This is a genomic window from Mesorhizobium sp. M4B.F.Ca.ET.058.02.1.1, from assembly GCF_003952505.1.
In the GTDB taxonomy this organism is placed as follows: Bacteria; Pseudomonadota; Alphaproteobacteria; order Rhizobiales; family Rhizobiaceae; genus Mesorhizobium.
In genome coordinates, this window is sequence record NZ_CP034450.1 from 4049592 (window position 1) to 4161062 (window position 111471).

110 protein-coding genes, 1 tRNA gene and 2 pseudogenes (2 of these 113 running past the window's edge) are annotated in these 111471 nt (G+C 64.9%); 67 read left to right on the top strand and 46 right to left on the bottom strand.

Annotation, left to right across the window (positions count from 1 at the left end):
* A protein-coding gene (locus tag EJ073_RS19835) for a PhoX family phosphatase (RefSeq protein WP_126057255.1) crosses the window boundary here: on the bottom strand, positions 1-1210 show its 5' portion. Its footprint begins 794 nt before the window's first position; only the first 1210 of its 2004 coding nucleotides appear in the window; its start codon is at positions 1208-1210; the stop codon falls past the left edge of the window.
* Between the two features lie 346 nt (positions 1211-1556).
* Here EJ073_RS19835 and EJ073_RS19840 point away from each other — a divergent pair, with 346 nt between their 5' ends.
* The 4 genes from EJ073_RS19840 to EJ073_RS19855 all read left to right on the top strand — a co-directional run bounded on the left by EJ073_RS19840 (position 1557) and on the right by EJ073_RS19855 (position 4807).
* Positions 1557-1895 (top strand): hypothetical protein, encoded by a 339-nt coding sequence (locus EJ073_RS19840; RefSeq protein ID WP_126057256.1) that lies wholly within the window; start codon positions 1557-1559, stop codon positions 1893-1895.
* Positions 1896-1911: 16 nt separating this feature from the next.
* Positions 1912-2613: a phosphatase PAP2 family protein gene (locus EJ073_RS19845; RefSeq protein WP_126057257.1), complete on the top strand. Its 702-nt coding sequence runs from the start codon at positions 1912-1914 to the stop codon at positions 2611-2613.
* A gap of 91 nt (positions 2614-2704) precedes the next feature.
* Positions 2705-2974 (top strand): helix-turn-helix transcriptional regulator, encoded by a 270-nt coding sequence (locus EJ073_RS19850; RefSeq protein WP_126057258.1) that lies wholly within the window; start codon positions 2705-2707, stop codon positions 2972-2974.
* Between the two features lie 129 nt (positions 2975-3103).
* Positions 3104-4807, top strand: a complete 1704-nt coding sequence (locus EJ073_RS19855; protein WP_126057259.1) for a SulP family inorganic anion transporter — start codon at positions 3104-3106, stop codon at positions 4805-4807.
* A gap of 44 nt (positions 4808-4851) precedes the next feature.
* Here the strand turns inward: EJ073_RS19855 and EJ073_RS19860 are convergent, their stop codons facing one another.
* Complete coding sequence (locus EJ073_RS19860) at positions 4852-5511, bottom strand: ATP/GTP-binding protein (protein WP_245455295.1); 660 nt, start codon at positions 5509-5511, stop codon at positions 4852-4854.
* A gap of 312 nt (positions 5512-5823) precedes the next feature.
* Here EJ073_RS19860 and EJ073_RS19865 point away from each other — a divergent pair, with 312 nt between their 5' ends.
* On the top strand, positions 5824-6621 hold the full coding sequence (locus tag EJ073_RS19865; RefSeq protein ID WP_126057260.1) for a helix-turn-helix transcriptional regulator: 798 nt from the start codon (positions 5824-5826) through the stop codon (positions 6619-6621).
* Position 6622: 1 nt separating this feature from the next.
* On the opposite strand, the gene EJ073_RS19870 is transcribed toward EJ073_RS19865, so the two are convergent.
* Genes EJ073_RS19870 through EJ073_RS19880 form a run of 3 tightly spaced genes read right to left on the bottom strand, consistent with a single transcriptional unit; the run spans position 6623 to position 8884 of the window.
* Positions 6623-7423, bottom strand: a complete 801-nt coding sequence (locus EJ073_RS19870) for a lipo-like protein (RefSeq protein ID WP_126057261.1) — start codon at positions 7421-7423, stop codon at positions 6623-6625.
* A gap of 49 nt (positions 7424-7472) precedes the next feature.
* Positions 7473-8414, bottom strand: a complete 942-nt coding sequence (locus tag EJ073_RS19875; protein WP_126057262.1) for a CHAD domain-containing protein — start codon at positions 8412-8414, stop codon at positions 7473-7475.
* Positions 8411-8884: a CYTH domain-containing protein gene (locus tag EJ073_RS19880; RefSeq protein WP_126057263.1), complete on the bottom strand. Its 474-nt coding sequence runs from the start codon at positions 8882-8884 to the stop codon at positions 8411-8413. The genes EJ073_RS19875 and EJ073_RS19880 overlap by 4 nt, the downstream gene beginning before the upstream one ends.
* A gap of 91 nt (positions 8885-8975) precedes the next feature.
* On the opposite strand from EJ073_RS19880, the gene EJ073_RS19885 reads away from it, so the two are divergent.
* The 5 genes from EJ073_RS19885 to EJ073_RS19905 all read left to right on the top strand — a co-directional run bounded on the left by EJ073_RS19885 (position 8976) and on the right by EJ073_RS19905 (position 13792).
* On the top strand, positions 8976-9719 hold the full coding sequence (locus EJ073_RS19885; RefSeq protein WP_126057264.1) for a DUF1956 domain-containing protein: 744 nt from the start codon (positions 8976-8978) through the stop codon (positions 9717-9719).
* Entirely contained in the window at positions 9716-10669 is a 954-nt protein-coding gene (locus EJ073_RS19890; protein ID WP_126057265.1) for an HlyD family efflux transporter periplasmic adaptor subunit, read from the top strand. The genes EJ073_RS19885 and EJ073_RS19890 overlap by 4 nt, the downstream gene beginning before the upstream one ends.
* Positions 10666-11586, top strand: coding sequence for an ABC transporter ATP-binding protein (locus EJ073_RS19895; RefSeq protein WP_126057266.1), 921 nt, complete (start codon positions 10666-10668; stop codon positions 11584-11586). Before EJ073_RS19890 ends, EJ073_RS19895 begins: the two co-directional genes overlap by 4 nt.
* A gap of 8 nt (positions 11587-11594) precedes the next feature.
* Complete coding sequence (locus EJ073_RS19900; RefSeq protein WP_126059285.1) at positions 11595-12731, top strand: ABC transporter permease; 1137 nt, start codon at positions 11595-11597, stop codon at positions 12729-12731.
* Positions 12732-12826: 95 nt separating this feature from the next.
* A complete protein-coding gene (locus tag EJ073_RS19905; protein WP_126057267.1) occupies positions 12827-13792 on the top strand; it encodes an MBL fold metallo-hydrolase in 966 nt (321 codons plus the stop codon).
* A gap of 40 nt (positions 13793-13832) precedes the next feature.
* On the opposite strand, the gene EJ073_RS19910 is transcribed toward EJ073_RS19905, so the two are convergent.
* Together EJ073_RS19910 and EJ073_RS19915 are read right to left on the bottom strand one after the other, a co-directional pair.
* The gene (locus tag EJ073_RS19910) at positions 13833-14810 is read right to left on the bottom strand and encodes a threonine/serine dehydratase (RefSeq protein ID WP_126057268.1); all 978 of its coding nucleotides are present in this window, start codon (positions 14808-14810) and stop codon (positions 13833-13835) included.
* A 117-nt stretch (positions 14811-14927) separates the two neighbouring features.
* Positions 14928-15196 (bottom strand): annotated as a pseudogene (locus tag EJ073_RS19915) (hypothetical protein).
* Between EJ073_RS19915 and EJ073_RS32230 the strand changes: the two are divergent.
* Together EJ073_RS32230 and mbfA are read left to right on the top strand one after the other, a co-directional pair.
* Positions 15113-15400 carry a hypothetical protein gene (locus tag EJ073_RS32230; protein ID WP_245455798.1) on the top strand — a complete coding sequence of 96 codons (288 nt, stop codon included), beginning with the start codon at positions 15113-15115 and terminating at the stop codon, positions 15398-15400. The pseudogene EJ073_RS19915 and the gene EJ073_RS32230 overlap by 84 nt on opposite strands.
* Before the next feature lie 23 nt (positions 15401-15423).
* The gene (mbfA, locus tag EJ073_RS19920; protein WP_126057269.1) at positions 15424-16407 is read left to right on the top strand and encodes an iron exporter MbfA; all 984 of its coding nucleotides are present in this window, start codon (positions 15424-15426) and stop codon (positions 16405-16407) included.
* A gap of 9 nt (positions 16408-16416) precedes the next feature.
* Here mbfA and EJ073_RS19925 read toward each other — a convergent pair whose 3' ends face one another.
* Both EJ073_RS19925 and EJ073_RS19930 read right to left on the bottom strand, forming a co-directional pair.
* On the bottom strand, positions 16417-16761 hold the full coding sequence (locus EJ073_RS19925; protein WP_126057270.1) for an antibiotic biosynthesis monooxygenase: 345 nt from the start codon (positions 16759-16761) through the stop codon (positions 16417-16419).
* Entirely contained in the window at positions 16758-17126 is a 369-nt protein-coding gene (locus tag EJ073_RS19930) for an NIPSNAP family protein (RefSeq protein WP_126057271.1), read from the bottom strand. The genes EJ073_RS19925 and EJ073_RS19930 overlap by 4 nt, the downstream gene beginning before the upstream one ends.
* Before the next feature lie 172 nt (positions 17127-17298).
* Here EJ073_RS19930 and EJ073_RS19935 point away from each other — a divergent pair, with 172 nt between their 5' ends.
* Complete coding sequence (locus EJ073_RS19935) at positions 17299-17973, top strand: winged helix-turn-helix domain-containing protein (RefSeq protein ID WP_126057272.1); 675 nt, start codon at positions 17299-17301, stop codon at positions 17971-17973.
* Between the two features lie 14 nt (positions 17974-17987).
* Here EJ073_RS19935 and ligD read toward each other — a convergent pair whose 3' ends face one another.
* Both ligD and EJ073_RS19945 read right to left on the bottom strand, forming a co-directional pair.
* Positions 17988-20507: a DNA ligase D gene (ligD, locus tag EJ073_RS19940; protein ID WP_126057273.1), complete on the bottom strand. Its 2520-nt coding sequence runs from the start codon at positions 20505-20507 to the stop codon at positions 17988-17990.
* A 12-nt stretch (positions 20508-20519) separates the two neighbouring features.
* Complete coding sequence (locus EJ073_RS19945; protein WP_126057274.1) at positions 20520-21383, bottom strand: Ku protein; 864 nt, start codon at positions 21381-21383, stop codon at positions 20520-20522.
* Positions 21384-21746: 363 nt separating this feature from the next.
* Here EJ073_RS19945 and EJ073_RS19950 point away from each other — a divergent pair, with 363 nt between their 5' ends.
* The 4 genes from EJ073_RS19950 to EJ073_RS19965 all read left to right on the top strand — a co-directional run bounded on the left by EJ073_RS19950 (position 21747) and on the right by EJ073_RS19965 (position 24361).
* Positions 21747-21893 (top strand): hypothetical protein, encoded by a 147-nt coding sequence (locus tag EJ073_RS19950; RefSeq protein WP_126057275.1) that lies wholly within the window; start codon positions 21747-21749, stop codon positions 21891-21893.
* A gap of 179 nt (positions 21894-22072) precedes the next feature.
* Positions 22073-22525, top strand: coding sequence for a thiol-disulfide oxidoreductase DCC family protein (locus EJ073_RS19955; protein ID WP_126057276.1), 453 nt, complete (start codon positions 22073-22075; stop codon positions 22523-22525).
* A gap of 206 nt (positions 22526-22731) precedes the next feature.
* Positions 22732-23100 (top strand): YciI family protein, encoded by a 369-nt coding sequence (locus EJ073_RS19960; RefSeq protein ID WP_126057277.1) that lies wholly within the window; start codon positions 22732-22734, stop codon positions 23098-23100.
* Between the two features lie 7 nt (positions 23101-23107).
* Complete coding sequence (locus EJ073_RS19965) at positions 23108-24361, top strand: RNA polymerase sigma factor (protein WP_126057278.1); 1254 nt, start codon at positions 23108-23110, stop codon at positions 24359-24361.
* Positions 24362-24520: 159 nt separating this feature from the next.
* Here EJ073_RS19965 and EJ073_RS19970 read toward each other — a convergent pair whose 3' ends face one another.
* The 6 genes from EJ073_RS19970 to hrcA form a co-directional block, all read right to left on the bottom strand.
* Positions 24521-25141: a glutathione S-transferase family protein gene (locus tag EJ073_RS19970; protein WP_126057279.1), complete on the bottom strand. Its 621-nt coding sequence runs from the start codon at positions 25139-25141 to the stop codon at positions 24521-24523.
* A gap of 132 nt (positions 25142-25273) precedes the next feature.
* Positions 25274-26254 (bottom strand): cysteine synthase A, encoded by a 981-nt coding sequence (gene cysK / locus EJ073_RS19975; RefSeq protein WP_126057280.1) that lies wholly within the window; start codon positions 26252-26254, stop codon positions 25274-25276.
* Between the two features lie 191 nt (positions 26255-26445).
* Entirely contained in the window at positions 26446-27063 is a 618-nt protein-coding gene (locus EJ073_RS19980) for a LysE family translocator (protein ID WP_126057281.1), read from the bottom strand.
* 136 nt (positions 27064-27199) lie between these two features.
* A complete protein-coding gene (locus tag EJ073_RS19985; protein WP_126059286.1) occupies positions 27200-28540 on the bottom strand; it encodes a sorbosone dehydrogenase family protein in 1341 nt (446 codons plus the stop codon).
* A 122-nt stretch (positions 28541-28662) separates the two neighbouring features.
* Positions 28663-28860 (bottom strand): hypothetical protein, encoded by a 198-nt coding sequence (locus EJ073_RS19990; protein ID WP_126057282.1) that lies wholly within the window; start codon positions 28858-28860, stop codon positions 28663-28665.
* 146 nt (positions 28861-29006) lie between these two features.
* A complete protein-coding gene (gene hrcA / locus EJ073_RS19995; protein WP_126057283.1) occupies positions 29007-30089 on the bottom strand; it encodes a heat-inducible transcriptional repressor HrcA in 1083 nt (360 codons plus the stop codon).
* Between the two features lie 142 nt (positions 30090-30231).
* Here hrcA and rph point away from each other — a divergent pair, with 142 nt between their 5' ends.
* The 6 genes and pseudogenes from rph to EJ073_RS20030 all read left to right on the top strand — a co-directional run.
* Entirely contained in the window at positions 30232-30948 is a 717-nt protein-coding gene (rph, locus tag EJ073_RS20000; protein ID WP_126057284.1) for a ribonuclease PH, read from the top strand.
* Between the two features lie 182 nt (positions 30949-31130).
* Complete coding sequence (locus EJ073_RS20010; protein ID WP_126057285.1) at positions 31131-31541, top strand: VOC family protein; 411 nt, start codon at positions 31131-31133, stop codon at positions 31539-31541.
* Entirely contained in the window at positions 31541-32188 is a 648-nt protein-coding gene (gene rdgB, locus EJ073_RS20015) for an RdgB/HAM1 family non-canonical purine NTP pyrophosphatase (protein WP_126057286.1), read from the top strand. Before EJ073_RS20010 ends, rdgB begins: the two co-directional genes overlap by 1 nt.
* Before the next feature lies 1 nt (position 32189).
* Positions 32190-33347 (top strand): radical SAM family heme chaperone HemW, encoded by a 1158-nt coding sequence (gene hemW, locus EJ073_RS20020; RefSeq protein WP_126057287.1) that lies wholly within the window; start codon positions 32190-32192, stop codon positions 33345-33347.
* 52 nt (positions 33348-33399) lie between these two features.
* Complete coding sequence (locus tag EJ073_RS20025; RefSeq protein WP_126057288.1) at positions 33400-33720, top strand: low molecular weight protein tyrosine phosphatase family protein; 321 nt, start codon at positions 33400-33402, stop codon at positions 33718-33720.
* Positions 33721-33754: 34 nt separating this feature from the next.
* A pseudogene (locus EJ073_RS20030) lies at positions 33755-33897 on the top strand (EamA family transporter); the annotation flags it as partial.
* 73 nt (positions 33898-33970) lie between these two features.
* Here EJ073_RS20030 and EJ073_RS20035 read toward each other — a convergent pair.
* On the bottom strand, positions 33971-34165 hold the full coding sequence (locus EJ073_RS20035) for a hypothetical protein (RefSeq protein WP_126057289.1): 195 nt from the start codon (positions 34163-34165) through the stop codon (positions 33971-33973).
* A 164-nt stretch (positions 34166-34329) separates the two neighbouring features.
* Between EJ073_RS20035 and rsmI the strand changes: the two genes are divergently transcribed.
* Positions 34330-35238, top strand: coding sequence for a 16S rRNA (cytidine(1402)-2'-O)-methyltransferase (gene rsmI, locus EJ073_RS20040; RefSeq protein WP_189375665.1), 909 nt, complete (start codon positions 34330-34332; stop codon positions 35236-35238).
* Positions 35231-35608 (top strand): YraN family protein, encoded by a 378-nt coding sequence (locus tag EJ073_RS20045; RefSeq protein WP_126057290.1) that lies wholly within the window; start codon positions 35231-35233, stop codon positions 35606-35608. Before rsmI ends, EJ073_RS20045 begins: the two co-directional genes overlap by 8 nt.
* 5 nt (positions 35609-35613) lie before the next feature.
* On the opposite strand, the gene EJ073_RS20050 is transcribed toward EJ073_RS20045, so the two are convergent.
* Positions 35614-36420 carry an undecaprenyl-diphosphate phosphatase gene (locus tag EJ073_RS20050; protein ID WP_126057291.1) on the bottom strand — a complete coding sequence of 269 codons (807 nt, stop codon included), beginning with the start codon at positions 36418-36420 and terminating at the stop codon, positions 35614-35616.
* A gap of 154 nt (positions 36421-36574) precedes the next feature.
* Between EJ073_RS20050 and EJ073_RS20055 the strand changes: the two genes are divergently transcribed.
* The 13 genes from EJ073_RS20055 (at position 36575) to EJ073_RS20120 (ending at position 49627) form a co-directional block, all read left to right on the top strand.
* Positions 36575-37267: a glutathione S-transferase family protein gene (locus EJ073_RS20055; RefSeq protein WP_126057292.1), complete on the top strand. Its 693-nt coding sequence runs from the start codon at positions 36575-36577 to the stop codon at positions 37265-37267.
* Positions 37248-38402: a tRNA epoxyqueuosine(34) reductase QueG gene (gene queG, locus EJ073_RS20060; RefSeq protein ID WP_126057293.1), complete on the top strand. Its 1155-nt coding sequence runs from the start codon at positions 37248-37250 to the stop codon at positions 38400-38402. Before EJ073_RS20055 ends, queG begins: the two co-directional genes overlap by 20 nt.
* Complete coding sequence (locus EJ073_RS20065) at positions 38399-39301, top strand: SDR family oxidoreductase (RefSeq protein ID WP_126057294.1); 903 nt, start codon at positions 38399-38401, stop codon at positions 39299-39301. The genes queG and EJ073_RS20065 overlap by 4 nt, the downstream gene beginning before the upstream one ends.
* An 86-nt stretch (positions 39302-39387) precedes the next feature.
* Entirely contained in the window at positions 39388-40506 is a 1119-nt protein-coding gene (gene mepA, locus EJ073_RS20070) for a penicillin-insensitive murein endopeptidase (protein ID WP_126057295.1), read from the top strand.
* A 159-nt stretch (positions 40507-40665) separates the two neighbouring features.
* Complete coding sequence (locus EJ073_RS20075; protein WP_126056960.1) at positions 40666-41856, top strand: integrase core domain-containing protein; 1191 nt, start codon at positions 40666-40668, stop codon at positions 41854-41856.
* Between the two features lie 296 nt (positions 41857-42152).
* On the top strand, positions 42153-43172 hold the full coding sequence (locus tag EJ073_RS20080; protein WP_126057296.1) for a glucokinase: 1020 nt from the start codon (positions 42153-42155) through the stop codon (positions 43170-43172).
* 125 nt (positions 43173-43297) lie between these two features.
* Complete coding sequence (locus tag EJ073_RS20085; protein WP_126057297.1) at positions 43298-45154, top strand: ABC transporter ATP-binding protein; 1857 nt, start codon at positions 43298-43300, stop codon at positions 45152-45154.
* Positions 45151-45972 carry a 4-hydroxy-tetrahydrodipicolinate reductase gene (gene dapB, locus EJ073_RS20090; RefSeq protein WP_126057298.1) on the top strand — a complete coding sequence of 274 codons (822 nt, stop codon included), beginning with the start codon at positions 45151-45153 and terminating at the stop codon, positions 45970-45972. Before EJ073_RS20085 ends, dapB begins: the two co-directional genes overlap by 4 nt.
* A gap of 39 nt (positions 45973-46011) precedes the next feature.
* Complete coding sequence (locus EJ073_RS20095) at positions 46012-46632, top strand: 2,3-bisphosphoglycerate-dependent phosphoglycerate mutase (protein WP_126057299.1); 621 nt, start codon at positions 46012-46014, stop codon at positions 46630-46632.
* Between the two features lie 246 nt (positions 46633-46878).
* Positions 46879-46963: transfer RNA gene (locus EJ073_RS20105), tRNA-Leu, on the top strand.
* Positions 46964-47074: 111 nt separating this feature from the next.
* The gene (locus tag EJ073_RS20110; RefSeq protein WP_126057300.1) at positions 47075-47494 is read left to right on the top strand and encodes a hypothetical protein; all 420 of its coding nucleotides are present in this window, start codon (positions 47075-47077) and stop codon (positions 47492-47494) included.
* Between the two features lie 139 nt (positions 47495-47633).
* Positions 47634-49322 (top strand): FAD-dependent oxidoreductase, encoded by a 1689-nt coding sequence (locus EJ073_RS20115; RefSeq protein ID WP_126057301.1) that lies wholly within the window; start codon positions 47634-47636, stop codon positions 49320-49322.
* Entirely contained in the window at positions 49322-49627 is a 306-nt protein-coding gene (locus EJ073_RS20120; protein WP_126057302.1) for a UBP-type zinc finger domain-containing protein, read from the top strand. The genes EJ073_RS20115 and EJ073_RS20120 overlap by 1 nt, the downstream gene beginning before the upstream one ends.
* Positions 49628-49762: 135 nt before the next feature.
* On the opposite strand, the gene EJ073_RS32235 is transcribed toward EJ073_RS20120, so the two are convergent.
* From EJ073_RS32235 to EJ073_RS20160, 6 genes are all read right to left on the bottom strand, one after another.
* Complete coding sequence (locus tag EJ073_RS32235) at positions 49763-51052, bottom strand: hypothetical protein (RefSeq protein WP_245455296.1); 1290 nt, start codon at positions 51050-51052, stop codon at positions 49763-49765.
* A 39-nt stretch (positions 51053-51091) separates the two neighbouring features.
* A complete protein-coding gene (locus EJ073_RS20140) occupies positions 51092-52333 on the bottom strand; it encodes a D-amino acid dehydrogenase (protein ID WP_126057304.1) in 1242 nt (413 codons plus the stop codon).
* A gap of 273 nt (positions 52334-52606) precedes the next feature.
* Positions 52607-53599, bottom strand: a complete 993-nt coding sequence (locus EJ073_RS20145) for a hypothetical protein (RefSeq protein ID WP_126057305.1) — start codon at positions 53597-53599, stop codon at positions 52607-52609.
* A 138-nt stretch (positions 53600-53737) separates the two neighbouring features.
* On the bottom strand, positions 53738-54913 hold the full coding sequence (locus EJ073_RS20150; RefSeq protein ID WP_126057306.1) for a cystathionine gamma-synthase: 1176 nt from the start codon (positions 54911-54913) through the stop codon (positions 53738-53740).
* Positions 54910-56352: a pyridoxal-phosphate dependent enzyme gene (locus tag EJ073_RS20155; protein ID WP_126057307.1), complete on the bottom strand. Its 1443-nt coding sequence runs from the start codon at positions 56350-56352 to the stop codon at positions 54910-54912. The genes EJ073_RS20150 and EJ073_RS20155 overlap by 4 nt, the downstream gene beginning before the upstream one ends.
* A 215-nt stretch (positions 56353-56567) precedes the next feature.
* The gene (locus EJ073_RS20160; RefSeq protein ID WP_126057308.1) at positions 56568-56753 is read right to left on the bottom strand and encodes a hypothetical protein; all 186 of its coding nucleotides are present in this window, start codon (positions 56751-56753) and stop codon (positions 56568-56570) included.
* Positions 56754-57062: 309 nt separating this feature from the next.
* On the opposite strand from EJ073_RS20160, the gene EJ073_RS20165 reads away from it, so the two are divergent.
* The 4 genes from EJ073_RS20165 to EJ073_RS20180 all read left to right on the top strand — a co-directional run bounded on the left by EJ073_RS20165 (position 57063) and on the right by EJ073_RS20180 (position 60165).
* Positions 57063-57422: a septal ring lytic transglycosylase RlpA family protein gene (locus EJ073_RS20165; protein WP_126057309.1), complete on the top strand. Its 360-nt coding sequence runs from the start codon at positions 57063-57065 to the stop codon at positions 57420-57422.
* A gap of 233 nt (positions 57423-57655) precedes the next feature.
* A complete protein-coding gene (locus EJ073_RS20170; RefSeq protein ID WP_126057310.1) occupies positions 57656-58933 on the top strand; it encodes a polyhydroxyalkanoate depolymerase in 1278 nt (425 codons plus the stop codon).
* A 182-nt stretch (positions 58934-59115) separates the two neighbouring features.
* Complete coding sequence (locus EJ073_RS20175) at positions 59116-59733, top strand: transglutaminase-like cysteine peptidase (RefSeq protein WP_126057311.1); 618 nt, start codon at positions 59116-59118, stop codon at positions 59731-59733.
* 207 nt (positions 59734-59940) lie between these two features.
* Positions 59941-60165, top strand: a complete 225-nt coding sequence (locus tag EJ073_RS20180; protein ID WP_126057312.1) for a hypothetical protein — start codon at positions 59941-59943, stop codon at positions 60163-60165.
* Positions 60166-60251: 86 nt separating this feature from the next.
* Here EJ073_RS20180 and EJ073_RS20185 read toward each other — a convergent pair whose 3' ends face one another.
* The 4 genes from EJ073_RS20185 to EJ073_RS20200 are packed head-to-tail and all read right to left on the bottom strand — an operon-like array spanning position 60252 to position 63001.
* Positions 60252-60620 (bottom strand): helix-turn-helix transcriptional regulator, encoded by a 369-nt coding sequence (locus tag EJ073_RS20185; protein ID WP_126057313.1) that lies wholly within the window; start codon positions 60618-60620, stop codon positions 60252-60254.
* A 24-nt stretch (positions 60621-60644) separates the two neighbouring features.
* Positions 60645-61172 (bottom strand): Smr/MutS family protein, encoded by a 528-nt coding sequence (locus EJ073_RS20190; RefSeq protein WP_126057314.1) that lies wholly within the window; start codon positions 61170-61172, stop codon positions 60645-60647.
* Complete coding sequence (locus tag EJ073_RS20195; protein WP_126057315.1) at positions 61169-62275, bottom strand: murein transglycosylase A; 1107 nt, start codon at positions 62273-62275, stop codon at positions 61169-61171. The genes EJ073_RS20190 and EJ073_RS20195 overlap by 4 nt, the downstream gene beginning before the upstream one ends.
* 15 nt (positions 62276-62290) lie before the next feature.
* A complete protein-coding gene (locus EJ073_RS20200; RefSeq protein ID WP_126057316.1) occupies positions 62291-63001 on the bottom strand; it encodes a Tim44/TimA family putative adaptor protein in 711 nt (236 codons plus the stop codon).
* A gap of 199 nt (positions 63002-63200) precedes the next feature.
* Between EJ073_RS20200 and EJ073_RS20205 the strand changes: the two genes are divergently transcribed.
* Together EJ073_RS20205 and secB are read left to right on the top strand one after the other, a co-directional pair.
* Positions 63201-63698: an FxsA family protein gene (locus EJ073_RS20205; RefSeq protein WP_126057317.1), complete on the top strand. Its 498-nt coding sequence runs from the start codon at positions 63201-63203 to the stop codon at positions 63696-63698.
* 174 nt (positions 63699-63872) lie between these two features.
* A complete protein-coding gene (gene secB / locus EJ073_RS20210) occupies positions 63873-64370 on the top strand; it encodes a protein-export chaperone SecB (protein ID WP_126057318.1) in 498 nt (165 codons plus the stop codon).
* Positions 64371-64443: 73 nt separating this feature from the next.
* On the opposite strand, the gene dnaQ is transcribed toward secB, so the two are convergent.
* From dnaQ to EJ073_RS20240, 5 genes are all read right to left on the bottom strand, one after another.
* Positions 64444-65166, bottom strand: coding sequence for a DNA polymerase III subunit epsilon (dnaQ, locus tag EJ073_RS20215; RefSeq protein WP_126057319.1), 723 nt, complete (start codon positions 65164-65166; stop codon positions 64444-64446).
* A 74-nt stretch (positions 65167-65240) separates the two neighbouring features.
* Positions 65241-65846 (bottom strand): dephospho-CoA kinase, encoded by a 606-nt coding sequence (coaE, locus tag EJ073_RS20220; RefSeq protein WP_126057320.1) that lies wholly within the window; start codon positions 65844-65846, stop codon positions 65241-65243.
* A 13-nt stretch (positions 65847-65859) separates the two neighbouring features.
* Positions 65860-66699 (bottom strand): shikimate dehydrogenase, encoded by an 840-nt coding sequence (locus EJ073_RS20225; RefSeq protein WP_126057321.1) that lies wholly within the window; start codon positions 66697-66699, stop codon positions 65860-65862.
* Positions 66692-67291 carry a Maf-like protein gene (locus tag EJ073_RS20230; protein WP_126057322.1) on the bottom strand — a complete coding sequence of 200 codons (600 nt, stop codon included), beginning with the start codon at positions 67289-67291 and terminating at the stop codon, positions 66692-66694. The genes EJ073_RS20225 and EJ073_RS20230 overlap by 8 nt, the downstream gene beginning before the upstream one ends.
* Positions 67292-67577: 286 nt before the next feature.
* Positions 67578-68399, bottom strand: a complete 822-nt coding sequence (locus EJ073_RS20240) for a pyruvate, water dikinase regulatory protein (RefSeq protein ID WP_126057323.1) — start codon at positions 68397-68399, stop codon at positions 67578-67580.
* Positions 68400-68801: 402 nt separating this feature from the next.
* Between EJ073_RS20240 and hemE the strand changes: the two genes are divergently transcribed.
* The 3 genes from hemE to rho all read left to right on the top strand — a co-directional run bounded on the left by hemE (position 68802) and on the right by rho (position 71797).
* Positions 68802-69833: a uroporphyrinogen decarboxylase gene (hemE, locus tag EJ073_RS20245; protein WP_126057324.1), complete on the top strand. Its 1032-nt coding sequence runs from the start codon at positions 68802-68804 to the stop codon at positions 69831-69833.
* The gene (gene hemJ, locus EJ073_RS20250) at positions 69833-70363 is read left to right on the top strand and encodes a protoporphyrinogen oxidase HemJ (protein ID WP_126057325.1); all 531 of its coding nucleotides are present in this window, start codon (positions 69833-69835) and stop codon (positions 70361-70363) included. The genes hemE and hemJ overlap by 1 nt, the downstream gene beginning before the upstream one ends.
* A gap of 168 nt (positions 70364-70531) precedes the next feature.
* Positions 70532-71797 carry a transcription termination factor Rho gene (rho, locus tag EJ073_RS20255; protein WP_112098117.1) on the top strand — a complete coding sequence of 422 codons (1266 nt, stop codon included), beginning with the start codon at positions 70532-70534 and terminating at the stop codon, positions 71795-71797.
* Between the two features lie 268 nt (positions 71798-72065).
* Here rho and EJ073_RS20260 read toward each other — a convergent pair whose 3' ends face one another.
* The gene (locus EJ073_RS20260) at positions 72066-74093 is read right to left on the bottom strand and encodes a thioredoxin domain-containing protein (protein ID WP_126057326.1); all 2028 of its coding nucleotides are present in this window, start codon (positions 74091-74093) and stop codon (positions 72066-72068) included.
* A 61-nt stretch (positions 74094-74154) separates the two neighbouring features.
* Between EJ073_RS20260 and mnmE the strand changes: the two genes are divergently transcribed.
* From mnmE to EJ073_RS20295, 7 genes are all read left to right on the top strand, one after another.
* Complete coding sequence (mnmE, locus tag EJ073_RS20265) at positions 74155-75483, top strand: tRNA uridine-5-carboxymethylaminomethyl(34) synthesis GTPase MnmE (protein ID WP_126057327.1); 1329 nt, start codon at positions 74155-74157, stop codon at positions 75481-75483.
* A gap of 167 nt (positions 75484-75650) precedes the next feature.
* Entirely contained in the window at positions 75651-77525 is a 1875-nt protein-coding gene (gene mnmG, locus EJ073_RS20270; RefSeq protein WP_126057328.1) for a tRNA uridine-5-carboxymethylaminomethyl(34) synthesis enzyme MnmG, read from the top strand.
* The gene (rsmG, locus tag EJ073_RS20275) at positions 77522-78163 is read left to right on the top strand and encodes a 16S rRNA (guanine(527)-N(7))-methyltransferase RsmG (protein ID WP_126057329.1); all 642 of its coding nucleotides are present in this window, start codon (positions 77522-77524) and stop codon (positions 78161-78163) included. Before mnmG ends, rsmG begins: the two co-directional genes overlap by 4 nt.
* A gap of 17 nt (positions 78164-78180) precedes the next feature.
* Positions 78181-78978, top strand: a complete 798-nt coding sequence (locus EJ073_RS20280) for a ParA family protein (protein ID WP_126057330.1) — start codon at positions 78181-78183, stop codon at positions 78976-78978.
* A 45-nt stretch (positions 78979-79023) separates the two neighbouring features.
* Positions 79024-79908 carry a ParB/RepB/Spo0J family partition protein gene (locus EJ073_RS20285; protein WP_126057331.1) on the top strand — a complete coding sequence of 295 codons (885 nt, stop codon included), beginning with the start codon at positions 79024-79026 and terminating at the stop codon, positions 79906-79908.
* Positions 79909-80327: 419 nt separating this feature from the next.
* On the top strand, positions 80328-80954 hold the full coding sequence (locus EJ073_RS20290) for a DUF1326 domain-containing protein (protein WP_126057332.1): 627 nt from the start codon (positions 80328-80330) through the stop codon (positions 80952-80954).
* Between the two features lie 9 nt (positions 80955-80963).
* Complete coding sequence (locus EJ073_RS20295) at positions 80964-81764, top strand: DUF2182 domain-containing protein (RefSeq protein ID WP_126057333.1); 801 nt, start codon at positions 80964-80966, stop codon at positions 81762-81764.
* A 13-nt stretch (positions 81765-81777) separates the two neighbouring features.
* Here the strand turns inward: EJ073_RS20295 and holA are convergent, their stop codons facing one another.
* Positions 81778-82821, bottom strand: coding sequence for a DNA polymerase III subunit delta (gene holA, locus EJ073_RS20300; RefSeq protein WP_126057334.1), 1044 nt, complete (start codon positions 82819-82821; stop codon positions 81778-81780).
* 255 nt (positions 82822-83076) lie between these two features.
* Between holA and EJ073_RS20305 the strand changes: the two genes are divergently transcribed.
* The gene (locus EJ073_RS20305) at positions 83077-84267 is read left to right on the top strand and encodes an integrase core domain-containing protein (protein ID WP_126056960.1); all 1191 of its coding nucleotides are present in this window, start codon (positions 83077-83079) and stop codon (positions 84265-84267) included.
* Positions 84268-84427: 160 nt separating this feature from the next.
* On the opposite strand, the gene EJ073_RS20310 is transcribed toward EJ073_RS20305, so the two are convergent.
* Positions 84428-85357, bottom strand: coding sequence for an IS110 family transposase (locus EJ073_RS20310; protein ID WP_126057235.1), 930 nt, complete (start codon positions 85355-85357; stop codon positions 84428-84430).
* 467 nt (positions 85358-85824) lie between these two features.
* Between EJ073_RS20310 and EJ073_RS20315 the strand changes: the two genes are divergently transcribed.
* The 4 genes from EJ073_RS20315 (at position 85825) to lpdA (ending at position 91052) form a co-directional block, all read left to right on the top strand.
* Positions 85825-87057, top strand: a complete 1233-nt coding sequence (locus EJ073_RS20315; protein WP_126057335.1) for a 3-methyl-2-oxobutanoate dehydrogenase (2-methylpropanoyl-transferring) subunit alpha — start codon at positions 85825-85827, stop codon at positions 87055-87057.
* A gap of 2 nt (positions 87058-87059) precedes the next feature.
* Positions 87060-88073, top strand: coding sequence for an alpha-ketoacid dehydrogenase subunit beta (locus tag EJ073_RS20320; protein WP_126057336.1), 1014 nt, complete (start codon positions 87060-87062; stop codon positions 88071-88073).
* A 14-nt stretch (positions 88074-88087) separates the two neighbouring features.
* Entirely contained in the window at positions 88088-89404 is a 1317-nt protein-coding gene (locus EJ073_RS20325; protein WP_126057337.1) for a dihydrolipoamide acetyltransferase family protein, read from the top strand.
* Between the two features lie 235 nt (positions 89405-89639).
* A complete protein-coding gene (lpdA, locus tag EJ073_RS20330; protein WP_126057338.1) occupies positions 89640-91052 on the top strand; it encodes a dihydrolipoyl dehydrogenase in 1413 nt (470 codons plus the stop codon).
* Between the two features lie 168 nt (positions 91053-91220).
* Here the strand turns inward: lpdA and EJ073_RS20335 are convergent, their stop codons facing one another.
* A complete protein-coding gene (locus tag EJ073_RS20335) occupies positions 91221-92324 on the bottom strand; it encodes a saccharopine dehydrogenase family protein (RefSeq protein ID WP_126057339.1) in 1104 nt (367 codons plus the stop codon).
* Positions 92325-92499: 175 nt separating this feature from the next.
* Between EJ073_RS20335 and EJ073_RS20340 the strand changes: the two genes are divergently transcribed.
* Positions 92500-92928: an Lrp/AsnC family transcriptional regulator gene (locus EJ073_RS20340; protein ID WP_126057340.1), complete on the top strand. Its 429-nt coding sequence runs from the start codon at positions 92500-92502 to the stop codon at positions 92926-92928.
* 66 nt (positions 92929-92994) lie between these two features.
* Here the strand turns inward: EJ073_RS20340 and EJ073_RS20345 are convergent, their stop codons facing one another.
* The 5 genes from EJ073_RS20345 to EJ073_RS20370 form a co-directional block, all read right to left on the bottom strand.
* On the bottom strand, positions 92995-95028 hold the full coding sequence (locus EJ073_RS20345) for an aldo/keto reductase (RefSeq protein WP_126057341.1): 2034 nt from the start codon (positions 95026-95028) through the stop codon (positions 92995-92997).
* Positions 95029-95240: 212 nt separating this feature from the next.
* A complete protein-coding gene (ugpC, locus tag EJ073_RS20355) occupies positions 95241-96326 on the bottom strand; it encodes a sn-glycerol-3-phosphate ABC transporter ATP-binding protein UgpC (RefSeq protein WP_126057343.1) in 1086 nt (361 codons plus the stop codon).
* Positions 96327-96337: 11 nt separating this feature from the next.
* Positions 96338-97174 carry a carbohydrate ABC transporter permease gene (locus EJ073_RS20360; protein WP_126057344.1) on the bottom strand — a complete coding sequence of 279 codons (837 nt, stop codon included), beginning with the start codon at positions 97172-97174 and terminating at the stop codon, positions 96338-96340.
* A complete protein-coding gene (locus EJ073_RS20365) occupies positions 97171-98031 on the bottom strand; it encodes a sugar ABC transporter permease (RefSeq protein WP_126057345.1) in 861 nt (286 codons plus the stop codon). The genes EJ073_RS20360 and EJ073_RS20365 overlap by 4 nt, the downstream gene beginning before the upstream one ends.
* Positions 98032-98189: 158 nt before the next feature.
* The gene (locus EJ073_RS20370; RefSeq protein ID WP_126057346.1) at positions 98190-99458 is read right to left on the bottom strand and encodes an ABC transporter substrate-binding protein; all 1269 of its coding nucleotides are present in this window, start codon (positions 99456-99458) and stop codon (positions 98190-98192) included.
* Between the two features lie 106 nt (positions 99459-99564).
* On the opposite strand from EJ073_RS20370, the gene EJ073_RS20375 reads away from it, so the two are divergent.
* The 5 genes from EJ073_RS20375 to EJ073_RS20395 all read left to right on the top strand — a co-directional run bounded on the left by EJ073_RS20375 (position 99565) and on the right by EJ073_RS20395 (position 105437).
* Positions 99565-100431, top strand: coding sequence for a helix-turn-helix domain-containing protein (locus EJ073_RS20375; RefSeq protein WP_126057347.1), 867 nt, complete (start codon positions 99565-99567; stop codon positions 100429-100431).
* 177 nt (positions 100432-100608) lie between these two features.
* On the top strand, positions 100609-101580 hold the full coding sequence (locus EJ073_RS20380; protein WP_126057348.1) for a sugar ABC transporter substrate-binding protein: 972 nt from the start codon (positions 100609-100611) through the stop codon (positions 101578-101580).
* Positions 101581-101727: 147 nt separating this feature from the next.
* Complete coding sequence (locus EJ073_RS20385) at positions 101728-103230, top strand: sugar ABC transporter ATP-binding protein (protein ID WP_126057349.1); 1503 nt, start codon at positions 101728-101730, stop codon at positions 103228-103230.
* Positions 103227-104243 (top strand): ABC transporter permease, encoded by a 1017-nt coding sequence (locus EJ073_RS20390; protein ID WP_126057350.1) that lies wholly within the window; start codon positions 103227-103229, stop codon positions 104241-104243. Before EJ073_RS20385 ends, EJ073_RS20390 begins: the two co-directional genes overlap by 4 nt.
* Positions 104244-104435: 192 nt before the next feature.
* Entirely contained in the window at positions 104436-105437 is a 1002-nt protein-coding gene (locus tag EJ073_RS20395) for a substrate-binding domain-containing protein (protein ID WP_126057351.1), read from the top strand.
* A 169-nt stretch (positions 105438-105606) separates the two neighbouring features.
* Here the strand turns inward: EJ073_RS20395 and EJ073_RS20400 are convergent, their stop codons facing one another.
* Together EJ073_RS20400 and rocF are read right to left on the bottom strand one after the other, a co-directional pair.
* Positions 105607-106665: an ornithine cyclodeaminase gene (locus tag EJ073_RS20400; RefSeq protein WP_126057352.1), complete on the bottom strand. Its 1059-nt coding sequence runs from the start codon at positions 106663-106665 to the stop codon at positions 105607-105609.
* Between the two features lie 2 nt (positions 106666-106667).
* Positions 106668-107600, bottom strand: coding sequence for an arginase (gene rocF, locus EJ073_RS20405; protein ID WP_126057353.1), 933 nt, complete (start codon positions 107598-107600; stop codon positions 106668-106670).
* Positions 107601-107731: 131 nt separating this feature from the next.
* On the opposite strand from rocF, the gene EJ073_RS20410 reads away from it, so the two are divergent.
* Positions 107732-108172, top strand: a complete 441-nt coding sequence (locus EJ073_RS20410; protein ID WP_126057354.1) for an Lrp/AsnC family transcriptional regulator — start codon at positions 107732-107734, stop codon at positions 108170-108172.
* 73 nt (positions 108173-108245) lie between these two features.
* Here EJ073_RS20410 and EJ073_RS20415 read toward each other — a convergent pair whose 3' ends face one another.
* Positions 108246-109496 carry a YcaO-like family protein gene (locus EJ073_RS20415; RefSeq protein ID WP_126057355.1) on the bottom strand — a complete coding sequence of 417 codons (1251 nt, stop codon included), beginning with the start codon at positions 109494-109496 and terminating at the stop codon, positions 108246-108248.
* A 77-nt stretch (positions 109497-109573) separates the two neighbouring features.
* Here EJ073_RS20415 and EJ073_RS20420 point away from each other — a divergent pair, with 77 nt between their 5' ends.
* Positions 109574-111471, top strand: the 5' portion of a protein-coding gene (locus EJ073_RS20420) for an adenylate/guanylate cyclase domain-containing protein (RefSeq protein WP_126057356.1). 565 nt of this gene lie beyond the right edge of the window; only the first 1898 of its 2463 coding nucleotides appear in the window; it begins with the start codon at positions 109574-109576; its stop codon lies off the right edge, out of view.

A 111471-nucleotide genomic window follows, 5' to 3' on the forward strand; every position in this document is an offset into this window, starting at 1 on the left:
CATGCAGCGTGCCGTCGTCGAGCAGGTCCTTGTTGGCCGCGAGGTCGTTGGGATTGAATTTGCCCGTGGTGACAAATTTATAGACATAGTCGAAACGCTCGTCGTCGCCGAGATAGAAGACGACGCGGCCGTCCTTGGCGACGATCGATTCCGCGCCCTCATGCTTGAAGCGGCCCATGGCCGTGCGCTTGCGCGGCACCGAATTCGGATCATTGACGTCGACCTCGACGATCCAGCCGAAGCGGTTGGGCTCGTTCGGCTCCTTGGCAAGGTCGAAGCGGTCGTAATGCGCGCCCCATTCATAGGCGCCTTCCGGGATGCCGAGACGCTTGTAGTTGGCCGCTTCCTTGTGGCCTTCCGGCAGCTCGCCGGTGAAATAGCCATGGATGTTCTCCTCGGCCATGACATAGGTGCCCCATGGGGTGACGCCGCCGGCGCAATTGTTGAAGGTGCCGACGACCTTGGTGCCGGAAGGATCGGCGTTGGTCTTGAGGCGATCATGGCCGGCGGCCGGACCCGACAGCGCCATCTCGGTTTTGGAGGTGATCCGCCGGTTGAGCTTGCCGTCGCGCACCACCTGCCATTTGCCCCCGTCCTTGCGGATCTCGACGATGGTGCCGCCATGCGCCGCCATCTCGACATCGACCTGCTCCTTGCTGAGAGGCGCTGTCTCTGCGGCCTTCTTGCCGTCCTTGTCGACGATCTTGACGATGCCGGGGAACATCAGATGCGGGTTGGTGTATTCGTGGTTGACCACCAGCAGACCATGCTCGGCCGAGCCGTCGATCGGGATATAGCCGATATAGTCGTTGTTGTAGCCGAACTGTTTTGCCTGGGCCTCGGCCGACTGCTTTACCGGGTCGAATTCCGGCGAGTCGGCAAACAGCGGGTCGCCCCAGCGCAAGAGCACATCGGCGTCGTAACCCGGTGCGACATGGTGCTTGTCGTCGATGCCGGCCTCGAGCTCGTCGAACTTGAAAGCCGAGGCTTCTGCGGCGCGGGCATCGTCGGCGGCGACGAGCGCCAGCGGGCTGACCGTGGCGGCGATGGCCGAAACGGCCAGCGAGCCCTTCAGGAAGCCACGGCGCGAGAAACGCGCGGCGATGATCTCGCCCATGGTGCGGTTGTCGGTAGGATTGACGGCCGGACCGTCATTCTCCTCGAGCAGGCTGGTGCGGAAACCGGTGTCAGGGGAGCGGTGGTCGGTCATGAGCTTTCCTCTGGCTTCTTGGCTGGAGCATGTGAGCTTCCGACCCGTATAGCCGCAGGATCACATTTTCGTGACAGAAGTCGCGATTTCGGCAATCTATTTGCCGGCTCATGAGCGCGACCATGGATACGGCCGGCTTCGGCCGTCATTCGTCGCTCCCGCATGATCGTCAAAATATCGCGCCGGCCAGCACCAACCATGTTGCCAGGACGTATCTTGCGACATCCGGCTTCGATCATGTCTGAGCGGGACACCGGTCCGACGCGGTCTGCTTGACGGCCTCGCGCGCTTGGGAAACAAGGACTGCGGCACGCGCGGCGACGGCCGCTACAGGAGGGGATGAAAAGTGAGTTTCTGGGGACTGGTGCAGCTTGGTGTGTCGACCGTGATCTTCCTGCTCGCGGCGACCGCGGCCAAGCAATGGGGGCTGGCGCCAAGCCTCGGCAAGATCGTGCTGACGCTGGCGCTCTATTCGATCGGCAACCTGATCATGCTGAGGCTGATCCGTGAGTTCGGCATGTCGGTGTCGTTCAGCCTTTCGGCGGTGATCCAACTGGTGTCGGTGAACGTGGTTGCGCTTGCCTTTTTCGGCGAGAGGGTCAACGCGCTGCAGGCCACCGGCATCGTGCTGGCGATCGCCGCCGTGGCGCTGATCACCCTCGGGCCCTATATGCAGCGGCTGTAGTCGGACGGCCAAGCTGATGAGGTCCTTCGCAACCGCCCTGCTCAACAAGATCGAGTTCCCGGTTCTACTGGCCGGACTGGTGATCGCCGGCGGTCTGTGGGGCTTGGAGGAGCTGATGGAGGTGGCGCACGCGACCACGCCGCATGCTTTCGACACCGAGATCCTGCTCGCCTTTCGCCATCCGGGCCAGCCGGATAGTCCGATCGGCCCGGCCTGGCTGGAAGGGGCGGTGCGCGACATTACCAGCCTTGGCGGCACCAGCGTTTTGGTGCTGGTGACGACAGCGGTCATCATCTATCTACTGCTCATCCGCCGGCCGGCAACCGCGCTGCTGATGTTCGTGGCCGTGGCGGGCGGGCAAGTGCTGTCGAGCCTGCTCAAGTTCGAAGTCGACCGGCCACGACCGGATCTTGTTTCGCATCTCGTCAACGAGACCTCGCTGTCCTTTCCGAGTGGTCACGCCATGCTTTCGGCGGTGACCTACCTCACCCTAGGCAGCATGGCGGCCCGCTTCCTGCCGGGCCGCACGACGAAGATCTTTGTCCTCGGCCTTGCCATACTGACGACATTGCTGGTCGGCGCCAGCCGCGTCTATCTCGGCGTCCACTGGCCGTCCGACGTGCTCGCCGGCTGGTGTGCCGGTTTCGCCTGGGCCATGCTCTGCTGGCTGGTGGCGCGCTTCCTGCAGCGGCGCCATGCGGTGGCGGACAGTGAGTGACCCATGTTTCATCCATGCTAAATGATGCTTGAAACATCATGATCCTTATATTATCCATTGATACTGCAGACTCAGACAAGGGTTCTGGCCGATGATCACCGCCCAGCAGATGCGCGCCGCGAGGGCGCTGGCCGGCATCGATCAGAAGACGCTGGCCGAGCGCGCCGGGGTTTCGCTTCCGACCATCCAGCGCATGGAGGCGAGCGACGGTGTCGTCAGGGGCGTGGTCGACACGCTGATGAAGGTCATCCAGGCCCTCGACGGGTCCGGGGTGGAGCTGATCGGCGAGAACCAGGCCAGCGAGCGCGGCGGCAGGGGCGTGCGCCTCAAGCCGGCCGCACCGCAGAACCCGCAAGGCTGAGCCGGCACGTAAAGTGTTAGAGCATATCTTGTGCGTCCGATTTGGACGCGCGTCGCTCTAAAGTCGCGACGGCGACCGCCGACATCCCTGCCGACGATCCCGCCGCCTTTCAGGAGTGGAAGGCAGTCCATGGATCAAACCAGGCGGGCAACCCATCAACCGGCACGGCCGACATTTGCCGAACTGTTCACACCGAAGCTGGTGACGGTGCTGCGCGAGGGCTACACGCTGGCGCATTTCAGGGCCGACGCCGTTGCCGGGCTGACGGTCGCCATCGTGGCGCTGCCACTGTCGATGGCGATCGCGATCGCATCCGGCGTCACACCAGAGCGCGGCCTCTACACCTCGATCGTCGGCGGCTTCATCATTTCGGCGCTCGGCGGCAGCCGCTTCCAGATCGGCGGGCCGGCGGGCGCCTTCATCGTGCTGGTGGCGGCGACGGTGGCGCGTGTGGGCGTCGACGGTCTGCTGCTGGCGACGATTATGGCCGGCGTCTTCCTGCTCGCCATCGGCTACCTCAGGCTCGGCACCTATATCAAGTTCATCCCGTATCCGGTGACCGTCGGCTTCACCGCGGGGATTGCCGTCATCATCTTCTCCGGCCAGATCACCGAGCTGTTCGGGCTGAAGCTCGCCGGCAAGGAGCCGGGGCCGCTGGTGCCGAAGCTGATGGCGCTCAGCGAGGCGGCCGGCACGATCAACCCGGCCGCGACCTTCGTGGCGGTGCTTACCATCGCGACCATCGTCCTCCTCAAGCGCTGGCGGCCGAAATGGCCGGCGATGCTGGTCGCCATCGGGCTGGCCTCACTCGTCGTGGCGCTGTTTTCACTGCCGGCCGAAACGATCGGCACGCGCTTTGGCGGCATCCCGCGAAGCCTGCAATGGCCGGCCCTGCCGCCGCTCAGTCTCGACAGGATGGTCGACGTGCTGCCGGACGCGATCGCCTTTGCCCTGCTCGGCGCGATCGAATCGCTGCTGTCTGCCGTGGTCGCCGACGGCATGACCGGCCGCCGCCACCGCTCCAACTGCGAATTGGTGGCGCAAGGTTTCGCCAACATCGCGTCGGCCCTGTTCGGCGGAATCTGCGCCACCGGCACGATCGCCCGCACCGCCACCAACGTGCGGGCCGGCGCGCACGGTCCGGTCTCGGGCATGTTGCATTCGGCGATGCTCTTGGCGTTGATGCTGGTGGCGGCCCCGCTCGCCAGCTACATCCCGCTCGCCGCCCTTGCCGGCGTGCTGGCGGTGGTGTGCTGGAACATGTTCGAGAAACAGGCCTTCGCCACGCTGCTCAGAAGCTCGTCAGGCGATGCGCTGGTGCTGATGGCGACGTTCCTGATCGTCATCTTCCGCGACCTCACCGAAGGCATCGTCGTCGGCTTCGCGCTGGGCTCGATCCTGTTCATCGATCGCATGGCCAAATCGATCGCCGTCGAGGCCGACCAGCCGCTGGTGCCGGAGGACGTCGCCGACCGCGCCACCGCCTATGATTCCAGCGAGGCGAGCGATGCCGACACTGTCGTCTACCGCATTTCGGGCGCCTTCTTCTTCGGCGCCGCTTCGACCGTCGGCGCCGTGCTCGACCGCATCGCCGACCAGAGGAAGAACTTCATCCTCGACTGTTCGGCGGTGCCGTTCTTCGATTCCACCGCGGCCAACGTCATCGAGGGCGCGGCGCACAAGGCCAAGCGCGCCGGCGTGCGCTTTATCATCGCCGGCGCTGCGCCGCAGACGCGGCGCATGCTGATCAACCACGGCGTCAAGCGGCCGCTGGTCACCTACGCCGCCTCGATCCGCGATGCGCAGGCGCAGCTCAAGGCGCCCGCCGCCTGATCGCTGAGCGGGCGGCCTCAACTCGAGCCGACCGCCCGACGGCTTCAATCGAGGCTGAGCGCGGCGACCTCGCCCTCGTTCATCAGCGGCACGAAGATGGTTTTGCCATCGGCGCCGATGTCGGCGCTGCCCGGCTTGAAGGTGGCGACCACCTCAGGCTTGCCACCGCCGTGATAGCGGTAGAGCGTGCCGGTCATGTAGGCGGTGGCGTAGATGCTGTCGCCGATGGCGACGACGCCGTCGAGGTCGGCGAACTTTTCCGCGCCGGGTAATTGCGAAACCGTCCTGGTGGCGAGGTCGACCGCAAGCAGGCCGCCGGGCTCGGCGGTGCTGAAGTCAGGCTTGATGCCCTTGCCCCAGGACGCGACGATCAGCCTGCCGCCGTCGGCGAAGACGCCGTTGGGCGAGGCAAGCGCGGCGTTCTTGACGAACAGTTTCGGTGTGTCGCTGTCGATGCGGTAAATCGCGTCGGCCAGCATGTCGCTGACATAGACCTTGCCCGCGCTGTCGGCCGTCATGTCGTTGAGGAAGACGGCGTCCGGCACGTCGATGCTTGTGAGCAGCTTGCCGCTGGAGAGATCGACGACGCGGACCCTGGTGATGTCGGCGACATAGAGCTTGCCGCCGGAAATCGCCATGCCCTTGGGCGCGTCCATGCCGTCGGTCCAATGCCGCGTGACGACCTTGCCGTCGAGCGATAGCACCGAAAGGTAGCCATTGCCGTCGGCCGCGCCGGGATTGCCGACGATGTTGGAGACGATGATGCGCTTGTTGACGGCATCGAAGAGCGCCTATTCCGGCTGCTCGAAGCCGGTGGCGCGCCAGATTTCGCCGGCCTCGGCGACTGAAGTCAGCGCAATGCCGGCGATCGCGAAGATGGTCGAAGCGATGAGGGTCTTCATGGCCTGGTCTCCTGTGATGACGGCGGAGAGCTAGGGTTTTTGATACTTTTCCGGAATGCCTCTTCCAGCTAGTATCACAAATCGATACGAATTCGCGCTGGCGAGGTGCATTCCATGAACGGTCCGATCTTCGAGGCGCTGAAACGCACGCTGAGGGCGAAGGGCCTGACCTATCGCATGCTGGCCGAGCGCATGGGTGTTTCCGAGCCGACGGTGAAGCGTGTCTTCCATGAGAAGAACTGCAAGCTCGACCGCCTGGTCGAGATCTGCGCCGCCGCCGAGGTCGAGCTGGAGAACGTGCTGGGATCGATGAACAGGGGGCCGGGACCCGCCAACCATGTCGCGCCGGAGATCGAGCGCAAACTTTCTGCACGGCCGGCGCTGCTGTTCGTCTTCATCATGCTCTCGGAGAAGTTCACACCCCAGGGCATCATGCGTTCTCAAGGGTTGAGCGAGGCCTCTATGTTCCTCTATCTGCGCGACCTGGAAGAGCTCGGCCTTGTCGAGATCGGGCGCGGGCTTTCGGCGCGGCTGCTGGTCGAGACGCCGATCCAGTGGAATTTCGACGGGCCGCTGAGGCCGCTATTCGAGACGACCAACAAGAATTTCATCGGCTGGGCGATCACCCATCTGGAGCGCGAGGCGAGTTTCGTCAGCTTCTCGCGGCGGATGCGACCTGAGACGGCGGAGATGGTGCGGCGCGAGGCGGAAGAGCTGGCGGAGCGCGCAAAACTGCTTGCCCATCACGACCAGCACACGACACCGGAGGAACAGCTCATCGGCTACAAATGGACGTTCGCCTTCGGGGCGACGCCGTTTCCGGCGATCATGCCGATCGGGCCGCATGCACGCGATGGCGGCGCGAGGCCGAGCGGCCGGCCCGTTGCCGGCAAACCACGCCAGCCCGCCTAATTTATTCCGCGGCCTTGGCCTCGGCCGCCTTGTCGTCCCAGGTCACCGCCCGGTAGTCGAAGCCATATTCCAGCGTCGGCTTGACGATGCGGAAGAAGGGCGACAGGTCGAAATCGCGCGGCGTGTAGAGCGAGTGGTGGCGGATGTGCAAGATCTCGCGGCGCATGTAGCTCGATTGCGCCGAGGCGCGGCCGGGCGCGCGGGTGATCTCGGGCAGGATCGGATAGCGTATCTGGCCATAGGCCTCGGCGATCAGCGTCGAGCAGATCGCCCGCGTCGGATCGCCGGACCCGAACGCCAGCATGCGGCGGCGCCAGCGCACCGGCACCGGCGGCGTTGGAAAGAAAAATCGCAGCATATCGAAGATATTCTTGAGATCGTATTTCAGGCCGAGCTTGCCGATCATGAAGGCCACGACATGGTCGCGGTCTTCGGGCGTCAGGCCGCTCGCCCGGCAGATGCGGGTGTTGTAGGTGCGGTAGCGCGACAGCGGCACGGCGACACAACCCTCGCCGAGCGTGACCTCGATCAGGCGCGGCCGCTCCGAACCGTCTTCAGGCGCGGGCAAGGCATCGCCGACATAGAAGGCAGCATGCGACCATGTCGACTGGGTCAGGTATTTAATGACCGCCGAGATCTTCTGGTTGCCCTCAATGAGCAGGATGTCGCCCGGTTCCAGCGCGCGGCGCAGCGTTTCGGCATCGGACGGTGTGTAGGGCTCATAGCCCGAGGACTCATCCTGCAGCCGGCTGGCAAGCCAGCGGCCAAGGCGGTCGAGAAGGGTTTCGGCCGGCGCGGTCATGGTAGAGCGTGATTAGCATGGGCCGGCGGGGGGACGCCAGCAGCGCCCGTTAGCCGGCGGCGGCCGCCAGATCTTCCTGGGCTGCTCCGGCGAGGTCATCGCGGGCCTTGCGGGCAAGTTTCCTGGTCGACCGTTTGGGGCTGTCGCCGAACAGTTCGGCCGCCTCGGCGAGGCTTGACTTGCGCAGGCTCTTTTCCGAGCGCTTCAGGAGCTTGCCGAGAAGCTTTGTATCCTCTGGCGGTCCGAGCGGCTCGGCTTCGGCATCGAGCAGGGCGCGCATGACGAAGACATCGTGGAGTTCGCCCAGCCGTTCACCCAGAGCATCGACCGCCTTGCGGCGGGCCTTGATCGGTGTCGGCCACAGCCGGCCGAGCAGCGACAGGTGCATGCTGTGGGTCTTGGCCGCCTTGCGCAGGTCGTGGAAATCATCCGCCTCGCCGCGGGACCCAGCCTTGTCCAGCGCTTTGCGCGCCCGCCGCAAGGTGGCGCGGGCGCCCTCGGCGAGAATGTCGGCCGCCTGCTCGGGCTGGTCGGGCAGGGAGAGCCTGTCGATATGGCCGAGGCCCTCCCGGCAAGCGGCAGCCGCGGCACTGATCGCGGCATCGAGACCTGCGCCGGCATGCAACTCATGCTGGCGCATAACCAGCCGGTCGCGGACGGCATCGAGGCCGCCGCCGGCGCTCTGCTCCGGGAAGCTTGCTGCCAGGCGGTCGATGGTTTCGATCAGGGCGGTCGCCTCGCGCGGCCCGGCAAGCAGCGCCGATACCTGCTTGTAGCACTCGTTTTCGGTCTGGCAGAACGGTTCGTCACCGGAACGAACCAGGCGCAGCAATGCACGCACGCTCTTCAACCGCTTGCGGCATTTATGCAGCCCCTGCTCGGGCTTCTCACGCGCCATCTCGAGATGGGCGAGCGCCTTGCCGACCTCGTCAGTCAGGATGCGCCTGACCTCGCCGGTCAGCGGCAGGTGCGGATCGATGCGAAAACTCATGCGGCGATCTCCGGAATCCCCCCAAGGGCGAGCGACGCGTTGTAGAACCTCGACTCGCCTGTGATTTCACGGCCGAGCCAATCAGGCAGCATTTCGTCCGGCACGTCTTCCGGCGTCTCGAGCTCGGCGACCACCAGCCCCGCCAGCATCCCGCCGAAGACATCGACTTCGTAGAGATAGCCGCGGTGCCTAACATGGTGACGTGTCTTCTCGATGACACGTCCGATGGCGAAGGCCTGCATTTCTTCAGCCTCCGCAAGTGGGATCGGATATTCGAACTCGTCGCGCTCGCGCGCTTTGCTGCCGAATTTGAGCGTCAGTTCCGCTGAGGTGTCGTCGCTGATGCGCACGCGGACCGTGCGGCCGGGGGCGGCGGCAAGGTAAAATTGCCGGATGCGGATATCCGCCTCGGCCAGGTCACGCCAGGCGGCGCTGGAGACCAGGAATTTGCGTTCGACTTCCTTGCCCATGGCCGCGCACTAAAGCGCGCGCGGACGGACATGGCAAGCCGAAGCTGAGAATCGGATTGACTTTAATCAATCGATTGATTAAACGAATACCGTGAGCAAGAAAACGAGCGTCAAACCTCCCCATCGCGAAGCTTCTCCCGCCGAGCAGACGCGCGCCGCACTTGTGCACGCGGCGCTGAAGCTGTTCGGCCGGCAAGGCTTCGACGGCACCTCGACGCGCGAGATCGCGGCGGAGGCCAAGGCCAATATCGGCTCCATCGCCTATCATTTCGGCGGCAAGGAAGGCCTGCGCGCCGCCGCCGCCGACTACATCGTCGACACCATCCAGACGATTGCCGGGCAAGCACTTGGAAACCAGGCCGTCAGCGCCGCGCCAGCGCCGGCGGACGCGGAAGCGGCACGGGCGCAGCTTTTCACGGCGCTGGAGCGGATGGTGGCCTTCATCGTTGCGAGCCCGCAGGCAGGCGAGATCGTACAATTCGTACTTAGAGAGCTTTCCCACCCGACCGCCGCGCTCGACCGCATCTATGCCGGCGTGTTCGAGCCGACGCATCGCAGGCTTTGCATGATCTGGGAGCAGGCCACGGGCGAACCGGCCGAGAGCGAGCGCACCCGGCTCACCGTCTTCACGCTGATCGGCCAGGTGATCTATTTCCGCATCGGCCGCGAGGCGGTGATGCGCCGGATGGGCTGGCGCGAGATCGGCGAGGCCGAGGCGGCCAAGGTGGTGGCGATCGCCTCGGACAATCTCAGCGCAATGCTTGCCGCCCGCAATCTGGCTGCCCGCAATCCGGCCGCTGGCACCGTGGCCGCCCGCAAGGAGGGCAAATCATGAGCTTTCTCTGTTCGCTGCCGCTAGCCGCCCAGCTGTTCGGCGCCTGCGCGCCGGCTGCACCGCTGGCCGTAGGCTATGTCGAGGGCGACTATGTGTTGCTGGCACCGATCGAGGTCGCGCAGGTGGAGACCGTCGCGGTCAAGCGCGGCGACCGCGTCGCGCCGGGCGCGACGGTGGTGACGCTGGAGAGCGCCGACGCCAAGATCACCGTGGCTCAGGCTGAGGCAGCGCTGGCGCAGGCGCAGGCGCAGCTCGCCGACCTGCAAGTGGGCAAGCGTCCGGAAGAAATCGCCGTGCTGAAGGCACAAGTCGACATGGCCAGGGCTCAGGCCGCCGACGCCAAGCGCCGCTATGACCGCGCCAGCGACCTTTACAAGCGCGGCACCGGCACGCAGGCAGATTACGATACGGCGTCGGCCGCGCTGGAGACGGCCAACGCGCAGGTCGGCCAGGCCGAAGCCAACCTCGCTGTCGGCGGTCTGCCGGCACGCCCGGAAACGATCAAGGCCGCCGACAACCAGGTCAAGCAGGCGCAATCGGCCCTGGGACAGGCTCAGTGGCGGCTGTCCAAGCGCGTGCTGACGGCGCCTTCGCCCGGTCGCGTCAACGACGTGATCCGCAATCCGGGCGACACCGCCGGCCCGACGGCGCCTGTCATCTCGATACTGCCGGACGGCGCCGTGAAGGTCAGCGTCTATGTACCGGAAAGCGCCTTCTCCTCGGTCAAGGTCGGTGCGCTGCTCAGCGTCCATTGCGACGGCTGCGGGCCTGATCTGAGGGCGCGCGTCAGCTATGTGTCGCCGGATCCGGAGTTTACGCCGCCGGTGATCTATTCGCTGGAGAACCGGCAGAAGCTGGTGTTTCTGGTCGAGGCGCGGCCGGAGGGCGATGCCGGCCCGCTGCAGCCCGGGCAGATCGTCGACGTCGACCTGGCGGATGCCGGAAAATGAACGCCATCGACGTCCATGGCCTGGTCAAGCGCTTCGGCAACAAGACCGTCGTCGACCACGTGACGATGACGGTGGCCGAGGGTGAGATCGTCGGCTTCCTGGGGCCGAACGGCTCGGGCAAGACGACGACCATCCGCATCATGTGCGGACTGCTCACGCCGGACGAGGGCGAAGGCACGGTGCTCGGCCTCGACATCCGCACCGATGCGCTCAGGATCAAGCGCGAAGTCGGCTACATGACGCAGAAATTCTCGTTCTACGAGGATCTGACGATCGGCGAGAACCTCGAATTCGTGGCCCGGCTCTACCAGCTGAGACCGGTCGAGGAGCATGTGGCGCGGACGCTGGAGGAGCTTGGCCTGACGACACGCCGGAACCAGCTCGCCGGCACGCTGTCGGGCGGCTGGAAGCAGCGGCTGGCGCTCGCCGCCTGCATCATGCACAAGCCGAGGCTGCTTCTGCTCGACGAGCCGACGGCGGGCGTCGATCCCAAGGCAAGGCGAGAATTCTGGGACGAGATCCACCGGCTGGCGAGCGGCGGCCTGACCGTGCTGGTCTCCACCCATTATATGGACGAGGCCGAGCGCTGCCACCGCATCAGCTACATCTCCTACGGCAAGATGCTGGCCACCGGCACTGTGGAAGAGGTGGTGAAGAATGCCGGGCTCACCACCTTCGTGGTGCAGGGTCCGCGTCTCGACCAGGTCGCGGAGGCGCTGCAGGGCCGCGCCGGCGTCGACCAGGTGGCGCCGTTCGGCGCGACGCTGCATGTCGTCGGCTCCGACAAACAGGCGCTCAAGGCGGCGCTCGCCGATGTCGAAAAGCAGCACAAGGGCGTGACGGTGACGCCGGGCGAAACCAGCCTCGAGGACGTCTTCATCCAGTTCATGGCCGGCTCGAAGGACAATATGGGATGAAAAACAGGATGAGCGCCCTGTTCTCCTTCGCCAGGCTCGGCGCGCTGCTGATCAAGGAGTTCATCCAGATGCGGCGCGACCGCATCACCTTCGCCATGATGCTGGGCGTACCGCTGATGCAGCTGGTGCTGTTCGGCTATGCCATCAACAACGATCCGAAGAGCCTGCCGGCGGCGCTGGTGGCGACGAGCAGCGATCCCTATACGCGGGCCATGGTCTCGGCGCTGCAGACCACCGGCTATTACCGCTTCGACCATGTCGCGCAAAGTGCCGCCGAGGCCGAGTTCCTGATGTCGCGCGGCGACGTCGCCTTTGTCGTCACCATTCCCGCCGATTTCGCCCGCCGCGTCGAGCGCGGTGACAGTCCGCAGATCCTGATCGAGGCCGACGCCACCGACCCGGCCGTGGCGAGCGGCGCCATCTCGACGCTGGGCACGGTCGCCAACCAGGCGCTGCTTCGGGCGCGCGGCATGCAGGAGGCGGCGGCGGAAACCGCCAAGGGCCAGCTCGAAGTGGTGGTGCACCGGCGCTACAATCCCGAAGGCATCTCGCAATACAACATCGTGCCCGGCCTGCTCGGCGTCATCCTGCAGATGACGATGGTGATGATGACCTCGATCGCGCTGACGCGCGAGACCGAGCGCGGCACGATGGAGAACCTGCTCGCCATGCCCTCCAGCCCGCTCGAGATCATGATGGGCAAGGTGCTGCCCTATCTGGTGGTCGGCGCCGTGCAGGTGGTGGTGGTGCTGGCGGCGGCGAAGCTTCTGTTTTCCATCCCGTTCACCGGCTCGATCTCGCTGCTGTTGACCGCCGTGCTGATCTTCGTGCTGGCGCTGGTGCTGCTCGGCTACACCATCTCGACGATCGCACGCACGCAGATGCAGGCGCTGCAGCTGACCTTCTTCTTCTTCCTGCCCTCGATCATGCTGTCGGGCTTCATGTTCCCCTATCGCGGCATGCCGGGCTGGGCGCAGCTGTTCGGCGAGATCCTGCCGCTGACGCATTTCCTGCGCATCATCCGCGCGGTGATGCTAAAGGGCGCCGAGCTGCCGGCGGTGGCGACCGAGATCGGCTGGCTGGTGCTGTTCGTGGCGGTGTTTGCCGGCGTGGCGCTGGTGCGGTTCAGGCGGACGCTGGACTAGGTCCAGCAAGGCATGGGCTCCGCACGCTTGTCGCGGCTGTGCCGGACGCTCGAATGCGATAGAGTGGTGGTTCCTGTATCATCAGAGCTGGTCCGATGAGGGTCGTCGATACGGCAGAGGTCATCTTTCTCGTCGACAACGCGACGGACAGCCTGTCGTCGAGCCCCGGCTTCGTCGAGACCGAGTTCGCCCGCCTTCGCCGTCGCGGGATGCCATGGCTGTCGGGCAAATGCCTGTGCTGCGCCGCGCATGGGCTTTCCTGCCTGATCACCGTCCGGACGGCATCGGCCAGCCGCACGCTGCTGTTCGACACCGGGCCCGAGGAATGGGTGTTCGAGCGCAACGCGGTCAGGCTCGGCGTCGATCTCGGGGAGGTTGGGGCGGTAATGCTGTCGCATGGGCACTGGGACCACGCCGGCGCAATGCCGCGCGCCCTGCAGATGATCACGATGGCCAATGGCGGGCGGCCCGTCCCGACCTACATGCATCCCGACATGTTCGCCTTGCGGGCGACCAAATCCGCCGATGGGCAGTTTCGGCCGATGGAACTGGTGCCGAGCGTGGAGGTCCTGTCCGGGAGCGGCGCCGATGTCATCGTTACCCGCGACGAGCAGTTGCTTCTTGACGAGACGTTCTATGTCAGCGGCGAAATCCCGCGCGTGACCCGGTTCGAACGCGGCTTTCCCGGCCAGTATCGCCAGACCGCCGCAGGCGGCTGGGAACTGGACGAAGTGATGCCGGACGAGCGCTACGTTGCAATCAACGTGGCCGGCAAGGGGCAAATCGTCTTCACCGCCTGCTCGCACGCCGGCCTGATCAACGTCCTGACCCACGCCAAGGCACGGTTTCCGGAAATTCCGCTCTACGGCGCGTTCGGCGGCTTCCACCTCTCGGGGGTGACCGAGCCGATCATCCCCGAGACGGTCGAAGCACTGGCCGAGTTTGACCTGCAGCTGATATCGCCCGGGCATTGCACGGGCTGGCGCGCCGTGAGCGCGCTTGCGGCCGCCTATGGCGAGACGGTCGCTCCATCCGTGGTCGGCAAGACGTTTTCGCTTTGACGGCTCCAGAACGACTCAGGCGTCCAATGCCCGCAGTCCCCTAAGCCGCCGCCATGATCTCCGCATAAGTGTCGAAATCGACATTGCCGCCAGAGAGCACGACGGCGACGCATTTGCCGGCGAGATCGATCTCGCCGGACGAGAGCGCGGCGAGGCCCACGCAGCCGCCGGGCTCGACCACCAGCTTGAGATGGGCCATGGCGTCGCGCATCGCCTGCGCCGTCGCCTTGTCGGACACGGCGACAGCGCCGGCGAGGTTTTTGCGGTTGATCTCGAAGGTGATGGCGCCGGGCTCGGCGGTGAGGATGGCGTCGCAGATCGAGGTGTGGCCGGGCTCGTTGGCGACCCTCTCACCCTTGGCCAGCGAACGGCGGGTGTCGTCGAAATGTTCCGGTTCGGCGGCCCAGACCGCGGTGTCCGGCGAGGCATCCTTGACGGCAACGGAGATGCCGCTCGACAGGCCGCCGCCGCCACAGGGAATGACGACCGCGTCGAGGCTGACGCCGAGAGCCCTGGCCTGGGCCATCAGCTCGAGGCCGATCGTGCCCTGGCCGGCGATGATGGCCGGATCGTCGAAGGGCGGAACCAGCGCCATGCCCTTGTCCAGCCAGGGACGAACCACCGTCATGCGGTCATCGCGAAAGCGGTCGAACGGAACCACCTCGGCGCCCATCTTGCGGACATTGCCGATCTTCATCGCCGGCGCGTCGGCCGGCATGGCGATGACCGCCTTGACGCCGAACATCGCGGCGGAAGCGGCGACGCCCTGCGCGTGATTGCCCGAGGAGAAGGCGACGACGCCGCGACCGCGCTCCGCCGCGCTCAGCGACGACAGTTTGTTGTAGGCGCCGCGGAACTTGAACGAGCCGGTGCGCTGCAACGTCTCCGGCTTGAACAGGATGCGGCCGCCATAGCGCTTGTTGAGCTCCGGCGATTCGATCAGCGGCGTCTCGACGATCAGGCCGGAGAGGCGCGCCGCGGCGTTGCGGATATCGGCGATGCCGGGAGGGACGGTCATGGGCGCGGCCTTGAGCAAACAGACCGCCCATGGTGCACGGAAAAGGCCGCGGCGCGCCAACGAAAAAATGTGATGGTTACAAGGTTGGCGGATTATAGCTGCCGTTGGCGCCGCCCCTCACCCCAACAGCGTTCTTTGCCTTTTGCTGCCGCCGAGCTTGCGCCAGGCGTTGAAGCGGTGGGTGGCGGCGGCGAACGAAATCTTCATCTGCTGAGCGACCGAATAGCGCGACTTGCCATTGTCGAACATGCGGTAGCAGCACTCGACGCCTCTTCCGTCAGCTTGCCGTCGGGAGACTTGTTGTGCGGATTGGCGGGATCGAATTTCTCGACCTGCTGCTCGACCAGGCCTTTCAGGCGCTGCAGGTCGGCCTCGATGCTGGCGATGAGATCGAGGACAGGTTTCGGATCAAGGGCGTGCGCATGCTCTTTCGGCGGCATCCGGGGATTCCTTTCTTTTGGCTTAAGTTCAGCTATATAGGTGAACGTTCGGTAATAAAGAAGGCCCCGCCGGCAACCGGATCAACAAATCTTGCGCACGCCCGCAATGCGCGATTGACCGGCCGCGGGTCCAACCCTAGTTTAGAATAATTCTAATCTAGGGTGACTTGCTCATGCTTTCCCGTGTCTTCGGCTTCGGCCGCCGTTCCTTTGATTCGCTCAACGAGCAGGAGATCCTGGCGCTGGCCATATCCTCGGAGGAGGATGACGGGCGCATCTACCGCGCCTATGCCGACGGGCTGGCGCAAGACTTCCCGCAATCGGCCAAGGTGTTCGAGGCCATGGCGGAGGAAGAGGACGGCCACCGCGATTCGCTGATCGAGGTCTACCGCAAGCGTTTCGGCGAGCGCATCCCCTTGATCCGGCGCGAGCACGTGAGGGGCTATTACGAGCGCAAGCCCGACTGGCTGGTCAGGCCGCTCGGCATCGAGGCCGTGCGCCGGCAGGCCGAAGCGATGGAACAGCAGGCCTACCGCTTCTATGTCGAGGCCGCCAAGCGCACCACCGATGCCTCGACCCGCAAACTGCTCGACGAATTGGCGGTGGCCGAGCAGGGCCATGAGAGCTCGGCTCACCAACTGGAACAGGAGCATGTTCCGGGCGAGATCAAGATCGAGGAGGCGACGGCCGAGCAGCGCCAGTTCATCCTCACCTATGTGCAGCCGGGACTGGCCGGGCTGATGGACGGATCGGTGTCGACGCTGGCGCCGATCTTCGCCGCCGCCTTCGCCACGCACGACACGTTCCAGACCTTCCTGGTCGGATTGGCCGCTTCGATCGGCGCCGGCATTTCGATGGGCTTCACCGAAGTCGCCTCCGACGACGGCAAGCTGTCGGGCCGCGGCTCGCCGCTGAAGCGCGGACTGACCGTCGGCATCATGACGACGCTGGGCGGTCTCGGGCATGCGCTGCCCTATCTCATCCCGTTCTTCTGGACGGCGACGGCGGTCGCCGCCGTGGTGGTGTTCTTCGAATTGTGGGCGATCGCCTTTGTGCAGAACCGCTACATGCAGACGCCGTTCTGGCGCGCCGCGTTCCAGGTGGTGCTGGGCGGCGCGCTGGTCTTCGCGGCCGGCGTGCTGATCGGCAATGCGTAGCACCTTCTCTCACCCATTCACCGCCCGGCTATCCTGCGGCGCCTCGGTCCTGTCGGTGAGGCCGTAGTCGCGCACGACGTGGGCGATGCGCAGACGATAGCCGGCAAATATACCGCCGCGGCCGGCCTTCTGCGCCTGCCGGTGCTCTTCGGTGTTGCGCCAGGCTTTCACCGCGTCCTCGTCGCGCCAGAAGGACAGCGACAGGACGCGGTTCGGATCGGCGAGGCTCTGGAAGCGCTCGATCGAGATGAAGCCGTCGATGCCGTCGAGCTGGGGCCGCAGCGCCGCCGCGATGCCGAGATAGGCATCGCGCCTTCCCTGAGCCGGCTCGACCTCGAAGATGACGGCGATCATGCTTCCATCCCTTCCTTGACCGTGACGTCGGTCTGGAACATCTGCCGCGGCCCATGCGGACCTGACGCCAGTCTCAGGAAGATGCGGTCCTCCTTCAGGATAAATTTCTCGCGCCGCGCGAATTCGTAGTTCGCCTTGCCGGCCGGGTCGGCGGCAAGCCGGGCGCGGTAGGCTTCGTAGGCCGCGAGGTTCTCGATGTTGTAGGCGGCATAGGCGGTGGTGGCCGAACCTTCATGCGGCGCGAAATAGCCGATGAGGTCGGCGCCGCAGCGCGGGATGGCCTGCCCCCAGGCGCGGGCATATTGCCCGAATGCCGCCTTGCCGAACGGGTCGATCTCGTAGCGGATGAAGCAGGTGATGGTCATGGTCGTCTCCTCGTCGGCTTGGGTTTGCTGCGGCGACAGTTAGAGCACGCTCGAAGCATCGCGCGCTTCGGGTGTGATAGGCAATCCGATGTCAGGAGCGTCGTCGCCATCTCCTTGATCTGACCGCAGGATAGTGGTTTTCTGGCGAGAATGCTTCGATGGAGATGAAACTATGCGCGAAGGACCGGACATTGCCCGCACCGCCAGCCTGGTCGGCGATCCGGCCCGTGCCAACATGCTCACCGCGCTGATGGGCGGCACGGCATTGACCGCATCGGAACTGGCGCTCGAGGCCGGCGTGTCGCTTCCGACGGCCTCCTCGCATCTGTCGAAGCTGATGGAGGGTGGATTGCTGACCCTGGCCAGCCAGGGCCGGCACCGCTACTACGGGCTTGCCGGGCCGCAAGTGGCGGGCATGATCGAAGCGATCATCGGCGTCGCCGAGGCCGTCGGCCCGAAGCGCGTGCGGCCGGGGCCACGCGACGCGGCGATGCGGGTGGCGCGGGTCTGCTACGACCATCTCGCCGGCGAGCAGGCGGTGGCGATGCTCGACCGACTCGTCGACCGAAAGGTCCTGCTACGGCACGACCGCGAAATCAGGCTTGGCCCGGCAGCGGCCTCGCATTTTTCCGCGCTCGGCATCGATGTCGAGGCCAAGGCGCGACGGCCGGTCTGCCGCGCCTGTCTCGACTGGAGTGTGCGGCGCTCGCATCTCGCCGGCACGCTGGGCGCCGCCATCCTCGACAAGATCATCGCCGAGAAATGGGCCCGACGCGAGAAGGACAGCCGCGCCGTGGTGTTTTCGCCGCCGGGCAGGCAGGCGTTCGAGAAGGTGTTTCTCGCCTGATGCGCCTTCCGTGATCAGCCGCGTTTCAACGGCTTGCCCAGCTTGAAGAAGTCCTTCCACGGATTGGCTTCACCCAGCTGCTTCAGCGTCGTGGAATCGCCGAGCGGAAAGGCATTCGGCGCCAGACCCTTCTCGAGTTCCGGCCAGGTCACCGGCATCGACACCGTCGCCCCCTTCTTGGCGCGCGAGGAGTACGGGGCGACCGTCGTCGAGCCGCGGCCGTTGCGCAGATAGTCGACGAAGATCTTGCCGGTGCGCGCCTTCTTCGACAGCGTCGCGGTGTAGCGGTCGGGCGCGGCCTGCTCCAGCGCGCGGGCGAAATCATGGGCGAAGTCCTTGACCTCGTCCCAGTCCGCCGACGGCTTCAGCGGCACCAGCACGTGATAGCCCTTGCCGCCGGAGGTCTTGACGAGGTTGGGCAACGACAGCTCGTCCAGCTGCTTGTGGATGTCGAGCGCCGCCTCGCGCACCGCCTTGACGTCGACGCCTTCGTCGGGATCGAGGTCGAAGATGATCTGGTCGGGCTTCTCCAGCTCGTCGACGGTTGAGCCCCAGATATGGACCTCGACGACACCGTACTGGACCAGCGCGGCAAGCCCGTCGAAATCCTTGATGAACAGGATCTCCTCGCCATCGGTCGGATCCTTCATCCGGGCGATCTTGTCGCTCATGCCGGGCGAGGCATGCTTCTGGAAGAAGCGCTGGCCGCCAATGCCGTCCGGCGCCCGCACCAGACTGAGCGGCCGGTTGACGACGAATTGTTCCATGCGCGGCCAGACCAGCGCGTAATGGTCGAGCAGGTCCAGCTTGGAGACCTTCTCGTCGGGCCACAGCAGCTTGTCCGGATGGGATAGTTTCACCGACGTCCTTGCCACTCCAGCCGAGGCGGCCTTTGGCGTCGCCGTGCCGCCGCCCGCATCGCTTTCGCCCTTGCCGGAGGCCCGCTTCGGTTTTTCCTGCACGACTTCCTCCGCCGGCTTGTCCTCGCGCAATCCCTGGAACGAGGCGTGACGTATTATACGGTCCGCGGTCCAGCTGCGGAACTCCACTTCGCCGACAAGTTGAGGCTTGACCCAGACCAGGCCCTTTCCCTTGGGCACGGCGGCGGAAAAGGGCGAGGTTCTTGCCGTGAGGCCGTCGAGTTTTTTCTTGAGGTCGGTGGCCATTTTGCCGGAAAAGCCGGTGCCGACGCGGCCGGCATAGTGGAGCTTGCCGCGCTCGTGATAGCCGACCAGCAGTGAACGCAGGCCGCGTCCGGTCTTCTCGGGGGACGGCAGATAGCCGCCGATCACGAATTCCTGGCGCAGCGTGCATTTCGATTTCACCCAGGTGAGGCCACGACCGCTGCGGTAAGGCGCGTCGGCGCGTTTCGAAACCACGCCTTCCAGGCCCATGCGGCAGACATGCTGCAGCATGATCTTGCCGGGCTCATGGAAATGGTCGCTGAAGCGCAGCGCTGAATCTTCCGGCTGGTCGCCGAGCAGTTCAGCCAGCGCCTGCTTGCGCTCGACCAGCGGCTCGCGGCGCAGATCCTCGCCGTTGAGGCGCATCAGGTCGAAGACATAGTAGACGAAGCGGTCGCCGCGGCGGGCCGACAGATCGGCCTGCAGCAGGGCGAAGGACGACACGCCGCTGTCGGCCAGAACGATGATCTCGCCATCGATGACGGCTTCCCGGCACTTCAGACCGGCGAGCGCGGCGGTGACGGGGCCGTCGAATTTTGAGGTCCAGTCGAGGCCGGCGCGGGTGAGCAGCCTCACCTCGCTGCCGGCGACCTGCGCCTGCATGCGGTAGCCGTCGAATTTTACTTCATGCAGCCAATCGTCGCCGGATGGCGCATCCTTCTCCAGCGTGGCGAGCTGCGGCTCGATGAACTCCAGCCGGCTGGCAGGCCCGGCTCTTGCCTTGCCGGCGGCCGGCTTGTTGGAGTGCCAGACTTTCGGCTTCGCGCCTTTGGCCGTCTTGCCCTCGCCGACCTCCTCGATCGTCAGGCCGGATTTCACCGATTTCGGCTCCTGCTTCAGGATGTCCTCGCCGGGGCGCGCGGCGGCATCGTCGGATTTGATCAGCAGCCAGTTGTCGCGCTTTTCGCCGGAGCGCGGCTTCAGCCGCACCAGATGCCAGCGGCCATGCAATTTGTGGCCTTCCAGCTCGAAGCCGATATGGCCCTTCTTCATCGCCTTGGCCGGATCGCCTTCCGGAATCCATTTGCCCTCATCCCAGACGATGACCGAGCCGCCGCCATACTCGCCCTTCGGGATGGTGCCTTCGAACGGCGCGTAATCGATCGGATGGTCCTCGACGTGCACGGCCAGCCGCTTCTCATGCGGATCGAGGCTCGGGCCGCGCGTCACCGCCCAGCTCCACAGCACGCCGTCATGCTCGAGGCGCAGGTCGTAGTGCAGCCTGGTCGCCGCATGCTTGTGGATGACGAAGATGCCGGCGGCCTTCTTGCCGCTCCGCGACAGCTTGCCGGCCGGCTCGGCGGTCTTCCTGAAATCCCGCTTGGCCCGATACTGCTCGAGGCTGGCCATGGCTGCGGCCTCCTATGCCGATTTGCGCCGCGGAGCGGAGGCCTTGCCCCGTCCGGCCTTTGGCTTTGCCTTCGCCTTCGACGCGGCCTTGCCCGCGCCTTCCGCGTTCAGGCTCTTCTTCAGCGCATCGAAGAGGTTGACGACATTGGAAGGCTTCGGCGGCGCCTTGGCCTTTGGCGCCTTCCTGCCGGCCTTCTTGGCGCGGATCAGCTCGAGCAGGGCATCCTCGTAGCGGTCGTCGAACTTCGACGGATCGAATTTTGCCCCCTTCCGGTCGATGATGTGTTCGGCAAGGTCTATCATCTCATCGTCGGTCTTGACCGGCTTGATATCGCCAAAGACGCTGTCGGGCTGACGCACTGTGTTGTCGTAACGCAGCGTGGTCAGCACCATGCCCTTGCCGAGCGGCTCGATCACCACCGGGCGTTCCCGCTGGTAGAGCACGATGCGGGCGAGGCCGGCCATCTTCTTGCCCGCCATGGCGTCGCGGATGACGGCAAAGGCCTCCTCCGACACCTTGTCCGCCGGCGAGACATAATAGGGCGTGTCGAGGTAGATCTGCCGGATCGAGGATTTGTCGACGAAGCCGTCGAGGCTCATCGTATGCGAGGACTCGATCTGGACGGCCTCGATCTCGTCTTCCTCGATATGGATGAACTCGCCGTCCTCGACCTCATAGCCCTTTATCTCGTCGCCTTCCTCCAGCGGCTTGCCGGTCTCGGCATCTACATAGATGCGCTTCACGGTGTTTCCGGTCTTGCGGTTGAGGATGCGGAAGGAGACCTTTTCGGCGTGGGTGACGACGTTGGTCAGCTCGATGGCGCAAGTGACCAGCGACAGCTTGAGATAGCCTTTCCAGGCCGGGCGCGGCGCCATGACGAACTCCGTGAGCAGGGTGGTTGAACCGAGAACGGGCAGAACCCGCTCCGGTTCCGGGAGGCCGCCTCCAGGCTGGGTCCTGACTTTCCCGGGCGGCGCACGGAAATTTCGTCGAGGCGCCCGCGATTGAAACAGAACCGCGCTCAACCGACATCGGGGCGAAACATATGTGATGCAAAAGTCACATTGGGCGAGATGCCGACAAATGGCTCGGAAAGACCCCGAATCAGCCGCATTCCGGCCACGAAGCGGGGCATTTCGGACCAGAAATTAACATCACGTTCACCGACTATTCACGCCTCGACGCTATGATGCCCGCAATTCGGACGGGACATCCGAAATCGGGACAGGGACAGGGAAATGAAGTTCTGGAACCACATTGCCGGCTACGCCGCCGCCATCCGTGAATTCGTCGCGCCGACCTATCGGCCTGAGCGTTATTACATGCGCGGCCCAGGCCCGGCCTGCGCCCGCCGCGGCAACTCGCTCGGCATCAGCGCGCACTGATCATGACGCTGGAGAGCCGTCATGACAGCCGGATCTGCAAACCGGCCGACAGCCATCGCGCAACCACCTATCGCGCCGAGCGCCCCGCGCTGGCCGGTCGGCGGCGTGCGACAACGCCACCGCTTTGACGCCGCCGCCGGCTGGCTTAGTGTCTGACGACACCAGCAGCCGGGGCCGACATGATTGACCTGCCCGAACCGAAGCGTCCCCTTCCTCCGCCGCAAGCTTACGATGCAACCCAGCCGCTGATCGTCTTCGACGGCGTCTGCGTGTTCTGCTCGGGTTTCGTGCGGACGGTGGTGCGGTTCGACCGCGGGAAGCGCTTTCGTTTCGCCACGGCGCAGTCGCCGTTCGGCGAAGCGCTGTTTCGCAAGCACGGACTGGCGACCGACAGCTACGATACCAGCCTGACCCTGATCGACGGAAAGGCCTTCACCCAACTGGACGGCTTCATCGCCGTGATGGCCGAGCTTGGCTGGCCATGGCGCACGGCGAAGGTTTTGCTCGCCCTGCCGCGGCCGCTGCGCGACTGGTTCTACGACCGCATCGCCAAGAATCGCTACGCCCTGTTCGGCAGGACGGGCAGCTGCGAGATCCCGTCGCCGGAACTGCGGGAGCGGCTGATCGGCTAGAATCCCGCCACGGCTGGTCGGAGCCTGGCCGGCGGCGAGATTCGGCCTCCCGACAATCCTCGCAAATTCACGGATCATCGCCGCCGGCTTGCGCAAGGCGCCGCGCGGGTCGAAAGATTTTCGTAGCACCTGTCGAAATCCGCCTGGCCCAGGCGACATTGGTCAGGCCGGCGATGACGCGGCCTTCGAGAAAACGGGAGAAGACCATGCGATACATGCTTTTGATCTACGCGAACGAAGCCGCGATGGCGACCGCGCCGAGCGAGAAGACCTACGAGATCAGCGCCGCCTATGGCGCCTATACCGAGGCGTTGAAGAAATCCGGCGCCTGGCTCGCCGGCGACCGGCTGCGGCCGACGCAATCCGCAACGGCGGTGCGCACGGCCGACGGCAAGACCAATGTGCTCGACGGCCCCTATGCCGACACCAAGGAGCAGCTCGCCGGCTTCTACATGATCGAGGCCGAGGACGCCGACGCGGCCATCGCCTGGGCGGCGCGCTGCCCGGGCGCCAGCGCCGGCACGATCGAGGTGCGACCGATCTGGGAAATGAGCGACTATCCGTCCGCGAATTGACCCAGTGATGGACAATCGACCGGAGATCGCGCGGGCGGCGGCGGAAGCGGCCGCCCGGCAAAGCTACGGCAAGCTGGTCGCCTTTCTCGCGGCGCGCACGCGCGATGTCGCCGGCGCCGAGGACGCGCTGGCGGATGCCTTCGCGGCGGCGCTCGAGCGCTGGCCGCAGACCGGCGTGCCCGAAAAGCCGGACGCCTGGCTGCTCGCGGTGGCGCGCCGACGGGGCGTCGATGCGGTGCGGCGGCGGCAAACCGGCGAGGCGGCGCGCGATCATCTCAAGCTGATCGCCGAGGAGGTGGAGGCCCGCATGACCGACGAAGAGCTGCCGGACGAACGGTTGCGGCTGATGTTTGCCTGCGCCCATCCGGCGATCGAGGCCAGCGTGCGCGCGCCGCTGATCCTGCAGACCATCCTTGGCTTCGACGCGGCGACCATCGCTTCGGCCTTCCTGGTCTCGCCGGCGACGATGGGCCAGCGCCTGGTGCGCGCCAAGACCCGGATCCGCGAGATCGGCATTCCGTTCCGGGTGCCGGAGCGGGCCGAGCTCGGCGAGCGGCTGGACGCGGTGCTGGAGGCGATCTACGCCGCCTTCGCCGAAGGCTGGACCGATCCTGCCGGCACCGAGACGCGGCGCCGCAACCTCGCCACCGAGGGCATCTGGCTCGGCCGGCTGGCGGCCTCGCTGATGCCGGACGAGCCGGAGGCGGTAGGGCTTCTGGCACTGATGCTGTTTGCCGAAGCGCGGCGGGCAGCGCGACGCAGCCCGGAAGGTGACTTTGTGCCGCTTGCCGAGCAGGACACCGCGCTCTGGGACGACACGCTGATCGACGAGGCGGAAGACCTGCTCGAACGTGCCGCCGCCAAGGGGATCATCGGCCGCTACCAGCTGGAGGCGGCCGTGCAATCGGCCCACACGGCGCGGCGGCGCGGCGGCCGCACCGACTGGGCAGCGATCCGCCAGCTTTACGACGCGCTGCTGGCCGTCGCCGGCTCGCCTGTTGTGGCGATCAACCGCGCCGTGGCGATCGCCGAGGATGAGGGCGCTGCGGCCGGGTTGGCAGCGCTTTACGTGCTGGGTGACGACAAGCGGCTGGTTGACTATCAGCCCTATTGGGCTGCCCGCGCCGGCCTGCTGGCGAGGCTCGGCACGACCGGATTGGCGGCCGAGGCTTACGACCGCGCGATCGGCCTCGAACGGGACCCGGCCGTGCGCCGCTTCCTGCAGGAAAAGCGGGCGAAGCTCACAGCGGGCAGCAACTAGGCCGCGGCGCGATTAGAGCGCCGCCAGCCAACTCCCATCTCTTCCATTTGGGATGGTGCTTTCCGGAAAGGCCTCGGCTTTCTGCTCGATGGGCTCTCTCCAGGACAAGGTTCCGGCCTGCTATGATGGCCTTTTCCCGGCAACCTCGTAAGAGGCCGCTCACCACATCGCGTGGGCGGCATTCAGTTTGTGGATCAGCTCATGATCGCGCAGCCTGGCCCACAGGCGCTCGATATCGGGCCAGGCAGCGGCGACCTTGCCGATCTCGGGATGCCAGGCCACCAGCATGATCAGGTAGATGTCGGCCAGCGATAGCTGCTCGCCCACCAGCCAGTCGCGGCCGGCGAGGGCCTTGTCGAGGATGGCAAAGCCGCGCTCCGTCTCGTTCAGCGCGGCCTGTTTCACCGCCTCCACGCCGTCCGGCGTCACGGTGTAGCGATGGGCATAATAGTAGCGCAGCCCCGCCGGGTAGAGGACCGACGACATGAAGGCCATCCAGCGCAGGAAGTCGGCGCGGGCCGGCGAACCCGCCGCCGGCGCCAGCCCGGCTTCCGGATGGCGCTCGGCGAGCAGAATGCAGATCGCCGCCGATTCGGTGATCGATCGGCCGTCCGGCAAGGTCAGCACCGGCACCTGGTTCAACGGGCTGATGTCGAGGAAGGCCTGGTCGGGCGGGTCCTTCTTCGGCACGTCGATCTGGTCAAACGGCGCGCCGGCCAGGGCAAGCGCCGCCTCGACGACGAAGCCGCCGCTGCCGGGGCGTGTGTAAAGTCTGTACATCAATCCCTCCCAACCGCCCGCGCGGGGCCGGTTGAGGTTTGCACCGGAAGCGGTGCCGCGCTCAAGCGCGGCGCGGACGCCACACGGGTTTTTTCAGCGGTCCAGCGTCCCGCGACCGTTCATTGAGGAGGCTTACGCCCCCAGCCCGTCGAACAGGATGGTCGACAGGTAGCGTTCGGCGAAGGACGGGATGACGACGACCAGGGTCTTGCCCTTGTTCTCTGGCCGCGAGCCGACGACGATCGCCGCCTGCAGCGCGGCGCCCGACGAGATGCCGACCGGCACGCCTTCGAGGCGGGCGACAAGCCGCGCATTGGCGACGGAATCCTCGTTGGAGACCCTGACAATCTCGTCATAGATCGTGGTGTCGAGGATCTTCGGCGCGAAGCCGGCGCCGATGCCCTGGATCTTGTGCGGGCCGGGCTGGCCGCCGGACAGCACCGGCGAAGCCTCCGGCTCGACGGCGACGACATGCAGCGAGGGCTTGCGCTTCTTCAGCACCTGGCCGACGCCGGTGATGGTGCCGCCGGTGCCGATGCCGGCGACGAAGATGTCGACCTCGCCCTGGGTGTCGTTCCAGATCTCCTCGGCCGTGGTGCGGCGGTGGATCTCGGGGTTGGCCGGATTCTCGAACTGCTGCGGGATGATGGCGTCGGGCAAGGTGGCGGCAAGCTCGTCGGCCTTGGCGATGGCGCCCTTCATGCCCTTGGGACCTTCGGTCAGCACCAGTTCGGCGCCGAGCAGCGCCAGCATCTTGCGCCGCTCGACCGACATCGTCTCCGGCATGGTCAGGATCAGCTTGTAGCCCTTGGCGGCGGCGGCGAAGGCGAGCGCAATGCCGGTGTTGCCGGAGGTCGGCTCGATCAGCGTCGTCCTGCCGGGGGCGATCCTGCCAGAGGCTTCCAGCGCCTCGATCATGGCAACGCCGATACGGTCCTTGACCGAGGCGATCGGGTTGAAGAATTCGAGCTTGGCCAGGAGATTGGCGACGACGCCCTTTTCCTTCGCGAACTTGTCGAGCCGCACCAGGGGGGTGTCGCCGATCGTCTCGGTGATCGAATTGAAGACGCGGCCGCGGCCGGGCACGCGCGCGGAGGTGACGGGCTTGTTCATTGTTTCGCTCCCAGGACAGGCAATTGCATCAGCGACAGAATAGGGCTTTCAGCCGCGCAAGATAGGCTGCCGGTCGAAAATATCCGAGTGGGGCGCGTGCTGAAAACGCTGCCGCCCCGGAATAGCATTTTCCGGATCGGCTTGTTTCCGGAATGGTTTGGCCGAAACGGAAGCGCGATGAGACGGGTGCTCTATTGCCTGGCCGCGATCGCCGCCGCCGCGCCGACCATGAAGCCGGCGGCCGTGCGGTTCAGCGCCTTCAGCGCGCGCGGCGACTTCAGAAACCAGCGCGCCTTCGCAGCGAGCGCCAGATAGGGCACCAGCACGACCAAGAGGACAATGACGGTGAGCGCGACGAGGATGCCATAGTCGGCCAGCGTGATCGTCTTCAGGTCGACGATGGTCGGCGTGATGGCGAGGTAGAAGATCATCGTCTTCGGATTGCCGAGCGTCACCGTGAGGCCGGCAAGGAAGGAGGCGACGAGCCCGCCCTTGCCCTTTCGCGCCTCGACAGTCTCCGGCGTGATGCCGCTGGTCCAGAAGCGCCAGCCGAGGAAAGCGAGATAGGCGACGCCGGCCCATTTGATGGCGAGAAAAACCATGCCGAAAGTCTGCGCGACGAAGGCAAGACCGAGCATGACGGCGGTGAGATAGGTGAGATCGCCGAGGATCAGGCCAAACGACATCGCCAGCGACGAACGGAAGCCGGAACCCAGCGCCCGCGCCACAAGCGCGGTGACGCCGGGGCCCGGAATGGCAGCGGCGATGCCGAGGGCGGCGCTGCAAGCGACAAATCCGGTGAGCGTCATGGCTTTCGGTCCAGATGAGTGCGCCTTGTCGCATACATCCGAATGGAATTGAATTTCCTGAGGACTGGATTCGATTGCACCAGATCTCGCCGGGTCAACCCGAGGCGGCCCCAACAGGATTCCCAGGCCGGCTCAATCAGGACCGGCCGTCGCCATAGGTGACGCGCCAGATGGTGCCGTTGCCGTCCTCGGTGAGGATCAGCGCGCCGTCCTTCGCGACAGTGACGCCGACCGGCCGGCCCCAGACATCGTCGTCGGAGATGACGAAGCCGGTGGCGAAATCCTCATACGCGCCGGTCGGCTTGCCATCCTCAAATTTCAGCCGCACCACCTTGTAGCCGGTGCGCACGCCGCGGTTCCAGGAGCCGTGCAGGGCGACGAAGGCATCGCCCTGATACTCGGCCGGGAAGCTCTTTTTGTCATAGAAGGCGATGCTGAGCGGCGCCGAATGCGCCTGCATCAGCACGTCGGGAACAGTGACCTTGCCAGCAAGGTCGGGGCGCGCGCCCTTGTGGCGCGGGTCCTCGTTGGCGCCGATGTAATACCAGGGCCAGCCATAGAAGCCGCCTTGCCTGACCGTCGTCGCATATTCGAATGGCACGTTGTCGCCGAGCCCGTCGCGCTCGTTGACGACGCACCAGAGCGCGCCTGTCTGAGGCTGCACCGTCATGCCGGAGCAGTTGCGCAGGCCGGTGGCGAAGCTGCGCCGGTTCCTGCCGTCCGGATCGAAGGCCAGAACGTCGGCGCGCCCTTCCTCCGGTCCCCAGCTCGCGCCGAGCGGTGCCGACGCCGCCCATTGCGCGAGCCCGCCTTCCGGCTCGGCGCCGATGTCCTCGGCGACGTTGGAGCCCGATCCGACCGATAGGTAGAGCGTCTTGCCATCAGGCGAAAAGATGATGTCGCGCGTCCAGTGATGGCTGGAGGGGATGTCCGGGACGATGGTTTCCGGCTTGCCCTGCGCCTTCAGGTCACCTTCGCGGTAGGCGAAGCGCACGACGCTGTTGCTGTTGGCGACATAGACCCATTGCGGCCTGTCGCCCGACGGGTAGAAGGCGATGCCATAGGGCCGGGTCAACCCTTCGGCGAAAATGGCTTGCTGCGCCGGCCTCGCGCCGCCCTCGGCGAGGCGATAGACGCGGATCTGGTTGGCCTTGCTGTCGGCGACAAACAGGTCGCCATTGGGTGCCACGCGTACGACGCGTGGATTGTCGATGCCGGAAGCAACGAGTTCGATGGAGAAGCCGGGCGGTAGAAGCGGCTTGACCCCTTCGGGACGATCGCCAACGCCCGGGCCGTTCGATGACGAGCGGGTGCGGTAGGGCGCCGGCAGGTCCTGCGGCTTGATCAGCCGGCGCACTCCCGGACGGTCGGCCTTCCAGTCGCCGAAAGCCTTGCTGCCGGTCAGCACCGGCTGGTCCGCAAGCGCTGCGGTGGCGACGAGCATGGCAGCTCCCGCAAGACTGGCAAACCGGATCATACCGTCCTCCAGGGTTGGTTTGGCCATGGGCAGTCAAGGCCAGGTACGGGACAAACGGAAAAATCAGACCGGCGTTCCGCAACGAAGGGGGCACAGGTGAACTTAAGGGTGGTAGTGGGTGCTCAGCTGCCTTCCGCATAGAAATCATCGTCCAGGCGCCTTTCCAACGCGACCAGATCGGCCGGCAGCGGCAGGCCCATGGCGCGCAATTCCTGCAACTTCTCGCGCAGCTGCTCCCGTATCTCGTGCTGGTCCTCGGGCTGGTTGACCATTTCCTCGAGCAGCAGGCTGATCTGGGCCTTGAGCGATTCCAGCGCCATTTTTCTTCTCCTCCACTGCCTAGGTGTACTGAGATCCGGTCAGGCCGGGTCGAAAATGGTGGTCTCCGAGAACCGGAGCGGAGCGTACTTGAAGTACGTGAGCACCGGAAGCGCGGGAGATCGCCATTTGCAGGCCGGCCTCACACCTAACGCAGCATGCGCGAAATGAGCTGCGCCGTATAGTCGACCATCGGCACGATGCGGGCATAGTTAAGCCGCGTCGGACCGATGACGCCGAGTGCGCCGACGACACGGGCGTCCTTGTCGCGATAGGGCGCCACGACCAGCGACGAGCCGGACAGCGAAAACAGCTTGTTTTCCGAGCCGATGAAGATGCGCACGCCGGGCCCTTCCTCGGCGAGGTCGAGCAGTTGCAGCAGCCCGTCCTGCGTCTCCAGATCCTCGAACAGATGGCGCAGCAATTCGATGTCGGCCTGGGCGGTGACGTTTTCGAGCAGGTTGGCGCGGCCGCGCACGATGAGCCGTGCCGGCAGGCCGCTTTCGGCGCCAGCCCAGACCGCCAGGCCCTTTTCGACCAGGTCCTGCGACAGCGTGTCGAGGGCGGCCCTGGTCTCGTCCTTGATGCGGGCGATCTCGACGCGCGCCTCGGCCAGTGTGCGGCCCCGGATATGGGCGTTGAGGAAGTTGGAGGCCTCGTGCAGCTGCGACACGGTGGTGCCGGCGGGCAGGTCGACGACGCGGTTCTCGACGTCGCCGTTCTGCGACACCAGCACGGCCAGCGCCTTGGTGGGTTCCAGCTGGATGAACTCGATGTGCTTCAGCGCCACCTCGTTTTTGGCGGCGAGCACCAGGCCGGCGCCGCGCGACATGCCCGACAGCATCTGGCTGGCCTCGGTCAGCATATGCTCCAGCGTGGCGCCCGAGCCGGAGGCGCGCACCTGCGCTTCGATGATGCGGCGCTCCTCGTCGGAGAGGTCGCCAAGCTCCATAAAGGCGTCGACGAAGAAGCGCAGGCCGGTCTGCGTCGGCAAACGGCCGGCCGAGATATGCGGGGCATAGATCAGGCCGAGATGCTCGAGATCGCTCATCACGTTGCGGATGGTGGCCGGCGACAGCGAAGAGGGCAGGATGCGCGACAGGCTGCGCGAGCCGACCGGCTCGCCATCCCTGAGATAGGATTCGACGATGCGCCGGAAGATATCGCGCGAGCGCATATCAAGCGACTGGAGCGCGGGCGACTGCGATGCCGGATCGACTGCCTTGGTCATTCGAGCCAAAACCTCCTGCTCAAATATAGACTTAGGCCGTGCCCGCGCAACCCGGTCCATTTTCCTTTGCGCCATGCGCCGCATGCGTCTACAAGCCGCCAACGAATCCTTGAAAACCAAAAGAAAGAAGAAAGAGGCCTCGATGCGCCCCTCCAAACGCCAAGCCGACGAAATGCGCGCCATCTCCTTCGAGCGCGGCGTCTCCAAGCACGCCGAGGGTTCGTGCCTCGTGAAGTTCGGCGACACGCATGTTCTGTGCACGGCAAGCCTGGAGGAAAAAGTGCCGGCCTGGATGCGCAATTCCGGCAAGGGCTGGGTGACGGCCGAGTACGGCATGCTGCCGCGTTCGACCGGCGAGCGCATGCGGCGCGAGGCTTCAACCGGCAAGCAGGGCGGCCGCACGCTGGAAATCCAGCGGCTGATCGGCCGTTCCTTGCGCGCCGTGGTCGACCTGCAGGCGTTGGGCGAGCAGCAGATCACTGTCGACTGCGACGTGATCCAGGCCGATGGCGGCACCCGTACCGCCTCGATCACCGGCGGCTGGGTGGCGCTCCATGACTGCCTGCGCTGGATGGAGGCGCGGCAGATGGCCAGCGTCGCCAAGGTGCTGAAGGACCATGTCGCGGCGATCTCCTGCGGCATCCATGACGGCCAGCCGGTCCTCGACCTCGACTATCTCGAGGATTCCTCGGCCGGCACCGACGCCAATTTCGTCATGACCGGCAAGGGCGGTATCGTCGAGATCCAGGGCACGGCGGAAGGCGAGCCGTTCTCGGAGGAGCAGTTCGCGTCGCTGATGGGCCTCGCCAAGAAAGGCATTTCGCGCTTGGTCAGCCTGCAGCAGATGGCGGTGGCGTAGGTTTCGAATGCCGAGCCTGGGCACCCCCCTCTGGCCTGCCGGCCATCTCCCCCTCAAGGGGGGAGATTGGATATACGGCCGGCCTTCGCCAATTATCGGCGGTGCAAGGGGTGCAGCGGCACGAGAACTGCCAATCTCCCCCTTGAGGGGGAGATGGCCGGCAGGCCAGAGGGGGGTGCCTCGTGACACCCTCGGCAATTTTGGAATCAGCGCTCTACGTCACCGACCTACACGCTGCCGAGCAATTCTATGCCGACGTGCTCGGCCTCGACCTGATCGGCAGGGTCGAAGGCCGCCACGTCTTCTTCCGCTGCGGGACGGGCGTGCTGCTGCTGTTCAACGCCGAGGCGACCAAGATCCCGCCGGCACCCGATGCCAGGCTGAAGGTGCCGCCGCATGGCACAGTGGGCGAGGGCCATCTTTGCTTTGCCGCGAGCGCGGAGGAGATTGCCGGTTGGCGCCAGCACCTCGCGGCGAAAGATGTCGCCATCGAAAGCGACTTCGAATGGCCGCAAGGCGGGCGCTCGATCTATTTTCGCGACCCTTCGGGCAATTCGATCGAATTCGCCGAGCCAAGGATCTGGGGCCTGTGATGCATTCTTTGAACGGACACAAGATCGTCGTTGCCAGCCACAATGAAGGCAAGCTGCGCGAGTTCGCCGACCTGATGGCGCCATTCGGCTTCGAGGCGAAATCGGCCAAGGAGTACGGCCTGCCCGAGCCGGACGAGACCGGCACGACGTTCGAGGAGAACGCCTACATCAAGGCATATGCCGCGGCCAAGGCCACCGGCCTGCCGGCGCTGTCCGACGATTCCGGCCTCTGCGTCGACGCGCTAGACGGCGCGCCCGGCGTCTACACCGCCAACTGGGCCGAGACGCCCGACGGCAGCCGCGACTTCGGCATGGCCATGCAGCGCACCGAGGTGGCGCTGCAGGAAGTCGGCGCGGCTGAAGCCGCGCAGCGCGCGGGCCGCTTCGTCGCTGTCATCTGCCTGGCGTTTCCCGACGGCGAGGCCGAATATTATCGCGGCGAGGCCGAAGGCACGCTGGTGTGGCCGCCGCGCGGCACGCTCGGCTTCGGCTACGATCCGGTGTTCCTGCCCAATGGTTTCGAAAAGACCTTCGGCGAGATGAGCGCCGAGCAAAAGCACGGCTGGAAGCCCGGCCAGCCGACGGCGCTGTCGCACCGCGCCCGCGCCTTCCAGAAATTCGCCAAAGCGCGGCTGGGCTCGGCCTGAGATGCTGCTCGACCGCGGCCCCGGCTTCGGCGTCTACATCCATTGGCCGTTCTGCGCGGCCAAATGCCCCTATTGCGACTTCAACAGCCATGTCCGCCACCAGCCGGTCGACCAGGAACGCTTTGCGCGCGCGTTCGAGGCGGAACTGGCGACGATGCGCGCCCGCACCGGGCCGCGCGAGGTGACCAGCATCTTCCTCGGCGGCGGCACACCGTCGCTAATGAAGCCGGAAACGGTGGCCACCGTGCTGGACGCCGTGGCAAGGAACTGGACGGTGCCCAGCGGCATCGAGGTGACGCTGGAGGCCAATCCCTCCTCGGTGGAGGCCGAACGCTTCCGCGGCTACCGAACGGCGGGCGTCAACCGGGTGTCGCTCGGCGTGCAGGCGCTGAACGACAAGGATCTGCGTTTCCTCGGCCGGCTGCACAATGTCGAGGAGGCGCTGCACGCCATCGGTCTCGCCCGCGAGATCTTTCCGCGCCTCTCCTTCGACCTGATCTATGCCCGGCCGGGCCAGACGCCGGAGGGCTGGCAGGCCGAGCTCGAGCAGGCGATCGGCCATGCCGCCGACCATCTTTCGCTCTACCAGCTGACGATCGAGGAAGGCACGCCGTTCCACGCGCTGCACGCGGCGAAGAAGTTCACCATTCCCGACAACGACCATGCCGCCGATCTCTACGCGCTGACGCAGGAGGTGACCGCCGCGCATGGGCTGCCGGCCTACGAGATTTCCAACCATGCCAGGCCTGGCGCGGAAAGCCGGCACAATCTGACCTACTGGCGCTACGGCGAATATGTCGGCGTCGGCCCCGGCGCGCATGGCCGATTCGTTGAGAACGGGCGCCGCACGGTGACGATCGCCGAGAGGATGCCGGAGACCTGGGCCAATCTGGTCGAGGCCAGGGGCCATGGCGTCACCGGCGGCGAGATTTTGACGCGCTCGGAAGAGGCCGACGAGTTCCTGCTAATGGGGCTGAGGCTGGCCGAAGGCATCGACCTGTCGCGCTACGAGGCGTTTTCCGGACGCGGCCTGTCAAGCGCGCGACTGGCGGTGCTGCAGGAAGAAGGGCTTGTCGCGCCGGTCGGCAATTCGCGGCTGCGGGCGACGACGGCCGGGATGATCGTGCTGGATGCCGTGGTGGCGGACCTGGCGCGCTAAGCCCGAAAGTGGATACCGGTTTTCGGACAAGATCATGCTTGAGTAACAACCCTTGAAGAACGTCCTCTTCGTCTGCAGCCAGAACCGCTTGCGCAGCCCGACGGCCGAGCAGGTGTTTTCCAAACGCAGGGATATCGAGGTCGAATCCGCCGGCACCAATCACGACGCCGACAATCCGCTGACGCATGAGCTCGTCGCCTGGGCCGACATCATCTTCGTGATGGAAAAGGCGCACCGCGCCAAGCTGCAGAAGAAATTCCGGTCGAGCCTGAAGAAGGCGCGGTTAATCTGCCTCGACATCCCGGACGACTATGAATTCATGGATCCGGAGCTGGTGCAGCTTCTGGAAGCGAAAGTGTCGCGGTATCTCTAAGGGATACCGCCGTCCCCCCCGCGTTCGAGAGCCGTCCGCGCCCGTCGCACCGCACTAAGCGTCGTGCTTGTGGCGGTGTTTGGCGCGGTCCTTCTCGGCGAGCGCCTCTCCGGAGCGAACTGGCTTGGCGTTTTCCTTATCGCGGCGGGGGCGGTGCTGGTCGCTTATCGGGGATAGCGGCACGCCTTCGCGGGCGGTTTTGGTTTCGAGACGGCTGATGAAGATATCGAAGCGATTGGGCATCGTCCGGTCAGTGCTCCGTCGTGCTGTCGGTTTCGGCCTTGAGTCTGGTCTTCGGCCGGCGGCGCAAACGCCGCTTCCTGGCTTCGGTTTTACCGGCGACGCCATCGGCGCTGGCCGGCAGGCTCTTGTCCCTTCGCATGGCGAAACGCTTGCGGCCCGCATAGTAGGGCTCGAAAACGTCCTGAATCTTCAGGCTATCCATCCTGTGCCTCCCGAGACTCACAGACAAACGAGACTCACGGATAGAATTCGCCGGTCACGGTTTCGTTCCGCAGTATGGCAAAGGCATGGCGGCCACATTACGTCCTCGTCACGTTTTGCAACCGGACATCAGCCGTGCCAAACAGGCTGGATGGAGGGCCTAGGGTGACCAGCGACAAACGCAGCTATGTGATCGGGCAGATCGAGATACCGGCGCGGCCGCTGGGGCCGGCGCTCTATCTGGTGGCGACGCCGATCGGCAATCTCGCCGACATCACGCTGCGCGCGCTGGAGACGCTGGCCGCCGCCGACATCGTCGCCTGCGAGGACACGCGCGTCTCGCGCGTGCTGCTCGAGCGCTACGGCATCCGCCGCCGCGCCACCGCCTATCACGAGCACAATGCCGGCGAGGCCGGGCCCAAGCTGATCGCGGCGCTCGAAGCCGGGCAGAGCGTGGCGCTGATCTCGGACGCCGGCACGCCGCTGATTTCGGATCCCGGCTACCGGCTGGTCGGCGAGGCGCTCGACCATGGCATCCGCGTCGTGCCCATTCCCGGTCCGTCGGCGGCGCTGGCGGCGCTGACCGCCTCCGGCCTGCCTTCGGACGCCTTCCTGTTCGCCGGTTTTTTGCCGGTGAAGACCGGCCAGCGGCTGACACGGCTGGAGGCGCTGAAAAGTGTGCCGGCGACGCTGATCTTCTTCGAATCGCCCAGGCGGCTGGCCGAGACGCTTGCGGCGATGGTCGAGGCGCTGGGCGGCGGACGTAAGGCGGCGATCGGCCGCGAGCTGACCAAGACCTTCGAGGAGATGCGCACGGGCACGCTCGACGCGCTTGCCGGCCATTACGCGGCGGCCGACACTCCGAAGGGCGAGATTGTGGTCTGCGTCGGCCCCGCCGAAGCGCAGGAGGACCAGCCGGCGGACATCGACCGTCTGCTGTTGTCGCTCGCCGCCGAGATGCCGGCCTCCAAGGCGGCGGCGGAAGCGGCAAAGATGACCGGCGGCCAGAAGCAGGCGCTCTACCGGCGGCTGCTCGAACTCAGGGGCGTCTCGGGAGGAGACAGCGGTGGCTAAGCGTCCGGCCGCCGGCCGCCTGAAAGCCTATCGGCGCGGCCATCGCGGCGAATGGCTGGCGGCGCTGGCGCTGATGCTGAAAGGCTACCGGATCCTGGCGCGCCGCCACCGCACGCGGCTCGGCGAGATCGACCTGATCGCCAGGCGCGGCGACCTGGTGCTGTTCGTCGAGGTCAAGGCGCGGCGTTCGCTGATGGAAGCGATGGAGGCGATCGCCCACGGTTCGGAGCGCCGCATCGAGGGCGCCGCCGACTTATGGCTGTCGCGCCAATCCGACTATGGCAGGCTCTCGGTGCGTTTCGACATGGTGGCGGTGCTGCCCTGGCGCTGGCCGGTGCATGTCGAGAACGCGTTTTATGGGCGGAATTGAGGGCCTCACCCCCAGATCATCAGCGCCACCAGCCCGAGCCCGCCGACCACAAGCCGCCACCAGCCGAACAGCGAATAGCCGTTGCGCGAGACGTAATCGAGCAGGAAGCGGACGACGAACAGCGCGGTGACGAAGGCGGCGACGAAGCCGATGGTGATGATCGGCAGGTCGGCCGAGGTCAGTACGTTACGGTTCTTGAACAGGTCGAAGGCGAAGGCGCCGACCATGGTCGGGATGGCGAGGAAGAAGGAGAATTCAGCCGCCGCGCGCTTGTCGACGCCGAGCAGCAGCGCGCCGACGATGGTCGAGCCGGAGCGCGAGGTGCCGGGGATCAGCGACAGGCACTGGAACAGGCCGATCTGCAGATAGAGCCGGGTCGGGAAACGTTCGACGTCGCGATAGACCGGCTTCAGGGCCAAGCGGTCGACCACGAGCAGGACCACGCCGCCGATGATCAGCATGATGCAGATCAGCCGCGGCGATTCGAACAGGATCGTCTTGATGAAGTCGTGCGCCAAGGCGCCGATGATGGCCGCCGGCAGGAAGGCGATGAGGATGCCGAGGGCGAAATGCCGCGTCAGCCGGTCATAGGGCAGTTCGGTGAGCATCTGCCACAGGCGTTTGAAATAGACGCTGAGGATGGCGAGGATGGCGCCTAGCTGGATCAGGATCTCGAAGGCCTTGCCGGTCGAATGGAAGCCGAGGAAATGGCCGGCGAGCAGGATATGGCCGGTCGAGGACACCGGAATGAACTCGGTCAGGCCCTCCAGCAGGCCGAGCAGCAGCGCTTCGACGATGGTCTGGCTATCCATGGCAACCTCGGAATTGTGGCTTGGGGAAGGGCTTGCTTGTCATGGCGCGGAAGTCCCCCTATAGGTCGCAGCACCCTGACGGTCCGCTTTGCGGGCGGCCAAGACTTACCGGCGCGGCCGGCGATTCGCCAGTGCGCCTTATTATCGCGGGACCATGCTGACGCTCTTCCACCACCCGATGTTCGCCACCTGCCGGTTCGTGCGCCTCGCCTTCGGCGAATATGGCGAGGAGCTGGCGCTGATCGAGGAAAAGCCGTGGACGCGGCGCAAGGAGTTTTTGGCGCTGAACCCGGCCGGCACGCTGCCGATCCTGCTCGCCGAAGGCGACGTGCCGATCGTCGGCGCCATGGTGATCGCCGAATATCTCGACGAGACGCGCGGGGTGCTCAAGCGCGACAAGCGGCTGTTCGCCGAGGACCCGATGGAGCGCGCCGAGATCCGCCGGCTGACCGACTGGTACCTGAACAAGGCCGAGAGCGAGGTGACCAGGCATCTGGTGCGCGAGCGCGTGCTGAAGCCGGTGATGCCGGAGACGGCGGGAGGCGGCTCGCCCGATTCGGCGGCGATCCGCGCCGCGCGCGCCAACATCCGCCAGCACATGAAATACACCAACTGGCTGGCCGGCACCCGCCACTGGCTGGCCGGCAACAGGGTCACCTATGCCGACCTCGCGGCGGCGGCGGCCCTTTCGGTGCTCGACTATCTGGGCGAGATCGACTGGCGCGAGCACAGCGCGGCGCGCGAATGGTATACAAGGGTTAAATCACGGCCCTCGTTCCGGCCGCTTCTGTCGGACCGGGTGCGCGGCCTGTCGCCGGTGTCGCATTATGCGGACCTCGATTTCTAGGACGCAAAGCCTGCGCGCGCTGATCGACCGCGAGGCGAGGCGCGCCGGTTTCGACGCCGTCGCCGTCACCCGGCCGGACGCCATCCCGCTGGCGCCGGCCAGACTCGCCGAATTCGTCGCCGACGGTTTTCATGGCTCGATGGGCTGGATCGCCGAGACGATCGAGCGCCGCGCCGAACCATCCACGCTGTGGCCAGAGGTTCGCTCGATCATCGTGCTGGCGATGAATTACGGCCCGGACCGCGATCCGCGCGGCATTCTCGCAAAGCACGACCGCGGCGCGATCTCGGTCTATGCGCAAAACCGTGACTATCACGAGGTGATGAAGGGCAGGCTGAAGGAGATCGCAGGCAAGATCGTCGCCCGCGCCGGCGGCGACGTGAAGGTCTTCGTCGACACCGCCCCGGTGATGGAAAAGCCGCTGGCCGAAGCCGCCGGGCTGGGCTGGCAGGGCAAGCACACCAACCTGGTCAGCCGCGAACACGGCTCCTGGTTGTTCCTCGGCACAATCTTCACCACCGCCGAGCTCGCGCCCGACACAGCGGAAGAGGACCATTGCGGCTCCTGCCGCGCCTGCCTCGACGCCTGCCCGACCGACGCCTTCCCGGCGCCCTACCGGCTCGATGCGCGGCGCTGCATCTCCTATCTCACCATCGAGAACAAGGGGCCGATCCCGCGCGAATTCCGCGACAAGATCGGCAACCGCATCTATGGCTGCGACGATTGTTTGGCCGCCTGTCCGTGGAACAAGTTCGCCCAAGCCGCCTCGGAGGCCAAGCTTGCCGCGCGCGACGACCTGCGCGAGCCGCCGCTGGCGGAGCTGCTGGCGCTCGACGACGCAGCTTTCCGCAGCTTCTTCTCGGGCTCGCCGATCAAGCGCATCGGCCGCGACCGGTTCATCCGCAACGTATTGATCGCCGCCGGCAATTCGGGCGGCGCCGCGCTGGCGGGCGTGGTGCGCGGCCTGCTCGACGATGCCTCGCCACTGGTGAGGGGCGCTGCCGTCTGGGCATTGTCCAGGCTTCTGCCTGCTATCGACTTCGCCCAGCTGGCCGCCACCGCCCTGGCAACCGAAGATGACATGACAGTGCGCGACGAATGGCTGTCGGCGCTGCCAGCAAAGGTGCATGCATGAGTGAAAAGCAGTTCCTCGTCTTTGGCGCCGGCTATTCCGGCAAGGCATTCGCCCGCGCCAACCGGGATGCGGCAACGATTTACGGCACGACGCGCTCGCTGGAGAAGTTCGCGGCGCTCAGCCAGGTCGGCATCGCGCCGATGCGCTTCGACGGCGCGCTGACGGCTGAGATCGGCGAGGCCCTGAAGACGACCACCCACCTCATCGTCTCGGTGGCGCCGGAAGAGGCCGGCGATCCGGTGCTCGGCGCCGCGCGGGAGGCGATCGCAGCCATGCCGGCGCTGCAATGGATCGCCTATCTCTCCACCGTCGGCGTCTATGGCGACCATGGCGGCGGCTGGGTGGACGAGCGGGCCGAATGCCGGCCGGTGTCGAAACGCTCGGTGATGCGGGTGGCGGCCGAGCAGGCCTGGCTGCGGCTCGGCGAGGAGACCGGCCGGCCAGTGGCGATCCTGCGCCTGTCCGGCATCTACGGTCCGGGCCGCAACGCGCTGGTCAATCTGGCTGATGGCACCGCGCGGCGGCTGGTCAAGCCCGGCCAGGTGTTCAACCGCATCCATTGCGATGACATCGCCGGCGCGCTCTGGCATCTGGCCGGGAAGAATCTCGGCGGCATCTTCAACGTCACCGACGACGAGCCGGCGCCGCCGCAGGATGTCGTCGCCTATGCCGCTGGGTTGATGGGCGTCGATCCGCCACCGGAAATTGCCTTCGAGACCGCCGAGCTTTCGCCGATGGCGCGCTCCTTCTATGGCGAGAACAAGCGCGTCTCCAACGCCGCGATCAAGGCGGCGGGCTATCACTTTGCCTTGCCAAACTACCGCGAGGCCCTCGACCATATGTGGGCCGACGGCAGCTGGCGCGAGGGCGAGCCGCGCAGCCCGATGAAGCGTTCCTGATTAAAGCGCGGCGCCGGGCGTGATATGATTCGCGCCATCGCCGCTCTCGAGGCTCGGGCGGCGCGACAGGAGAGGGATGCGGCTTCATGGTGACCTCGATGCGATCATTGCCCGTCAGACGGCCATTCCTGACGGCGGCGCTGGCCATCCTTGCGCTGGCCGGGCTGGCGGCGGGCGCGCTGACGGCCGAGCCGCGCGCAAAAGACCTGTTCGGCGCCAAGAAGCTGCCGGCCGTGGCGGCGGCGCAATCCTTCGGCTTCTATTCCAAGGGCTGCTTCGCCGGCGGCGTCGCCATCCCCATGGACGGACCGAGCTGGGAAGTGATGCGCCCCTCGCGCAATCGCCGCTGGGGCCATCCGGCGATGATCGCGCTGATCGAGAAGCTGGCCCGCGACGCGCATGCCGACGGCTGGCCCGGCCTTCTGATCGGCGACATCTCGCAGCCGCGCGGCGGACCGATGCTGACCGGCCACGCCTCGCACCAGATCGGCCTCGACGCCGACATCTGGCTGACGCCGATGCCCAGCCGGCCGCTGTCGATGGCGCAGCGCGAATCGATGAGCGCCACCCTGATGGTCGACGAGAAGACCCATCTGGTGAAGGACGCGCTGTGGACGACGCGACACACGCAACTGTTGAAGCGCGCGGCGAGCTACCCTGAGGTCGAGCGCATTCTGGTCAATCCAGGCATCAAGAAGAAGCTGTGCGACACGGTGAAGGGCGACCGTTCCTGGCTGCGCAAGATCCGGCCGTTCTGGGGCCACGACTATCATTTTCACATGCGCATCGGCTGCCAGCCGGGCTCGCGCGGCTGCAAGGCGCAGGAAGCAACGCCGGCCGATGACGGCTGCGGCAAGCCGCTGGCATGGTGGTTCACCGCGGAGCCGTGGCGCCCCAACAAGAATCCGGACGCGCCGAAGGCGCGCGATATCATGACGATGGCCAACCTGCCGAAGGAATGCCGGGCGGTGCTCGACGCGCCGAATCCGCCTTCGGCGGAAGCCGTAACCTATCACGGCGACGGCGTGCCGATCGCTGGCGACGGCGTGCCGATCGCGGCCGCCGAGCAGCCTGCCGAGCCGCAGCAGCCGGTGGCGGCTTCGACGGTGCCGGTTGGCGCGGCTGCCATGCCGGCCTCGGCAAGCGCTTTTGCGCCGACCCCGAAAATCGGCATTCCACTGCCACGGCCAAGGCCGGAAAACTGACGCCAGGCATTCCGGGCTAATTGTCGAAGCAGGCGCCGCCCCTCATCGCCCTGCCGGGCACTTCTCCCCGAAGGGGCTGGTGTCCGAACCGGATAGATAGGTAACAGAATGGACCGATTGCATAGGTGACAGTTTTCTCCCTCGCCGGAGGACCCGGCGATGGTTTGGCGAGAGACTGGCATCATGGACGAGCGGCTTCGTTTTGTAGTGGATTGCCTTTCTGGCGAAGAGACGATGAGCGAGCTTTGTGCGGCCTACGGAATTTCGCGCAAGATCGGCTATAAATGGCTGGGTCGCTACCGGGAGTTTGGCCCGGAAGGTTTGCACGATCGGCCGCGAGCGCCGCTCAATCATGGCCGTGCGACAGCCCTTGATCTTGTCGAGCGGATCGTGGCGGCGAAGGAGACGCATCCGCTGTGGGGGCCCAAGAAGATCGTGGCGCGGCTCAAGCGCGCGGCTCCCGACTTGATCTGGCCGTCGGCCTCGACGGCAGGCGCTATCCTTGCACGGCATGGGCTTGTCAGCGCCCGCAAGCGGACCCGGCTGCGGGCCTGCGGCAATGGACCTTGGCCGGAGCCGCAAGGGCCGAACGCGGTGTGGACCGGCGATCACAAGGGCTGGTTCCGGACCCGTGACGGGTGGCGTTGCGAACCGTTGACGGTGATGGATGCGTCGAGCCGCTACTTGCTGGCGCTCGAAGCGACCGGCTCGACGGCGGATGCCGAGGCCTGGCCGGTATTCGAGCGGCTGTTTGAGGAGCATGGCCTGCCGGACCGGTTCCGAAGCGACAATGGCCCGCCCTTCGCGTCGGCCGGTGTCACCGGGCTGACACCGCTTGCGGTGCGCTTCATCAAACTCGGCATCGCCCTGGAGCGGATCGCGCCCGGCAAACCCCAGCAGAACGGGCGCCACGAGCGCTTTCATCTGACCCTGTTGCCGCTGGCCGAGGCACCGGAGGCCGACAGGGCGGCCCAGGGCCACGCCTTCGAGGCCTTCCGGCGCAGCTACAATGAAGAACGTCCCCATGAGGCGCTAGGCATGGACACTCCAGCCCAGCATTACAGATCCTCCCGGCGCGCCATGCCGACGATGCCGCCCGAGCCTGATTATCCGGCCGAGGCCGCGGTCCGTCATGTACGCCACAATGGCGAGATCAGGTGGAACGGCGGCTTCGTCTATGTCTCGCAGGCACTGGTTGGTGAAGCTGTCGCGGCCGCCCAAACCGAGGATGGTCAATGGGCTCTTTCCTTCCATGCACACCAGCTCGGCATCATCGACACAAGGCGTATGACGCTTGTCCGCTGCAGCGCCGCGCTAACCAATCCGCTTGGCGCTGCAGCGGACAAATAGGGGGAGAACTGTTACCTATGTATCCGGTTCAAACTGTTACCCATCTATCGGCTGGACACTGGCCGCAGCGCTGGCACTCCTTTCCGCAACGCTGATGATTGGCGAAATCGCGAATGACAGCGTCCCTCTCCCCGTCACTATGCGGGGAGAGGTGCCGGCAGGCAGGTGAGGGGCAGCGCCAACGCTGAAAAGGACGAAATTCAAGCTGACGCGAAGCGGCTTTCCCTTTGCAAGCCCATGCGCTAGTTCAACGAAGAGACAAACGGCAGACTGCCGGAACGGGGACGAACAACAGCATGGCAGGTGAAGACGAGACAACGCTGCGGTTTCCGGTCCTGATCGGCGACATCGGCGGCACCAATGCGCGCTTCTCGATCGTGCTCGACGCCAATTCGGAGCCAACCGAGCCGCAGATCGTCCAGACGGCCAGCTTCAACACCATCGACGAGGCGATCCAGGCGGCGGTGCTCGACCGCTCTTCGGTGCGGCCGAATTCGGCCGTGCTGGCGATCGCCGGGCCGGTCGACGGCGACGAGATCCCACTCACCAATTGCCCCTGGGTGGTGAAACCGAAGCAGATGTTCGCCAATCTGGGCTTGAGCGAGGTCGTCGTGCTCAACGACTTCGAGGCGCAGGCGCTGGCCGTCGTCGCGCTCGGCGAGGAGCATATGGAGAAGATCGGCGGCGGCGCGCCGGAGCCGAACGCCAGCCGCGTCGTGCTCGGGCCCGGCACCGGGCTCGGCGTCGCCGGGCTGATCTATGCGCTCAACCACTGGATACCGGTGCCGGGCGAAGGCGGGCACATGGATATCGGCCCGCGCTCGCCGCGCGATTTCCAGGTTTTCCAGCATATAGAGCGGCTCGAGGGTCGCGTTTCCGGCGAACAGATCCTGTGCGGGCGTGGCCTGGTCAATGTCTACCGCGCGGTGGCCAAGGCCGACGGCAAGCCGGCGCCCTTCAGGGCGCCGGCCGAGATCACCGGCGCGGCGCTGGCGAAGTCCGACCCGGTGGCGGAGGAAGCGCTGTCGATGTTCGTCACCTGCCTCGGCCGCACCGCCGGCGACCTCGCGCTGGTGTTCATGAGCCGCGGCGGCGTCTTCCTCACCGGCGGCATCGCGCAGAAGATCGTGCCGGCGCTGAAAGCGGGCAATTTCCGCTCGGCCTTCGAAGACAAGGCGCCACACAGCGCGCTGATGCGGGCGATGCCCGTCTATGTCATCACCCACCCGCTGGCGGCGCTGCTCGGCCTCGCTGCCTATGCCAGGAACCCCTCGCTGTTCGGCGTGCAGACGGCGGGGCGGCGCTGGCGGCTGTAGCGCTTCGCGCCCTGGTTGTCGGATCGCGAATCGCGCCGCGACGAAGTTTCGCCATAGGCAAGCCGCGACGGGAACGCTAAGAGGGGTGCCGAATTTCCAGACGGAACCACGGAACGACCCTCGATTTGAACCAGCTTCAACACCAAGCGACGGCCCGGCCCGGCGAGACCTGGGCGGTGCTGCGCCGCATCATTGCCGAAAACGGCCGTGAATACCGCTCGGCCTATATCTTCGCCACTCTCTGCCTGCTGACAGTATCGGCAACGACGGCCTTCACCGCCTGGGTGATGAGCCCGGTCGTCAACCAGATCTTCTATGAGCGGCGCGGCGATCTGATCGTGCTGATCTGCGCCGGGATCATGGGCTCCTTCATGCTGCGCGGGCTCGCCACCTATGGCCAGGCGGTGACGCTGGCCCGGATCGGCAACAATCTGGTGGCGCGCTACCAGAAGCGCGTCTTCGACCATCTGATGAAGCTTGGCGTCGGTTTCTTCAACGACACGCGTTCGGGCCAGCTCGCTGCGCAGGTCAACGAGAATATCAACGGCATCCGCGACCTGCTGTCGATGACGCTGACCTCGATCGCGCGCGACGGGGTGACGCTGGTCGGCCTCATCGCCGTCATGATCTACCAGGATCCGCTGCTATCGCTCTCGTCGCTGCTGATCGGACCGCCGCTGATCTACACCGTCGTCTATCTGATGCGCCGCGTGCGCCGCATCGCGCGCGAATCCGTGCAGATCAACTCGCGGCTGATCGGCGCCATGCAGGAGGCGACGCAAGGCATAGCCATCGCCAAGGCGTTCACCATGGAGGGGGAACTGGCGCGCCGCATCGGCAAGCTCGCCGAGAGTGCCGAGCAGCGGGGCAACAAGATCGCCCGCGTCTCGGAGCGGCTGACGCCGATTTCCGACATGTTGGCCGGCCTCGCCGTCACCGGCGTCATCGCCTATTCCGGCTACCGGGCGCTGGTGCTCGGACAGCCACCGGGCGCGGTCTTTTCCTTCATCACGGCGCTGATCCTGGCCTATGATCCGGCTCGCCGCCTGGCGCGCATGCAGGTTGGCATGGAGCGGTCGCTGGTCAACGCGCGCATGATCTACGAGCTGCTCGACCAGCAGCCACAGCAGGGCGACGCGCCGGGCGCGGTCGAAGTGAGGATCACCAGCGGCGAGGTGCGTTTCCACAATGTCTCGTTCCGCTATGCCGCCGACGCGCCGGTGCTTAAGGAATTGAGCTTTACCGCCGCCGCCGGCAAGGTGACGGCCATCGTCGGCGCATCCGGCGCCGGCAAATCGACGCTGGTGGCGCTGCTGCAGCGCTTCTACGATGTCGAGGCCGGCAGCATCGAGGTCGATGGCCAGGACATTTCGAAGGTGACCAAGCAGTCGCTGCGCCAATCGATCGCCTATGTCTCGCAGGCGCCCTACCTGTTCGAGGGCACGATCCGCGACAACATCCGCTATGGACGGCTTTCAGCCAGCGACGCCGAGATCGAATGGGCGGCAAAGCAGGCGGCGGCGGATGACTTCATCCGCCAGCAGCCGCAAGGCTACGACACGCCAGTCGGCGAGAACGGCGTGACGCTGTCGGGCGGCCAGCGCCAGCGCGTCTCGATCGCCCGCGCCATCGTGCGCCAGGCGCCGATCCTGCTGCTCGACGAGGCGACCTCGGCGCTCGACAATGAGGCGGAGGCGCGCGTCCAGGAGGCGCTGACCCATGTCATGGAAGGGTGCACGACGATCGTCATCGCGCACCGGCTGTCGACGGTGGTCAATGCCGACCACATCATCGTGCTGGAGGAGGGCCGGCTGGTCGAGGAAGGCACGCATGCCTCGCTGATGGCCGACCCGCACAGCGTCTATGCCCGCTTCCACCGGGTGCAGGGCAAGAAAGGGCTGGGGCTTGTCGACGACGCCAAGCCAATCCAAACTCCAGTCCAGCGCAGCCGCGCGAAGAAGGTGGTGGGGAGACAGGCATGAGCGAAACGGGGGATATGGGCCTGGTGGTGGTGGGCGCGGCAGGCCGCATGGGCCAGACGCTGATCCGCGCCATTCACACGATGCCGGGGGCGCGCGTCGCCGGCGCGGTCGAGCGGCCAGGCTCGCCCTATCTCGGCAAGGATGCCGGCGAGCTTGCCGGCATCGGTATCATCAACGTGCCGATATCGGACGATCCGTTGCCGGCCTTCGCCAAGGCCGACGGCGTGCTCGATTTCACCGCGCCCGCCGCGACCGTCGAATTCGCCGGCTACGCGGCGCAGGCGCGCATCGTCCATGTCATCGGCACCACCGGCTGCTCGGCGGACGACAATGCGAAAATCGCGGCGGCGGCGCGACATGCGACGATCGTCAAGTCGGGCAATATGAGCCTCGGCGTCAATCTGCTGGCGGTGCTGGTTGAGCAGGCGGCGCGGGCGCTCGACGCCGACGATTTCGACATCGAGATCCTGGAAATGCACCACCGCCACAAAGTCGACGCGCCGTCGGGAACGGCGCTTCTGCTCGGTGAAGCGGCGGCGGCCGGCCGCGACATCCCGCTCACCGGCAACGATGTGCGCGTGCGCGACGGCCATACCGGCGTGCGCAAGCCGGGCACGATCGGCTTCGCCGCGCTGCGCGGCGGCTCGGTGGTCGGCGATCACAGCGTGATCCTGGCCGGCACGGGCGAGCGCATCACGTTATCCCACCATGCCGAGGACCGGGCGATCTTCGCGCGCGGCGCCGTAAAAGCAGCACTCTGGGCCCGGGCGAGGAAGCCTGGTCTCTACTCAATGCGGGACGTGCTCGGCCTGAGCTGAAGCGGCCTCTGCAATATTTTGTCCTTCGAAGGAGCAAACATGTCGAGAACCCTCGTGCTCGTGCGCCACGGCCAGAGCGAATGGAACCTGAAGAACCTGTTCACCGGCTGGCGCGACGTCGACCTCACCGAGCAGGGCCATGCCGAGGCCAAGGCCGCCGGCCAGAAGCTCAAGGCGCGCGGTCTGAAATTCGACATCGCCTTCACCTCGGCGCTGATCCGGGCGCAGAAGACCTGCCAGCACATCCTCGACGCCGTCGGCCAGAGCGAGTTGGAGACCATCCGCGACCAGGCGCTGAACGAGCGCGACTATGGCGACCTCTCCGGTCTCAACAAGGACGACGCGCGCAAGAAATGGGGCGAGGAGCAGGTGCATATCTGGCGCCGCTCCTACGATGTGTCGCCGCCCGGCGGCGAAAGCCTCAAGGACACCGGCGCGCGCGTCTGGCCCTATTATCTGCACGACCTGCAGCCGCATGTGCTGCGCGGCGAAACAGTGCTGGTGGCCGCGCACGGCAATTCGCTGCGCGCGCTGATCATGGCGCTGGACGGCAAGAGCGGCGAGGAGATCGTCAAGCTCGAGCTCGGCACCGGCGTGCCGGTGATCTACACGCTCAACGCCGATTCGACGGTGGCGTCGAAGGAAGTGCTGGAAGGCTGACCTTTCTTCCAACGGCGACGGGAGCGAGTCTCATCCTCTCCCCGTATAGTGACGGGGAGAGGGCGCGGTCGTCGCCGATTTCGTCAATCGTCACCGTTACAAGAAAGGCGTCGACGATGCGGCCGGCCCCTTCCCCCCGTCCCTATACGGGGAGAAGTGCCCGGCAGGGCGATGAGGGGCAGCACCAATATCGGCAAAAAAGCGCGTTGACACACATCGCTCGCCCGCTTACATGAGCCCGCACCAGCCCAGATGGCGGAATTGGTAGACGCGCACGGTTCAGGTCCGTGTTCCGCAAGGAGTGGAGGTTCGAGTCCTCTTCTGGGCACCATCTTTTCCCGACTGCCAACGGGATCAATAAGATAAGCCTTCAGAGTGTTTCGCCGGTAAACCGTGCCGCAGATGGACTGGCTCGCCGCGCGCAAGTAGCCGGAGCGCTTCAATGGGTCTCGACGCCGTCGTGTTCAGGCAGCTCGCTTCCTTAAGGGCCGAGTACCATGCCGACCTGGTGCTGGCCGATGAAGAAACGGGTGAGGCCGACCTGGCGTCGCTTCGGCTTCGTGATCCCTGGGCAGCCGCTGTAGCGTTCCACTACCGTTTTGGAAATATCGCCACTATCGGTCATCTTCGAGAGATCGTCGCCGATATTCTGACGGACCCCGACTCCGTGCTGCAAACTCGGGTGCTCTACTCCAGCAGCCATTCGGGAGACGTGATCGAGGCATCTGCTTTCGGTCAGATCCGCGAGGAGCTCGATACTCTTCGTTCCGTCGACATCCCTGAGATAGTGAAGTTCGTCGCCGGACTCGATGCCCTGATCATGTGTGCCGAGCGAGAGGGTAACCCAATCGTATTCGTTTGAGTGCAGGCGCCTGTGCTGAATTCGGGCATGGACGTGGGTCGACGATGACGACGCAGGGCGCAGCCTACCACCTCCCCATCCGACCAGGCGCCGAACAAACCGCTTCAAACCGGGCGACCTCGGCGCTACGGTCCGCCCCATGGCCCCTTCCGTCAGCCCGACCATTGCCGCGCGGCGCGACCAGATGTTTCCCGTGCTCTCAGATGTCGACATCGAGCGCATGCGCCGCTTTGGCGTGCCCAGAACCTATGCCGCCGGCGAGCCTATCGTGGTCGCGGGCACGGTGTCGCCCGGCCTGATCCTCATCCTGTCCGGCAAGGTCGAGATCACGCAGGCCGGCGGGCTCGGGCCGCGCGAGGCGATCATCTCCTACGGCGCCGGCAACTTCATCGGCGAGCTGGCGCAGCTTTCGAGCCGGCCGTCGCTGGTCAATGCTGAAGCCACCGAGCCTGTCGAAGCCTTCGTCATCCCCTCGCAGCGGCTGCGCGACCTGATGGTGCAGGAGGCCAACCTCGGCGAGCGGATCATGCGGGCGCTGATCCTGCGCCGCGTCGGCCTCCTGGAAAGCGGCATCAGCGGACCGATCATCATCGGCCCTTCCGGCAATGGCGACGTGCTGAGGCTGCAGGGCTTCCTCACCCGCAGCGGCCTGCCGCACCGCGCGCTCGATTCCGACACCGATCCCTGCGCCAGGACGCTGACCGAGCGTTTCCATGTCGATCCCCATCATTTGCCGATCGTGCTCTGTCCCAATGGCAAGCTGCTGCACAATCCGGGCGAAAGCGACCTCGCCCGCTGCGTCGGCCTGCTGCGGCCCGTCGATGCCAGCAAGGTCTACGACGTGGCGATCGTCGGCGCCGGGCCGGCGGGACTGGCGGCTGCGGTCTACGCAGCCTCCGAAGGGCTGTCGACGATCGTGCTCGACTGCCGCGCCTTCGGCGGGCAGGCGGGGGCGTCGGCGCGCATCGAGAACTATCTCGGCTTCCCGACCGGCATCACCGGCATGGCGCTGATGGCGCGTGCCTACAACCAGGCGCAGAAGTTCGGCGTCGAAATGGTGATCCCCGACGAGGCAAAGCTGCTCAGCGGCGACAGCAACCTGTCCGGCTACAGGCTCGATGTCGGCGATGGCGAGACGGTGCACACGCGCACGGTGGTGATCGCCAGCGGGGCGCGCTACCGCCGCCTCGATGTCGCCAATCTGGCGCAGTTCGAGGGCACGTCGGTGCACTATTGGGCGTCGCCGATCGAGGCGCGGCTTTGCCGGGATCAGGAGGTGGCGCTGGTCGGCGCCGGCAATTCGGCCGGCCAGGCGGCGGTCTTCCTGGCCAGCCAGGTGGGCAAGGTGACGCTGCTGGCGCGCCGCGGCAGCCTCCACGAGACCATGTCGCGCTATCTGGTCGAGCGCATCCAGGCGCAGCCGAACATCGAAGTGCTGCCCGAGACCGAAATCGTTGCGCTGGAAGGTCGCCAGAGCAACCTCGAGCGGGTGCGCTGGCGCAACCGAGCGACCGGCGCCGAGACGACGCGGCCGATCCGCCATCTCTTCCTGTTCATCGGCGCCGACCCCAACACGGACTGGCTGGCGAAATGCAACGTGGCGCTCGACGCCAAGGGTTTTGTCCGCACCGGAGCGGAGGTAGCGCCGCGACATGGCCTGATGGAGACGAGCCGCAGTGGCGTGTTTGCCATCGGCGACGTTCGCTGCGGCTCGATCAAGCGCGTCGCCGCCGCCGTCGGCGAGGGCGCCCAGGTGGTGGCGGCGCTGCATGCCTATCTTGCGCAGAACGGCGGCGGCGTTCAATCCGAACCGGCGAGGAGATCGTAATGGACGAATGCCGGCACACGAGCGACATCAAGGACGTCACGCCGAGCGCGCTCGGCTGCGAGGAATGCCTGAAGAGCGGATCGTGGTGGGTGCATCTCAGGCTCTGCCGCACCTGCGGCCATGTCGGCTGCTGCGACGACTCGCCCAACCGCCACGCCACCAAGCATTTCCACGCCACCAGCCATCCGGTCATCGAGGGCTACGACCCGCCGGAAGGCTGGGCATGGTGCTATGTCGACGAGGTGTTCATCGACCTTGGCGACCGCACGACGCCGCAGAACGGGCCGATCCCGAAGTTTGTTTGAGTTTTTTGCGCCGGCCAAGGTGGCGGAACATGTCGATGGCGGTTTAATGACGTGATGAAGGCCAAGCTTCCAGACAAAGCCCGCAAGAGCCTGTCCGTCGCTCGCATCGAGCCGAGAGAGGTGATTGAGCGAACGCTAATCACGGTCACGCCAGCAGCCTACGCTCAGTTTGACGTCCAGCTTGATGCGCCTCCGAAGCCCAACGAGAGATTGCGCAAAACGATGAACGCCCTCTGCCTTGGAAGGATGAATAACAATCTCGCGACGAAACCGCCCTACTTCACCGAACTGGTGACGGTGCGGTCGAGGGCGCCGGGATCGCGGTTGTTGCCGGCGAGCGCGCCGATGATCAGAAGGCTGACGATGATCGGGACAAACAGCATGGCGACACGCGCCTGGACGTAGAAAATGGCGCGCCATTCGTTGCGTTTTTCGGGGTCGTCGTTCATCGCGCTCACTCTGTCCTGCCTCCCGAGGCGGGAGATAGTAGCGAAGCGTTAAACAACCCCTTCCGAATCCGTTAACTCGCGAATTTCGAACGGTCTGCCGCGGCGCGAAAGTTCGTGTCGACAAGACCGCTGCACGCTGTTGGCGCCAATGCTCAGCTCGGCCAACCGGATCAACTGATCGGCAGGGCAAACAGCCTGCCTCCGGCCGGCACCACGTCGTCGATGCCGGCAAGCCGCAGGCAGTGCCAGGCCATGGCGTGGTTGGACGAGGTGACGGGAATGCCATGCGCTGCTCCAGCGCCGCAACGGCCTCGGCGACGCGCAGGCTGGTGCAGGAGATGAAGATCGCGTCCACGCCGGGCACCGCGGCCATGCGCTCGGCCGCCGCCTCGATCGAGGCGAGCGAGATGCGGGCGGCCTCGCGGTCGTCGCGCCGGTCGAAGGTGGCGACAGCGGCGATGTCGAGGCCCCGGCCGGTGAAATAGGCGACCAGGCCCCGGTTGATCTCGGGCGCGTAAGGCGTCAGCAGGCCGATGCCCCTGACGCCGAGCGCCTTGAAGGCGGCGAGCGCGCCGGTGACCGGCGTGGTGCAGGCGACGCCGGGCCGCGCCTTGCGGATCTCGGCGAACACGGCTTCCTCGCCCAGCGTCATGGTCGCCGAGGTGCAGCCGAAGCCGACGACGTCGAGCGGGATGCTGGGCAGGATCAGGTCGACGGTCGGCGCGATGCGCGGGCCGATGGCGCGCAGCGTTTCCGGCGTGATGTCGTTGTCGTTGAAGAGACGCGCCTCGTAGAAGGCGACGCCGGGAATGCGCACCAGCGCGCGGAACTCGTGCTCCAGCGTCTGGTCGGTGGCGAGGATCGCAAGCCCGATCGCCGCGCGCGAAGCGAGGCCGCCGTCGATCTCCGAGGGCAGAACGCCGAGATCGACAGGTTCCGAAGCGGCGAGGGGCGCGGCGGCAAGGTTGGCGGACATGGCGTTCCCTTTCTTGTCAGAGCGGGATCGATCCTGCTCTCAGTTCAAAAGTCCATCCATCGAAATCGCCGGCCGGCGCCCGCCGATCAGGTCGGCGGTGATGCGGGCCGAGCCGTGCGACATGGTCCAGCCGATATGGCCGTGCCCGGTGTTGAGGTAGAGGTTGCGCAGCCGCTGCTGTCCGAACTCCGGCAGGTTGTTCGGCGTCATCGGCCTGAGGCCCGCCCACATCTCTGCGCGGTCGTAATCGGCGCCTTCCGGGTAGAGCTCCTCGGTCACGCCTTTCATGAAGGCGAAGTCGGCCGGTCTGTGGCCGGTGTCGTAGCCGGCGAATTCGGCCGTGGCGGTAACGCGCAGGCGGTCGCCGAAGCGCGAAATGGCGACCAGATTGTGCTCGTCGACTGAAGCGATGGTCGGCGGCTGCGGGCGATTGCCGATGGGAATGGTCAGCGAATAGCCCTTGATCGGATAAATCGGCAGGCTGATGCCGACGGCCTTGGCGATCAGCGGGCTGTAGGAGCCGAGCGCCAGCACATAGGCATCGCCCTTGAAGACGCCCTTGTCGGTCCGCACCTGCGCGACGCCGTCGCCCGAGGTCTCGATGCCGGTGATGGTGGTGCCGGTGCGGATTTCGCCGCCGCGCCCGGCGATCTTCGCCGCCAGTGCCCGGGTGAACTTCGCCGGGTCGCCGGTCTCGTCGGTCGGGCAATAGATGCCGCCGGCGATCTTTCCCCGCGCCGAGGCCAGCGACGGATCGAGTGCCACGACGCCCTCGCGATCCAGCAGCCTGATCTCCTGCCCGTCAGACTCCAGCAGCTTCATATGCTCGACGCCTTTGTCGAGCGCCTGCTGGCTGCGGTGGAAATACAGGATGCCGCGATCGTTGCGATCGTAGTCGATCGCCTCGTCGGCAATCACCTCGCGCAGCACGCTCTGCGAATAGGCGGCAAGGCGATGCTTGAGCAGCGTGTTGCGCCTGGCCTTTTCCGCCGTGCACTCCATCAGGAAGCGCCACGACCAGCTGTAGAGCCTGGGATCGGCCGACATCCTGAAGCGCAGCGCCTGGTCCTTCAGCACCAGCGATTTCAAAAGGATCATCGGCGCTTTCGGCGAGGACCAGACGAAGGAATGGCCGGGCGCGATCATGCCGGCATTGCCCCAGCTGGTCTCGGCGGCGACTTGCGGCTGGCGCTCGATGAGCGCCACCTCGTGCCCGTCCTTCTGCAGCTGGTAGGCGGTGGTGACGCCAACCACGCCGCCACCCAGCACGATCACGCGCATGACGCCTCCGGAGATCGCAAAGCGGGGGCAGTTTAGTGAGGAATCGGGATTTGCAAAGGAGGAAGCCGCCAGACTGGCTGGCGTGGCCCAGCAACTAACTTGGACCGACACAATTTGGTCGGTTCGTGCTTCCGTGGGTCGTCTGTATCAGAGTGCGCTACAGCTTTTCCAGTCGCAAAGTGACCGCCTTCGGCATCGTGAAGTTTCCATCTCGGCCACCGGAAGTGTCGAAACAACAGTGATTCGCCGAAGAGCTTACGTTCACCTGAAAGGTTACCTTGCCTGCCGGCAATGAATACGTCCCCCATTGTTGTAGAAATTAGGATTGAGCAGATTGGGTCCCTCAATGGTATCCATCTGATTGGCTTGCGTAATATCAAGCGTAGCCGACTCGCCGTTCAGCTTCGCAACGACCAACGCCAGCGAGTAGTTTGCGCGTAGGGGCGAATCCGCCGTCGGCTTGATGCTTACGGTCACTCTGTATTGGCCGGCTTGTGTCGGAAGAGGGCAGGCCCAATTCGCAGAGCCTGGGACGCCAAAACTAGGCAACGGGTCGGATGTTTCGCTAATGTTGCACTCCGCAGCGAGACGGTCCTCCGGGGGAATCGTCTTCGGGAGGGCTGTCAAAACAACTACGTCGCCAGCACCCGCTGCGGCAGCATTGACAATTAGCTGCTCGTCGTCTCCGCCTGGTTTCGGGCGCCTTACCGTGATGAGTTGAGTGTCGGCAGTCAGGGATTTGGGAAGCCCTTTGGCGCGCTTCGCCGCACTACCAGACCACTTAACTTTGATCGGGTTCGGCATTTTGCCGGAAGGATTGTATATAACCCTGAAGGTCACCTCGTTTTTCGTGGCTCTCTCGGGAATGATCGACACTGCTCTGCGCTGAGAAGCAGCCTCTTCTTTAAGACACGCCTGATATGCCGCCAATGAATTATCGTCGAGGCCCGTCCAGGCTATGTTCGTGAAAGATTGCTTAGTGAGCGATTCGTTACTGTTATTGCTCAGCGTCTTAATATTCTGCTGAAATCTGCTCCAATCGGCTCCCATAGGAACGCCATATATCACGGCGTTCGCGCCAGCAGACTGCTTTATAGTATCGTACTGGCCCTGGCTGACGTTCCTTGCAGAACGCCAGTCGCTGTACGCAAAATCCACTTTGCTGTAGGTAGCAATGACGAGAGCTGTGTCGCAGTCGGCTGCGAAAGCACTGCTAGAAAGAGGCCACAAAAGTGAGCAAAAGAAGCTTATCCATAGCTTAGCCAAATTACCCTCCCCCCGATGAGCAACTACGTATTAAGGCATCACTCCACCTTTGTTTGCAAGGGCTGCCGACAAATATTCGCCGACCTGATGATCGCGCTGGCATAACGCAGAGGTGTGCCGATGCTCCGAGCGCTTCCTTTAGCCCAGCGCCTGCTCCAAATCCGCGATCAAATCATCCCCATCCTCGATGCCGGCCGAGAGCCTGACCAGCGAATCCGATATCCCGATCGCGCCGCGCTTCTCCGCCGGGATCGAGCCGTGCGTCATCAGCGCGGGATGCTCGATCAGGCTTTCGACGCCGCCGAGGCTTTCGGCCAGCGTGAACAGCTGCGTGCGCTCGAGGAAGCGTTTCGTGCCGGCAAGGTCGCGGTCGAGATCGACCGAGATCATGCCGCCGTAGGCGTGCATCTGGCGTTTGGCGATTTCGTGCTGCGGGTGGCTGGCGAGGCCGGGATAGATGACGCGGCGCACGTCGTTACGACTTTCCAGCCACTCGGCGATCTTCAGGCCGTTGGCGGAATGGCGCTCCATCCGCAGCGCCAGTGTCTTGATGCCACGCAGCGCCAGAAAGGAGTCGAACGGGCCGGAGATGGCGCCGATGGCGTTCTGCAGGAATTTCAGCCGGTCGGCCAAATCCTGGTTGTCGCCGACCACGGCGACGCCGCCGACCATGTCGGAATGGCCGTTGAGGTACTTCGTCGTCGAGTGGACGACGATGTCGATGCCGAGCTCGAGCGGGCGCTGGATGTAGGGGCTGCAAAAAGTGTTGTCGGCGACGGTGAGCAGGCCCTTGCGCTTTGCCAGCGCCGCCACCGCTTCGAGGTCGACGATGCGCAGCAGCGGGTTGGTCGGCGTCTCGACCCAGAGCAGTTTCGTCTCCGGGCGGATGGCGGCCTCGACGGCGGCAAGGTCGGTGAAGTCGGCGAAGCTGACCTGCAGCCCGGCCGAGCGCTTGCGCACCCGCTCCAGCAAGCGAAACGTGCCGCCATAGATGTCGTCGGTGGCGACGATATGGGCGCCGGCATCGAGCAGCTCCAGCACGGTCGAGATCGAGGCCAGGCCGGAGGCGAAGGCGAAGGCTTTGGTGCCGCTTTCGAGATCGGCCACGGCGCGCTCGAAGGCGAAACGGGTCGGGTTCTGGCTGCGGGCGTATTCAAACCCCTTGTGCACGCCGGGCGACTGCTGGCCGTAGGTGGAGGTGGCGTAGATCGGCACCATCACCGCGCCGGTCGTCGGGTCGTGACTCTGGCCGCCATGGATGGTGCGGGTCGAAAAGGCCAGGCGGTTCTTGCCCGGTGTTCCGTGTACGGTCATCTTGCGCGGCGCCTCAGATGGTTGATCAGGTCGATGCGGGTTATCAGGCCGATGAACTCCTCGCTGTCGAAGACGATGGCGACCTCGTTACGGTCGAAGACAGGCAGCAGCGCATCGAGCGTCTGATTGGCCTGCAGCGTGTGCAGATTGGAGGTCATGGCGGTGCGCACCGGACCGTTGAAGCGGTCCCAGCGACCGTCATAGGGGCCGTCGACCTTGGCCAGAATGTCGCCCTCGTCGACGATGCCGACCAGCTTGCCATTGTCGAGCACCGGCAGTTGCGAGACATCGGAGCGGCGCATGCGGCCATAGGCATTGAGCAGGCTTTCCTCGGGGCCGACCCAGACCGTGTCGCCGGTGCGGTGCGAACGCATGACGAGGTCACGCAAATCGCCATGCTGTTCCTGCTCGGCCAGGCCCTGCTCGGCCAGCCAGAAATCGTCGAAGACCTTCGACAGGTACTTGTTGCCGCTGTCGCAGACGAAGGTGACGACCCGCTTGGACACCGTCTGCTCGCGGCAATAGCGGAGCGCGGCCGACAACAGCGTGCCGGAAGAGGAGCCGGCCAAAATGCCTTCGCGGGAGAGAAGATCGCGCACCGCCAGCATGCTCTGCTTGTCGGGGATGGAATAGGCCTTCCTGACCAGCGACAGGTCGGCATTGGGCGGTACGAAATCCTCGCCGATGCCTTCGACGGTCCAGCTGCCGGCCTCTTCCATCTTGCCGGTCTTGATCAGCGGCGCCAGCACCGAGCCGACCGGGTCGGCCAGCACCATCTCGGTCTTCGGCGAATGTTTCGCGAAATAGCGGCCGAGCCCGGTCAGCGTGCCGCCGGAGCCGACGCCGACCACCGCCGCGTCGACATCGCCGTCGAGCTGGGCGAGGATTTCCGGGCCGGTGGTGGTCTCGTGCGCCAGCGGGTTGGCCGGATTGGCGAACTGGTTGGCATAGAAGGCGCCGGGCGTTTCGGCGGCGATCTTCTCGGCCATGTCCTGATAATATTCGGGATGACCCTTGCCGACATCGGAACGGGTCATGCGCACCTCGGCGCCGAGCGCGCGCAGATGCTGGATCTTCTCGCGCGACATCTTGTCGGGGACGACGAGGATTATGCGGTAGCCCTTGGGGATGCCGACCTGGGCAAGGCCAAGGCCGGTATTGCCGGCGGTCGCCTCGACTATTGCGCCGCCGGGCCTGAGCTTGCCCTGCCGCTCGGCGGCGGCGATCATCGACAGCGCGATGCGGTCCTTGATCGAGCCGCCGGGATTCTGGCTTTCGAGCTTGATGAACAGCCGGCACTTGCCGGTGTCGAACTTGGTCAGCTCGACGATGGGCGTCTGGCCGATCAGGTCGAGCACCGACGCATAGGGCGGACGCAGGCGGGAGAGGGTGCTCTCGGGCGGGGCACTGGCGGGTGCGGCTTTCCTGTGCTCGCTCATGTCAGGCGCTCCATTGGTCAAAACCTAGCGTCTTTTCCAGCCGATCGCAGCCGGAAAGAAGATAGACCGTGCCAATCAAGTGGCCAGACGGGGAATGAAATTCCTCCCGCTGCGTTCGTCATCCTCGGGCCTGATCCGAGGATCCTGGATGGGCTTCGGCTCGTCGCGAAGATTCATGCGAGAAGGATCGCCAGCGCTCGTTCCATGCTGGCTGCTCAGATGCGCGAGCGGATCGCCCAGCCGAGCCCGAGCAATCCCACCAGCATCGTCAGTATTCCGATATAGAGCCATTGCGTCTGGCCGGTCATGAAGCTTCCCCGGACAAGACCCAGGCCCTGAAGGGACCAGAGCAGGCCGATCGCCAGCACGATCAGGGCCAGCACAAACCGCATCAATCGCATCGGTGGAATTCCCTTCGCAAGTCGATCGTCAACTCAGTCACGGCAGCAATGAAAGAGCGGAAGGAAGCGATCCAATCGTGTCCCTCTGTACTTGCGTATTGATGCCCGATCCAGCCAGACACGGCCAGAAGACCGGCGCGAATGATCATCGAGAATACGCCGCGCAAGGCGGGAAGACTCATGACAAACTGTTTCCCGGCGACTCCAAACGTGTGCCATTGCCATGGAACCGCCAGATGACGGCCGCATTTCCTGCCTTAATTGCTTCATAACGGCTGGGGTCTGTCCAAACGGAGCCATTCCCCAAAGATGATGAAGACAAAGCAAACCGCGCTTGTCGCGGTAACGGTAGCGGCTGGCCTGATGGTCGGCGCCTCCACCTCCTCCGCCGCCGCCCAATGCGGCCGCGCCTCCTGGTATGCGCTGCACTCGCGCACTGCTTCCGGTGAACGCATGAACCCGTCGGCGCTGACCGCCGCGCACCGCACCTTGCCCTTCGGCACCAAGCTCAAGGTGACCAACAAGAACAACGGTCGCAGCGTCGTGGTTCGCATCAACGACCGCGGCCCGTTCATCAAGGGGCGCGTGCTCGATCTCTCGAAGGGCGCGGCCAACCAGCTCGGCTTCATCGGCTCGGGCCACACCGCCGTGTGCATGGCGCGCGTGTGATATGTCTGACATGTCCGGCAAGAGGGCCGGACATGTTTCCTACACACTTCGGCAACGCACAGTGAGCCGGCTGCCGCCCGTCAAGGCGGATTCTCAACGCCTTGGTCGAAAGAAGCATTGATCATTCGACATGACGTATTGCATCGCAACAATATGTTGTTAACCTCGCCGCGAGACATTTGAGGCTCGGCGCTGCACGCGTTCTTGGGTCGCAAGCAGCAGCGGGGTCCTTGATGTACTACCAGCTCTACGAATTGAACCACGCCGCGCTGCAGCCAGCCCGCGTCTATGCCGACGCGGTGCGGATGTTCTACACCAACCCGCTCAATCCGATCGCGCACACGCCTTGGGGCCGCTCGGTGGCGGCAACCGCCGAACTGTTCGAGCGCACCACGCGCCGCTACGGCAAGCCGCAATTCGGCCTCGACAAGACCGTGGTCGACTGGAAGAGCGTCGACGTCAGCGAAAAGACCGTGTGGTCAAAGCCGTTCTGCAACCTGATCCGTTTCGAGCGGGCCGTTCCCGCCGGCCGCAAGCCCGATCCGAAGCTGCTTATCGTGGCGCCGATGTCGGGACACTACGCGACGCTGCTGCGCGGCACGGTGGAAGCGATGCTGCCTTATGCCGACGTGCACATCACCGACTGGGTCGATGCCCGCATGGTGCCGCTTGCCGACGGCAGCTTCGATCTCGACGACTATATCGACTACATCATCGAGATGTTCCATGCGCTCGGTCCCGACACCCATGTGATGGCGGTGTGCCAGCCCTCGGTGCCGGTGCTGGCGGCGGTGGCGCTGATGGAAAAGCGCGGCGACCCCTTCGTGCCCTCGACGATGACGCTGATGGGCGGGCCGATCGACACCCGCCGCAATCCGACGGCGGTCAATTTGCTCGCCGAGGAAAAGGGCAGCGGCTGGTTCCGCGACAACGTCATTATGCAGGCGCCGTGGCCAGTGCCCGGCTTCGGCCGCGAGGTCTATCCCGGCTTCCTGCAGCTTTCGGGCTTCATGAGCATGAACCTCGACCGCCACATCATCGCTCACAAGGACTTCTTCATGCACCTGGTGAAGCATGACGGCGACAATGCCGAGAAGCACCGCGACTTCTACGACGAATATCTGGCGGTGATGGACCTGACGGCCGAATTCTACCTGCAGACGGTCGACACCGTGTTCGTGCGCCATGCCTTGCCGAAGGGCGAGATGATGCATCGCGGCAATCCGGTCGACACCTCGGCGATCCGCAACGTCGCCCTGTTCACGGTCGAGGGCGAGAACGACGACATTTCCGGCCTCGGCCAGACCCAGGCCGCGCACGATCTGTGCGTCAACATCCCGGCCGACCGGCAGGCCCACTACATGCAGCCGGCGGTTGGCCACTACGGCGTCTTCAACGGCTCGCGCTTCCGCTCCGAGATAGTGCCGCGCATCGTCGACTTCATCACCAGCTACGGCCGCCAGATGCGCGTTGCGGCGAAGCCAAGACTTGTGCGCTCGGCCAAGGGCTGAGCGAGGCGGGGAGTTCGGGACGCCGTCACGGCAGCCTTCAGCGCGCCCGGATCGTCCTGTTGCACAAGTGCCGCTGTCAGGATCGCGGAAGTAACCATGCCGCCAATCAGGCCAGACTCGTAATTGACACGGACTGTAAATCGCCCTTAACGTTTCGTTAACAACAAGGGCGAACGGGGACAATGATTTCCTCACCGATGGCACGGACGCTGCGCTTGTGTGCGGTCGCAGGGCTGGCGATTTCGGGATTGTGGGCGGCGCCCGCAGTCGCCGCGGGAGCGATGGTGACCGGCGGCCTGACCTCTCAGCCGATCGGACACTACGATTTCTGCAAGGCAAATCTCGGCGAATGCTCGATCCGGCCGGCCAATCTGGCGCCGGCCAAGATGACCGATGCGTTCCTGCGCAAGCTCGCCAGCATCACCGCCAAGGTCAACGCCGCCGTCAAGCCGATGAGCGACTACGACATTTACGGCAAGGACGAAGTCTGGGCCTTTCCCGACAAGGGCGTCGGTGACTGCGAGGACTATGTGCTGGAAAAGCGCCGCCAGCTCTACCGCATGGGTGTGTCGCTCGCCGATCTGCTGATCACCGTCGTGCGCAAACCCGATGGTGAAGGCCACGCGGTGCTGACTGTGCGCACCGACAGGGGCGACTATGTGCTCGACAATCTGAACGACAAGGTCAAGGCCTGGGACGAGACCGGCTACCGCTTCCTCAAGCGCCAGGCGATCGACAACACCGGGCGCTGGGTGTCGATCCGTGGCGGCCAGCAGGTGCTGGTCGGCGCGGTGCAGTAACCGACGATTGAGTCTGCATTCCAAGCGTTGAGGCGGCTGGTCCCGCCCTTGGCTGCTTTTACATCATAGGTTGGCGGCGCCAACGTTAAATGAGACTTGCTGGCCGCGTCCCGCGCCACCCTCCCAGAATTTTTCACAGTCTCCATGAACCAAACCGTCGCTGCCGGCGACACAGCCGCGTACGGAAACCAACCCTGGAGACTTCAAATGACTGCCTTTTTGCGAAATGCCCTGCTCGCCGCTGTCGCGGTGACGTCCATGGCCGGATCCGCGCTGGCGGACCAGACCGTCAGCTGCGCCGAAACCAAGACCAACGACCTGTGGAGCGGCCGTTGTTGCGGTACCAGCGACTCGAGCTGCCTGGGCGGCGGACACGAGCATGGCGACCATGGCAACCATGGCGGTCGCGGTGGCCAGACCGGCGCGAAGTGATCTCGCAGCATGCCCGCTGGCTACCGGCCAGCGGGCATCGCCTCATGTGAAGCGGACGCCGGCGCCGGAGCAACTCGCGCCGCGCATCACGTCCGCCGCCCCAGTGCCGCGCGGACCGACGCCGTGATCCGGCGAAGCTCCGCCTCATCCAGTTTCTCGATGTTTTCGGCCAGGAGATTGGCGAGCTCGGTGGCGGCGGGCGTCAGGCCAGACGTGTCGATCCGGACCCGCGGGTGCGAGGCTTCGGCGAGGCGCGCGAGTTCCTCGGCATCGTCCCAGATGACGTTGAAATAGCCGATGATCTTCTGGATCAGCGTCCAGGTCGGCGCGCCGCGGCGGCCATGTTCAAGCGCCGACAGGTAGGCGGCGCTGACGCCGATCGCCTCGGCCATCGCCTTCTGGCTGAGGCCGCGCTCGGCGCGCAGCGCGCGCAGCTTCTCGCCGAACGGGGTCATGCCAGCGCTCTCATGCGCGTGTCTTCATGTGCGGGTCCGGCGCAAGCGGACATAGAGCGCGCCGGAACCGCCATGGTTGCGCGCGGCATGGTCGTGGCTGGAGACCAGCGGCCGGAAGGCGGGCGTCGACAGCCAGGCGGGAACCGAACGCCGCAGCACGCCGTCGCCGCCGGACGAGGAGCCCTTGCCGGTGATGACCAGCACATAGCGGATGCCGCCGGCATGCGCCCGGTGCAGGAATGAAAACAGCAGCGAATAGGCCTCGTCCTGGGTCATGCCGTGCAGGTCGACGCGGCCTTCGATCGGCAGCCGGCCCTTCGCAAGCTTGTTCAGCGTCTGGTCGTCCAGCGCATGCGAGACATGCTGCGTCCTGGGCTTTGCCGCGACAGCCGGAGCGCCGTTGACGGGGATAGGCGCCGGCGCCGGTTTCGGCTCGACGCTGAAATCGGGGACGTCGACGGCGGCCTTGCCCTTGAGCGGCTTGGCGGTGCGCGCCACCAGGTTCCACAGGACGCGATCGTCCTCGCTCAGCCGGTCGATGCGGCGGGTCATGGCAATGGCCTCGAAACGAGCTGGCGCGGGATCAGCGCATAAAAATCGGCGGCGTTGCGGACGACGCCGGCGATCTCGCCGGCGGCGGCGCCGCTGCCCGCAAAGAGGTCACCCCGCGCCGGGCCGGTGATGGCCGAGCCGGTGTCCTGCGCGATCATCAGCCGCCGGAACGGCCCGTCGCCGAAAGCGGCGAGCGTCGGCGCGTCGATATAAAAGGGCGTGCCGAATGTGTGCAGCAGCCGGTCGACGGCAACCGAACGGCCTGGCGTCAGCGGCACCTTGGCGGCGGCGATCGGGCCGAGCGCCGCATCGTCGACCGCCGCCTCGCGGAAGAAGATATAGGAGCGGTTCTGCCAGAGGATCTCGTCGACGCGATCCGGGTGCGCCCTGAACCAGGCCCGGATCGACTGCATCGTCACCTTGGCCAGCGGGATTTCGCCCAACTCGCTCAGGACCTTGCCGGGCCCGGTGAAGCGCTGGCCGGACTTGGCGGCATAGGTAACGCGGCAGAGCCGACCGTCGGTCATCTTCAGCCGCGCCGCGCCCTGGACATGGATGAAGAAGGCGTCGACCTTGTCGGCGAGCCAGGCGATCTCCAGCCCCTTGCCGGCGAGCGCGCCGCGCTCGATGGCGCCGCGGTCGAAATATTCGGCCAATCCGTCCGGCGCCGGGCGCGCGAAAGCGAGATAGGGATCCATGCCGGATGGCCGATTGGCGTCGTCGACATCGACCAGATCGGCCGGGCGTGAAAGCAGCGGCACCGTGAAGCGGTCCGTCAGTACCGGCGAGGCCTCGGCCTCCGGCTCATAGAAGCCGGTGACGAGACCGGCGCCGCCGGTTTCGGCGGTGACATGAGTGGGAACGAAATGGCGCTCGAAGAAGGCCCGGGCCTGCGCTCGATTCGGCAACGAAACGGCACGCGCCTCCTGATAGGCTTCGGCAAAGGCCTCGAAGCCGACGCCAAGCGAGCCCGTGCGATAGGGTTTGGTTAGGACATGGAAGGCCGAGCGGCGAAAGGCGGCATAGGCGGCGCGGTGGTCGTCCTCATCCCAACCGGGCAGCTCGCCAAAGGATTTTTCGCTGAAAAGGGAAGAGAGCGACACCGCCGCCGCCCGGGCTCAATCTTCTTCTTCGGTAGCGACGAGCTTCCAGTTCGGATCGCGCGAGCGCGTGTCGCGGGCGAAGGTCCAGACGTCCTTGACCTCGGCGACGGTTTCGGGGTCGCCGTCGATGACGGCGCCGGCCTTGTCGCGGGTCGCCGAAATCAGCTCGCTGACGATGCGCAGCGTGATGTGCGCTTCGCCGCCCTTCATCTCGGCGGCGACGATATCTGCCTTGTCGATGCCGACGAAGGAGGACTGGATCTTCTCCGACTTTGCCTCGCGATCCCCGATCGCGGCGACGAAGCCGTCAAAGACCTCGCGCGAGAGAAGGTTCTTCAGCGTCTTTCGGTCGCCGTCGGCATAGGCCATGACGATCATCTCGTAGGCCATCTTGGCGCCGTCGACAAAGCCCTTCGGATCGAAAGACGGGTCGTTGTCCTTGATCGTCCTCAGACCCTTGTTGAGATCGGTGTCGGGCCTGGCGAAGGCATCGATCTCGGCATAGGCGTCGGCGGCCGGTTCCCCCGGCGCCCGCTTTCGCGGCAGCGAAACCACATTCTCCGATTTCTGGCCGGCCTCCTGCTGCTCGCGCGTGCGGCTCGCCGAATAGGGGTCGAAGGGCGGGCGCTCGCTGCCCGTGCGACGGCCCAGCACGTTGCGCAGCTGGAAAAAGATCACAACCGCCGCAATCAGAAAGAAAATCGTGCCGAAGTCGAAGAAACCCATATCTTCCGCCAATTCGATCCCTGTCCTGGCCGGACCGCCGGCCAGCATCAGGCCGCGGTCGCATAGCGTTCAACACCCAAAGCATATAGAACGCTAGGCGCAATCATTCAAATCAAAGGCAGGCATACCTATCTAACGGGTCCGGTGCCAGCGGCGATTGCACGCTAGACGGGAAAACACGGAAACGATCGGCCAGGAATTGCGTATTTCACTGCTCCCATTGCTCGTCCTCGCGCTGCCGCTGCTGGAAATCGCCGGCTTCGTCGTCGTCGGCCGCCAGATCGGCGCGCTGGCGACAGTCGGCCTGGTGCTGGCCTCCTCGATTGCCGGCAGCCTGTTGCTGCGACACCAGGGCTTCGGCGTGATGGCGCGGGTGCGGGCCGAGATGGATGCCGGGCGCGATCCGAGCAGCCAGCTAGCGCATGGCGCGATGATCGTGCTGGCGGCGATCCTTCTGATCATTCCCGGTTTCATCACCGACATCCTCGCCATCCTGTTGCTTCTGCCGCCGGTGCGCGAACTCGCCTGGCGGATGCTGAAAAGCCGCATAGTGCTGGCGACCAGCTTCAGCGCCGGCTTCCAGGCGCGGCCGCGCGGCAAGACAATCGATCTCGACGACAGCGACTATTCGCGCGCCGACGATTATACGCGCGGGCCCGACCACAATTCGCCCTGGCGCCGCCTCAAGGACGACTAGGCAATTTCCGGTCAAGTGTCTCAAGGTTCGCCGGCAGGAATCTGCGACAGAGATAGGCAACAACTGTGATCCCGCGCTGAGGCGGCAAACCTTGTCTTGTCATGCCGACCATGGTAGCGAACGCCCGGTTTCAATCCGGTCAGCAAGGCTGCCCAGGCAAAAGGACAAAGGCTCATGGCCAGCAAAGACGACGCGCCGACCGGCGCCGCCAACGGCAACGGCAACGCGCAGCCGACACTCAACGTGCTCGCCCAGTATGTGAAGGATCTGTCCTTCGAGAGCCCCGGCGCGCCGAATTCGCTGCGCGGCCGCGACAAGGCTCCCGGCATCGCCATCAATGTCAACGTCAACGCCAATCCGCTGTCGGACAAGCAGTTCGACGTCAACCTGACGCTGAACGCCAAGGCCTCCTTCGACCAGGAAGTGCTGTTCAACGTCGAGCTGGTCTATGGCGGCGTCTTCGCCATCAGCGGCTTCCCGCAGGAGCACATGCTGCCGATCCTGTTCATCGAATGCCCGCGGCTGCTATTCCCCTTCGCCCGCCAGATCATCGCCGAGGCGACGCGCAATGGCGGCTTCCCGCCGCTGATGCTCGACCCGATCGATTTCGCGCAGATGTTCCAGCAGAAGCTGGCCGAGGACCAGGCGGCGGCGAAGGTCCAGGTGAGCTGATCCGCTCTTCATTAGGTGTCGAAAAGCCCGGCCTCGCGCCGGGCTTTTTGCATGAGATGCCGGCGGGACGGTGTTAGTTCTGAGCCACCCCGGCTTCGGCTTCCACCTTCAGCCACAGCGCCTTTTCGCCGAGCGTGCGCACCAGGCCGGCATGCGCGGCGCGCTCGGCCTCGGTGAGGCGCGGCGGGAGCGCAATCGGCCGCGCGCCGATGGAGATGTCGATGTCGGCCACCTCGCCGGCGCCGTTCATCTGCACCGCCACCGCATCGAGGATCAGCGCCGCCTGCTTGCCGCCGATGAGCTCGATATAGACCTCGGCCAGCAATTCGGAATCGAGCAGCGCGCCGTGCTTGGTGCGGTGGGTGTTGTCGATGCCGTAGCGGCGGCAGAGCGCGTCCAGCGAGTTCGGACCCATCGGGTGCTTGCGGCGCGCCAGCGCCAGCGTATCGACGACGCGGCCGACATCGATGACGGGATGGCCGAGCCGGCCGAATTCGAGATTGAGGAAGCCGATGTCGAAATTGGCGTTGTGGGCGATCAGCTTGGCGCCGTCGGTGAAGGCCAGCCACTCCTCGGCGATCTCCGAAAAGATCGGCTTGCCGACCAGGTCGGCGGCGCTGATGCCGTGCACGGCCTGCGCCTCGGCATGAACCGCCCGCCCCTGCGGGTTGATGAATCTGTGGAAGGTGCGGCCGGTCGGGAAGCGGTTGACCAACTCGACGCCGCCGAGCTCGATGATGCGGTCTTCGCGCATGTCGAGGCCGGTGGTTTCGGTATCGAAAATGATCTCGCGCATCGAATCAGTCCACTCTGAACGAGCAGAATCATCCAACGGAACAAAATGGCAATGGGGACTGCTGACAGCAGGCGTCAGGAAGCGTCCTTGCCCGACTTATCCCCCGCCAATTCGGCGATGATGGCCGCGACCGCGGCGCGCGCGGCGTCAAAGCCCTGGCCGGTGTCGACGATGAAATCGGCCTGGCGGCGTTTTTCGGCATCGGGCACCTGCTTGGCGAGGATAGCGGCCAGCTTCTCCTCGCTCATGCCGGGACGCGCCAGCACACGCGCGCGCTGAACTTCGGCCGGGGCGGTGACGACCACGACCTTGTCGACGCGGTCGCGGCCGCCGGTCTCGAACAGCAAGGGAATGTCGAGCACGGCGAGCGGCGCGCCGGCGGCGCGGTGCCTGGCAAGGAAGGCGTCGGCATCGGCGCGGACCAGCGGATGGACGATCGCTTCCAGCCGCTTCAGGGCCGCGGCATCGCCGAGCACCCGCGCACCGAGCCTGGCGCGGTCGACGACACCCGCATCGGTGGTGCCGGGAAAGGCGGCCTCGACCAGCGGGCCGGCCTTACCGGCATAGAGGCGATGCACCGTCTCGTCGGAATCGTGCACCGGCACGCCGGCCTCGGCAAACATCTTCGCCGTCGTCGACTTGCCCATGCCGATCGATCCGGTGAGGCCGAGCACGATCATAGCCGGCGCCTCATCAATGGGCTTCGATGTCAGCGATGATCATCCGCCTGAGCTCGGCGGTGACCTCGGGCCGCTCGCCGAACCAGCGTTCGAACCCGGGCGCCGCCTGGTGCAGCAGCATGCCGAGCCCATCGACCGTCCACAGGCCGCGCCCCCTGGCGGCGGCGAGGAGCGGTGTCTCGAGCGGCACGTAGACGATGTCGGTAACGATGGCATGGCCGGGCAGGCCCGCCGGATCGGCGGACAGGCCTTCATTGCCATGCATGCCGAGAGCCGTGGTGTTGACGAGAAGGCCGGCATCGGTAAGCAGGTCGCCGACAGCATGGGCGCCATGCGCGGAGACGCCCTCGCCGAAACGGCGGCTGAGCTCCTCGGCCCGCGCCAGCGTGCGGTTGACGATGCGGATGTCCTTCACGCCGCGCTCGATCAGCGCCTGGATGGCAGCGCGCGACGCGCCGCCGGCGCCAAGCACCACGGCGGGGCCATTCGAAGCCCAGCCCGGCGCGTAGTCATCGAGATTGGCGGCAAAGCCGTAGGCATCGGTGTTGCCGCCCCACAATTGTCCGTCCTCGAACCACAGCGTGTTGACGGCGCCGATCGCTTCGGCCGCCTCGTCGCGACGCTCGACCTGCGCGAAGGCCGCCTCCTTGTGCGGGATGGTGACGTTGCCGCCCTGGAAGCCATTATTCCGAAGTCCGTCCACAAAGGCGGCGAAATTGTCCGGCGCGACATCGATGGCCTGATAGCTGCCGTCGATGCCGTACTTGGCCAGCCAGTAGCCATGGATTTTCGGCGAGCGCGAATGCGCGATCGGGTGGCCGGTAACGAAAGCTTTTTTCGCTGCCTCAGCCATCGATTGCTCCGAGCTCCCGCAGCTTCTCCAAAACCGGCAGAAGCGGCAGGCCGACGATGGTGAAATGGTCGCCCTCGATTTTTTCGAACAGCTGGATGCCCTCACCCTCGATCTGATAGGCGCCGACACTCGACAGCGCCTTGTCGCCGACACGCGCCAGATGGCGGCCGATGAAGGCTGGCTCCAGTTTGCGCATGGTGAGACTGGCGATGCCGACATGCCGCCACAGCACCGCGCCGTCGCGGGCAAGCACGGCGGCGCTGTTCAGCTGATGGGTCTTGCCGGACAGGGCGAGGAGATGGCGGCGGGCGCCTTCCATGTCGGCCGGCTTGTGGAACACCTCGTCGCCGAGCGACAGCGTCTGGTCGCAGCCGAGCACCAGCGCGCCGGGCCTGCGCTCGCTGACCTCGGTCGCCTTGGCCTCGGCAAGCACCAGCGCGACGTCCTCCGGCGACACGCCGCTATGCTTGAGCGGCGCCTCGAGCGCGCGCTCATCGACCTCGGCCGGCACCGCCTCGATCTCGACGCCGGCATTGACCAGCATCGCCTTGCGGAACGGGCTGCCGGAGGCGAGGATGATTTTCTCGGTCATTTTGTACTCGGACGCGGACAAGGGACGGTTGGTGTATGCAAAGCCTTGCTATTGTAGAGTTGGCGCCGCCCCTCATTGTCCTGCCGGACATTTCTCCCCGTATAGAGACGGGGGAAAGGGCCAGCTTCAGCGCAGGCGCTCTTTCCAGCAGCGCTGGCGATTGGCGAAACCATAGACACCAGCGCCCCTCTCCCCGTCCCTATACGGGGAGAGGATGCCGGCAGGCAGGTAAGGGGCGGCGCCGACCTCCGCCAAGGTGACTCGCAAAACTAGCTTCTTTGCTCATCTATCTCGACTTTCCCCGCAGGGCAACGATCGCCGCCGCCGTCTCCTCGATCGAACGACGGGAGACATCGATCATCGGCCAGCCATGCCTTGTGCAGATCTGGCGGGCATAGGCGAGCTCCTCGTTGATCGCGGCGCGGTCGACATAGTCGGACGGCACGTATGTGCTGGTGTTGCCGAGGATGCGGTTCTGGCGGACATGCGAGATGCGCTCGGCGGTGGCGATCAGGCCGACGATCAAGGGCGTCCTGGCGTTGACCAGGCTCTCCGGCACCGGCACGCCGAGCACGATCGGGATGTTGGCGGTCTTGATGCCGCGGTTGGCGAGATAGATGCTGGTCGGCGTCTTGGAGGTGCGCGAAATGCCGATCAGCACGATGTCGGCATCGTCCATGTTGGCGGGCAGCTGTCCGTCATCATGCTCCATGGTGAAGTTCAGCGCATCGATGCGGCGAAAATATTCGGCGTCGAGCACGTGCTGGGCGCCGACGCGGCGGCCGGCCGGCGTACCGAGATAGGACTGGAAGACGGCAAGCACCGGCTCGAGCACCGAGACGCAAGGCAGGCCCATCGCCGCGCAGCGCTCATCGATGCCGCGCGCGAGCTTCTGGTCGACGACGGTGTAGAGGATGATGCCGGGTTCTTCCTCGATATCCTCGAACACCTTGGCCACCTGCTTTTCGGTGCGGATCAGCGGGTAGATGTGCTCGATGGCGCGCGCGTCCTTGTATTGCGCGGAGGCGGCGCGGCCGGCCGCCAGCAGCGTCTCGCCGGTGGCGTCGGAAATCAGGTGCAGGTGAAAGAAGCTCTGGGGTTTGTTCACAGGCGCGGGTTCCAGGCTGTGGGCAGTTGTGGACAAGATCGGACAAAGACGCGAAGGGGGCGAGAGCGACTGTATCAGATGGTGGGTTGTCCACAATTCGCCCTGCTGTAGGCTTTGTCGGGGCGCTGGGGACAAAACTGGGGATCAACTTTTCTTGGCCGATTTCATCCACAGCCCGAAATTTGGGAGCGAAAGGCCAAGCTGCTGACTCGGAAGGAGAATTCCGGTTGTTCCCCAAAACCCTCCAAATCGCGATCGGGACCGCGCGACAATATGCTGACTGGCCTTTTCGGGCGGCAGGCTGGACAGGTCGCAACCACCACAACCAACAGACTCTTAGAATCAGAAGACTCTTTTAAAATAGATATTTGATTTAAGAGGACCCTTGAGAGGCGACGCTGAATGCCTGGAAAACGGATCATGCTGGACGTTTTGAGGGGCGAGCCTGTCTTTCCTCCGCCCATCTGGATGATGCGCCAGGCCGGCCGCTATCTGCCGGAGTATAGAGAGACCCGGAAGCGCGCCGGCTCCTTCCTCGATCTATGCTACGATCCGGACCTTGCGGTGGAAGTGACGCTGCAGCCGATCGAGCGCTTCGGCTTCGATGCCTCGATCCTGTTCTCCGACATCCTTGTGGTGCCCAACGCGCTCGGCCGAGACGTCCGCTTCGAAGAGGGCCGCGGGCCGATGCTGACGCCGATCTCGGCTTCGGAGATTGCGGGCCTCACCGGCGATTTGTTTCACGTGAATCTCGAACCGGTTTACGAGACCGTCCGCCGGTTGCGCGCCAAACTGCCTGACGAGACGACGCTGATCGGCTTCTGCGGCGCGCCGTGGACGGTGGCGACCTATATGATCGCAGGCCAGGGCACGCCGGACCAGGCGCCGGCGCGGCTTTTCGCCTATCGCGAGCCGGAGGCCTTCGCGCGGCTGTTGAAAGTGCTGGCCGATCATTCGGCCGCTTATCTCATCCGCCAGATCGAAGCCGGCGCCGATGTGGTGCAGATCTTCGATTCCTGGTCCGGTGTTTTGGACGAGCCTTCCTTCCAGGCTTTCTGCGTCGAGCCGGTGGCCGAGATCGCGCGGCAAGTGAAGGCGGTCCACCCGAATGTTCCGGTCATCGGTTTTCCGAAGGGCGCCGGCGAGCGCTACCGCGACTATCGCTCCAAGACCGGCATCACCGGCCTCGGCCTCGACTGGACGGTGCCGCTCTCGATGGCGAAGGAATTGCAGCTTGGCGGCGCCGTGCAGGGCAATCTCGATCCGCTCCGGCTGGTGGCCGGCGGCAAGGCGCTGGCCGACGGCGTGGACGCGATCCTGAGGACGCTGGGCGGCGGGCCGCTGATCTTCAACCTCGGACACGGCATCACGCCGGAGACGCCGATCGCGCATGTCGAGGCGATGGTGAAACAGGTGCGGAGCGCGACGCGCTGATGGCTGACAATACCAACAGCACCGGCCAGGCGATGAAGCGCATGGTGATCGGCATCGCCGCTCTGGTCGTCGCGACTGCGCTGCTTTACTTCGTGGCGTCCGACGGCTTCTACCTGTGGGCCAAGGCCATCCATGTCATCGCCGTCATCTCGTGGATGGCCGGCATGCTCTATCTGCCCCGGCTCTTCGTCTATCATGCCGATGCCGAGAAGGGATCGGCGCAGTCGGAAACCTTCAAGGTTATGGAGCGCCGGCTGCTCAGAGCCATCATCAATCCGGCGATGATCGCGACCTGGGTGTTCGGGCTCTGGCTGGCCTGGAAGGGCTTTGCCTTCCATGGCGGTTGGCTGCACGCCAAGATAGCGCTGGTGCTCGTATTGTCGGGGCTGCATGGCTATCTCGCCGGCGCGGTGCGGAAATTCGCCGAGGACAAGAATGAAAAGCCGGCGCGCCACTGGCGGATCGTCAACGAGATCCCCACATTGCTGCTGATCGTCATCGTCATCCTGGTCGTCGTGAAGCCGTTCTGAGGCTTCCCGCGACGGCGCAAAAGGCGGCTTGCTCTTTCAGACGAGCGACGATAAAAGACGGGTCTTCCTTCCCGTCATGCGCCGCCCCATTTTTTCGCTTTCGGCCGCGCCCGGCATTTGTCGCATCCAGCCGATTTTTCTCCCCAAAGCCTACCCAGAGTCCATCTAATGCAAGAAATGAAACTCACCGAGTTCAAGAACAAGAAGCCGCCAGAGCTGATCGCTTATGCCGAATCGCTCGAGGTGGAGAACGCCAGCGTGATGCGCAAGCAGGAGCTGATGTTCGCGATCCTGAAGAAACTCGCCGCCCAGGACATCGAGATCATCGGCGACGGCGTGGTCGAGGTGCTGCAGGATGGCTTCGGCTTCCTGCGCTCGGCCAATGCAAACTACCTGCCAGGTCCCGACGACATCTACATCTCGCCGTCGCAGATCCGCCGCTTTTCGCTCAAGACCGGCGATACGGTCGAAGGACCGATCCGCAGCCCGAAAGAGGGCGAGCGCTATTTCGCGCTGCTCAAGGTCAATACCATCAATTTCGACGATCCCGAAAAGATCCGGCACAAGATCCACTTCGACAATCTGACGCCGCTTTATCCAACCAAGCGGCTGAAGATGGAGGTCGACAATCCGACCTCGAAGGACATCTCGCCGCGCGTGATCGACCTGGTGGCGCCGATCGGCAAGGGCCAGCGCGCGCTGATCAACGCGCAGCCGCGCACCGGTAAAACGGTGCTGATGCAAAACATCGCCCACTCGATCACCGCCAACCATCCGGAATGCTATCTGATCGTGCTTTTGATCGACGAGCGGCCGGAAGAAGTGACCGACATGCAGCGCTCGGTGAAGGGCGAGGTGATCTCCTCGACCTTCGATGAGCCGGCCGCCCGCCACGTCCAGGTCGCCGAAATGGTGATCGAGAAGGCGAAGCGCCTGGTCGAGCATGGCCGCGACGTGGTCATCCTGCTTGATTCGATCACCCGCCTCGGCCGCGCCTACAACACCGTCGTGCCGTCCTCCGGCAAGGTGCTCACCGGCGGTGTCGACGCCAATGCGCTGCAGCGCCCGAAGCGCTTCTTCGGTGCCGCCCGTAACATCGAGGAAGGCGGCTCGCTGACCATTATCGCTACCGCGCTGATTGATACCGGCAGCCGCATGGACGAAGTGATCTTCGAAGAGTTCAAGGGCACCGGCAACTGCGAAATCCAGCTCGACCGCAAGGTGGCCGACAAGCGCATCTATCCCGCCATGGACATCCTCAAGTCCGGAACCCGCAAGGAAGACTTGCTGGTGCCGCGCGCGGATCTGCAGAAGATCTTCGTGCTGCGTCGCATCCTGGCGCCGATGGGAACGACCGACGCGATCGAGTTCCTCATCGACAAGCTGAAGCAGACCAAGACCAACGCCGACTTCTTCGATTCGATGAATACGTAGTCGGGATACAAGGCGAGGCGGGGAACTTCCCCTCGCCTTCTCGATCGTTGGCAAGCCAATCGCAGAGGTCAGCGCCGCCCCTCATTGCCCGGCCGGGCATTTCTCCCCGTGAACGGGGAGAAAGAGGCTGGCCGCAACGCCGGCACTCTTCTTGCCACGATGGCGATTGACGAAATCGGCAGCGACAGCGCCCTTCTCCCCGTTTACGGGGAGAAGATGGCGGCAGCCAGATGAGGGGCAGCGCCAACGCTCGAAGAGGGGGTTGGGGTTACGTGCCTGTTCCTCGCCGCAACAGCTTCCCCAACTCGTCCGCATCGGTAACCACTGGCAGGCAAACCTGCCCGGTGCACAGCCAGGCGCCCTGCTTGTCGGTCGGCGGCACCACCCCACCCGGCAAGCTCGGTCGATTCGCTTCCGTACCGACCGCAACGACGATATCCACCCGGCGCGGGTCGGGATTCCGATTCGCAACCGGAACGAGGCTTGGACTCTCTAGATTGTCGATCAGCACCAGCTTCAACGGCTCGAGCGCCAGCGCGCAGGCATTGACGATGCCAGCCTGGCCATAGGCCTGTTGCGCGGCGCGGCCCATGGCATGCTCGGCCGTCGTCCAGGCCTTTTGCTCCATGTCGAAATCGCCGGTGACTAATGCCAATCGCACCAGCGCCTCGATGATCTGGGCGGAGGCGGACGGGATTGCCTCGTCGACATCGCCGCGGATGCGGATCGGAACATCAGCACTGTCGGACGCGGTCAGATAATAGCCGGTCTTGTTGCCATCCTGGTGCCAATGATCGAGCTGTCCGATGAAATGCCTGGCGCGATCGACATAGGCCGTCTCGCCGGTGGCCTCGAAGAGTGCGATGGCGGCGTTTGTCATGGCGGCATAGTCGCTCGACAAGGCCGGGAACAGTTTCCTGGCGCCTAGCATGGAATGCGGCAGGCGGCCGTCATGGCTCGCTTCGACGATGTGGGCGAAGGCCCGCGCGGCGGCCTCGATCCAGTCGGGTCGCTGCAGGGCACGGCCGGCGTCGGCAAGCGCGGCGATCATCAGGCCGTTCCAGTCGGTCAGCGCCTTGCCGTCGCGGCCGGGCCTGACGCGCCGTTCCCTGGCGGCCAGGAGCTTCTGCTTCAACGGCAGGAACAAGGCTTGGTCGACGATGCTTTGCTTTTGCTGGCCGGCGGTTTGGCGGATGATCGGCTTGCCTTCCCAGCCATGCGGGCTAGCGAGGCCGAAGTATTTGAAAAACAAGGCCGAATCGTCGCCAAGCACGGCTTCGACCTCGTCGCGGTTCCAGGTGTAGAACAGCCCCTCCTCGCCGTCGCTGTCGGCATCGAGGCTGGCGGCGAAGCCGCCGCCATCGACCAGCATCTCGCGCAGCAGCCAGGCGGCCGTCTCTTCGATTCGTATCCGGAATAAATTATTGCCGGTGGCGGCAAACGCCCAATTGCACATGCGCAGGAGCTGGGCGTTGTCATAGAGCATCTTCTCGAAATGCGGCACCAGCCATTCGGCATCGGTCGAGTAGCGGCTCAATCCACCGCCGATGTGATCGTAGATGCCGCCGGCCAGCATTTTCTCCAGGCTGAGCAGGACAGCGTCGCGATGCGAGGCAACCCCGTCGCGCAGCCACGACAGCCAGAGCGTCTGCATGAATGGCGCGTTGGGGAATTTCGGCGCGCCGCGCAAGCCGCCCAGATCGCGGTCGATCATGCCGTCGATGCGGCCGGCAAGATCGCTGAGCGTGTCCCGATCGAGCACCGCCTTGCCATGGCTTCCCGCCAGCCGCGCCTCGACATGGCTGGTCAGGCCGTCGGCGCTTTGGCCAAGGCTCTCCTGCTTCTCCCGCCACGCCTTGTCGACCGCTTCCATGACCTGGATGAAGCCTGGCCGGCCGTAGCGGGCCTCGCGCGGAAAATAGGTGCCGCCCCAGAACGGCTTGCCTTCGGGCGTCAGGAACATGGTCAACGGCCAGCCGCCCTGCTCGCCCATGGCATGCAGTGCCGCCATATAGATCTGGTCGATGTCCGGCCGCTCCTCGCGATCGACCTTGATATTGATGAACAGCCGGTTCATGACGGCGGCAACGGCGTCGTTCTCGAAGCTTTCATGCGCCATGACATGGCACCAGTGGCAGGCGGCGTAGCCGATCGACAGCAGGATCGGCCGTCCGAGTTCCCTGGCTTCGGCGAGCGCCGCGGGCGACCAGCCCCGCCAATGCACCGGATTGTCGCTGTGCTGCTGCAGATAGGGGCTGGCCTCTTCGGCCAGCAGGTTTTGCGCGGGCAAGGTCACGACGGCAAACTCGGTTAACGATGTTGCGCGGGAAGCTAGGGCGGTTCGGTAGAGCGGGCAAATGATTTTGAGCGATTCGATTGTTGCCTTGTCGAGCGGACGCTTGCCGGCCGGCATCGCCGTCATCCGAATTTCCGGTCCGAAGACTCGATTCGTGGTCGAAACGATTGCCGGATCAGTGGTTAAGGAGCGTCGTGCGGTCTATCGCAAGCTGACAGCGGCGGATGGATCGGTGATCGACCGGGGTTTGGTTCTCTTCTTGCCGGGCCCCGGCAGTTTTACCGGCGAGGACATTGCCGAGTTCCAGGTTCATGGCGGCCGCGCCGTGGCGGCCAAGATGCTGGAGACCATCACGGGCTTTGACGGCGTCAGGCACGCAGAGCCCGGCGAATTCACGCGCCGCGCCTTTCTCAACGGCAGGCTCGATCTGGTCGAGACCGAAGCGCTGGCCGATCTCGTCAATGCCGAGACCGAGGCGCAGCGGCGCTTTGCCGTGCGCAATGCCGAAGGGACGCAAAGCGAGCTTTACGCCGAATGGCGGCGGCGGCTCATCCATGCGCGGGCGATGATCGAGGCCGAGATCGACTTTGCCGACGAGGAGGACGTGCTGGGTTCCGTTTCGGACACGGTCTGGTCGGATGTGCGGGCGATGATCGGCGAGATCGATCGCCATGTCGACGGCTTCCGCGCCGCCGAGGTCATCCGCGACGGGTTCGAGGTCGTTATTCTCGGCGCGCCAAACGCCGGGAAATCCAGCCTGTTCAACGCGCTCGCTCGGCGTGAGGCCGCGATCGTGACCGACGAACCCGGCACCACGCGCGATCTGCTCGAAGTGGTGCTTGACCTTGAAGGGATGCGAGTCCGCGTCATCGATACGGCCGGTTTAAGGGAGGCGTCCGGTAAGGTCGAGGCGATCGGCATTGAGAAAGCGCGCGCGAAGGCGGGTGGTGCAGATCTGCTGCTGCTGCTCGAGGATATGGCGGCGCCCGTCGACGCCGGCGCGGTGCCGTCCGATGCGCCTCTGCTGAGGATCGGGACAAAGGCGGACCTTGTTGCGGACGGGCCGGCTTTTGACCGCTCGAAGCTTTATGACGCGGTGATCTCGACCAAGGATGGCACCGGACTGGCGGAGCTGCTAGCCGAGGTCGGGCGTCGCGCTGCAGCGGCTGCCGGGGAGATCGGCGACGTCCTGCCATCGCGCTTGCGCCATGTCGAATTGCTCAAGGAGACAAACTTCCACCTGGGAGCGGCGCTGTCGGTACAGCGAGGCCAAGAACTGCGCGCCGAGGAGCTACGCCTGGCGGCGGATCGGCTCGGGCGAATCACCGGTGCGGTCGACGTTGAGGACCTGCTCGACGTGATCTTCTCACAATTCTGCATCGGCAAATGACTCACGTGAAACATTGTCGGGGTAGGCGGATAGCGCGATTCACGTGAAACACCGGGCTTCCAGACGACAGGCATTGTTTCACGTGAAACGAGACCGCTCCTACGTTCTTGACAGCGGAGCCCCGCAGGGACATGTCTCCGTCATCCTCAGTCTTTGGAATTGAAAAGATGAACGATCACTATGATGTGGTTGTGGTAGGCGGCGGCCATGCCGGTTGCGAGGCGGCCAGCGCCGCGGCACGCGCCGGCGCCAGGACGGCGCTGGTGACGCTGCGTTTCGACACGATCGGCGTCATGTCCTGCAACCCGGCGATCGGCGGCCTCGGCAAGGGCCATCTGGTGCGCGAGATCGACGCGATGGATGGTCTGATGGGCCGGATCGCCGATGCGGCCGGCATCCAGTTCCGCTTGCTCAATCGCCGCAAGGGGCCGGCCGTACGCGGCCCGCGCACGCAGGCCGATCGCAAGCTTTATCGCCTCGCCATGCAGGAAGCGATTCGGCAGGAGGACAATCTCGAGGTGATCGAAGGCGAAGTTCTCGACTTTGAAATCGTGGAGGGGCAGATCGCGGCCGTTCGGATGTCGGGCGATCGCCGCCTGGCTTGCGGCGCGGTGGTGCTGACCACCGGGACCTTCCTGCGCGGCTTGATCCATATCGGTGAGAAGAAGGTCGTCGCCGGCCGCATGAACGAGCAAGCGAGTCTTGGCCTGTCGGCAACGATGGGCCGTGCGGGGTTCAGGCTCGGGCGCCTGAAGACCGGAACACCCCCTCGCCTCGACGGTCGGACCATCGACTGGGCGTCGCTGGAAAGCCAGGCGGCGGACGAGTATCCGGTGCCGTTCTCGCTGCTGACCGACACGATCCGGAACCCGCAGATCCATTGCGGCATCACGCGCACGACGCCGGAGACGCACGAGCTGATCCGCGCCAATCTCTGCCGCTCGGCCATGTATTCCGGCTCGATCGAAGGGGTGGGGCCGCGCTATTGCCCGTCGATCGAGGACAAGATCGTCAAGTTCGGCGACCGTGAAGGCCACCAGATCTTCCTCGAGCCGGAAGGCCTCGACGACGACACCGTCTATCCGAATGGCATCTCGACCTCGTTGCCGGAGGACGTCCAGCTCGACATTTTGAAGACGATTCCGGGGCTGGAGCGGGCAACCATGCTGCAGCCGGGTTATGCCATCGAGTACGACCATGTCGATCCACGCGAATTGCTGCAGACGTTGGAGACGAAGCGGGTCGGCGGCCTGTTCCTCGCCGGACAGATCAATGGCACGACCGGCTACGAAGAGGCCGGAGCGCAAGGGCTGCTCGCCGGTCTGAACGCAGCGCGCAAGGCCTCCGATAGCGAGCAGATCGTGCTCAGTCGCACCGAAGCCTATATCGGCGTCATGGTCGACGACCTCACCAGCCGCGGCATCGCCGAGCCCTATCGGATGTTCACCTCGCGCGCCGAGTTCCGCCTGTCGCTCAGGGCCGACAATGCCGATGAGCGGTTGACGCCGATGGCGGATCGGCTGGGGATCGCCTCGGCGGAACGGATGCGGCGCTTCAACGCGATGAACGAAGATCTTGCAAAGGCGCGGGTACTGGCATTGAGCGTGCTGTTCACCCCCAATGAGGCGGCGCGCCATGGGCTGGAGATCAACAGGGATGGCGTGCGCCGCTCGGCCTATGAATTGCTCGCCTACCCCGGTGTCGATCTGGCTTGGCTGGCCCGCGTCGAACCGCGCTTCGCCTCAATCGGTGCCAAGACGGCCGAGTGCCTCGAAACGGAAGCGAAATATTCAGTCTATCTCGACCGCCAGCAAGCCGATGTCGCGCAAATCCGGCATGAGGAAGGCCGAGTGATCCCGGCATCGCTCGATTTCACCGATGTCCCCGGCCTTTCCAATGAGCTGAAGCAGAAGATGAAAACGCGGCAGCCGCGCTCCATCGCCGATGCGCAGCGCATGGAAGGGATGACGCCGGCGGCACTCGCAATCATCGTTGCCCATGTTCGCAACGCCGAGGCAGCCGCTCAGAGGCATGTCGCGTGAGCTCTGCCGCATGGGAGAGCCTGGAAAAGGCCGCGGGCCCGGTTTCACGTGAAACATTCGAGCGTCTGGTTGCGTTCGAACAGGTCTTCCTGAAATGGAACCGCAGCATCAATCTTGCCGCGCCGTCGACGCTGGACGATGTCTGGCGCCGGCACATACTGGATAGCGCGCAACTCGCTCGAATCGAGCCAAAGGCCAGGCGCTGGGTGGACCTCGGCTCGGGCGGTGGCTTTCCCGGCCTGGTGCTTGGTTTCCTGCTTGCCGAGCGCGAGGGGGCCTCGATCGATCTGGTCGAAAGCAACCGCAAGAAGGCCTCGTTCCTGCAAGCCGTCATTGGCCAGTTCGACCTGCCGGCGCGTGTCGTAGCGCGGCGCATCGACGACAGCTATTCGCTTGTTCCGGAACCGGAAATCGTCACCGCGCGGGCGCTTGCGGCGCTGCCGGCCTTGCTTGATCTTGCGGCGCCGTGGCTGACCAAGGGTGCGCGCGCGCTCTTCCACAAAGGCCGGGATTACCGCGCCGAAGTGGAAGAAAGCACTCACCGCTGGGCCTTCGATCTGGTAGAACATCCAAGCATGACCGACCCTCACGGCGTCATCCTGGAAATCACCAATCTGCGCCCGGCGAAACCGCAATGAATCACTGGCATCGACCCATGAAAACTGGACCGCGTATTATCACCGTCGCCAACCAGAAAGGCGGCGTCGGCAAGACGACGACGGCGATCAACCTGGCGACGGCGCTGGCCGCCATCGGCGAACAGGTGCTGATCGTCGACCTCGACCCGCAAGGCAATGCCAGCACGGGATTGGGCATCGACCGCAAGGATCGCACGGTGTCGTCCTATGACGTGCTGACCGGCGAGCTCGAGCTGGAAGCGGCCGCCGTGCCGACGGCGGTGCCCGGTCTATCCATCGTGCCGTCGACACTCGACCTGCTCGGCATCGAGATGGAGATCGCCTCGGCGCCGGACCGGGTGCTGCGGTTGCGCAACGCGCTGCGCGCCGCGGCCGAGCGTTCGGCGCCGTTCGGCTATGTGCTGATCGACTGCCCGCCGTCGCTCAACCTCTTGACCTTGAATTCAATGGCCGCGGCCGATTCCGTTCTCGTGCCGCTGCAGTGCGAGTTCTTCGCGCTGGAGGGTCTCAGCCAATTGCTCGAGACGGTCGAGCAGGTGCGGCATACGATCAATCCGGATCTCACCATCCAGGGCATCGTGCTCACCATGTACGACGGCCGCAACAATCTCGCCAACCAGGTGGTGCAGGACGTGCGCACCCACATGGGCGACAAGGTCTACGAGACGATCATCCCGCGCAATGTCCGCGTTTCCGAGGCGCCATCCTACGGCAAGCCGGCGATCCTCTACGACCTCAAATGCTCGGGCAGCCAGGCCTATCTGCAGCTCGCCTCGGAAGTGATCCGCCGCGAGCGCAAATTGCGCGCCGCCTGATAGCGGCCAAGCCCCGATTCGATACCGAAACGATCTGGACAGATTATGAGTGAAGACCTTTCAAGAAAGAGACTCGGCCGTGGCCTTGCGGCGCTGATCGGCGAGATCGATCGTCCCGCAGTCCCGGAAAAGCAGAGCATGGCGGCCGACGGCAAGGTGCCGATCGAATTCGTCAGCCCCAATCCGAAGAATCCGCGCCGGCATTTCGGCGATGCCGAGCTCACCGATCTGGCGCAGTCGATCCGCGAGCACGGCGTGGTGCAGCCGGTGGTGGCGCGGCCGTCGCCGTCGCAGCCCGGCCGCTACGAGATCATCGCCGGCGAGCGGCGCTGGCGGGCGGCGCAGCGCGCCGGCCTGACCGAACTGCCGATCATAGTGCGCGAGGTCAACGACCGCACGGCGCTGGAGCTGGCGATCATCGAAAACGTCCAGCGCGCCGACCTCAACCCGGTCGAGGAGGCGCAGGGCTACCAGCAACTGATCGACGAGCATGGCTACACCCAGGCCGATCTCGGCCAGGTGATCGGCAAGAGCCGCAGCCATGTCGCCAACACGCTGCGGCTCCTGAAGCTGCCCAACGTGATTCACGACATGCTGGTCGATGGCGCGCTGTCGGCCGGCCACGCCCGCACGCTGGTGACGGCCGAGGATCCGGCAGGCCTCGCCAAGCGCATCGTCGAGGAAGGACTTTCGGTGCGCCAGGCCGAAGCGCTGGCGCAGATGCCGGCTGGCCCGACGCCGGTCAAGGCGAAGAAGGCCGAGCCGGTCGAAAAGGACCCCGACACGCTGGCGCTGGAAAAGCTGCTCACCGACACGATCGGCATGATCGTCTCGATCGAGCATAAGGAGCGCGGCGGCACAATTCGCGTCAACTACCGGACGCTGGACCAGCTCGACGAGCTCTGCCGGCGGCTAAAGGACGAGCGGTAGAGCGTTGAGGCGGCGCGTTATTTAGCCGACAAATAAAGTTCTGGCTTAAGGTCAAGCAGGCCTGATATATTGGTGATAAACACCACAAGGGCTGGCGGCTTCGCCGGCCCTTTTCGTTACCAGCGGGGATTGGCTATAGCGACGGAACAGAGGGTGCGAAGGAAGCCATAGCCGTCGTCATTCTAGGGCGGAGCAAGGAGAGAAGCGACGCGGGCTCGAACGATTTCAGCGTCGGAGCCGGCGGCTTGACAGTGCAGGGCATCGGCGTACCCTCCATTAAGTGCAACTTGAATTATATGCCCTGGCGTGCCGAACACAGTCGCGGCGTGGGCTATTTGCCGTTCCCACGACGCGTGGGCGGCGCCACCCCTCGCCAAAGCGATCCATGCCGACGCGCCTGACGCAGCCGGGAGGTGCAAATGGCAACCAGTTGGCAATTGTCCGGGGACTATTTCGAGAATTGTAGTTGCGACGTCGTATGCCCGTGCCTGATTTCCACCAATGCGCAACTGACATCGAAGCCGACGCAAGGTGCTTGCGATGTTGCCTTGGTCTTTCATATCGACACGGGCAAATTTGGCGACGTTCGGCTGGATGGCCTCAACGTTGCGATGATCGCCCATACACCAGGCCCGATGGCGGACGGCAATTGGACGGCTGCCGCCTATATCGACGAGCAGGCCGACGACAGGCAGACAGAAGCGCTGGGCGCGATCTTCACCGGCGCCGCGGGCGGCCCGATGGCCGCCTTCGCGCCATTGATCAGCACCAACCTCGGAGCCAAGAAGGTGCCAATCAAATACCAAGTCGACGGCAAGAAGCGGTCGGCGGAGATTGCAGGCGTCATGCAGATGGCGGTCGAACCCCTGCCGACGATGCGCGAGGATGGTGAGATGTGGGCGGCGACCGGCCATCCCGTCAATCCCGAGAGGCTGGTGCTGGCGGCGGGCGTAGAAGGCAGCACATTCAGCGACCACGGCATGCACTGGGACAATTCCCGCCGAAACGGACATTACGCCTCGATCAACTGGTCCGGCCAGCAATAGGCCTGGCGCATGGTCGGACCGGACCCGCTGACGCTGCAGCGAAACATCATTCTCGCGCTGTTGATCGTTGTCGCCACGGCAGCCTGGTCCTTGCTGATCTGGCAGCGGATCGGCATGGACACCGACATGCCGATGGAAATCTACTCACCGACCATGGGCATGCAGGCGCCGCTGTTTCTTGCAGTGTGGACGATCATGATGATCGCCATGATGTTCCCGACGGCCGCGCCGATGATCCTGACGTTTCACCGTGTGCAGACCGGCAAACAGGGGCGCGGCGATGCCTTTGTCTCGACCTGGATCTTCGTGGCCGGGTACATGCTGGTCTGGGGGGTGATGGGCGTTCTCGCCTTTGCCGGCGCGGCGGGCGCGGAGATGCTTGCCGGGCGTGTGGGATTGTCCACGGCGATGGCCGCGCGCATCGGCGGCGCGCTGTTGATGGTTGCGGGCGCGTACCAACTTTCCCCACTGAAAGATCTGTGCCTGGCCAAGTGCCGCACGCCAATCGGCTTCATACTGACCTCATGGCGCGATGGTCCTTGGGGCGCGGTACATATGGGCGTAAGGCACGGGTTGTTTTGCCTGGGCTGCTGCTGGCTCCTGTTTCTCGCTCTTTTTCCGCTCGGGATCATGAGCATTGCGGCAATGGCCGTGGTGACACTGCTGGTCTTTGCGGAAAAGACCCTTCCGGCAGGAGAGCGGATTGCAAAGGTATCGGGGGTCGCCTTGCTGCTTTACGGCGCGGCGGTGCTGGTGTTTCCGCAGGCGCTGCCAACCTTCCAGGCGGCGGACGGGATGATCATGAATTGACAATGGAAGGCAGCTACCGCTGCCCAAGCCTCGCGCTCTCCACCGCGATGCCGAGCAGCGCCTGGCGCGCCAGGGCTTCGGACAGGTCCGGCCTCCGGCGTGTCTGCAGCACCGCGGTCTGCAGCCGGTTGAGCGCCCGGCCAAGCGCCTCGACGCTCCAGCGCTCCAGCGCCTTCTCCACCAGCTTGCGCCGCGAGAAGAAAACCGGCGGCCGGGCGCCAGCGACGACCGAGGCGGCGTTGCGGCCGCCGCCCTCCATCTGGCCGCGCATCGCCTGGATCGCCTGCAATTGCCGCATCGCCGCCGACAGCACCAGGAAGGGCTGGCCGCCGCCCTGGCAGTGTCGCGTGAAAGCGGTGTCGAAATCGGCGATCTTCCCGTCCAGCAGCGCATCGACGGCATCGTCGAAAGAGGCGCCTGACACGTCGCCGGACGTCGCCCTGACGTCGTCGACGCCGATCTCCTTCTGGCCGTGGACGTAGAGCACCAGCTTCTCGATCTCGCCGCGCGACGCCAGCCGGTCGCCGCCGAGATTGCGACGCAGCGCCTGGCGCGCCTCCAGCGTCATCGACATGCCGGCCTTGCGCAGTTCGTCGTCGATGACGATGTCGATGTCCCTCGCCTCATCGGCATAGCAGGGCAGGGCGATGGCGTTGCCGGCGGCCTCGACGATGGCGCGCAGGCCGGTGCCCTTCTTCAGGTCGCCGGCCTCGATGAGGATGATCGCGTCCCGCGCGGGCTCCGATGTCAGCGCCTTGACGTCGTCGGCCAGCGCTTTCTGGCCGCTGGCGTTGCGCACCCAGAGCAGCCGCCGGTCGGAAAACATCGGCACGGTGCGCGCCTCGTCGAGCAGGCGGCCCTGGTCGCGGTCGACTTCCGCGCCGTCCAGCCTGACGACCGAGAACGGATCGTCGAGCGGCAGGCCGGTCTTGCCGGCAAAAGCCCTGGCGCGCTCGGCGACCAGCCCGCGATCGGGTCCGTAGAGCAGGACGATGGACATGGCCGGGTCCGGCCGCGCCAGCCACGAATCGACCTCGTATCCTTTCTTCTGTGCCATGCGGGGTGAGTTAGCATGAGGCGGGGCGGGTGAACCAGAGTTTCGGCAACTTGCAGAGGCCTTGGCTCGCGCGGCGATTGTTTCGATGTCGGATGATTCATAGCTGACCGCCGGCGCCGCCCCTCATCCGCCTGCCGGCACCTTCTCCCCGTATAGTGACGGGGAGAAGGGGCTGGTGTCCGAACCGGATAGATAGGTAACAGAATGGACCGATTGCATAGGTGACAGTTTTCTCCCTCGCCGGAGGACCCGGCGATGGTTTGGCGAGAGACTGGCATCATGGACGAGCGGCTTCGTTTTGTAGTGGATTGCCTTTCTGGCGAAGAGACGATGAGCGAGCTTTGTGCGGCCTACGGAATTTCGCGCAAGATCGGCTATAAATGGCTGGGTCGCTACCGGGAGTTTGGCCCGGAAGGTTTGCACGATCGGCCGCGAGCGCCGCTCAATCATGGCCGTGCGACAGCCCTTGATCTTGTCGAGCGGATCGTGGCGGCGAAGGAGACGCATCCGCTGTGGGGGCCCAAGAAGATCGTGGCGCGGCTCAAGCGCGCGGCTCCCGACTTGATCTGGCCGTCGGCCTCGACGGCAGGCGCTATCCTTGCACGGCATGGGCTTGTCAGCGCCCGCAAGCGGACCCGGCTGCGGGCCTGCGGCAATGGACCTTGGCCGGAGCCGCAAGGGCCGAACGCGGTGTGGACCGGCGATCACAAGGGCTGGTTCCGGACCCGTGACGGGTGGCGTTGCGAACCGTTGACGGTGATGGATGCGTCGAGCCGCTACTTGCTGGCGCTCGAAGCGACCGGCTCGACGGCGGATGCCGAGGCCTGGCCGGTATTCGAGCGGCTGTTTGAGGAGCATGGCCTGCCGGACCGGTTCCGAAGCGACAATGGCCCGCCCTTCGCGTCGGCCGGTGTCACCGGGCTGACACCGCTTGCGGTGCGCTTCATCAAACTCGGCATCGCCCTGGAGCGGATCGCGCCCGGCAAACCCCAGCAGAACGGGCGCCACGAGCGCTTTCATCTGACCCTGTTGCCGCTGGCCGAGGCACCGGAGGCCGACAGGGCGGCCCAGGGCCACGCCTTCGAGGCCTTCCGGCGCAGCTACAATGAAGAACGTCCCCATGAGGCGCTAGGCATGGACACTCCAGCCCAGCATTACAGATCCTCCCGGCGCGCCATGCCGACGATGCCGCCCGAGCCTGATTATCCGGCCGAGGCCGCGGTCCGTCATGTACGCCACAATGGCGAGATCAGGTGGAACGGCGGCTTCGTCTATGTCTCGCAGGCACTGGTTGGTGAAGCTGTCGCGGCCGCCCAAACCGAGGATGGTCAATGGGCTCTTTCCTTCCATGCACACCAGCTCGGCATCATCGACACAAGGCGTATGACGCTTGTCCGCTGCAGCGCCGCGCTAACCAATCCGCTTGGCGCTGCAGCGGACAAATAGGGGGAGAACTGTTACCTATGTATCCGGTTCAAACTGTTACCCATCTATCGGCTGGACACTGGCCGCGACGTTGGCGCCCTTCTTGCGACGTTGATGATTGGCGAAACGGGGGACACAGCGCCCCTCTCCCCGTTCACGGGGAGAGCGACTGTCTTGGCTGTCAAGCTGTTTGCCATGGTTTTTGGTCGCGGATGATGGCGTTGAGAATGGTCAGCAGCTTTCGCATGACGGCCACGACGGCGACGATCTTCGGCTTGCCAACCTCGACGAGGCGGTCGCGAAAGGCCTTGAGGACCGGATTGTGGCGTATGGCGACGAGGGCAGCCATGAAGAGGACGGCGCGCACGCGGCTCCTGCCGCCGCCGATGAAGCTCTTGCCACGCCATGTGCCGGACTGCCTCGTCCATGGTGCGAGACCTGCAAGCGCTGCGATCTGGCGCCGGTCGAGGCTGCCCAACTCCGGCATCTCGGCGATCATGGTGCGGGCAACGGTGGGACCGATGCCTGGCACGGAGGACAGCAGTTTTTCCCGGACCCGCCAGAGCGGCGACTTGCGGATATGATCGTCCAGGTCGGCATCGAGGCTTTCCAACTCACGCCTGAGCGCGGCGAGCAGGCGCTTGATGCTCTTTTGCGCCTGTCTTGCGTTGACCGTGCGGGCGCGGTTCTCTTCGGCCACGATCATCTGCACGATCTGGCGCCGGCGCGTGACGAGATCGGCCAACGTCCTGGTCTCGGCATCGCGCAGCGGCCGCAGTTCCGGCTTGGTCGCAGCTATGAAGGCTGCGATGACGGCAGCGTCGATCGGATCGGTCTTGGCCCGCTTGCCGAGCGCATTGGCATAGGCCCGGATCTGCGCTGGATTGACCACGACAACCGAAAGGCCGGCGCTCGCCAAAGTGGCGACCGCCAGTTGCTCGTAGCCTCCCGTAGCCTCCAATCCGATTGCCGTCGGAGAAAAGGCTGCAAGACGTCGAGCCAGCTCCTCCACCCCGGCATGGTCGTTACCAACCGAAAACGCTTCACCGGACGGCAAAACATGCACATCCAGCCGATCCTTCGAAACGTCGATGCCAACAACGATTTCCATCCTATCCCATCCTTGCCTAATCGGGCTTCGCTTGCGGCCCAGGCGACTGTTCGGGGTCGATGGAACGGCGGACGAAGACCCTCGCTCTCCCACGGGCTTCAAGGCCCAAAGATGCTCCGGTCTCTCGTCCGCCACCGCACCTGCTGCAATAGCAGAGTCGGCACGGGACAAGTTACAAAGGTGCCGGCAGGCAGGTGAGGGGCAGCACTGGCCTCGACAGTTACCCGAACGCCTACGTGGTCCGGGCATTTCAAGCTCTTGCGCCAGACCGGTCACAGCCATTCGCCAAATTGCGTGGCGGGCGAAAACATCGACAAGAAATTTCGCCGTCATATCTGCATCTTGTCGCCAGCGCGCCGTATCGGCCTTGATCAGCCGAGAAGCCGGGGGACGGCCCGTCATCTGGCCGATGAATTAGCGGCGCGGATGTGCAACTATCGCACCGGCAACATTGGAGGACGTAGGTCATGGCCGATGCTGGAATGTTGCGGTTCCATGTTCCCGAGCCCGAGGTGCGGCCGGGTGGCACGCCCGATTTCTCCAATGTGACCATCCCCAAGGCCGGATCGGCGCCGCGACCGGAGATCGACGTCGATCCGCGCACCATCCGCGACATGGCGTTCTCGATCATCCGCGTGCTCAACCGCGACGGCGAGGCGGTCGGGCCGTGGGCCGGGCTGCTTTCCGACCAGGAATTGCTCGAGGGCCTGCGCCATATGATGACGCTCAGGACCTTCGACGCGCGCATGCAGATGGCGCAGCGCCAGGGCAAGACCTCCTTCTACATGCAGCATCTCGGCGAGGAGGCGGTGAGCTGCGCCTTCCGCAAGGCGCTGGCCAAGGGCGACATGAACTTCCCGACCTACCGGCAGGCCGGGCTGCTCATCGCCGACGGCTACCCGATGGTCACGATGATGAACCAGATCTATTCCAACGAGGCCGATCCGCTGAAGGGCCGGCAGTTGCCGATCATGTATTCGTCGAAGGAGCACGGCTTCTTCTCCATCTCCGGCAACCTAGCGACGCAGTACATCCAGGCCGTTGGCTGGGCGATGGCTTCGGCGATCTCCAACGATTCGCGCATCGCCGCCGCCTGGATCGGCGACGGCTCGACGGCGGAGTCCGATTTTCATGCAGCGCTCGTGTTCGCCTCGACCTACAAGGCACCGGTGGTGCTCAATGTCGTCAACAATCAGTGGGCGATCTCGACCTTCCAGGGCATTGCGCGCGGCGGCTCCGGCACTTTCGCGGCGCGCGGCCTCGGCTTCGGCATCCCCTCGCTGCGCGTCGACGGCAACGACTATCTCGCCGTCCACGCGGTGGCGAAATGGGCGATCGAGCGGGCGCGCCGCAATCTCGGGCCGACGCTGGTTGAATATGTCACCTACCGGGTCGGCGCACATTCGAGCTCGGACGATCCGTCCGCCTACCGACCGAAGGCGGAGTCCGACGCCTGGCCGCTCGGCGACCCGATCGTGCGGCTGAAGAACCATCTCATCCAGCGCGGCGTCTGGTCGGACGAGCGCCATGCCCAGGCGGAAGCCGAAATCCTCGAGACGGTGATCGCCGCGCAAAAGGAGGCCGAGAGCCACGGCACGCTGCACGCCGGCGGCAAGCCGTCTACGCGCGACATGTTCGAGGGCGTCTATGCCGAGATGCCGCCGCATCTCAGGCGACAGCGCCAGCAGGCGGGGGTCTGACCATGCCCAGACGGACCATGATCGAGGCGATCCGCGACGCCATGGACGTGTCGATGGGGCGCGACGAACGCGTCGTCGTGTTCGGCGAGGATGTCGGCTTCTTCGGCGGCGTCTTCCGCTGCACGCAAGGCCTGCAGGCCAAATACGGCAAGAGCCGCTGCTTCGATGCGCCGATCAGCGAAGCCGGCATCGTCGGCGCCGCCATCGGCATGGCCGCCTATGGGCTGAAGCCCTGCGTCGAGGTGCAGTTTGCCGACTATGTCTATCCGGCCTACGACCAGATCGTTTCGGAGGCGGCGCGGCTGCGCTATCGCTCGAACGGCGACTTCACCTGTCCGATCGTGGTCCGCATGCCGACCGGCGGCGGCATCTTCGGCGGCCAGACGCACAGCCAGAGCCCGGAAGCGCTGTTCACCCACGTCTCCGGCCTGAAGGTCATCGTGCCGTCCAACCCTGCCGACGCCAAGGGGCTGCTGATCGCGGCGATCGAGGATCCCGATCCGGTGATCTTCCTCGAGCCGAAGCGGCTCTACAACGGTCCGTTCGACGGCCACCACGACCGTCCGGTAACGCCGTGGTCGAAGCATGATCTGGGCGAGGTTGCCGACGGCCACTACACGGTGCCGCTCGGCAAGGCGGCGATCCGCAGGCAGGGCGCCGCGATCACGGTGCTCGCCTACGGCACGATGGTCTATGTCGCCGAGGCGGCGGCCACGGAGACCGGCATAGACGCCGAGATCATCGATCTGAGGACGCTGCTGCCGCTCGATCTCGACACGATCGTCGCCTCGGTGACGAAGACCGGACGCTGCGTGGTGGTGCACGAGGCGACGCTGACCTCGGGCTTCGGCGCCGAGCTCTCGGCGCTGGTGCAGGAGCACTGCTTCTACCATCTGGAAGCGCCGGTCGTGCGCGTCGCCGGCTGGGACACGCCCTATCCGCATGCGCAGGAGTGGGACTACTTTCCCGGCCCGGCCAGGGTCGGCCGCGCGCTCGTCGAAACGCTGGAAGCTTGAAGGGAGGCCTGACCATGGGCGAGCACGTCATCAAGCTGCCGGATGTCGGTGAAGGCGTCGCCGAGGCCGAGCTGGTCGAATGGCATGTGAAGGTCGGCGACCTGGTGCGCGAGGACACGGTGCTGGCCGCGGTGATGACCGACAAGGCGACCGTCGAGATTCCCTCGCCGGTCGACGGCGAGATCCTGTGGCTGGGCGCCGAGATCGGCGACACGGTGGCGATCGGCTCGCCGATCGTGCGGCTGAAGGTTGCGGGCGAGGGCAATGTGAAGCCGCAGAGCGATGCGGCGGAAGAGGCCATCAAGGCCGAACCGCCAGCCAAGCTCCCAACCCCGAAACCCGAGGCCGCTCCGGCGAGCCCGAAGGCGCAGTCAAAGGCCGCCGAGCCGAAAGCGAAGCCGGCGCCCGCTCCCGCAAATGGGGCGGCACGGAACTTGGTTTCCGGCGCGCCGCGTCCCGAAGGCGAGAAGCCTTTGGCCTCGCCCGCCGTCCGGCTGCGCGCCAGGGAAGCCGGCATCGACCTCAGGCAGGTCGCGGGTTCCGGCCCGGCCGGCCGCATCGGCCATGAGGATATCGAGGCGTTCCTGGCGCGCGGGCCGCAGGTCGCCAAAACCTCCGGTCTTGCTCGCAAGGACAATGTCGAGGACATCAAGGTTATCGGGCTGCGGCGCAAGATCGCCGAGAAGATGGCGCTCGCCAAATCGCGCATCCCGCACATCACCTATGTCGAGGAGATCGACGTCACTTCACTGGAGGAGCTGCGCGCGACGCTGAACAAGGAAAAGCGGCAGGACCGGCCGAAGCTGACGCTGCTGCCGTTCCTGATGCGGGCGATGGTCAAGGCGATCGCCGACCAGCCGAGCATCAACGCGATCTTCGACGACGAGGCCGGCATCATCCACCAGCATGGCGGCGTCCATATCGGCATCGCCGCGCAGACGCCGTCCGGGCTGGTGGTGCCGGTGGTCAAGCATGCCGAGGCGCGCGACCTGTGGGAATGCGGCGCTGAGGTCAACCGGCTGGCCGAGGCGGCGAAGTCGGGCACGGCGAGCCGCGACGAGCTGTCAGGCTCGACCATCACCATCACCTCGCTCGGCGCCATGGGCGGCGTGGCGACGACGCCGGTCATCAACTATCCGGAGGTGGCGATCGTCGGCGTCAACAAGATGATGGTGCGGCCGGTGTGGGACGGCACCCAGTTCATCCCGCGCAAGATGATGAACCTGTCGTCCAGCTTCGACCATCGCGTCATCGACGGCTGGGATGCCGCGGTGTTCGTGCAGCGCATCAAGGCGCTGCTGGAAACGCCGGCGCTGATTTTCGTGGATTAGCGGGGATGGGTTTGATCTCGAATGTTGCGGAGCAGGGATGTGGGCTCCCCCTTCTCCCCTTGTGGGAGAAGGTGTCGCCGAAGGCGACGGATGAGGGGTGTTCCAGGGAAAGCCAGCGTCTCACTCCGCTGGAACACCCCTCATCCGTCTCGGCGCTAACGCGCCGATCCTCCTTCTCCCGCAAGGGGAGAAGGAAAGGGCGCGCCGTCGCCTCCGCCGAAAGGAAGCAGTCGACATGAAAGAAATCTCCTGCAAGCTGCTCGTCATCGGCGCCGGGCCCGGCGGCTATGTCTGCGCCATCCGCGCCGGCCAGCTCGGCGTCGACACGGTGATCGTCGAGGCCGGCAAGCCGGGTGGCACCTGCCTCAATGTCGGCTGCATACCGTCCAAGGCGCTGATCCACGCCGCGGAGGAGTTCGAGAAGGTGGCGCACATGGCCGGCGGCAAGAGCCCGCTCGGCATTTCACTCACCGCGCCGATGCTTGATCTGGCCAAGGCAATCGCCTGGAAGGACGGGATCGTTAGCCGGCTGAACAGCGGCGTGGCCGGCCTGCTGAAGAAGGCCAGGGTCAAGACCGTACAGGGCTGGGCGACTTTCCGCGACGGCAAGACCGTCGAGGTTGAGACCGAGACCGGCACCCAGGTGATCCGCGCCGAGACGGTGGTGATCGCGACCGGTTCGGCGCCGGTCGAACTGCCGTTTCTGCCGTTCGGCGGCCCGGTGATCTCGTCCACCGACGCGCTGGCGCTGAGCGAGGTGCCGAAGAAGCTCGCCGTCGTCGGCGGCGGCTATATCGGGCTGGAGCTCGGCATCGCCTTCGCGAAGATGGGCGCCAAGGTCACCGTGGTCGAGGCTTTGCCACGTGTGCTGGCGCAATATGACGCCGAACTGACCCGACCGGTGGTGAAGCGGCTCGGCGAACTCGGCATCGAGGTGATGACAGGCGCCAAGGCCAAGGGGGTGTCGACCCAGGGACAGGCCGGCAAGGGCGATTCGCTGCTGGTCGAGACGGCAGACGGCAAGAACGCCAAGGTCGCCGCCGACAAGATCCTCGTCACCGTCGGGCGCAAGCCGCTCACCGAAGGCTGGGGGCTGGACCAGATCGACCTCGACATGGCCGGCAAATTCATCCGCGTCGACGAGCAGTGCCGCACCTCGATGCGCGGCATCTTCGCCATCGGCGACGTCACCGGCGAGCCGATGCTGGCGCACCGGGCGATGGCGCAGGGCGAGATGGTGGCCGAGATCGTCGCCGGTCACAAAAGAAGCTGGGACAAGCGCGCAATACCCGCCATCTGCTTCACCGATCCGGAACTGGTCACGGCCGGCCTGTCACCTGACGAGGCGAAGGCGCTCGCCGGCGAGGTCAAGATCGGGCTATTCCCCTTCGCCGCCAACGGCCGCGCCATGACCAAGCAAGGCGAGGATGGTTTCGTCCGTGTCGTCGCCCGCGCCGACAATCATCTGGTGCTGGGTATCCAGGCGGTCGGGCAAGGCGTGTCGGAACTGTCGGCGGCCTTTGGCCTGGCGCTGGAAATGGGGGCGCGGCTGGAAGACATCGCCGGCACGATCCACGCCCATCCGACGCAGGGCGAAGGTTTCCAGGAAGCAGCGCTCAAGGCGCTGGGTCAGGCGCTGCATATTTGAAAAGGTGTTATCTCCCCCCTTGAGGGGGAGATGGCCGGCAGGCCAGAGGGGGTCGGTGCGACCGGACGCGACCTCCCTTGCGACAGATCGAGGTTAGCGCTCCACGCGAAACGACCCCCTCTGTCGCCTTCGGCGACATCTCCCCCTCAAGGGGGGAGATCACCCAGCTCACCCCGCCAGCCGGCTTTCCATCTCGTGCTGGGCGTAGGCGCGGCCGAAGCGGTTGGCGAGGAAGGCGTCGAGCGCGATGTCCTCCTGGCGGACGAAGCCTTTCGCCGGCAATGTGCCGTCGGCGAGCATGTCGAGCACGGCGCAGATGCCGGAGGCGGTGGTGATCTGGATGGCGCTGCGCACCAGAGTGCCGACGCGCTTCGAGTAGATCTTGTTGGCGTAGGTTTCCTGCAGCAGGCGGCCGCTCTTGCGGCCCGAGACGGTGACGAAGACGATGACGACGTCCTGCAGCGTCGCCGGCAGGGCGCTTTCGAAAATGTCCTTCAGCACGTCGCGACGGTGACGCAGGCCGAGATCGTTGAGCAGCGCCTTCATGATCGCGGCGTGGCCGGGATAGCGGATGGTGCGGTAGTTCAGCGTGCGCACCTTGCCCTTCAGCGTCTCGGCCAGCGTGCCCAGCCCGCCCGAGGTGTTGAAGGCCTCGTAGGTGACGCCGTCGAGCGAGAACTCCTCGCGCTCCTCCAGCGGCGGCACCTCGATCAGCTCGCCCTCGACGATCGCCTCGCAGGGCTCGCAATATTCGTTGATGACCCCGTCGGTGCTCCAGGTCAGATTGTAGTTCAGCGCGTTCGACGGATATTGCGGCAGCGCGCCGACCCGCATGCGCACGCTCTCCAGCGTGTCGAAGCGGCTGGCGAGATCGTTGGCGACGATCGAGATGAAGCCCGGCGCCAGCCCGCATTGCGGAATGAAGGCGCTGCTGGCATCGCGCGCCAGCTCCTTCACCCGCCTTGTGCTGACGACATCCTCGGTGAGATCGAGATAGTGCACGTCGGTAGTGGCGGCCGCCTCGGCGATGCGCGTGGTGAGATGGAAGGGAGCGGCGCTCAGCACCGCGAATTTGCCGGCAAGCGCTGCCTCGAGCACGCCCGGCGCGGCGATGTCGAGTTCCATGGTCTCGACGCCCGCGGGGAGTTCGGCCGCGGCAAGCTGCGCCGCCGAGCGGTCGACGAGCGTCACGCCATAGTCGCCGGTGGAGGCCAGCATCTCGGCGATGGTCGAGCCGATCTTGCCGGCGCCGACGACAACGATGTTCTTCATGATCAATACCCCTGCCATTTCGCGTTACGCAATTCCGGACGGAAACCGCTTCACACCTTTCCTGGAATTGCTCCTGAGCTGGCCGGAATCATCGCAGCTTGCCTGTCGAAAGGAAGCGTGAAATTGTACGAAACGAAATGCCGCTTTTAACAATATGCCGACAAGGATCGTCGAAATGATCAGCGATGCCGAACAGGCCCTGCTTTCACTGCTGCGCGCCAACGCGCGCGCCTCGACCGCCGAGCTCGCCCGCCAGCTCGGCGTGTCGCGCACCACGGTGCAGAGCCGGATCGAGCGGCTGGAGCGCCGCGGCATCATTGCGGGCTACGGCGTGCGGTTGTCGCCCGACTATGAGCAAGGGCTGGTCCGGGCGCATGTGCTGCTCACCGTGACGCCGAAGCTCGCCGACAAGGTGGTGCGCAGCCTGCAGGCGCTGCCGCCGGTTAGGACGCTGCACTCGGTGAGCGGCAATTTCGACATGATCGTCATCGTCGATGCGCCGTCGATCCGCGATCTCGACACACTGCTCGACCAGATCGGGGCGATGGATGGGGTCGAGCGGACGTCGTCGTCGATTATTTTATCGACGCGGATCGATCGGTGAAACTGTTGAGATGCTGGCGCGAGGGGCGAAGGAACGCTGCGCTTCCTTTTCAACGCCCCAAGCAGCCTACGCCCTGCGCCGCTCCGGCCCGTTGTCCAGCCAGGCGACATCTTCCGGCGATAGCTTGATATCCAACGCCCTGAGACTGTCCTCCAGCTCGTCCAGCGTGCGCGGGCCGATCAGCGGCACTGACGGGAAGGGCTGCGCCAGCACATAGGCGAGCGCGACATGGATCGGGCTCTTGCCGAGACGGTTGGCAAGCTCGATGGCGCGGTCGCGGCGGCCGAAATTCTTCTCGGAATACCAGACGCGCACCAGCTCCTCGCTATCATGCTTGTCGCGGCCGGCGCGATCGGTGAAGAAGCCACGGCCCTGGCTCGACCAGGCGAAGTTCGGCATCTGCCGCGCCGTCAGCCAGGCCTTCCAGTCGTCGGTGGACGAGGTGACGCAGCCGGCCCAGATCGGCTCCAGCATCTCAGCCAGCGAGAAATTGTTGGAAAGCGCGCCGGGCTTCTGCTTGCCGGTGCGCTCGGCATAGGCAATCGCCTCATCCATGCGCTCCATGGTCCAGTTCGACCCGCCGAACGGACCGCGGATGCGGCCGGCCTTGACCTCGGCGTCCATGGCGTCGACGAATTCGCCGACCGGCACGTCCGGATTGTCGCGGTGCATGAAATAGATGTCGACATGGTCGGTCTGCAGCCGGTCGAGCGACTGGGCGAGCTGCTTGCCGATCACATCGGGATAGCAGAGCGGTGAATGCGCACCCTTGCCGATCACCACCGACTGCTCGCGCACGCCGCGGTTTCGCAGCCAGTGCCCGAGCAGCGTCTCGGTATAGCCGGCGCCATAGACGTAGCCGGTGTCGAACAGATTGCCGCCGGCCTCGAAGAAGGCGTCAAGCAGGATCGAACCCGAAGAGAAGGTCCGGAAATCCTCGAAGCCGAGCGCCACCACAGACGTCGGCTTCGGCAGGCCGGGGATGGCGCGCTTGCCGATGGCCTTGCCATCAGTGCGCAGCGGCCGGCCAACGATGGTGTTGAGGCGCTTAGCCGGCTTTTCGATCTCGTACTCCAGCCCAACCGCGGCGCGCCATTTGTCGAGAACACGCAACGTGCCGAGGCTGTCGGCCCAGGACATGCCTGGCCAGGCGAATTCCTGGCGGCCGGCGAGGATCGCCTCGCCGGCACCATCGACCTCGAAGGAATAGACATGGCGCGTCTCGTTGACGCTGATGGTCTCGCGTGCGTGGCCTGCCCGGATCAGGTCGATCCGGCCCTGCCCGACGTCGCGGTTGCCACCGGCGAACCAGAAGTCCGGAACCTCGATGCGACCCTTGGTGCCAAAAATGCGCAGCACATTGTCCTGGTCGAGCGAAATGCTGCAGGAAAGCTCGGCGACGATGCCGCCGGCAAACTGCAGCAGCGCCGAGGCCCACTCGTCGACGCCGGACTGGCCAAGATGTGCCGCCCCCACCACCTTGTCGGGCTCGGTGAAGGGTAACCCTGTCGCGGCGCCGGCGATCAGCCGCGCCATCGACACCGGATAGCCGCCGACGTCGAGGATGCCGCCGCCGGCGAGGTCGTTGGCATAGAGCCGATGCTCCGGCAGGAAGCCCGGCATGGCGAAGCCGAAGCTCGACTTGATCATGCGGACTTCGCCGATGACGCCCGACTTGATCAATTCCACCAGCTTAAGCGTCTGCGGATGCAGCCGGTACATGAAGGCTTCGCCGAGGAAGGTGCCGGCCTTGCGCGCGGCATGGATCATGGCGTCGGCCTCAAAGGCGGTCAGCGCCAGCGGCTTCTCGCACAGCACATGCTTGCCGGCTTCAGCGGCCTTGATCGCCCATTCGGCATGGCCGGGATGCGGTATCGAAATATAGACGGCGTCGACACCATCGTCGGCGAGCAGCGCCTCATAGCCGTCGAGGATGCGCGCGCCCGGGAAGGTTTCGGCGAGCCCCGCCTTGCCGGGGTTGCGGGCACCGAGCGCTACCAGTTCGCCGGTGCGCGACTGCGCCACGCCGCCGGCAAAGGATTTGGCGATGCTGCCGGGCCCGAGAATGCCCCAACGAATCTTTTGCGGTCTGGATGTCATGTCAAATCTCCTGGGGTCGCCGCCACGCATTCGCGATCGGGCAAGAATGGAACCATTTTGTTCGAGCATGATCTTTCCGAAAGCCGGTTCGCGCTTTTCGGGCTCATGCCCTAGAGCGGTTCAACGTTTCTTGGAATCGCCGAACCGCTCTAAGTATTTGTTTTTACGCAATTCCGGACGGAAAACCGTTACACACTTTTCCTGGAATTGCTCTAGCGTATCCGCGCGCCCTTGGTGTCGAAGAGCAGCGCCTTGTCGGCCTTGATCGCCACCGTCAGATGGTCGCCGCTCGCCCGCTGCCTGGATGCCTCGCGCTCGATGATCAGTTCGTCGTCTCCGGCACCGGCGTAGACGTAGCTCACCGATCCGAGATGCTCGGCGACATCGGCCTTGACGGCGATGTCGCAGTCGCCTTTGCCGGCATCGAAGAAGTGTTCCGGCCTGACCCCGAGCACGACCTCGGCGCCGACAGCCGGAGGCGTGCTCTGGAGCGGCTTGCTCAGCCGCGCGCCGGCGTGGTTGACAAGCTCGACCGTCGCCGCGCCCGGCCCGGTCTCGACAACCCTCGCCGGCATGAAGTTCATCTTCGGCGAGCCGATGAAGCCGGCGACGAAGCGGTTGGCGGGATCGTCATAAAGGTCGAGCGGCGCGCCGATCTGCTCGACATTGCCGGCCTTGAGCACGACGATCCGGTCGGCCAGCGTCATCGCCTCGGTCTGGTCGTGCGTCACATAGATCATGGTGACGCCGAGCTCCTTGTGCAGCCGGGAGATCTCGACCCGCATCTGGACGCGCAATTCTGCGTCGAGATTTGAGAGCGGCTCGTCGAACAGGAACACTTGCGGCTCGCGCACGATGGCGCGGCCGATGGCGACGCGCTGGCGCTGGCCGCCCGACAATTGCTTCGGCCGCCGGTGCATCAGCTCGTCGATGCGGAGAATCTCGGCGGCGCGCCTCACCCGCCGCTCGGTGTCGGCCTTCGGGTTGCCGTTCATGCGCAGGCCGAAGCTCAGATTCTGTTTCACCGTCATGTGCGGGTAGAGCGCGTAGGACTGGAACACCATGGCGATGCCGCGCTCAGCCGCCTCGACGTCGTTCACCACCTTGCCGCCGATGGCGATCTCGCCGCCGCTGATGTCCTCCAGCCCGGCGATCATGCGCAGCAGCGTGGACTTGCCGCAGCCGGACGGGCCGACGAAGACGACGAACTCGCCATCGGCGATGTCGATGTTGGCGCCGTGGACGACGCCGAAGCCGCCGAAGCGCTTGACGACATTGTTGAGTGTGACCGCTGCCATCTCGCCCTTTCCTACTTGACGGCGCCGGCGGCGATGCCGGCGATGAAATGACGCTGCAGGAGTACGAAGACGACGAGCATCGGCACGGTCAGCATGACGGCGCCGGCCATGATGCCGCCCCACGACACCTTGGTCAGGCCGATCAGCGTGCCGAGCGCCACCGGTGCGGTCATCGAACCGGGCTGGCTGTTGATCAGCAGCGGCCAGAGATAGTTGTTCCACGAGGCGAGGAAGAGGATGATGGCGAGCGCGGCCAGCATCGGCCGCGCCAAGGGCAGCGCGACGAACAGGAAGATGCGCCACTCCTTGACGCCCTCGACCCGGGCGGCGTCGAACAGATCTGCCGGCATCATCGAGAAGGCCTGCCGCATGAAGAGCACGCCGAGCGAATTGAACAGCGGCGGCACGATCAGCGCGATCCAGGTGTTGGCGAGCTGGAAGTCGCGCGCCACCATGATGAACTGCGGGATCAGCACCACCGAATAGGGCAGTGTGATGGTGCCGAGGATGATCGCCACCACCGCGCCCTTGCCGACAAACTGGTAGCGCGCCAGCGCCCAGCCGGCCATCGAGGTAAGCAGCACCGACAGGAAGGTGTAGGTCACCGCCACCGAAACCGAGATGCCGATGGCGCCGACGAAATTGGTGTCGCGCTGCAGATTGTTGACATTGTCGATGAAATTGTCGTGCGGCAGAAGCTCGATGCCGGGGCTGAAGATGCCGTTGTCGGGCATGGTCGAGAACACCACCATCATCCACAGCGGAAACAGCCAGATCACCGCCAGCGGCGTCAGGAAGAGATGCAGTGCGATTGCGCGACCGAGCCGGCTTTGCGAGCGCGAGGTCATTTCGGGTCCCTCGTCAGCCAGAGCTGCACCAGGGTGATGGCGATGGCGAGCCCCGCCATGGTGTAGGCGACGGCCGAGGCGTAGCCGAAATTCAGCGAGCGGAAGCCCTGGCGGTAGAGCAACAGGCCGAGCGTCTCGGTGCCGCCGCCGGGGCCGCCGCGTTCGGTGATCAGGAACGGCTCGGTGAACAGCTGCATGGTGCCGATGATCGACAGCACGGCGCAGAAGACGATGATCGGCTTCAACAGCGGCAGGGTGATGTAGAAGAACTGCTTGACCTTGCTGACGCGGTCGAGCGTGGCCGCCTCATAGACATCGTCCGGGATGGACTGCAGGCCGGCCAGCAGAATGATGGCGTTGTAGCCGGCCCAGCGCCAGGTCACCGCGATCATGATCAGCGCCATCGCCGGGGTGACGTTGGAGAACCAGTCGACGCTGGGCAGGCCGACGCTGTTCAAGAGCTTGTTGATGATGCCGAAATTGAGGTTGAACATCAGCCGGAACACCGCCGAATAGGCGACCTCGCCGACCACCACCGGGGCGAAGAAGGCGAAGCGGTAGAGGCCGCGGACTTTCAGCAGTGGCGAATTCAACAGCACCGCCATGACGATGGCCAGCGAGATCATCACCGGCACCTGGATGACCAGGATGAGCAGCGTGTTCTTCAGCGCGTTGTAGAAGGCCGGGTCGCCGATCAGCCGGCCCCAGTTGAAGGTCGGCGCGAAGCGCCACGGCACGGTGCGCGTCGCCTGGAAGGAGATCAGGAACGAGCTGATGATCGGCCAGACCCAGAAGATGGAAAAGATCAGCAGATAGGGCGTGAGGAAACGGTAAGCCGTGGCGTTCTGATGGCGCATCGTTTCCTCCCTTTCTGTTTCCTGTCGCGCCTTCTTGATGGGCGCAGTGTTACGCTTGGGGTTTTGCGAAAGCAGCGCCAATTGTTGATCTTGGCGCTGCCCCTCATCCGCCCTTCGGGCACCTTCTCCCCGTTAACGGGAAGAAGGAAACTGGCTGACTACTTCACCGGCAGGCCGGTCGCCGAGGCGATCTGGTTGGCGGCGTCGTCGAGCGCCGCCTTGGCGTCCGGATAGCCGCCGCCCAGATATTTGGTCTGCACCGCGCGCATGATGAGCTCGGCATCGCTCTGGAATTGAGTGCCGCGGCTCGGCACCACCTTGGGCAGGGTGGCGAGGATATCCTTCCACACCGCCTGGCCGCCCCAGTAAGGCAGGCCTTGCGAGACATAGGGGTCGTCGAGCGCCGAGATCAGCGACGGCACCAGGCCGAAATCCTTCAGCATGGTGATCTGGCCTTCATTGGTCTCCAGCGTGTATTTCAGATAGGCGTAGGCCGCTTCCTTGTTCTTCGAGGCCGAGGTGATGGCCAGCGACGAGCCGCCGAGATTGGCGGCGCGCGGGCCGTCGGCGGTCAGGCTCGGCATCGGATAGACGCCCCACTTGCCGTTTTCGCCGGCCGATTCGGTGCGGATGGTGCCCTCATACCAGCCGCCATAGACCTGGGTGGCGACGGCGCCGGCGGTGTTGTTGGTGATCTTGGTGCCCCAGTCGGCCGAGGCCATGATGCCGGCGTCCTTCATCTCCTTGATTTTGGTCAGCGTGTCGATGCATTTCGGCTGGTTGACCGTGATCGACTGGCCGTCCTCGGCGAAATAGCCGCAGCCCTGCTCGTTGGCGATCATGCGGAAGAATTCGGTGTCGCCGTTGAAATCGGCGTTGGTCATAGTGACGCCGGGATTGGCGGCCTGGATCTTCTTGCCGGCGGCGATGAAATCATCCCATGTCTTGATCGAGGCGGGGTCGACACCGGCCTTCTCATAGAAGTCGCGGCGGTAGAAGGCGGCGACCGGGCCGGAATCCCACGGCATCGCATAGGCCTTCTCGCCGACCTCGAGCTCGGTGCGCTTGAAATCGGGGAATTTCTTCTGGTCCTCGGCGGTGTAGCCCAGCGTATGCAGGTCGACGAAGCAGTCGGGGAACTGGCTCCAGTAGTTCTCGGCCTCGCCATTCTCGATCGAGACGATGTCCGGCAGACCGACGCCGCCGGCGGCGCAGCCGGCAATCGACTTGTCATAGGTCGGCTGGTTGCCGAGATCCTCGACGGTCACCTTGATGTCGGGGTATTTCTTGTTGAAGCCGGCGACGGTGGCCTTCAGCGACGAAGCCGCGATGTTCCAGCTCCAGATCGTGATTTCGCCGGATTGCGCCATGGCCGGGCCGGAGCCCAGGGCAAGCGCGAGCGCGGCGCAGGTCAGTGTGGTGCGCATTGAACTCCTCCCATTTCATTTGCTCTCTCACAGTGAGCGTGGCTAGATTATGCGGCGCGGAAGGCTTGTCCCGGACAAAGGGAAAAGAAAATTGGCGGAAAGTAAGATGCCGGAACGGCCGTTCTACCAGCCTGGCGCCAGCAGCGTGGAAGGCATGCCGCTGATGCTGCAGATGTTCCACACACAGCCGCTGGTTATGCTCAAGCCGCATTGGCACGCGCAGGTGGAAGTCAATTTCATCGTGCGCGGCAGCGTGCACTACTTGATGAATGATCACGAGATCTCGCTGTCGGCCGGCGAGATGTGCCTGTTCTGGGGCGGCCTGCCGCACCAGATGGACGATCTCAGTGACGATGCCGTCTATGCCGGGGCGCATTTGCCGCTGGTGCATTTCTTCCGGCTGCATCTACCCACCGATGTCCGGCACCGGCTGATGACGGGCGCCACGCTGGTGACGTCGGCCACCGACCAGGCCGACAACCACAATTTCGAGCGCTGGAACAGCTACGCCCGCTCGGGCGACGCGGCCAAAGCCGAGCATGCGGTGAACGAGCTGCTGCTGCGGCTGGAGCGGGTGCGGTTCGAACCCTACCGGCTTGTTTCGAGGGTTCCCGCCGCACATTCGGCGGGCAGCCCCTTCGACCAGCAGTCGTCGCGCAACGTCGGGCGCATGTGCGACTTCATCGCCGAGAATTTCCTCTATGAGATCGACTGCGTCGACATAGCGGCTGTCGTCGACATCCATCCGAAATACGCCATGAGCATCTTCAAGAAGTCGACCGGGATGACGCTCAACGAGTATGTCAACCTGCTGCGGCTGAGCTATGCGCAGGCGCTCTTGATGCATGAGGACGCCAACGTGCTGCGCGTCGCCATGGATTCGGGCTTCGGCTCGCTCAGCGCCTTCAACAAGTCGTTCCGCAAGCTCGCCGGCATGTCGCCCTCCGATTTCCGCAGGGCGGGTGTCAAATAGCGGACGTCCCGCCAGTGTGCCGCGTGTTCCGATTGGCAAGCCGCCCTCGTTGATGTGGCGGTGATCTGGGCGAGTGCCACAAGCCTTCTTACGGATTGACATCCGCCAAACTCCCGCACTAACCTGTTGCGTAATCGGTTACGTAACCGATTACGGCTCAATCAAGTGGAGGAAAACATGAGCAAGGATCCAAACGCGCTTGGTCTCGACCTGGGCCAGTTCTCGCGTCGTCAGTTCCTCAAAAGCAGCGCATTGGCCGCGGGCGCCCTGGCGCTGCCGCTCGGCCCGGCGCTCGCCGCCGACAAGCCCAAGGTCGGCCTGGTCATGAAGTCGCTCGCCAACGAGTTCTTCAAGCAGATGCAGGCTGGAGCCGAGGAGTACGCGGCCAAGAACAAGGACAAGTTCGATTTCGCCGCCGTCGGCATGAAGGACGAGCGCGACTTCGCCGCGCAGGTCGATGCCATCGAGAATTTTATCACCCAGAACTTCAACGTCATCGTCGTCGCACCCGCCGATTCGAAGGCCATGGTGACGCCGATCGCCAAGGCGCTGAAGGCCGGCATCAAGGTCATCAACATCGACGTCGCGCTCGATGCCGAAGCCAAGAAGAAGGCCGGCATCGACCTCGCCTTCTTCGGTCCGGATAACCGCGCCGGCGCCAAGCTCGCCGGCGATGCGCTGGGCAAGGCGTTGGGCAAGGGCGGCAAGGTGGTCATCCTCGAGGGCAATCCGGAAGCCGACAACGCCAAGGAGCGCAAGCTCGGCTTCGACGATGCGGTGAAGGAGCACGGCCTCGATCTGCTCGACTCGAAGACGGCGCATTGGGAGACCGAGGAAGCCAACACGTTGATGACCAACTTCATGACCCAGTACCCCGACATCCAGGGCGTGATGGCGGCCAACGATTCGATGGCGCTCGGCGTCGTCAAGGCGATCGACGCGGCCGGCAAGTCCGGCCAGATCAAGGTGGTCGGCTTCGACAACATCCCGGCGGTCGGGCCGTTGCTGAAGGAAGGCAAGATGCTGGCCACGGTCGAACAGTATGGCGCGCAGATGGCGGCCCTCGGCATCGACTACGGCCTGCGCGAGCTCGCCGGCGAGAAGTTCTCCGGCTGGGTCAAGACCGACATCAAGCTGGTCACCGCCTGAGGCAGCGCAACGGCGCCAGCATCTCAAATGCTGGCGCCGTCGCTCCGCCCCGCACGCCTTGTCATCGCCGCCCGGCAATTCCGGCGGCGATGACCGCGCGCTCCTGCCGGATTATGCGGTAGAAGAGCGCAATCAGGATCATGCCGCATGGACGACGTCATTCTTTCCCTTGAAGGGGTCGGGAAGATTTTCCCCGGCGCCGTCGCGCTGAGCGATGTGTCGCTGTCGATCGCGCGCGGCGAAACCCACATCATCCTGGGCGAGAACGGTGCCGGCAAGTCGACGCTGATCAAGCTTTTGGCCGGCATCTACCGGCCGGACGGCGGCGCGATCGCCTTCAACGGCGCGCCATATCAGCCGAAGACGCCGCACGATGCGCAGCAGAGCGGCATCCGCATCGTGCATCAGGAGCTCAACCTGCTGCCCTATCTCAGCATCGCCGAGAATTTGATGCTGGAAAGCCTGCCGCGCCGTCGCTTCGGCATCGTCGACGGCAAGGCGCTCAACCGGCGCGCCTTGGCCCTGCTCAAGGAGGTCGGGCTCGACATCGATCCAAGGACGCGCGTCGAGGCGCTCGGCGTCGCGCAGATGCAACTGGTCGAGATCGCCAAGGCGCTGAGCTATGACAGCAAGCTTCTCGTCCTCGATGAACCGACGGCGACGCTGACGCCACCGGAAATCGAGCGTCTCTTCGCCATCATCAAGCGGCTGAAGGCCAGGGGCGTTACTATCATTTATATCTCCCACCGCCTGCACGAGGTGTTCGAGATCGGCGACCGGGTCACCGTGCTGCGCAACGGCAGGCTGGTCGCGACCCGCGACCTGCAAGGCCTCACCGTTCCGGACCTTGTGCGCATGATGATCGGCCGCGACATCGCCGACGAATACAGCTTCGATGCCGCGATCGTGCCGGGCAAGGTCGCGCTCAGCATCAGCAACCTGAAGCGCGACGCCACGACACCGGCGATTTCCTTCGATGTGCGACATGGCGAGATCCTCGGCGTCGCCGGACTGGTCGGCAGCGGCCGGACGGAAGCCATGCGGGCGCTGTTCGGGGCCGATCCGAAACTTGACGGCGTCGTCGCCATCGACGGCAGGCCAGTGGCGATCACGGCGCCCAAGGATGCGGTGCGGCATGGCTTGAGCCTGCTGACCGAAGACCGCAAGGGGCAGGGCCTGCTTCTCGACCTGCCGGTCGACAAGAACATCACCATCACCGATCTCGGCAAGGTCTCGCGCCATGGGCTGGTCAACCGCAGGGCCGAAGCCGCGGCGGCCACCGACCTGGTAGGCCAGCTGCGCGTCAAGGCAAGCTCGATCGAGCAGGCGGTGCGCAACCTTTCGGGCGGCAACCAGCAGAAGGTGGTGCTGGCCAAATGGCTGTTCCGCGGCACCTCGACGCTGATCCTCGACGAGCCGACGCGCGGCGTCGACATCGGCGCGCGGCGCGAGATCTATCAGCTCCTGTGGATGCTGGCGGCGGCGCAGAAAGGCATCATCATGGTGTCGTCCGACCTGCCCGAGCTGATGGGCATGTGCCACCGCATCATCGTCTTTTCCAAGAACAGAATAGTCGGCGAGGTGCCGCGCGCCGAATTCGACCAGGAGCGCATCCTGTCGCTCGCCTATCAGGAGTATGTGAGACCATGAGCGAGACGTCCGAGGCTGTCGTGTCGGCGCCTGTTTCCCCCGGCAGGGCGAAATTCCTGCGCTTTCTCATCCGCGACGCCGGCGTGCTCCTGGCGCTGGTGCTGATTACGATCTTCTTCTCCATCAGCGCGCCCTATTTCGCCACGCCGGGCAACGCGCTCAAGATCTTCGTTCAGATCGCCATCAACACGGTTCTGGCCGCGGGCATGACCTTCGTCATCCTCACCGGCGGCATCGACCTTTCGGTCGGCTCGGTGCTGGCGCTCTGCACGGTGGTGGGCGCCACCATCATGATCAACGAGAGCCTGTCGCCGGCGGCGGCGATCACGCTGGCGCTCATCGCCTGCATGGCGACCGGTGCTGCCTGCGGCTTCCTCAACGGCTGGATTTCGACGCGCTGGAAGATTCCGTCCTTCATCGTCACGCTCGGCATGCTCAACATGGCCGCGGGCGCGGCCCGCGTGGTCAGCGACAATTCGACCATCACCGGCCTGCCGCAAAGCTTCGTCGATTTCGGCAATCTGATCATCGGCGGCTTCCTGCCCTCGATCTTCCTTGTCGCGGTGCTGGTAATCGCGATCGGCTGGTTCGTGCTGCGCTTCACCGTCTTCGGCCGCATGATCTTCGCCGTCGGCACCAACGACGAGGCGGTGCGGCTCTCCGGCCACAATCCGGATTTCTACAAGGTGGCGGCCTTCACCATCAGCGGCCTGACCGCCGGTATCGCGGCGATGGTCTATCTGTTGCGCCTCAACATCGGCAGCCCGATCGCCGGCGTCGGCTACGAACTCAATGCGATCGCCGCCGTCATCATCGGCGGCACGAGCCTCAGCGGGGGCAAGGGCTCGATCGTCGGCACGCTGGTCGGCGCCTGTATTCTGCAGGTTCTGAGCACCGGTCTGCAGCTGCTCGGCGTCGGCGACAATTTCAAGCCGATCGTGATTGGGCTTGTCATCGTGCTCGCCGTCATCCTAGACGCATATCGGGAGAGGCTGTTGCGCAAGATACGCTAGAGCCGGATGATTTCAGGTCGAATCGACCTGAAATCTGAATCCGGCTCTAAATCAAAGAGATAGAGCATGATGTCTTCCGAAAACCGCTTCACACTTTTCGGCATCATGCACTAGGGCAATTCCAGGAAAAGTGCGTAGCGGTTTTCCGTCCGGAATTGCGTGGGAAATGTAGGAGCGGTGGGACCAGGGGCCATGACAACGATTGCCGATGTCGCGCGCTATGCGGGAGTGTCCGTCGCAACGGTCTCGCATGTGATGAATCGCACGCGCCATGTCGAGCCGGAGACGGCCGAGCGCGTGCGCGCGGCGATCGCGGCGCTGCGCTACAGCCCGAATTCGCTGGCGCGAAGCCTCAGGCGCGGCGAGACCAAGACCATCGGCCTGCTTCTGCCGGACAACTCCAACCCGTTCTTCGCCAGCGTCGCGCGCCAGATCGAGGATGCCGGGTTCGTCGCCGGCTATACGGTGATCCTGTGCAACTCCGACGGCAGCGCCGAAAAGGAAGAGCGCTATCTTTCGGTGCTGATGGCCAAGCAGATCGACGGGCTGATCTTTGCCGGCTCGTCCGACCACGCGCGGGTGTTCTCGCGTCTGTTGCCAGATGTGCCGGCGGTGCTGCTCGACCGCGAGATCCATTCCGTCAACGTCGATTCCGTGCTGGTCGACCACGATCACGGCGGCTATCTCGCCGGCCGGCACCTGGTCGGGCTCGGGCACAAGCGGATCGGCGTCATCGGCGGCCCGCGCGATTCGAGCTCCAGCCCGGCCCGCCTGCGCGGCTTCACCCGGGCGCTGGGGGAAGCAGGCGTCGACCTGCCTGCCTCAGCAGTGGTCGATTCTGATTATCATTTCGCCGGCGGCCGGCTGGCTATGGAGCGGCTGCTAACGCAGGCGCCCGACATCACGGCGGTATTCGCCTGCAACGACCTGATGGCCATGGGCGCCATCACCGCGCTGCGTTCGCGCGGATTGCGCGTTCCCGACGACATGTCGCTGGTCGGCTTCGACGACATCCCCTACGCCGTCACCACCTGGCCGCCGTTGACGACGATCGCGCAGCCGGTGGAGAAGATCGGAACGCGGGCAGTGAGCCTGCTGCTGGAACGTCTCGGCGAGCCGGCCGCGCCGTCGCGACGGGAAGTCCTGACGCCTGTCCTCGTCGAACGCGAAAGCTGCGCGCCGTTGCGCGGGTAGCGCGTAATCTCCCCCCTTGAGGGGGAGATGTCGCCGAAGGCGACAGAGGGGGTCGCTGCGCATGAAGCGCCAACCTCCATCTGCACAAGCAGGCCGAGCCCAGTCGAACCGACCCCCTCTGGCCTGCCGGCCATCTCCCCCTCAAGGGGGGAGATACGTGCTCATTCCCTCAAGCCGCCGGCTGCAAACCTGCCCTCAAAAGCATGCCGAACAGGTCGCGCGGCTCGTCGGGATCGGCGAGCAGGTCTAGCTCCTCATAGAGGCCGGTGGCCTGCAACTGGTCGCGAACATAGCGCAGCGCGGAAAAATCCTCCGTTGCGAAGCCGACGGAATCGAACAGCGTGACCTGCTCCGGCGCCCTGCGGCCTTGCGCCTTGCCGGTCATCACCTGCCACAGCTCGGTCACCGGATGGTCGGCGTCGAGCTGCTGGATTTCGCCCTCGATGCGCGTCTGCGGCGGAAACTCGACGAAGATGTCGGAGCGCAACAGGATGTCGCGATGCAGTTCCGTCTTGCCGGGGCAGTCGCCGCCGACGGCGTTGATGTGGACGCCGGAGCCGACCATGTTGTCGGTGAGAATGGTGGCGTACTGCTTGTCGGCGGTCACCGTGGTGATGATGTCGACACCTTCCACCGCATCCTGCCCGGTGGCGCAGATGGTGATGTCAAAACCCTTGCCGGCAAGGTTGCGGGCGCATTTTTCCGAAGCCTGGCGATCGATGTCGTAGAGCCGCAGCCTGTCGATGCCGAGCAGCGCCTTGAAGGCGATGGCCTGGAATTCGGACTGGGCGCCGTTGCCGATGATGGCCATGGCGCGCGAACCCTTCGGCGCCAGATATTTGGCCGCGACGGCGGAAGTGGCGGCGGTGCGCAGCGCCGTCAGGATGGTCATCTCGGTCAGCAGCATCGGATAGCCGGAGCCGACATCGGCCAGCACGCCGAAGGCGGTGACCGTCTGGCGGCCCTCGCGCATGTTCTTCGGATGGCCGTTGACGTATTTGAAGCCGTACATCTTGCCGTCGCTGGTCGGCATCAGCTCGATGACGCCGTCATGGCTGTGCGAGGCGATGCGCGGCGTCTTGTCGAACAGCTCCCAGCGGCGGAAATCCTCCTCGATATAGGCGGCGAGCTCGGTGAGAAAGCGCTCGACGCCGATGGCGAGCACCAGCTTCATCATGCGGTCGACGCTGACGAAGGGGACAATGGCAAGGCGGGACGGTTGGGTCATGATCAGAGGCTTCCGGAATGGCTGCGGGTCGGGCGGTCCATGATGCGACGGCCCATCAGGCTGGCGGTGAGGTCGACCATCAGGGTGGCGGTCCGGCCGCGCTCGTCGAGGAACGGGTTGAGCTCGACCAGGTCGAGGCTGGAAACCAGCCCGCTGTCGGACAGCATCTCCATCACCAGATGCGCCTCGCGGAAGGTGGCGCCACCGGGCACGGTGGTGCCGACGGCCGGCGCGATCGACGGGTCGAGGAAATCGACATCGAGGCTGACATGCAGCAGGCCGTTTTCCTGCTCGACCTTGGCCAGGAAGGCGCGCAGCAAAGGCGCAATGCCATGCTCGTCGATAGTGCGCATGTCATGCACGGTGACGCCCGCCTCGTTCAGCGCGCGGCGCTCGGCCGGATCGACGCTGCGCAGGCCCATGGCGCAGATGCGGGCAGGATCGACCGCTTGCGGCAGGTCGGGAAAGTAGCCGTTGAAGCCGGGGCGACCGCTGGCATAGGCGAGCGGCACGCCATGCAGATTGCCGCTGGTGGTGGTGTCGAGGGTGTGAAAATCCGGATGCGCGTCGAGCCACAGCACGAAGAGCGGCCGGCCAAGCTCCGCGGCCCGGCGGGCGACACCGGATACGGTGCCGGCGGAGATCGAATGGTCGCCACCAAGGAAGATCGGCATGGCTTCCCGGGAAGCCGCGTAAGCGGTCTCGGCGATCGCCGCCGTCCAGGCGGAAATCTCCGGCAGCGCTTTCAGCGCGAGATTGCCGTGAACGACGGCGCGTCCCTCAGCCTTCTCTACAGTGCCCCAGTCCTCGACCTGGTGGCCGAGTTCCGCCAGCACCGAGACCAGCCCGGCCGTGCGCAACGCGCTCGGCCCCATCTCGCATCCCATCCTGCCCGCACCGTCCTGCACCGGCGCGCCAACGATCCTGCAGCGCATGATTCTTTCCGTCCTTGCGATTGATCGCAGGAGTGAACCATCATCCGGTGGCGGATTGAACAGGCGAAATTGGCATTTCGAAAAGGCTGATCTATCATATTGGACATATAGTTTGATCGAAATGGAAAATCATGGATACGCTTGACGAAAGGCTGGTGACGCTGCTGAGGCACGATGCGCGGCGCAGCGTCTCCGATCTCGCGGTCGACCTCGGCGTTTCGCGCGCGACGGTGCGATCGCGCATGGAGCGGCTGGAGAAAGCGGGCGAGATCATCGGCTACACGGTGGTGCTGCGCGCCGACGCGGTCGACCAGCGCATGCGCGGCGTCATGATGATCGAGATCGAGGGCCACGCAGCGGACCGTGTGATCAGGGCGCTGGGCGGCTTCCCCGAGGTTTCCACCATCCACACCACCAACGGCCGCTGGGACCTGGTGGTCGAACTCGGAACCGCGTCGCTCACCGATTTCGACGCCGTGCTGCGGCGGATACGGCTGATCCCCGGCATAACGGGGAGCGAAACCAGCCTGCTGCTGGCGACACCGAGGACGACGCGGGCGCGGCTGGCGTAGGTCGAAGCAAAAGCCGCAACGCCGACACCGAGGCGTCAGTCCCCAGAAAGCGAAAAGGCCGCGGGCCTTGGAACTAAATCAAAAGCAGCGGCTGGTCGGCTGGCGAACCGGCGCCGCAGCTTAGATCGCGGGCATCGGGAGCCAGGAGACGGGCTGGTGCGAACCGTGGCTTGTAATGACAAAGCAGGGTCGATAAAGCGCGAAACACGGGAATGCCGAATTCCGCGCGTGTCATTTCGGCAAACCACAAATCGATTCCTCTGTGCGCCAAGGCGTTGAGTACGTCTGACAGGTCACGCTCGCCCGCAGGAGGAGATCGATTTGGCGCGACCTGTTGGATCGAGGCCATGTTCAGAGGTGGGGTCGTCATTGAGACTTTCTCTCGCCATCGCCGCCAACCGCCAGCATTGTCACCAAGCGCTCGCGCAGCCCCGAGCGAAATTTCCATCTGAAGCATTTCCGTCAACGCGGCCGTGGCTGCCAATTGGAGGCTTTGGCCAGCAGAAAAGCCTAGCGAGACGTCCTTGCCGTCCGGTTCTGCTGAAGCGGCGGCCACCACCGGGATGTCGATATCAGAGGTGATATCGAAGAGCCAGGTTCGACGTCCGCGATGCAATAGCCAGTCGACAAGCGTATCGATGCCGATGAGACAGGACAAATCAATGATTTGGCGCTGCCTTCTTCCATACCACCATCTACCGGTAGCATCCCTCTCAACCAGTTCCAGGATGGCCGCCAGTTTCGCAGCGTCCGCGGTGGTCCCTGCCGCGCACCCATTGCTGTCGCCGATCGCTACCGCGGCCTCATCGCCGGCCTCTCGACGTCCTATGAAGGCGAAGTCTGCGGGTATGAACGCCCCATCGCCGCCAAATGCATCCTCAACCCTAAGCCAATCCAGCACCGCAGATTGATGCCGGATCGGAGGTCGCCAGTCGAAGCCGGTGTTTTCTCTATTCCACGCAGCGCGGGCTACGATCTGATCTGGACTGAAGCCATTCAGGCTTTCAGGTGCGATTGCCGCCGGTCCGATCTCGTCGGCCGTAGCGGTGATCACCGGCTCGTCACCCCACGAGCAGCAACTGAAGAGTTCCGCTGCCTCGCCGAGGCAACTCGCCCGGCAGTCGTCGATGCTCAATCCGCGACCGCTGGCCAGTCTGCCTGTTTCTGGCATTGCTGCGCGAGGCATCATTGGCAATTGCAACAAGGCATCATTCGGGATCGCGATCGCGAAGTGAACCGGAACATCCGTCACAGGCAAGTCAATCACGTTGAACAGTTCGCCGACCCTGGCGTGTTCGCAACCATTCATGAAAGCATTTGTCATGAGTGTCGTTGTGCCGTCGACTAAGCCCGCGTTGGAGAGCAGAATAGCACATTCGACAGGGCAGGCAGCGGGCGGCCATGCAAGCGCGATCGGAGCGAGCGGCACTTAGAACAATTCTGTTTGCGGATCTGGCTCAATATAGCCGGCTGACCGCCGCCGATGAACTTGGAACCCTGGATCTCGTTTCGCTCTGTTTCCAACTCTTTCAAACCCATTGCGAGGAATTCGGCGCAGAGTTCATAAAGACGACCGGCGATGGGGTCCTGATCTTGTTTGACGGTGTATCGAGCGCCATCGACTACGCCATTTTCATGCAGGGTACCCTGGCCGATCTCCTGGACAAGAGACCGTTTTACAGTCGGTTCCGGATCGGACTGCATATTGGAGAGGTTCATCGTCGTGACGGCGATGTGTTCGGCCATGCAATAAACGTTGCTGCCCGGGTACAGACGATGGCCGAGCCGGGCGGCGTGTGCGTAACGCAAGACGTCTATTGGGCGGCCCGCAACACCGCGCGGTGGCGGTTTCGTTTCGCCGGGCGGCCCGCCTTGAAGAATATGCCCGAGCCGCTGGCGCTCTACTATGTGGTTGCTTCCAACGTTGCTGATGTCCCAGACAACGGCCATCAGCGGCTGATTTCGGTCATCGATGGGCTGGGCCTTTACCGGGAAGATGGCGAAGCAATCGCATTGCGTTCCCCGAAAGCGCAGGCGCTGATCGGTTACCTTGCACTGTCCAGCAACTATCAGGAGGTGCATGACCGGCTGGCTACCTTAATTTGGCCAGAACGAAGCCAGGTAGCCGCTCGGCGCGCAATGGCGAATTGCCTGCAGATCGCGGAAAAATCAATTGCGGGCGACTCGGCGGCGGGAATTCTCAGGCGCGGAAATATTATCGGGTTAAGCCCCTCGCGCATAAGCGTCGATGTCGTTCGCATGTTGAAGGATCTTGGAGAGGGCAAGATCGACGACCTGCTCCTCAAACGATCGGATTGGTCTGAGGCGATCTTATTTGGCCTGGAAGGCACCAGCGACCTGTTCAGCGCGTGGCTAAGCGTGACCAGGCACAATTGGCGTGACCACGCATTGGAGGCCTTAGAGGCCATGCTGGAACGCTTCGAGATGTCCGAACCTGCAATGCGCAGGGCGGCAAATGCCCTATTGGTGCTCGAGCCTAGCCATGAGCGCGCTGCACGCTGTCTTATCCGCCACCATGCCGAATTGCACAACGTCGCCGCCGCAATGCGGGTTTACGAAACCCTGCGCGCATTTCTGCGTGAGCGATATCAGCTGGCGCCAAGCGTGGAAACGACAGCTTTGGCGGAAGCGCTGAAAGCTCCAGAACCGCTGTTGTCTCAGAACAAAAAGGCACGTCGGCCTGGTGGACCAGCGCCAACGCTCGCGGTTGGAAAGTTCGAGGCTCGACCCAAGAGAATCTCTCCCCTGGTCTGGGGGTTCCGCTCCGAATTAGTCGCCAACTTGTCCAAATTTCGGGAGTTCACAGTTATCGAGTTGAAGGATGGCGCGATCGAGGGTCCTGACACGGACTATCTGCTGACGGCCCAATGCGTGGACAGCCAGGATGATATGCAGTTGGTGGTCTCGGTCAGCGATCCCGGTACGAACCATGTCATTTGGAGCGAGGCATTTAGATTCTCGCTTGGAAACTGGCTGTCCTTGCAGAAGCAGGTGGTCGGAAAGATCGCTTCAACTCTGGAGGTTTACCTCTCGCATGACAGGCTGTCACGCCAGGTTAGAGGACTCCCGCAAGATCTCGGTGTTTATGATGCCTGGTTGCGCGGCGAGGATCTACTGACTCGCTGGACACCAGACGCCGACGACGAAGCCGAACGGCTATTCGAAGGCGCGATCGTTGCTGACCAGAATTTCGCTCCGGCCTACGCCAGTTTGGCCAGCATCCACAATGCGCGGCAATTCATTCGACCGGGGATTGCGGCAGATCCTTCGATAACGAA

What these genes read in the sequence shown, in the direction of transcription:
- EJ073_RS19845 (WP_126057257.1), top strand. Translation starts at nt 1,912, where the DNA reads ATGAGGTCCTTCGCAACCGCCCTGCTCAACAAGATCGAGTTCCCGGTT.
- EJ073_RS19850 (WP_126057258.1), top strand. Translation starts at nt 2,705, where the DNA reads ATGATCACCGCCCAGCAGATGCGCGCCGCGAGGGCGCTGGCCGGCATC.
- EJ073_RS19855 (WP_126057259.1), top strand. Translation starts at nt 3,104, where the DNA reads ATGGATCAAACCAGGCGGGCAACCCATCAACCGGCACGGCCGACATTT.
- EJ073_RS19865 (WP_126057260.1), top strand. Translation starts at nt 5,824, where the DNA reads ATGAACGGTCCGATCTTCGAGGCGCTGAAACGCACGCTGAGGGCGAAG.
- EJ073_RS19870 (WP_126057261.1), bottom strand. Translation starts at nt 7,423, where the DNA reads ATGACCGCGCCGGCCGAAACCCTTCTCGACCGCCTTGGCCGCTGGCTT.
- EJ073_RS19875 (WP_126057262.1), bottom strand. Translation starts at nt 8,414, where the DNA reads ATGAGTTTTCGCATCGATCCGCACCTGCCGCTGACCGGCGAGGTCAGG.
- EJ073_RS19880 (WP_126057263.1), bottom strand. Translation starts at nt 8,884, where the DNA reads ATGGGCAAGGAAGTCGAACGCAAATTCCTGGTCTCCAGCGCCGCCTGG.
- EJ073_RS19890 (WP_126057265.1), top strand. Translation starts at nt 9,716, where the DNA reads ATGAGCTTTCTCTGTTCGCTGCCGCTAGCCGCCCAGCTGTTCGGCGCC.
- EJ073_RS19895 (WP_126057266.1), top strand. Translation starts at nt 10,666, where the DNA reads ATGAACGCCATCGACGTCCATGGCCTGGTCAAGCGCTTCGGCAACAAG.
- EJ073_RS19900 (WP_126059285.1), top strand. Translation starts at nt 11,595, where the DNA reads ATGAGCGCCCTGTTCTCCTTCGCCAGGCTCGGCGCGCTGCTGATCAAG.
- EJ073_RS19905 (WP_126057267.1), top strand. Translation starts at nt 12,827, where the DNA reads ATGAGGGTCGTCGATACGGCAGAGGTCATCTTTCTCGTCGACAACGCG.
- EJ073_RS19910 (WP_126057268.1), bottom strand. Translation starts at nt 14,810, where the DNA reads ATGACCGTCCCTCCCGGCATCGCCGATATCCGCAACGCCGCGGCGCGC.
- mbfA (WP_126057269.1), top strand. Translation starts at nt 15,424, where the DNA reads ATGCTTTCCCGTGTCTTCGGCTTCGGCCGCCGTTCCTTTGATTCGCTC.
- EJ073_RS19925 (WP_126057270.1), bottom strand. Translation starts at nt 16,761, where the DNA reads ATGATCGCCGTCATCTTCGAGGTCGAGCCGGCTCAGGGAAGGCGCGAT.
- EJ073_RS19930 (WP_126057271.1), bottom strand. Translation starts at nt 17,126, where the DNA reads ATGACCATCACCTGCTTCATCCGCTACGAGATCGACCCGTTCGGCAAG.
- EJ073_RS19935 (WP_126057272.1), top strand. Translation starts at nt 17,299, where the DNA reads ATGCGCGAAGGACCGGACATTGCCCGCACCGCCAGCCTGGTCGGCGAT.
- ligD (WP_126057273.1), bottom strand. Translation starts at nt 20,507, where the DNA reads ATGGCCAGCCTCGAGCAGTATCGGGCCAAGCGGGATTTCAGGAAGACC.
- EJ073_RS19945 (WP_126057274.1), bottom strand. Translation starts at nt 21,383, where the DNA reads ATGGCGCCGCGCCCGGCCTGGAAAGGCTATCTCAAGCTGTCGCTGGTC.
- EJ073_RS19950 (WP_126057275.1), top strand. Translation starts at nt 21,747, where the DNA reads ATGAAGTTCTGGAACCACATTGCCGGCTACGCCGCCGCCATCCGTGAA.
- EJ073_RS19955 (WP_126057276.1), top strand. Translation starts at nt 22,073, where the DNA reads ATGATTGACCTGCCCGAACCGAAGCGTCCCCTTCCTCCGCCGCAAGCT.
- EJ073_RS19960 (WP_126057277.1), top strand. Translation starts at nt 22,732, where the DNA reads ATGCGATACATGCTTTTGATCTACGCGAACGAAGCCGCGATGGCGACC.
- EJ073_RS19965 (WP_126057278.1), top strand. Translation starts at nt 23,108, where the DNA reads ATGGACAATCGACCGGAGATCGCGCGGGCGGCGGCGGAAGCGGCCGCC.
- EJ073_RS19970 (WP_126057279.1), bottom strand. Translation starts at nt 25,141, where the DNA reads ATGTACAGACTTTACACACGCCCCGGCAGCGGCGGCTTCGTCGTCGAG.
- cysK (WP_126057280.1), bottom strand. Translation starts at nt 26,254, where the DNA reads ATGAACAAGCCCGTCACCTCCGCGCGCGTGCCCGGCCGCGGCCGCGTC.
- EJ073_RS19980 (WP_126057281.1), bottom strand. Translation starts at nt 27,063, where the DNA reads ATGACGCTCACCGGATTTGTCGCTTGCAGCGCCGCCCTCGGCATCGCC.
- EJ073_RS19985 (WP_126059286.1), bottom strand. Translation starts at nt 28,540, where the DNA reads ATGATCCGGTTTGCCAGTCTTGCGGGAGCTGCCATGCTCGTCGCCACC.
- EJ073_RS19990 (WP_126057282.1), bottom strand. Translation starts at nt 28,860, where the DNA reads ATGGCGCTGGAATCGCTCAAGGCCCAGATCAGCCTGCTGCTCGAGGAA.
- hrcA (WP_126057283.1), bottom strand. Translation starts at nt 30,089, where the DNA reads ATGACCAAGGCAGTCGATCCGGCATCGCAGTCGCCCGCGCTCCAGTCG.
- rph (WP_126057284.1), top strand. Translation starts at nt 30,232, where the DNA reads ATGCGCCCCTCCAAACGCCAAGCCGACGAAATGCGCGCCATCTCCTTC.
- rdgB (WP_126057286.1), top strand. Translation starts at nt 31,541, where the DNA reads ATGCATTCTTTGAACGGACACAAGATCGTCGTTGCCAGCCACAATGAA.
- hemW (WP_126057287.1), top strand. Translation starts at nt 32,190, where the DNA reads ATGCTGCTCGACCGCGGCCCCGGCTTCGGCGTCTACATCCATTGGCCG.
- EJ073_RS20035 (WP_126057289.1), bottom strand. Translation starts at nt 34,165, where the DNA reads ATGGATAGCCTGAAGATTCAGGACGTTTTCGAGCCCTACTATGCGGGC.
- EJ073_RS20050 (WP_126057291.1), bottom strand. Translation starts at nt 36,420, where the DNA reads ATGGATAGCCAGACCATCGTCGAAGCGCTGCTGCTCGGCCTGCTGGAG.
- EJ073_RS20055 (WP_126057292.1), top strand. Translation starts at nt 36,575, where the DNA reads ATGCTGACGCTCTTCCACCACCCGATGTTCGCCACCTGCCGGTTCGTG.
- queG (WP_126057293.1), top strand. Translation starts at nt 37,248, where the DNA reads ATGCGGACCTCGATTTCTAGGACGCAAAGCCTGCGCGCGCTGATCGAC.
- EJ073_RS20065 (WP_126057294.1), top strand. Translation starts at nt 38,399, where the DNA reads ATGAGTGAAAAGCAGTTCCTCGTCTTTGGCGCCGGCTATTCCGGCAAG.
- mepA (WP_126057295.1), top strand. Translation starts at nt 39,388, where the DNA reads ATGGTGACCTCGATGCGATCATTGCCCGTCAGACGGCCATTCCTGACG.
- EJ073_RS20075 (WP_126056960.1), top strand. Translation starts at nt 40,666, where the DNA reads ATGGTTTGGCGAGAGACTGGCATCATGGACGAGCGGCTTCGTTTTGTA.
- EJ073_RS20080 (WP_126057296.1), top strand. Translation starts at nt 42,153, where the DNA reads ATGGCAGGTGAAGACGAGACAACGCTGCGGTTTCCGGTCCTGATCGGC.
- dapB (WP_126057298.1), top strand. Translation starts at nt 45,151, where the DNA reads ATGAGCGAAACGGGGGATATGGGCCTGGTGGTGGTGGGCGCGGCAGGC.
- EJ073_RS20095 (WP_126057299.1), top strand. Translation starts at nt 46,012, where the DNA reads ATGTCGAGAACCCTCGTGCTCGTGCGCCACGGCCAGAGCGAATGGAAC.
- EJ073_RS20110 (WP_126057300.1), top strand. Translation starts at nt 47,075, where the DNA reads ATGGGTCTCGACGCCGTCGTGTTCAGGCAGCTCGCTTCCTTAAGGGCC.
- EJ073_RS20115 (WP_126057301.1), top strand. Translation starts at nt 47,634, where the DNA reads ATGGCCCCTTCCGTCAGCCCGACCATTGCCGCGCGGCGCGACCAGATG.
- EJ073_RS20120 (WP_126057302.1), top strand. Translation starts at nt 49,322, where the DNA reads ATGGACGAATGCCGGCACACGAGCGACATCAAGGACGTCACGCCGAGC.
- EJ073_RS32235 (WP_245455296.1), bottom strand. Translation starts at nt 51,052, where the DNA reads ATGTCCGCCAACCTTGCCGCCGCGCCCCTCGCCGCTTCGGAACCTGTC.
- EJ073_RS20140 (WP_126057304.1), bottom strand. Translation starts at nt 52,333, where the DNA reads ATGCGCGTGATCGTGCTGGGTGGCGGCGTGGTTGGCGTCACCACCGCC.
- EJ073_RS20150 (WP_126057306.1), bottom strand. Translation starts at nt 54,913, where the DNA reads ATGACCGTACACGGAACACCGGGCAAGAACCGCCTGGCCTTTTCGACC.
- EJ073_RS20155 (WP_126057307.1), bottom strand. Translation starts at nt 56,352, where the DNA reads ATGAGCGAGCACAGGAAAGCCGCACCCGCCAGTGCCCCGCCCGAGAGC.
- EJ073_RS20160 (WP_126057308.1), bottom strand. Translation starts at nt 56,753, where the DNA reads ATGCGATTGATGCGGTTTGTGCTGGCCCTGATCGTGCTGGCGATCGGC.
- EJ073_RS20165 (WP_126057309.1), top strand. Translation starts at nt 57,063, where the DNA reads ATGATGAAGACAAAGCAAACCGCGCTTGTCGCGGTAACGGTAGCGGCT.
- EJ073_RS20170 (WP_126057310.1), top strand. Translation starts at nt 57,656, where the DNA reads ATGTACTACCAGCTCTACGAATTGAACCACGCCGCGCTGCAGCCAGCC.
- EJ073_RS20175 (WP_126057311.1), top strand. Translation starts at nt 59,116, where the DNA reads ATGATTTCCTCACCGATGGCACGGACGCTGCGCTTGTGTGCGGTCGCA.
- EJ073_RS20180 (WP_126057312.1), top strand. Translation starts at nt 59,941, where the DNA reads ATGACTGCCTTTTTGCGAAATGCCCTGCTCGCCGCTGTCGCGGTGACG.
- EJ073_RS20185 (WP_126057313.1), bottom strand. Translation starts at nt 60,620, where the DNA reads ATGACCCCGTTCGGCGAGAAGCTGCGCGCGCTGCGCGCCGAGCGCGGC.
- EJ073_RS20190 (WP_126057314.1), bottom strand. Translation starts at nt 61,172, where the DNA reads ATGACCCGCCGCATCGACCGGCTGAGCGAGGACGATCGCGTCCTGTGG.
- EJ073_RS20200 (WP_126057316.1), bottom strand. Translation starts at nt 63,001, where the DNA reads ATGGGTTTCTTCGACTTCGGCACGATTTTCTTTCTGATTGCGGCGGTT.
- secB (WP_126057318.1), top strand. Translation starts at nt 63,873, where the DNA reads ATGGCCAGCAAAGACGACGCGCCGACCGGCGCCGCCAACGGCAACGGC.
- dnaQ (WP_126057319.1), bottom strand. Translation starts at nt 65,166, where the DNA reads ATGCGCGAGATCATTTTCGATACCGAAACCACCGGCCTCGACATGCGC.
- coaE (WP_126057320.1), bottom strand. Translation starts at nt 65,846, where the DNA reads ATGATCGTGCTCGGCCTCACCGGATCGATCGGCATGGGCAAGTCGACG.
- EJ073_RS20225 (WP_126057321.1), bottom strand. Translation starts at nt 66,699, where the DNA reads ATGGCTGAGGCAGCGAAAAAAGCTTTCGTTACCGGCCACCCGATCGCG.
- EJ073_RS20230 (WP_126057322.1), bottom strand. Translation starts at nt 67,291, where the DNA reads ATGACCGAGAAAATCATCCTCGCCTCCGGCAGCCCGTTCCGCAAGGCG.
- hemE (WP_126057324.1), top strand. Translation starts at nt 68,802, where the DNA reads ATGCCTGGAAAACGGATCATGCTGGACGTTTTGAGGGGCGAGCCTGTC.
- hemJ (WP_126057325.1), top strand. Translation starts at nt 69,833, where the DNA reads ATGGCTGACAATACCAACAGCACCGGCCAGGCGATGAAGCGCATGGTG.
- rho (WP_112098117.1), top strand. Translation starts at nt 70,532, where the DNA reads ATGCAAGAAATGAAACTCACCGAGTTCAAGAACAAGAAGCCGCCAGAG.
- mnmE (WP_126057327.1), top strand. Translation starts at nt 74,155, where the DNA reads ATGATTTTGAGCGATTCGATTGTTGCCTTGTCGAGCGGACGCTTGCCG.
- mnmG (WP_126057328.1), top strand. Translation starts at nt 75,651, where the DNA reads ATGAACGATCACTATGATGTGGTTGTGGTAGGCGGCGGCCATGCCGGT.
- EJ073_RS20280 (WP_126057330.1), top strand. Translation starts at nt 78,181, where the DNA reads ATGAAAACTGGACCGCGTATTATCACCGTCGCCAACCAGAAAGGCGGC.
- EJ073_RS20285 (WP_126057331.1), top strand. Translation starts at nt 79,024, where the DNA reads ATGAGTGAAGACCTTTCAAGAAAGAGACTCGGCCGTGGCCTTGCGGCG.
- EJ073_RS20290 (WP_126057332.1), top strand. Translation starts at nt 80,328, where the DNA reads ATGGCAACCAGTTGGCAATTGTCCGGGGACTATTTCGAGAATTGTAGT.
- EJ073_RS20295 (WP_126057333.1), top strand. Translation starts at nt 80,964, where the DNA reads ATGGTCGGACCGGACCCGCTGACGCTGCAGCGAAACATCATTCTCGCG.
- holA (WP_126057334.1), bottom strand. Translation starts at nt 82,821, where the DNA reads ATGGCACAGAAGAAAGGATACGAGGTCGATTCGTGGCTGGCGCGGCCG.
- EJ073_RS20305 (WP_126056960.1), top strand. Translation starts at nt 83,077, where the DNA reads ATGGTTTGGCGAGAGACTGGCATCATGGACGAGCGGCTTCGTTTTGTA.
- EJ073_RS20310 (WP_126057235.1), bottom strand. Translation starts at nt 85,357, where the DNA reads ATGGAAATCGTTGTTGGCATCGACGTTTCGAAGGATCGGCTGGATGTG.
- EJ073_RS20315 (WP_126057335.1), top strand. Translation starts at nt 85,825, where the DNA reads ATGGCCGATGCTGGAATGTTGCGGTTCCATGTTCCCGAGCCCGAGGTG.
- EJ073_RS20320 (WP_126057336.1), top strand. Translation starts at nt 87,060, where the DNA reads ATGCCCAGACGGACCATGATCGAGGCGATCCGCGACGCCATGGACGTG.
- EJ073_RS20325 (WP_126057337.1), top strand. Translation starts at nt 88,088, where the DNA reads ATGGGCGAGCACGTCATCAAGCTGCCGGATGTCGGTGAAGGCGTCGCC.
- lpdA (WP_126057338.1), top strand. Translation starts at nt 89,640, where the DNA reads ATGAAAGAAATCTCCTGCAAGCTGCTCGTCATCGGCGCCGGGCCCGGC.
- EJ073_RS20335 (WP_126057339.1), bottom strand. Translation starts at nt 92,324, where the DNA reads ATGAAGAACATCGTTGTCGTCGGCGCCGGCAAGATCGGCTCGACCATC.
- EJ073_RS20340 (WP_126057340.1), top strand. Translation starts at nt 92,500, where the DNA reads ATGATCAGCGATGCCGAACAGGCCCTGCTTTCACTGCTGCGCGCCAAC.
- EJ073_RS20345 (WP_126057341.1), bottom strand. Translation starts at nt 95,028, where the DNA reads ATGACATCCAGACCGCAAAAGATTCGTTGGGGCATTCTCGGGCCCGGC.
- ugpC (WP_126057343.1), bottom strand. Translation starts at nt 96,326, where the DNA reads ATGGCAGCGGTCACACTCAACAATGTCGTCAAGCGCTTCGGCGGCTTC.
- EJ073_RS20360 (WP_126057344.1), bottom strand. Translation starts at nt 97,174, where the DNA reads ATGACCTCGCGCTCGCAAAGCCGGCTCGGTCGCGCAATCGCACTGCAT.
- EJ073_RS20365 (WP_126057345.1), bottom strand. Translation starts at nt 98,031, where the DNA reads ATGCGCCATCAGAACGCCACGGCTTACCGTTTCCTCACGCCCTATCTG.
- EJ073_RS20370 (WP_126057346.1), bottom strand. Translation starts at nt 99,458, where the DNA reads ATGCGCACCACACTGACCTGCGCCGCGCTCGCGCTTGCCCTGGGCTCC.
- EJ073_RS20375 (WP_126057347.1), top strand. Translation starts at nt 99,565, where the DNA reads ATGCCGGAACGGCCGTTCTACCAGCCTGGCGCCAGCAGCGTGGAAGGC.
- EJ073_RS20380 (WP_126057348.1), top strand. Translation starts at nt 100,609, where the DNA reads ATGAGCAAGGATCCAAACGCGCTTGGTCTCGACCTGGGCCAGTTCTCG.
- EJ073_RS20385 (WP_126057349.1), top strand. Translation starts at nt 101,728, where the DNA reads ATGGACGACGTCATTCTTTCCCTTGAAGGGGTCGGGAAGATTTTCCCC.
- EJ073_RS20390 (WP_126057350.1), top strand. Translation starts at nt 103,227, where the DNA reads ATGAGCGAGACGTCCGAGGCTGTCGTGTCGGCGCCTGTTTCCCCCGGC.
- EJ073_RS20395 (WP_126057351.1), top strand. Translation starts at nt 104,436, where the DNA reads ATGACAACGATTGCCGATGTCGCGCGCTATGCGGGAGTGTCCGTCGCA.
- EJ073_RS20400 (WP_126057352.1), bottom strand. Translation starts at nt 106,665, where the DNA reads ATGACCCAACCGTCCCGCCTTGCCATTGTCCCCTTCGTCAGCGTCGAC.
- rocF (WP_126057353.1), bottom strand. Translation starts at nt 107,600, where the DNA reads ATGCGCTGCAGGATCGTTGGCGCGCCGGTGCAGGACGGTGCGGGCAGG.
- EJ073_RS20410 (WP_126057354.1), top strand. Translation starts at nt 107,732, where the DNA reads ATGGATACGCTTGACGAAAGGCTGGTGACGCTGCTGAGGCACGATGCG.
- EJ073_RS20415 (WP_126057355.1), bottom strand. Translation starts at nt 109,496, where the DNA reads ATGACAAATGCTTTCATGAATGGTTGCGAACACGCCAGGGTCGGCGAA.